Origin of the sequence: Tenggerimyces flavus (assembly GCF_016907715.1) — a bacterium.
In the GTDB taxonomy this organism is placed as follows: Bacteria; Actinomycetota; Actinomycetes; order Propionibacteriales; family Actinopolymorphaceae; genus Tenggerimyces; species Tenggerimyces flavus.
The window spans coordinates 2,214,593-2,326,190 of the sequence record NZ_JAFBCM010000001.1 but is presented as its reverse complement, the minus strand read 5'-3'; the positions used below and the strand labels follow the sequence as shown (position 1 = coordinate 2,326,190).

Below are 111,598 nucleotides of genomic sequence, written 5' to 3'. Positions count from 1 at the left end.
GTCGACCAGTCCGCCTCCGCCCGGCTGGATGAGGTGGTCGAAGAACTCATCGACCCGCACGTCCTCCGGATGTACTGGGCTCACGTCACCCTCGGGCAACTCAGCTACTGGATCAGGGACGAGAACTCCGAAGCGATCGCCCTCTTCCAGCGCTTCGGGGAGCACCGCCTCAGCGGGTAGCTAAGTTGCCCTCCAAGGGATCAAGGCGCTCACCGCTTCGTCTCGTACCTGGTCATGACCACGCCGCCGGGGAACGTCCGTGTCTCCACCAGGTTCAGGTTCACCCAGCCGTCCAGCGCGGTGAAGAACGGTAAGCCACCGCCCACCAGCACCGGATAAGTGACGACGCAACCGACCTCAGTTTCTGGGGAGGTCCGCAATCATCAGTGGGTCAGCGGCGTGAGGATGGCCTCGACCTGGGCGTGGTTGCCGCCGTGACCGACGCCGGAGCGGTGTCTGCACCAGGCGAGCGGGGTGGCGTTCTGGAGCGAACCGCTGCCTTCGACCGTTCGGTTGGGGTCGGCGCCGCGCGCAAGGAGGTGTGCCACGCTGGCGTCCTTGCCGTCCCACGCCGCGCAATGCAGGGCGGTGCCACCTCCGTGCTCGGTGAGTGTCCGGAACTCAGAGTTCACGTCCAGGCCGGTGTCCAGGAGCTGGTCCAGAACGTTCAGCCGCTCGCACACCGCTGCCGCCCGCGACGCGCTGAGAAGAGTCTCGTGCGGGATGTCGGCGAGGTTGTAGCTGCTGATGTCTCCGACGCCTGCGGCCTCGACGAGATCGTGTACGACCGCACCGGCCGCGACGAGGATGTCGACTGCGGGCACGATGCCGTAGTGCACGGCATGCGCGAGCGCGGTGGCACTGCCGGGCGCGGCCGTTCCGGTCGCCTCGAGATCCGCGCCGGCGTCGATGAGAACGCGCACCATCTCGGGTTCGCCGTGACTTGCCGCCGTGATCAGCGAAGGGCCTCCCTCGCCTGTTGTCGTGGCACCGTGTGCGAGCAGGACCCGTGTCAGATCGCCTGCCCGATGGTGGGTCCACCAGCCGTGGAGCAGTCCAATACCGATGTAGTCCATCGGCGAGAGTGCCGCGTCACTGTCGGGAAAGCGGGTGCTGTCCGTTGCGAGAGCCGGGTCAGTGGCGACCAAGGCGGCGAATCCGTCGACGTCACCGTCGGCGATGAGTCGGAGCCGCTTGACCTCGTTGTGGAGACGTGGCCAGCTGGCGAATCCGTACTCTCGCGCCAACGCGAGCTGGGCCGTGTGGAGCGAAGTCTCAGGTGATACCCCGTCGATCGACGCCCGCGCGTCCGGGTCTCCAGTCGCCGCGGCTCGGTAGAGCTCCTTCGCCTGGCGCCGAAGCTGGTCGATGTCGGGGCGCACGGGAAGCGTACGAGAAGTCATGCCATCTCCTCCGTATGCCTGTGGTCCGCGCTCAGGCCGAGGGAGAGGCCGACGAAACAAGAGACACCGGAGGTGGACTCAGTCCTGCCCGCGGACCCGGCAGCGCCCTCCAGCGCAAGAGAAGGTTACGCCGACAGCTGCTGAAATGTCACGGTCACCGTCGCACGTCCGTACTCGCGCGGAGTCAGACCTCGCCTCGCCGACCGCGCCACGGGAATGGGTCGTCGGGTACGGGAAGGTCGAGAGCCCGGCAGAGTGGCGACCAGCCGTCTTCGGCACGCCATTCCAGTAGGCGACCTGGTGGAACGGTCTCCCGCACCGCGGCGAGGTGCCCGTCGTACGCCTTCGTCAACAGAGCGCGGTCGTCCCAGTGCTGGGAGCCGGTGAAACGCTCGAGCAGTTGGAGGAGCGCGCGACCTTCTGACCACTCGGGAGCCAGGGCCTTGCGTGCTGCCGGCAGTATGGTCGCGTCCATGCTCTCCCACCAGGTCTGGGCGTTCTCGCGTACGGAGAGCAAGACGAGCGCATCAGGATGGGCGGCACTGATCTCGCGCCAGAAGGCCGACGCCGGCCAGTCGACTGCTGCCACGTACCTCTGGAGCGCGGCCGGCCAGTCCACCGTGCCGCCGGTGAGTGCGCGATCCCAGTCGGCTCCCAGATCGAACGGGTGCCCTGGGATCGCGCTCATGTGACAGCACTCGCCTCCGAGCAGCCGTTCCAATGCCTGTCTAAGGGAGGTCGTTCCGGTTCGTGGAAGACCTACACCTACAACGCGAAGTGTCATGCGTGACCTCTCTCTCGGCGCCCGACGGTATGCCGAACGCGGTGAGGCAGGCTTGGAGAAAAGTGCCCATCGTGAACGGGTATGTCGGTGCGGTCCGCCAGACTCGGCCTCTAGCCAACGCCATCGCCGTGGGAGGCTTCGATGAACCCACCTGGATTCTTGGCAGATGGATCAGGTCAAGGCGGAGATCTCAAGGCTGGAACGGCTCGGCGCTCGACGGGTCGAGCGAATCACCCAACCCGACGAGGACTCCGTCCACTGGGTCTGGGCCGACCCGGAGGGAAACGTGTTCTGCGGCCCCGGACTCTAGGACTCCGCCCTCAGGCGTCCGGGTCGTACATGAACTTGCGGACGTCCTGCGCACAGCGGCAGGCGACTGCGTTCTTGGCGGCCCACCTCAGGGCCTCGTCGCGAGTGGGGACGTCGACGACCATGAAGCCGCCGATGAGCTCCTTGCCCTCGGGGTACGGACCGTCGGTGATCAGCCCGTCGACGGCCACCACGGCGTGCTCCACGTCGCCGCTGTCGTAGTCCAGCCCGCCGGAGAAGACGTACACGCCGGCGTCCTTGGCTTCCTGAACCACCGCATGCGAAGCCTTGCCCACCTCCGGCCAGTCCTCCTCGGTGAAGTGGTCCATTGAACCCTTCTCGAACGAGATCACGTACCGAGGCATCTCATCGCTCCTTGCCCGGCGACCAGCCGCTGGCCGCCTCTCACCGCTCATACGAACGCCCCACGCCGGAATCGACACGCTACCGACAGAAGTTCTAGGACCGCCGCTGGAGCTATGGATGGGTGGCCTTGCGGAGCAGCGTGACCGTCGTCTCGTACAGGTACACGGTGCCGTCCTCGGTTTGCTGGTTCCAGGACGCGGCCTCGGAGCCGTAGACCACGTACCCCAGCCGCTCGTAGAGCGCCTGCGCACGCGGGTTGTTCGGCTCGGCGGCGAGCTCGGCCCAGGGCAGTCCTCGTGCCCGGATTCGCTCCTCGGCCGCACGGATCAGGACCGATCCGATGCCGAGCGACCGCAGTTCGGCGCGAACGGAGAGCCACCAGATCTCCCCGTACCCCGGCTTCTTCTCGTAGCTCACCGCGCCCTTCGCCACCGGCATCCCCGACTGCGTGCACACCACCAGATGGTCGACGGCACCGCCGCGCGCCTGCTCGAGGTGCTCGGGCATGTTGTCCAGGTAGATCGGCGGATAAAAGCAGGCGAGGTCCGGCAGGTCGGCTTCCACCATGTCTCGGACCGTCAGGTGCAGATCCACCACGTCCGTGTAGACAGGCCCCACGATCGCTCCCTCGCTCGCCGTCGTGCCCAGGACGACATCGTCCGGCAGCGACAGCGAATCTGGAACCGAATTTCACCCGCGGCTACGATCGGGAAGATGCTTGCCGACTATCTGCCGACCTATCGGTTGCGGCTTCGCACGGAACGGTTGGAGCTGCGGCTGCCCGACTTCGACGACTTCGCGGCCCTCGCCGACGTGGCCGCGGCGGGCATTCACGGGCCTGGGGTCAGGCCGTACCTGACGTCCTGGGCACAGGACCCGCCGGTCGAACGTGGGCGCACCGCGATCTTGTGGAACCTGCGGCTCCTCGCCCAGTGCTCTCCTGAGAAGTGGAACCTGCCGTTCGTCACCGTCCTCGACGGCGCCGTGATCGGCAAGCAGGAGATCGTCGCGACGGACTTCAAGGTGACGCGGGAGGCGGCGACCGGCTCGTGGCTCGGGATCGCGCATCACGGCAAGGGCCTGGGTACGGAGATGCGAGCTGCCGCGCTGGAGCTCATGTTCACCGGGCTCGGCGCGGAGTACGCGCTCAGCGACTCCCTCGATGGCAACCCTCCGTCGGAGGGGGTCTCGCGCAAGCTCGGCTACCGGCCCGACGGGATCGAACACCAGGTCGCGAACGGCGAGCGCCTCCTCAGCCGACGCTGGCGGCTCAGCCGGGAGGACTGGCTGGCGCACCGACGGTACGAGGTCGCGATCGAAGGGCTCGACGACGACGTTCGGGCGATGCTCGGCGCAGAGGAGCATGGGCGCGCGGGCTGAGGTCGAGTCGTTGGCCGAACTCCTCGCCGGTACGCGTGGGGTGCTGCTCGACTTCGACGGACCGGTATGCCCACTTCTGGAGGATGGGCGGGACGCGGCTCTCGCCGACCGGTTGAGGCAGACCATCCAGCTCCCGTCGCGGCAGGCATCGACCGACGACCCGCTCGCGATCTTGACGTTCGCCTACGAGCAAGGGTCGGCGACGGAGGTCGAGGACGCGCTGATCGCGGGCGAGCTCGTGGCCGCGGGCGTCGCGAGGGCGACGCCGGGTGGGCACGAGACGATCGTCGCGTGCGCCGAGGCCACAACACCTGTGGTGATCGTCAGCAACAACTCCCAGGCCAGCGTCGAGGCTTACCTCGCCCGCCATGGGCTCGGCGAGCTCGTGCACGGCGTCGTCGGCCGTGCGTACGCCCGCCCCGATCTGATGAAGCCGAACCCCACGCCGATCCGGCAAGCGCTAGCGATGCTCGGGATCGCGCCGGAAGCGTGCGTTCTGGTGGGCGATTCGGTCACCGACATGACGGTGTCACTCCTCACGAACGTGCATCCGATCGGCTACTCCAGGCGAGCGTCGCGTCGAGCCGAGCTGATCGAGGCCGGGGCGGCGATGGTGCTCGACGACATGCGGACCTTCGCTGATTCCGTGCGCCGAAAGGCGACGGGTAACCAATAGGCGACGGAGAGCGTTTCAACAGATAGACCGGCACAGGTCTTCGTTGAACTCTGTGAAATCAATGCATCGCTTTCTGCTACGATTCCGAGAGGCGGTAAGACCAGCCGATACCTCGGAATGTCATTTCATTTCCGACATCCACGGCCGAATAAGGCCGGACTTTCGTGCGAAACCCCAGCGAGCAAAGGGCAGCCGCCCTAGCCTGGCGAACGAAACGAACGAGCTGACGTAGCAGGGAACCAGCTTCGTCTCGGTCCAGCCGTGGGGTACGTCTAATGTCGTCTCGCTATGTGCGTGGCTTTGCCGCGCTTGCATTACTCGTTGTGCTTGGCGCTTGCTCGCAGTACGTGGTGAACCACAACCCAGCCGGGGCGAAGAACGTGGTCACCGGGCATGACAAGCACGCCCAACTTCAACCGGCCGCAGCGCCGAAACCGCTGCACAAGACTGGCACCCAACAGGTGCCGACAAAGGCAGCGCCGCCGCAGCAGGTGCGGTTCCAGCTGGAGCAACTCCTTGGCCAGCACGCCATTCTCGCCGTACGGCTGATGCGCGGCCAGCTGAACAAGAGCCCCGACTTCCTCGAGGCCGCCACCGCCGCGCTCGGGCTCAACACCACCGAGCTCTCGGCTGCGGTCGCCTCCGAGTACGGAGCGGCAGGCGGCGAGAAGTTCAAGCAGCTCTGGACACAGCACATCTCGAGCCTCTTCGCGTACAGCAAGGCCCTCGCCGACAAGGACGCGGCCGCGAAGCAGAAGGCGCTTGCCGATCTCGACGCCTACACCAAGGAGTACGGCGAGTTCATCTCCGCCGCGACCAAGGGCGAGCTCCCGGCCGCGGCGGTCGCGACCAGCGTCGACGGGCACATTCACCATCTGATCAGCCAGATCGACGCCTACGCCGCGGGCGACTACAAGAAGGCGTACCAGCTCGAGCGCGAGGCGTACGCCGGCATGTTCTCCACCGGCAAGGGACTCGCCGGCGCCACGGTGTCGGTCAAGCCGGGCGAGCTGCCCGCCGGCTTCGACGACCCGCCCCAGCAGCTCAGGTCAGCCCTCGGCCAGCTGCTCGGCGAGCACTCCGAGCTCGTCGTCGACGTGACCAGGGCAGCCCTCGCGAAGAGCCCCGAGTTCAGCGAGGCCGCGGCCGCCCTCGACGCCAACACGCGCGAGCTGGGGCAAGCCATCAACGCGGTGTTCGGCGCGAACGCGGCGGACCAGTTCGGCGACCTGTGGGCCGACCATGTCAACGCGGTCGTGGCCTTCACCACCGCGGTCGTGGAAGACAACAAGGCCGACCAGGCGAAGGCCCGCGCCGACCTCGACGCCTGGAGCGACAGGTTCGGCAGCTTCCTCGCGACAGCGGTCAAGAACAGGGCCGCGGCCACCGCGTTCGTGGAGGTCGCGCACCACCACGACGAGCAGCTGCTGACCTCGATCACGTCGTTCAAGGACGGCGACTACGCGAAGGCCCACCAGATCACTTACGAGGGCTACCAGTTCATGTTCGCCATCGCCGACAACCTCGCGAAGGCGATCGAAAGCGGCACCACCAGGCAGATGCCCAAGGGCGGTGCGGCGACAGGCGGCGGAGGAGCCGCTGCCGGCGGCAGATAGGCATGGCACGGATCCCCTTCCGAAGAGGTGCACTCTTGGTTGCCAGCGTCCTGATGCTCAGCGGCGCGGCGGCGTGCCAGGAACCCAGTACGAGGACGTCGTCGCCCCACACCACGCCGTCCGCGCACGCCCCGACAGCGACGTCGGGAGGCGTGCCGGCGGCGGTCAAGCGGTACCGGGCACCGCGCGAGGTCGAGGCCGCCGCGGCGCCGGTACGGATAGACATTCCCGTGTTGGAGGTCGAGAGCGACCTCGAGCGCGTGGGCAAGCAAAAGGACGGAACGATCGGCGTGCCGAAGAAGCCGAGCCACGCCGCCTGGTACGTCGACAGCGCGCCACCCGGCCAGGTCGGTGCCGCCGTCATGCTCGGCCACGTCGACTCGAAGTCGGGCCCGGCGGTCTTCTATCGCCTGCACACGTTGCGAAAGGGCGACTCCGTGGTGGTCCATCGTGCCGACAAGTCCGACATCCGGTTCGTCGTCGACCGCGTCGAGAAGTTCGACAAAGACGACTTTCCCTCCGTGGACGTGTACTTTCCGACCGTCAACCCCACCCTTCGGCTGATCACCTGCGGCGGCGACTTCATCCGTTCGGCGGGTGGCTACCAGGAGAACGTCGTGGTGTTCGCGTCGCTCGCCAAGGGCGGTGCGTCGTGACGCGGCTCCGCAGCAGGGTGGCCGCGGCGGCGATCGCGATCCTGGCGGTCGCGTTCAGCGCGGGCGTACCCGCCTTCGCGCAGACGCCGCAGGCCAGCAAGCTGCGGGTGGTGAGCGTCCTCGCCGACGGCCAGCGCAACGTCAGCCTCGTCCTGCGGCTCGACGCCGACTCGCCGACGCCGGTGCCGACGACGGTGTTCACGGTGTCCCCGCGCGCGAAGAACGATCCGGTCAAGGTGTCCCGCCGCGGCGCGCAGGGCCTCGACCTGATGCTGGTGTACTCCACGTCCACGCCCGACGCCGTGGTGCGCGGGGTACGGACGGCGTCGGCCGAGCTGCTGCTGCGCGTACCCTCGGGCTCCCGCGTCGGCGTCGCCGGGAGCACCGACGACGTGCTGTCGACAGACACGGCCGCCACGGTGCTCGCCTTGGACCGGGTGCGCACCGATCGGACCATCGAGGAGCTGCTCACCGAAGGGCTGACGCTGTTCGAGCACTCGCCCAAGGTCGCGGGGCGGAACCCCTCGCTCATCCTGTTCGACGTCGGCCCGTACCCGTACACCGCGGAGACCATCCGGCCGATCCAGGCCCGCGCGGTGGCGAACGACGTCGCGATCTACGTGGTGCGCCTGAAGGACGGCCGTACGCCGAACAAGGTGCTCGACGAACTCGCCGCCAAGACCGGCGGCACCGTCTCCGTCGCGGACGACCCGTCGCAGCTCGGCGCCGCGGCCGGCCACGCGCTGGCGGACGCGCAGAGCAGGTACGACCTCCGGTTCAAGCTGCCCGAACCCGCGCCCGAGCAGGTGCAGGTCACCGCAAAACGCGGCGACGTGACGACCTCGACGACCGTCGCCCTGCCGGCCTCGGTCTCCCGGGCCGTCGAGGTCGACGTGCCACCCGACACGGTCACGCTGGTCGTCATGGCCGGAGCCATCGGCACCGTCATGTTGTTCGGCGTTTTCGCCCGAATCTGGGTGGGCCTCCAACACCCAGACGAGTGACGAGGGACGCCGGGAACACCCTTGCCAGCAGGCGCCTCCCGGGTGGTCGGCAGACCCGCAGCTGGCCGACCACGCTCGTTAGCGCCGCGGGCAGGTCGTCGACCGCGCCGGGCGTCCGCGCGTAGCGGGCGCGTTCGACCGAACGTACGAGCACATCGAGCTCGGCGGCCCGCGCGGCCGGGAACAGCGCGGCCAGCCGGCGCCCGGTCGCCCGAGGGGTGGTCGCGTCGTCCCAGCCCAGGCCCAGGTCGCGCATGGTGTCGGCGAGCTCGGCCCACACGCCGTCGACGAGCCGACCGGGCTCCGACCGGTGGAGTCGCGAGCGGCGCACGAGCCCGCGCAGCACGGCGGGGAACGCCAGCAGCAGAACGACAAGGCCTCCGGCCAGCAGGGGAACACTCGGTCCTCCGCCACCATTCGAACCGCTCGGTCCCACGGGCGTGACCTCCCGACCACGCTGGTCCTCGGCCTCGGGAAGCACCGGGCCGCCGGTCGGCGCAGTGCTCGTCGGATCGGGCGACGGCTGGTCGGTCGTCCCGGTCCCGGCGCCACGCGGCGTCGGCTCGAACCGGACCCAGCCGTGCCCCTCGAAGTAGAGCTCCGGCCACGCGTGCGCGTCGTGCGCCGAGACGACGTACGTGTCGCCCTCCCTGTCCCCGGGCAGGAAGCCGACCGCGACGCGAGCCGGAATGCCCAACTGGCGCGCCATGATCGCCATCGTCGCCGCGAACTGCTCGCAGTAGCCGCGCCGGTCCCGCAGGAACGCGAGCAGCGCGTCGCCGTCGTCGGGAACAACGGACGTGTCGTAGGTGAACTCGCGGAGGAACCAGTTCTGCAACGCCACGGCCTGCTCGTAGGCGCTCGTCGCTCCGGCCCGGTCGACGATCTCCCGCGCCTGTTGGGCGACGGCCGCGGGGACCTCACCGTCGAGGGCGGTGTACCGCCTCCGAACGTCCTCGCGTGGCGCCCCCGCGGTCCCGAGCTGTGCGGCCGAGTGGTCCAGCCTCAGACTCTCAGCCTGGTAAACGATTCCGCCGGTCTCGCCGCTGTCCACGGCGATGTCGAGCGTGCCGTGGTCGTACGTCCAGGGGATCGGCGCCTCGATGGTGCTCGCCGGATAGGGAACGGGCAGCCAGCTCGACGCGAAGTCGCGGCTGGTGTTGATGCGGTACGTGGCGGCACGCCGTTCGACGCCGGGGTCGAGGCCGGGCGGCGGAGGCAGCTTGCCGCGCCGGACGGACCGGTCCGAGACCGACCAGGTGCCGCCCGAGAACTCGTCCAACACCACCAGGCGGAGATAGTCGGCCGGGCCGGTCGTGGTGTACCGCAGCAGGTCGACGTCCTCTCCTCGCTGCAGGTTGCGGCGGAGGTCGGCGATCGGATCGCTCGCCACCGCGACGCCGCCGCGGCCAAACTGCGGCTCGGCGGGCAGCGTGATCCCGCCCCACGTCGGAACCAGAACGGGTACGGCGATCGCGACACCGATCACGAGCGCGCCGATCCGCCGTCCGGTGCGGGCGTCCGCTCGTACCTCGCCCCAGCCCGTCAGCCGATGCCGGCTCTCGGTCGCCAGCAGCAGGATGTAGCCGATCGCGGCGGGGACGAACGCGATCGCCGACCAGGCGCTGCGCGTCGTGGTCGTCGGCACGCTGTACAGCACGAGGAGCGGGAGCCCGGACCAGGCGGTCTGCTCGTACGTCGCGGTGAGGCAGTCGACCGCGATCGCGACGAGGCCGACGCCCATCGCGGTGAGCATGATCAGGTCGGGATCGAGCTCGAGCGGCGTGCGCGACGTCGCCATCAGGTGCAGTCCGGCGCCGATGCGATCGGCGAGGCTCTGACCAGCCTGCACCGTGGGGAGGACTCCGTACCTGATGCCCTCGTCGGCGCAGGTCAGGACGTACGCCCAACCAACCGCGACGAGCTGCACGAGCGGAACGAGCGGCCGGGGCAGGCGGAGCTGCCGCAGCCCGATGCCAGTCGCGGTGACGAACGCGACCGTGAGCAGCACCGGGCCGAACCAGCTCAGCCCGCCGTGCACGGGAATCAGCGCGACCGACCCCAGAAGCGTTGCGACGGCCGCCACCGAGGCGGACCGGAGGTGTCTGCTCATCCTCACGTCTCCCCTCGGGTCGAGGCGTTCAAGGTAACCCGTCGGCGCCCTTACGGCAGCGGCCCGAAGTCGCCCTGTGGATAGCGCTTGTCACAACCGACGAGGCTGCTTGGTCGAGTCTGCGGATCGGGCAGGAGCGCGCCCGGCGAAGCGGAAGGAATCGCATGAAGATCGTGGTCATCGGCGGGACCGGGCTGATCGGGTCGAAGGTCGTCGCGAACCTCAACGCGCAAGGGGTTGAGGCGGTCGCGGCGTCGCTCAACACTGGCGTGAACATCCTCACCGGCGAAGGTCTCGCGGACGTGCTGAAAGGGGCCGAGGTCCTGGTCGACCTGTCGAACTCGCCGTCGTTCGAGGACGCCGCGGTGCTGGAGTTCTTCGAGACCTCCACGCGGAACCTGCTCGCCGCGGAGGCGGCGGCGAACGTCCAGCACCACGTCGCGCTGTCCGTGGTCGGCTGCGACCGGCTGCCCGACAGCGGCTACCTGCGGGCGAAGGTGGCGCAGGAGCGGCTGATCGAGAAGTCGGGGATGCCGTACTCGATCGTCCGCGCGACGCAGTTCTTCGAGTTCGTCGCGCGGATCGCCGACGAGGCGACCGTGGATGGCGTGGTGCGGCTGCCGTCGGGTTCGTTCCAGCCGATCGCGTCGGACGACGTCGCCCAGGCGGTCACCCGCGCGGCACTCGATGCCCCGTTGAACGGACGGGTCGAGGTGGCGGGACCGGACCGCGCCGGCATGGACGAGTTCCTCCGCACCGCGCTGGCCGCGCGCAACGACCCGCGCGAGGTCGTGACCGACGACCACGCAAAGTACTTCGGCACCGAGCTGACCGAGGACTCCCTCGTCCCGATCGGCCCCGCCAGGTTGGGCGAGATCCACTACGCCGACTGGGCGAAGGCCACGGCCTGACGGTCCGCTTGGCGTAGCGTGAGCTGCCATGCCGGTGATCAACGACCTCGCGTTCGTTCGGCGAGTCGTCCGGGAGCTCGAGGCGGCCGGCATGGTCACCTGGATCTTCGGCGGATGGGCCGAGGAGCTGCTCGGCCTCGCGGCTCCTCGTTCCCATCACGACATCGATCTGTTGTATCCCGCTCCCGACTTCGACCAGGTCGACGCGTTCCTCCTGGGCGGTAAGTGGGACGAGATCGTGGCGAAGCGGTTCGCGCACAAGCGGGCGTTCGAGGTGGACGGGGTCATGGTCGAGCTGTTCCTCGTGCAGGACTCCGGCGACGGGTACTACACCGACTTCTGGGGCCGCACCCGTCACGTCTGGCCGGACGGCGTGCTCGGGACGCGGGCCAGCGGTCTGCGGGTGGCCAGTACGTTGGCACTGACGGGCTATCGCGAGGCGTGGGCGCGCTACCAGCAGCCGGACAGCTAGTCGTTCCCCACCAGGTGTTCGCGGTGGGCCATGCCGGCGGCGGCCGAGCGGGAGGTGACGCCGAGCTTGGCCAGGATATGGGAGACGTGCACGGATGCCGTCTTGGCGGAGATGAACAGTTCCTCAGCGATCTCCGGGTTGCTTCGCCCCGCGGCGACCAGGCGCAGGACCACGAGCTCGCGGTCGGTGAGCCCGTACGGCGTCGCAGCCTCCGCCGGCGCGGGCCGGTCGTCCAGCGACAACCGGAGCCGTCGAGCGAGCGCGGAAGCCTGAGCCAGCAACGGTTCCGCGCCCAGTCCCGTCGCCAGCACGACCGCCTCTCGCAAGGACACCGCCGCGGCGTCGCGGGAGCCGGTAGCGCCCTGCGCGGCGGCGAGCCGCAGCAGCGCGTACGTCTGCGCGTTCGGCCGTTCCAACTCGGCCCAAGAAGCGGCCGCAGCGGTCCACGCGGGCACCGACGACGTCGTGACCCGCGACAGCTCGGCCGCGAACGTCAACGCCTGCGCGTGTTCGACCGGCCCCGGCCGATCGGTCGCCTCGGCCAGCGAGGTCAACGAAGCCTGCAACGAAGGCGAAGGTGACTCAGCACAGGCACGCATCGAGGCGACCAACAACCGCCACGCATAACGAGGGTCCGTTCCGACCACCAGCGTGGGTGCCAAGGCGGCGAGCTCCTGCGCGCCTGCGAGGTCGCCAAGAGCCAACCGGCCCTCGATTCGAAGGGCCGTCAACGGCAACGTGTGCTGGGCTTCCGGCCGGAAGTCGACCGTCCCGATCTCCGTCAAGATCTCCTTGACGGACTCGATATCGCCACGAGCGAAGACGATCTGGCTCCGAATCAGCAACAGGCCGGCACGAGCGTACGGCGCGGGGTCGCGTTCGAGCGCGGCCGTGACGACGTCGAGCGCCTCATTCCACTCCCCTGCCGAGAAGAGCGACTCGGCGAGGTTCTGCGCGATGATCTCGGCCACGTAGCGCGCCGAGCCGAGCTGGATAGCGCGGGCCAGCCCGGCGCGCGCGGCCACGACGGCCTCCCGCGAGCGGCCGCGGGTCTCGTTGGAGTGCGAGAGCGCGACGTACGCCAACAGCTCCAGCCTCGGCGACCCGGCGCGTACGGCCGCCTCGAGCGCTGCCGTGAGCATCGTGATCTTCTTGTCGTCGGCCTCAATCGCCATGTGTACTTGGGTAATCAGCGACTCCGACGTCGTCTCGTCGTCGCCGAGCGACTCGGCCAGCGCGGCCAGCTCCGCTGCGTACGGCAGCGCCTCGTCGCGCGCGTTGTGCCTGTTCAGCATCCGTGCCAGCTCGCCGAGCGCCTGCGCGCGAAGTCGGCTCGGGCTCGTCGCCAGTCGTACGGCCTCGCGCAGGTCCTCGAGCTGCCCCGGCTGCAGCAGCTGCTCGCGCAGCTCCGCGCGGCGCCACAGCAACGACGCGAGCCGTTCCCCGTCGACGTCGACGATCGCGGCCGCCACGTGGACCAACCCGCGGTCGGGCTGGCCGGCCCACATCGCCGCATCGACAGCGAGCTCGAGCACCCCGATCCGGTCGACGCCGGTCAGCGTCGACGCGTCGGGAACGCTGGACCACAGGTACAACACCTGGTCCAGCATCTCCAACTGCTCGGCATACCCAAGCCCGCTTGCGATCTCGCCCGCCGCGTGCCACGCGGCGAGCAGCGCCTTCGCGTCCGCGCCCGCACCCTTCCAGTGCATGGCCAGGCGCGCCGACGGCCGCGTGCCGTCCGCCTCCAGGGCCTCCGCGAACGCCCGATGCAGTCCGACCCGTTCGGCCGACAGCAGGTCCGAACGGACGGCCTCCCGGATCATCGCGTGCCGGAACGCGTAGCCACCGGGCGCGTCGAGCAGCACATTCGCCGCGATAGCCGGACGTACGGCCGAGAGCACGTTGGCGTCATCGGCGCCGATGACGCGGCGCAGCAGTTCGTGACTCACCTGGACGCCGTCGAGGGCCGCGGCGCGCAGCGCGTACTGGGTCGGTTCGGGAAGCTCGGTGACCTTGCCCAGCAGCAGATCCCTCAGAGACGAAGGGAGTTCGGTACGTACCGTGCCGTCCGGATCGACCAGCGCCTCGGTGAAGAGCGGTACGCCGTCGCCGAGTACGTACACCGCGTTCACGACCGCAACCTCGGGTTGACGCTGCAGGATCCCCGCGAGCTGGGAAGCGACCTCGGCCCGCGACAACCGCGGCAGCTGCACCGACGTCACCATCGACCGCCTTCGCACCTCGGCGAGGAACGAGCGCAGCGGGTGCGCGCGATGCAGCTCGTCGGACCGGTACGACGCCACCAGCAGCACACGCCCCTGCAGGTTGCCGATCAGGAAGCTCAGTAGGTCGCGCGTCGACTGGTCCGCCCAGTGCGCGTCCTCGACCAGCAGTACCAGCGGCTGCGCGGACGAGAGCCGCTCGAACAACCGCAGCAGGACCTCGAAGAGCCGCGCCCGAGCCAGCAGTGGATCCGTACCCACCGGAGGCGCGCCGAACTCCGGCAGCAACCACGCCAGCTCACCCGCGCCGTCCGACAGGAGGACCTGAACGTCGGCGACGCTCGTCTCGCGCAGCAGTTCCCGCAGAGCGGCGGTGATCGGCGAGTACGGCAGTCCCGCCTCACCGAGCTCGACGCAGTAGCCGGTGAGCACCCGTGCGCGGTCGGTGACGCCCTGCGTGAACTCCTGCAGCAGCCGGCTCTTCCCGCCGCCCGCCTCCGCCCCGACCAGCACGACGCGCGGCGCACCGCCGACGGCGCTGGCGAACGCCTCCTCCAGAACCGTCAGCTCCGCAACGCGGCCGGCGAACGTCTGGCTCACCAACTCGGTCATCGCGACCCACCGTAGTGGACCGGGGCTCAGCGAGCCCGAGGACTTCGGCGGGAATATCGTTCCGAACGGAACGAGTTGCCACCTACATGCGCTACGGCATCTACGTACCCTCGTTCGGCCCCTACGGCAGCCCAGCCGTCCACCGCGACCTCGCCGTCGCCGCCGAGGAGGCGGGGTGGCACGGCTACTTCCTCTGGGACATCCTTCCCTGGTCCGGCTACGAGCTCCCCGTCGCCGAACCCTGGATCACGCTCGCGGCGATCGCCCAGGTCACCGAGCGGATCCAGGTCGGCCCGATGATCGTTCCCCTCCCTCGCCGACGGCCGGTCAAGGTCGCGCTCGAAGCGAGCACCCTGCAGGACCTGTCGAACGGCCGCATGATCCTCGGCCTCGGCACGGGCGTCGGCTGGGACTACTCACGCTTCGGCGAGTCGGCCAAGCGCGGGGACCTCGCGCACCGCCTCGATGACGGCGCCGACCTGCTGCACAAGCTGTTCAGCGGCGAGAACGTTCAGCACGACGGCCCGTACTACAAGGCGAACGACGTCCAGTTCGCGAAGGTCGAAATCCCCATCTGGACAAGCGGATTCTGGCCGCGCAAGGGCCCAGTCCGCGGCGCTCGCGACGCCGACGGGCTGTTCCCACAGATCCGGGACGAGGCCGACGACTTCCGCCTTCCCACCATCGACGAGCTGCGGACCATCCGCACGGACTTCCTGGCGGCCGGCGGCAAGGACGACGCCGACATCGTGATCTGGTCGCCGAGCGAGGCCGGTGCCCCGAACTCGGAACGAGCCAAGTTGTACGAGGAAGCCGGCGTCACCTGGTGGCTCCAGGACGGCTCGGAGCTCGCCCCGGACGAACTGCGCAGGCGGATCGAGGCCGGCCCGCCAGCCTGAGCTCGGTCAAGCCGGGCTGGCCTTCAGCAGCGCGAGGCTGGCGCCGGCGAAGCCCACAGCGGCGACGAGGAGGCCGGCGCCCTGGGCGACGTGGCCCGGGAGGAACGGGTGCGTCACCGTACCGAGGGCGAGGGCGATCCCCACCCAGGCCGGTGCGACGCGGCTACGCCAGAGGGCAATCCCCAACAGGGTAAGGCCAACGACGATGCCGACGATGAACAGCAGTCCGCCGAGCTGGTACGCCAACGACTCTTCCGTGGCGTTGTAAAGGGGTGCGATCGACGCGACGTCGAGGCCCTTCTGGGCGACCAGGAAGCTGTCGACTCCACCCAACGTGGCGAAGCCGACGAAGAAGCCCACCAACGAGATGAGGGCACCGATGCGGGTCAGGGTTGGCGCCGCCCGATGCGTGGCCCACGCCACCGCGACCGTCGCGGGAATGAGGAGCGTCGCGAAGATCGCGTTGAGCGGGACGATCGCCGTCAGCAGCGGCAGGTTGGCGGTGTAGGCGGCAACGGTCTCCTCGAAGCCCGCGCTGCCGTTCACGGGGAGCAGGATGTAGTAAATGCCCTGGGCGAGCATGGGGATCGGCGCGAGAACGGCCAGCAGTACTCGCCAGAAGGCCAGTTGGTCGCGTACGGGAGCGGCTACGGAGGTGGCCACGGTGAACTCCAGGTGATCGAAGAGAAACTCAGACGTCCTCTACGATCACTGCGCGACGCACCCAGCGGCATGAGGTCGCACACCCCGTTGCTTCGGGGCGATTTCCCGGAACAGCTGGGGCTGGACGCCCATCCGTTCGGGAAAGTCAGGAGGCCTTGCGCGTCGACTTCTTCTTCGCCGACTTCTTGGCCGCGGTCTTCTTCTCGGCGGGCGCCTTCTTGGCGGTCTTCTTGGCGCCGGTCTTGCGGCCTTTCGCCCGCGCGAGGCTCTGCTCCAGCGCCTCCATCAGGTCGACGACCTCGGCGTCGGAGGTTTCCTCCTCGACCTCGATCTCCTCACCCTTCGACTTGCGCTTGACGATCGCCAGCACGCTCTCGCGATACGTGTCGTGGTACTGCTCCGGCTTCCACGGCGTCGTCAGCTGCTGGATCAGGCTGCCCGCTGTCTTCAGCTCCTTCGAACTCACCTTGCCGATCCGCGGCAGGTCGTCCATCACGTCGGACGGATCCCGTACCTCGTCGGCGAAGAACAGCGTCTCCAGGATCAGCACCCGGTCCGCCGGCCGGATCACGGCGAGGTACTGCTTGCCACGCATGATGAAGACCGCGACGGCCGCGAGCTCGGAATCCTCCATCGCCTTGAACAGCAGGGCGTACGACTTGTCACCGTCCGGTCCGGGGCCGAGGTAGTAGGACTTCTCGTAGTAGATGGGATCGATCTCAGCCAGCTCGACGAAGTCGGTGATCTCGATCGACCGCGAGCGGCCTGGGTCGGCGGCTTCGAGGTCGTCCTGGGTGAGCATGACGTGCTTGCCGTTCGACAGCTCGTACCCCTTGACGATGTCCTCGTACTCGACCTCGCGGTCGGAGCCCTCGGCGACGCGCTTGTAGCGAATGCGCTCGTTCGTTCCCTCTTCGAACTGGTGGAACGAGACATCCTGCTGTTTGGTCGCGCTGTAGAGACGAACGGGAACGTTCACCAGCCCGAACGTCAGCGTCCCCGACCAGATCGAACGTGCCGCCACGGTCAACTCCTCACGCCGACAGCCGGACGCGGGCGGGCGGCCACGGCACTCGTTGGAGCGCGCGTGACCGCCGCCTGTCCGATTTCATACGACTACGCTCCCCCGTTCAGCACCGCGAAAACCTCAACCCGGTCGGTCAGAACCAGTACTTGCGTCCGCCGACGGGACGACCGACGGCACCGAGAATGAGCAGAACGGCGCCGACGACCAGCAGGATGATGCCGATGGTCGTGACGATCGAGATCTTCACGAGGACACCCACCAACAGCAGGACGATTCCAAGAATGATCACCGTCAGGCCTCCGCGACAGTTGACTGAATCCGATTGGGACGCGGTGTCAGTACCCGGCGGACGCACGCTCATGCGTGGCTGCCCACGTTGCGCGCAATAGTGAGTTTCCTGCCCTAGTGTACCTGTTTCGTCGGGTGAGTCACCTTGCCTGGAACGCGTTTTGCGGTGTTTCGGCGGCGATGATCAGGCGACCGGACCGCTGGTTCGCGCTGCCTTCAACGCAGGTCGGAGGACGGTCTGCCAGTCGGATGGCCTGCAGGACCCTGCTGCAGACCAACGCGTCGAACGGCGAGCCGAACTCTTGAGGCTTGGTGAGATCGGTTTGAACTTAGGCGATGCCTGTCGACATTCACGTTCCTGGTCTTCGGCACCGTGGTCGGCCAGGATGCGGCTCAGGTAGCCCTGCCCGCGCCTGGGCCGGGGAGGACGTCGATCGACGTGGCGGGCATGTCCTTGCCGCAGGCGGAGCAGTGCAACTCGACGTGGCTGAGCTGGCCGCACGCGTGGTGGCGGTACAGCACCGGCGGGCCGGCCTCGCCGGCGAGCCAGCGGTCGCCCCAGCGGACCATGACCAGCAGGAGGTCGCACAGCTCGCGGCCCTTGTCGGTCAGCGCGTACTCGTGGCGGACTGGGCGGCTGGCATACTCCTGCCGCTCCACCACGCCGTTCTCGGTCAGCCAGCGGAGCCGTTCGGTCAGCACCTTGCGGGAGATGCCGAGGTCCTGCTGGAGGCGTTCGAACCGGTTGATGCCGACGTAGATGTCGCGCAGGATCAACGGCGACCACGGCTCCCCGATCACGTCCAGCGTGCGTGCGATCGAGCAGGCCATGTCACCGAATGCCGTCCGCTGCATGGTTCTCAGCGTAGCAGCGGAGGGTTCCTTCAAGGAACGGAGCGTGGCTCTGCTGGCAGCAGATTGGCTTGGCGATTCCCCGTTCTCCTTCGCATGCTCGAAGACAGAACAACTGGCCAAGCAAGGAGAAACCGCATGCACGTCGCATCGGCAGAGCGACCGTTGGGGGCGTCGGTGGACGAGCAGCTCGTCAACCGGCTTCTCCACCAGCGCATCATCGTGCTCGGCACCGAGGTCGACGACCAGGTGGCGAACAGACTCTGTGCCCAGCTCTTGTTGCTGTCCGCGGAGGACTCGCGGCGCGACATCAGCCTGTACATCAACTCACCCGGCGGATCGGTCAGCGCGGGACTCGCGATCTACGACACGATGCGCCTGATTCCCAACGAGGTCAGCACGTTGGCGATGGGGCTCGCCGGGAGCATGGGGCAGTTCCTGCTCACGGCCGGGACGCCGGGCAAGCGCTTCAGCCTGCCGCACGCGCAGGTGCTGATGCACCAGGGCTCGGCGGGCTTCGGCGGGACTGCTGCCGACGTCGAGATCTACGCCGGGCAGCTGGAGCGGATCGGGAGTCTGATGACCCGGCTGACCGCGGAGCACAGCGGGCAGCCGTACGAGGTCGTCGAACGGGACTCGCTGCGGGACCGGTGGTTCACTGCGGAGGAGGCCCGCGAGTACGGGCTCATCGACCAGATCGTCGAACGGGTCGACGACGTACGTCCAGCTGCTTACGCGACCGTGGGGATGTGAGCTTTCGATGAGCCAGTACACGATTCCGACCGTGATCGAACGTACGCCGTCCGGCGAGCGCGCCTTCGACATCTACTCGCGGCTGCTGTCCGACCGCATCGTCTTCCTCGGCACTGAGATCGACGACGGCGTGGCGAACGTCGTGATGGCACAGCTGATCCACCTCGAGTCGGCCTCGATGGACCAGGAGATCGCGCTGTACATCAACTCGCCCGGTGGCTCGTTCAGCGCGTTGACAGCGATCTACGACACGATGCGGTTCATCGGGTCGCCGATCGCGACGTTCTGCATGGGCCAAGCCTCCTCGGCCGCGGCCGTCCTGCTCGCGGCCGGAACGCCAGGGCGTCGGTCGGTCCTGCAGCACGCGAAGGTGATGCTGCATCAGCCCTCGACGCAGGCCCGCGGCACGCTGCCCGACCTCGCCGTGCAGGCGAAGGAGGTGGCGAAGGTGCGGGCTGAGATGGAGGCCATCTTGAGCGTGCACACGGGGCATCCGGTGGAGAAGCTGCGTGAGGACATCGATCGGAACAAGACGTTCACGGCCGAGGAAGCGGTGGCGTATGGGCTCGCCGACCAGGTGATCACCAGCCGACAAGAGGTCAGACAGATGGCCTACGCGTAGAGCACCCGGCCACGCGCTGACCCGGGTTTGAATGAAGGGCACCTTCATTCGAACCTATTGAATGAAGGTGCCCTTCATTCAAACGGCGCGGTGGCCGGCGGGACTTGCTAGGCCGCGAGGGCCAGGACGTCCCCGGTGGGGCGGGACTGGCGCTGGGGAGCCACGCTGGTGCGGACGCGCACGCTGTGGAGCTGGACGACCTTGGAGCGCTCGGCGGCCTGCTCGGCGAGGAGGATCCTGCCGACCTCGGCCAGTACCTCGGCCAGCTCGATCCGCAGCGCCTCACAGATGGCCGCGAGGACCTCGGACGAGGCCTCCTTGCGGCCGCGCTCCAGCTCGGACAGGTACGGCATCGAGATCTTCGCGCTGTCCGCGACCTCGGACAGCGTCCGGCGCTGCGCCAGTCGGACCCGGCGCAGCACCTCCCCTAGCGTCTTCCGCAGCAATGGCCTCGGCATCGCCCCAAGATATCGGCGATCACTCCCCCACCGCCCTCCTGTTCGCCGCGGGCGTAAGCACCCCCCGACCCAGCCAGAGCCCCGCCACGTTTCGCATGAGGGCGTCCCTGTAGCGATCTCCTCGAGCGAGGGGCCCCTCCGCCCTTCGCGAAAGTGTGGGGTTCTGGTCGCGACACGCCAGCGTCTCGCGACCAGAACCCCACAGTTTGATGGGACATGGTGGATGGGCCGGGCTCTTCGACAGAGGGACGCCCTCATTCGAAACGTCGGGCGGGCGGTAGCTGCAGTAGCGGCCGGTCCGGATCGTCTCGAGCAGCTCCTCCCCCAGCCGGGCGTCGAGCGCGATCACCCGGAGGATCGCGCGCCGGATCGCCTTCCCCACGGCGATGCGGGCACGTTCCGCCTCGTCGGCGAACAGCCGAGAACGACCACCGGCCCGGAGCTCGTCCAGCACCCGCAGCCGAGGCGTGCCGCGGGCGATCAGGGACGCGGCCTCGGTGAGGTCGGAGGCGAGCAGTTCGACATGCGGGTTCGCCAGCAGCGTGACCAGGTAGCGGACGCCGACCAGGTCATCGACCACGACAGCCCGGTCACCGGCGTCGATGCGCCAGCGCCTCCCGTAGGGCGTGAGCGTGTGAGGGCGGGTCATGGCATCGATCCTCGGCCACGCCACTGGACAAATCATGGGCAATCACTAGGGACCTACCGGTTCGGCCGATACCAGACGTGCGTGGCCGCGGCCGTCGGCACGACCTCGGTGGGGACGAACGTCAGCCCGCCGAGACCATCGAGCAAGCGCTCACCAGCGCCCAGCGTGAGCGGTACGTAGTGCAGCACGAGCTCGTCGATCGCCCCCAGAGCGAGGTACTGGCGCACCACGTTCGCCCCGCCCGCGATCGCCACGTCCTTCGAGCCGGCTGCGGCCTTCGCGTGCGCCAGCGCGGACTCGGGACCGTCGGTGACGAAGTGGAACGTCGTCCCCTCCAGCTCCAGCGGCTCGCGCGCGTGATGGGTGAGCACGTACACCGGCGCGTGGTACGGCGGCTCCTCGCCCCACCAGCCACGCCACGACAGGTCCCACTCACCGCGGCCCGGGCCGAACATGTGGCGTCCCATGATGTGCGCGCCGACCTCCTCCATGGGCTGCGCGCGGTGGGCGATCGGCTGGCCTTCGTCGGTGAACATCCAGTCGTTCAACGCCATCCCGCCGGTGCCGAACGGGTTGTCCAGGCTCTGGTCGGGCGCGGCGGTGAAGCCGTCGAGGGAGATGCACTGCCGAGCTCGCACGATGGTCATGTCCTTCACTCCTTCTGGTCGGTCTCTTACTGCTGAGTCGGACCGGCCGACACGACTTCGACATCGAACTTTCGGAAACTTTCGGCGGACGAGGTCCGCGATGATCGCCGCACGGTGGACCTGCTTGCCGGATAGGCTCGCAACGTGGATTGGGACGCCTGGCACGACGAGTACGACACCCCCGGTACGAGGCTCGCCAGGCGACTGGTGGTGGTCCGGGAGCAGCTCACGATCGCGCTGGACAGCGCGCCGCCGGGTCCGATCGAGATCCTCTCGATGTGCGCTGGCCAGGGGCGCGACGTGATCGGCGTCCTCCCCGAGCATCCGCGCCGCGCCGACGTCACCGCGCTGCTCGTCGAGCTCGATCCGCGCAACGTCACCAAGGCCAAGGAGGCGGCAGCAGACGCCGGGCTCGACAACGTGGAGATCAGAGAGGGCGACGCCGGCAGTACGGACAACTACGTCGACCTCGCGCCGGCGCAGATCGTCCTTGCCTGCGGCATCTTCGGGAACGTGCTGCCCGAGACGGCCGACAAGGCGATCGGCTTCTTCCCCGGCCTGTGCAAACCCGGCGCCGACCTGATCTGGACAGGCGGACGCGTGGGACTGTTCGAGCTCGTCAGGAGCAGCTTGGCGAAGAACGAGTTCGAGCAGCAGTTCGTGTCGGACCCGCGCGAGACCCAGTTCGGAGTCGGCCGGCACACGTACCGCGGCGAGGCTCAACCGCTAGGACGTGGCACCACCATGTTCACGTTCGACAAGCCGCACTGACCCGCTTGGCGCCGACGAGCACCTGGTAGTTCGGCCGCGCGGCGAAGTCCGCCTCGGTCCATACCACCGGCAGGCCAATCTCCTTGCAGAGATGGAGAATCTCACCCGGCGCCAAGTAGACAGCGATGTGGGCGCCGAACGGATCGTCGGTGCGGTTGTAGAACAGCAGATCCAGCGGTTCGAGGTCGGTCACGACCTTCGTCGCCGTCGTGTCCTCCCAGAGATTGCTGGACCGCAGCGGCGGAACGTGCAGCCCGAAGTGCGCGAGCACGGTGTACGCGAACAGCTGGCAGTTCGCGCCAGCACTCAGGTCCGCAGCGTCAGGACCGCACTCGTAGACGTACGGCACATCCCAGTACCACTGGGGCAAACGATCGATCACAGTGCCGCTCGGTTGCGCAGGTCCCAGGGCTGCAGGACCGCGTACAGAGCCTCGCTCATCGGCGTCGACACCCTCGTCTGCTCGCCGCGCCGCACGACCTCGCCGAGGAGCGCCTCGAGCTCCATCGGCTTGCCGTGGATCAGGTCGTGGTGCAGCGACGAGTAGTCGCCCGAGCCGAGCCCGTCCGCGAACGCGACGTGCTTGTCCGACAGGTCGTTCGGCAGGTCCACGCCCTCCGCGCGCGCCACCGCGCACACCTCGTCGACCACGCGGCGGAACAGCTCGCGCGCGGCCGGACTCGTCCGCACCTCACCGATCGGCAGCCGGACCGCCGCGGTCGTCCCCGCCTGCGCGCAGATGAACGCGAACTTGCTCCACAACGTCGCCTTGATGTCCTCGGTCTGGTCGATCGCGAAGCCCGCCGACACTCCGGCCTCGACGAACCGTTCGACCCGCTCGCTGCGACCACCGGCGAGCTCGCCGACCTTGAGCGCAGCTGGGCCGCCGGTATGGGCGATCACGCCGGGTTGCTCGATCGTCGCAAAGATGTACGCGGCGCCGCCGACGACCCGTTCCGGTCCGACGATCGCCGCCAGCTTGCTCTCGTTGTCGACACCGTTCTGGAGTGAGAGAACGACGGTTTCGTCATGCAGCAAAGGCTTCGCGGCCATCGCCGCGGTCTCGGTCTGGTCGGACTTCACCGCGATGAGAACGTAGTCCACCGGCCCGATCTCGTCCGGGTCCTCGGTCGCCTGCACGGATTCCAACGCGAAGTCGCCGTGCACGCTGCGGACCAGCAGCCCGTTGTCCCGCATCGCGGTCAGGTGCGGACCGCGCGCGAGGAACGACACGTCGACGCCGGACTTCGCCAGCTTTCCGCCGAAGTACCCGCCGACGCCGCCCGCGCCGAAGACCGCGATCCTCATGCCCCACACCGTAGCCGCCCCGGCAGTGCCCTCGGCGTGGAATGCGCAACCCTACGCAGCGGCGATAAATGCTTCGCGTCCGAACCGACATCGCAGCTACCGTTGAGGAACAGCGCCTTCCGGTGCGAAGCCCGCGGCTACTTCCTTTCCAAGAAACTGGTCCGCTGGCGCCCTGATCTCGGGAGGCGTTGTCTCGTCTCCCCCTGAACAAGAAGAGGTGGAGGCAGGTGAGCAAGTTCAATGTCAAGAACGTCCGCGCGAACATCCTGTCCGCGCCGCGGAGCGAGCCGACGCCCAGCGGTCGCACGTACGAGGGCGCACCTGGGTATCTCCGGGACGGCAGGTCGGAGCTGTTCTTGCTCGCCGTCTCGAACTTCGTCGGCGAGAACACGTTCTACGAGAGCGCGAGCAGCCGTGACCTGCGCTATCGCGATCTCGTTCGCAGTATGGCCGTCGACGACATCGACTGGCTCGCCCGCTTCCTGCGCTGGCTGCGGACGACCGCGAACCTGCGGTCCGCGTCGCTCGTCGGCGCGCTGGAGGCTGCCCGCGCCCGGATCGAGGCGAACGCGCACGGCCGGACCCGCGACCTCGTCGCGAGCGTGCTGCAGCGACCCGACGAGCCAGGTGAGGCGCTCGCGTACTGGATTTCCACGTACGGCAAGGAGATTCCCAAGCCGGTGAAGCGCGGCATCGCCGACGCCGTACGGCGCCTGTACACCGAGCAGAGCCTGCTCAAGTACGACACCGCGACGAAGGGCTTCCGGTTCGGTGACGTGCTCGAGCTGGTCCACCCGAGCCCGGACCCGGGCAAGCCCTGGCAGGGCGCGCTGTTCCAGCACGCGCTCGACCGGCGACACGGCCGCGACCGGGACATTCCGGACGCGCTGCCGATGGTGCGTGCACGTTCGCTGCTGCTGGCGGCGCCGGTCGAGGACCGCCGCGCGCTGCTCGGCGGCGCGCTGTTCCGGGAGGCGGGCATGACCTGGGAGTCCGTGGCCGGCTGGCTGCAGGGACCGATGGACGCGCAGGCGTGGGAGGCCGTGCTACCTGGGATGGGCTACATGGCGCGGCTGCGCAACCTGCGCAACTTCGACGAGGCCGGCGTCTCCGACGCGGTCGCGGCTTCGGTCGCTTCGGAGCTGGCGGACCCTGCGCTGGTGGCGAAGTCCCGGCAGCTGCCGATGCGGTTCCTGTCGGCGTACCGGGCGGCCCCGTCGCTGCGGTGGGCGTACGCGCTGGAGCAGGCGCTCGGGCACGCGCTGTCGCACGTACCGGCGCTCCCTGGCCGAACGCTGATCCTGGTGGACCAGTCCGGCTCGATGGGCAAGCGGCTGTCCGAGCGTTCGCAGCTGACCTGCTCCGACGCGGCGATCGTGTTCGGCGCCGCGCTGGCGCTGCGGGCGGCGTCGGCCGACCTGGTGCAGTTCGACAACCGAAGCGCGCCGGTGGAGGTACGGCGAGGCGAGTCGGTGCTCCGCGTGGTCGAGCGGTTCTGGGGTCCGCGCGGCGGAACGAACACCGCGGCTGCCGTGCAGGCCTGGTACCGCGATCCCGTCCACGACCGGGTGGTCATCGTGTCCGACGAGCAGGCCTGGGGTGGCCGGCGCGGGCAGGACCCGACGGACGCCGTGTCGCCGCGGGTGCCGGTGTACACGTGGAACCTCGCCGGCTACCGGTATGGGCACGGGCCGAGCGGCACCGGCAACCGGCACGTGTTCGGCGGGCTGAGCGACGCGGCGTTCGGCATGATCGCGCTGATCGAGGCCGGCAAGAACGCCGACTGGCCCTTCTAGCCGCTCGCCTTGCGGGGGTCAGGGCGACTGGGTCGGGGGCACCCTTGTCCGAACGTCCTCGAGCGAGGAGACCTCCGCCCTCGCGAAACTGTGGGGTTCTGGTCGCGACACGCCAGCGTGTCGCGACCAGAACCCCACAGTTTGATGGGACATGGTGGATGGGCCGGGCTTTGGGACGAGGGGTCCCCTGACCCAAAACGCGGGGCCACGCTGGCTTGTCGAGCCGACCCCGTGGTGCTGGCGTTGCGCAGGCTGACTGGGTCGGGGGCACCCTTGTCCGAACCTATGGGACCAGGGTGCCCCCGACCCAACCGAACGCCGGGGTGCGAGGCCGGGGTCAGCCCATGCTCTTCTGGCCGTCGATCGACTCGCGGATGATGTCGGCGTGCCCGGCGTGCTGGGCGATCTCCGCGATCAGGTGGACGGCCACCCGGCGTACGGACCAGCTCTTGCCCTCTTCGAACCAGGGCGCCACTGGCAGTGGGTGCGACATCGACAGGTCCGGAACGGTCGCGATCAACGTGTCGGTCTCCAGCGCCGCGTCCGCGTAGTCGGCGAGCACGCTCTCCAGCGTCTCGTCGGGCCGCAGGCTGAAGCTGTCGAAGAAGTCCGCCTGGTAGCTGTCCATCTCGCCCGCGCCGCCGCGGATGAACCGGGCCCAACCGCGCTCGGCCGCGGCCACGTGCTTGATCAGCCCGCCGATGGTCAGCTCGCTCACCGTCGTTCGCTGCCGGGCCTGCTCCTCGGTCAGCCCCTCCGCGGTGAACCGGAAGAGGTACCGGTGCTTCGCCAGCGTCTCCAGCAGCTCGGCTCGCTCGTCGGTCAGCACGGTCTCGGCAGTGATCGTGGTCATCGTTCGCTCCCTTTGGGTTCGTCCGTTGACCCCTACTCTCGCGGCTATTCCGGCCAGTTTCCGTCCTCAATCAAACCCAGTGCGCGGGATGTTTCAGAGCGGCCGGCAGCTTGGTCCGAACGGCGCTGGAGGCGGCGTCGACCTGCGGCTGGGTGACGAAGATGCTGGACGAGAGATCCGCCCCGGACAGGTCCGCTCCGCGCAGGTCGGCGCCGATCAGGTCGGCGTGGCGGAGGTCGGCGTTGCGCAGGTTGGCGCCGAGCAGGTACGTGCCCCGCAGGCTCGCGCCGCGCAGATCCGCGCCCTGGAAGTCGGCACCGATCAGGTCCTTGCCGCGCAGGTTCTTCTTCTTGCCGGGGACGGTCGCCCGTACGACGTCGCTCACCTGCAGCAGCAGCACGTTCACCTTCGCGCGGTGTCCCGCGACGTCGAGCTCGCGCAGTGCGTCGGCATCGCCTCGGGCGAGTCGTTCGGTCTCGTTCAGCATCCGCGCCAGCTCGGCGTGAATCGCCTTGGCTGGTGGGAGGGTGAGCGACTCGGTCAGGTACCAGAGCAGCTCGTGCAGCTGGCGTACGACGGGAAAGACCGCGAACATCCGCCCGGCGACCGCGGGGTCGTCGCGCCAGGACGTTCCCCCGAACGTCGCCTGCGAGACCCGCTGGCCGGCGCCGAAGCAGTCGTACACCGTGCAGCCGGCAAGGCCCTTCTCCCGCAGGTCGGCGTGGATCGAGCAGCGATTGTCGCCGCGCAGATTGCGGCAGGGTTCGCCGGCCTGCTTGTCGAACGTGAAGTCCGCCGACCGCGTGAACGGGAGCGCGACGCAGCACAGGCCAAAGCAGTTGGCGCAGTCGGCACGCAGCTGCGAACGGTCGGACGAGGGCACCCGACCGACGGTACTCTCCGGCCTCATGACCGATCCGCTGCGCCCGTTCTGGGACTTCGACGACCTCGACGCGACCGAAGCGCGGTTCCACGTGCTGCGCGCGGAGATCCTCACCCAGCTCGCCCGCGTGCACGGACTCCGCGACGACTTCGCCGCCGGCGACCGGCTGCTGGACGAGGCCGCAGCGACCGAGAGTCCTGTCCTGGCAGCGCGCGTGGCTCTCGAACGCGGTCGGCTGCGCCGTTCGTCCGGCGACGCGGAGTCCGCTTTGCCCTTGTTCGAAAGGGCATTCGCCGTCGCGAACGAGACAGGCGAGACGTTCCTCGCGATCGACGCCGCGCACATGGCCGCGATCGTCGCGCCGGCAACGGAGGACCGGGAGGAGTGGGCTCGGCGCGGCATCGCGCTCGCGGAGGAGTCGGACGTTCCGGACGTACGCCGCTGGCTCGGCTCGTTGTGGAACAACGTCGGGTGGGACCGGTTCGAGCGCGGCGATCACGCCGACGCGCTGACGGCCTTCGAGCAGGCGCTCCAGGCGTACGACCAGGGCGAGCAGCTCCAGCTCGCGCGGTACGCGGTCGCGAAGGCGCTCAGGGCACTGGGCCGGGCGAACGAGGCGATCGCGCTGTTGGAGCTCGCGGTCGCCGAGACACCGGAGCCGGACGGCTGGTTCCACCACGAGCTCGCGGAGTCGTACACCGCGATCGGCGACGAGACGCAGGCCACCGAACACGCCCGCATCGCCGCGAACCTGCGGCCCGATGGGGGCTACTGAACGGGGATCGAGCCTTCTCCGTCGCCAGCGCTGGCACCGCCGGCCAACGCCTCGGCGCGGGTGTCGAACACCGGCCAGGCACGGTCGAGCCCGGTGATCGAGAGCACCTTGCCCGCGATGCGGGTCGGTGCCGCGAGCGCGAACGCCGTCCCGACCTCGGTCGCGCGCCGGTAGACCGCGACCAACGCGGCGAGGCCGGTCGAGTCGAGGAACGTCACCTGCGACAGATCCACGACCAGCAACGGCGGCCGGTCGTTCAGAGCGGTGAGAAGCTCGTCGCGGAGTCGGGGAGCCGACGCCACGTCCACCTCACCATCGGGAATGGCGACGAACGCTGCACCATCACGTTCGATCGAGATACCTAGATCCACCGCAGTCTCCGTCTTTGCCACGCGATGGCCTCGCTGTCGGACCACTCTGCTCACAGTCCGGAGGATCCTCTCACAGACCATCGCCCGGACACACGGGGTGTCCGGGCGATGGTCGGTGTCGTTCAGCGGGCGAGGTCGCTGAACCAGCGAACGGTGGCGGCCGTACCCACGCGGTTCGTGCCAAGGTGGTCGATGTCGTCACCCAGGTTGACCGCCTTGACGTTGGCGCGGCTGGCGCGGAGCTCGGTCGCGCAGTATTCGGTGTTGGCGTTCAGGACCTGGTCGTCGGCGCCACCGTAGAAGAGCTTGACCGGGTACCGCGGCGCCCAGTCCGAGCAGGTCGTGTCGTGCTCGCGCATGGCCTTGGCGAGCTTGCCGGTCGGGTGGCGCAGCATGGCGAACGCGTGCTTGGTGTAGAGCTGGTTCACGTTGTCGGGGATCGTCGCCAGGATCTCCTGGCCGGTGTGCAGACCGTCGAGGACGCGCTCGATGCGGCCGTCGTCGTACGGGTACTGGAAGACCTCGGAGGGGTCGTCGTAGAGGTTCAGCCGCCGGTCCCACGCGGTGAGGAAGTAGGCCGTGTAGCCGACACTCAGCTTGGGGTTGGGGACGTCCTTGCCGCTGAGCAGGGCGGGCAGCTCGACGCGGCGCCAGTCGTACGCGCCGCTGATCGGGGCAAGTGCGACAACCCGGAAGGAACGGTCTGCGCCTCGGTGCAGTGCCTTCGCGAGCCCGGTGGCGGCCGAGGCGCCCTGGGAGAAGCCGGTGACGTAGAGGTTTCGGCTGAGGATCCTGCCCTGCTGCCTGGCGAACGTCCGTGCGGCTTGGAGCAGGTCGATGGTCGCGGTCGTCTCGGACTTGATGTGCAGGAACGGGTGCTGTCCGGGGCCTTCGCCGAGCCCGAGGTAGTCGGGAGCGACGGCGGCGAATCCGGCAGCGGCGTACGCGTGCGCGGGTCCGGGTCCCCAAAGGTCCTCGGCGACGGACGGGGCGTCGGCCTTGGCGAGCTCGGTGCCGTGGCTGTACGAGACGGTGTCGAGTTTGCGGCCGGCTCGTCGTTCGGGCAGCGCCACGAGGCCGCTCGCGGTGGTGGGTCGTCCGAACTCGTCGACCGTCTTGTAGATGAGGCGGTAGGTCTTGATGTCGTACTTGATCGATGCTTCGTCGCTGAAGCCCTCGTCGCCGAGCTCGGTGCGGAGGGTCTCTTGGCTGATCGTCCTCAGCGCGGTGTGGTCGACGAGCGCGCCACGCTTCGGTGCGTTGGTCTCCGCGCTTGCGGCCGGTTGCAGGGGCGTTTTGGCCGCGCTCGCGACGTTCGTGCCGATCGCGGCGCCGGTCACGGCGAGGCTGGCTATGAGGGCGGTCGTGGTGACGGTGCGGACGACCGATCCGACTCGCGAGGGTGGCTTCGTCATGCCCTCCACGCTAGGAAGCCGGCGGGCTTCCGGAAATCCCGCCAGCCGGCCGGTCTGGGGTGGGGTTAACCAGAGGGGCGCGTCGGCCAGCCGGTCTCGCTGAGGATCTGGTCGGCGACCTGCGCGACGTCGCGTCCGTTCGTGTCGACGGTGAGCTCCGCGCCGTCGTCGCGTTCGAGCAGGGCGGACAGCTCGATCGCGCGGTGGGTCAGCTTCGCGATGCCGTCGCCGCGCTCACGGCCGCGTCGAACGATGCGACTGCCGAGCTGTTCGTTGCCGGCCTCGAGCCGGCAGAGGACGGCGATGGCCTGCGGGATGGCCGCTTCGTACGCCTCGCGGTGCTTCCGCGACTCGATCACGCCGTCGACGATGAGGCAGCGGGAGCCGGCGGCTTGGTAGTTGGCCCAGACCGCGGCGAGGTTGGCGGCGCGCATCCGTTCGTTGTGCGGGTCGTCTGCTGGCACGGGCCAGGAGGCGCCGAGCAGGTCGAGGTCCGCGAGCGCCGGGCTGTCGCCGTTGTCGACGAGCCGGTCGAAGATCTCCCAGGCCACGGTCGACTTGCCGACGCCGGGCGGACCGGAGATCAGCAGCATGGGTACGGCGTTCTTGGGCACGACTCCGGAGACTATTAGGGTCGTGGGCATGGGTGCACGCGAGTTGATCGCGCTGGAGATGGAGACGCTGTGGGGCTCCGATGCGCGCGGCCGGGTGCTGCCCGCGCATCATCTGGTGGCGGGCGTCACTGCCGATGCCGTCGTGGTCCGGTACGGCTCGTCAGTGCCGGACGAACTCGTTGCGCGGCTGGGTGCTCTGACGCCGGATCCGACCAACATCGCCCCGTTCCTGGCTCAGTGTCAACAGCTGCTTGACAGCAGGTACGGCAGCACGGTGCTCAACTCCGGGCCGGGCTATCTGATCCCCGAGGGCCTCACGTACGAGAGCGACGCCGACTTCGTCGACAGCCGCGCGCCACGGTCCCTTCCTTGTCCGGACACCTGGCCGTCGGACGAGTGGCAGGAACTGCTCGCCGGGAACCTCGGCCCGTGGGCGGTCGCGGTCACCGACGACGACCGCGTCGCAGCGGTGGCCCACATGCCGGCGTCGAACGAACGGGCCGCCGAGATCGGCATCGAGACGCACCCCGACTTCCGCGGTCGCGGCCTCGCCGCCGCCACCACAGCCCGCTGGGCCGAGGTCGCCAAGGGCCGCACGCTCTTCTACAGCACGTCGGCCGACAACCGCTCGTCCCAACGCGTCGCCGAACGACTCGGCCTCGAGCAGCTCGGCTGGCTCTGGAAGCTCTCCCACCCCGACCAGTCCGGCACCCACGCCGGCCGCCGCTAGCCCCGCTTCCCGGTCCGGCGCCGGGGCCAATGATCATGTTTACATGATCATTGGCCCCTTTACGTGGGGTGGACGCCAGGTAGAGCGGCCACTGGCCGGGTAAGGCGACTGGAGGGGATCTCTCCGTGGTCGGGGAGACCTCTCAGTCGTCGATGGCCGCGTAGACCGAGGCCCAGAAGTCGAGGTAGATCGGGGACCCCATCGGGAAGCCGCCGCGTTGGGTGAAGAGGATGGCGGTCAGCTCTTCGGCGGGATCGGTGAACCAGGTCGTGCCCGAGCCGCCGTCCCAGCCGTAGCGGCCGACGCGGTCGTGGCCGTTGTTCGTCGTTCCCACCGCGAGGCCGAATCCCCAGCCACGACTGTCGAAATACCCCGGCCAGAAGCCCGACACGGCCTTCTGCGCGGGCGTCAGCTGGTCGGACAGCATCGCCTCCACGCTCGGCCGCGACAGCAGGCGGTCGGCGCCGCGGCGGCCGAAGTGGCGGAGGAGCTCGGTGAACGTGGAGAAGTCGTCGATCGTCGACAGCAGGCCCGCTCCGGCGGACGGGTGGGTCGGCGCCACCAGGTGCTTCGACGTCGCGGCCGGGTCGTCCACCACCAGCTCACCCGACGGCGCGACGCCGTACGCGGACGTCAGCCGCCCCACCGACGTCGCAGGCAGGGTGAACCCGGTGTCGATCATCCCGAGCGGCCCGAAGACCCGCTCCGCCAACAGCTCCGGCAGCGGCGTCCCCGCGGCCCGGGAAAGGAGCACCCCCAGGATCTCGAGCCCGGTGTTGTAGAGCCATCGCGATCCCGGCTGGTACATCAACGGCAGCGCGGCGAGCCGGGCGAGCCACTCGTCGCCGGTCTCCGTCTGCGCGTGTTGCGGCGGACCGAAGCCGCTGAGCGCCGCGGTCGCCTCACCCAGCGGCGACGACGGCGGCAGCGAGAACAGCATCCCCAGCCCGTTCCGGAACGTCAGCAGGTCCCGAACGGTGATCGGCAGCTCCACCGGAACGGTCTCCTCCAACGGCCCGTCCACAGCGGCGATCACCCGCGGAGAGGCGAGCTCCGGAAGCAGCCGAGCCACCGGCTCGTCGAGGCTGAACAGGCACTCCTCGGCCAGCATCAGCGTGAGAACGGCGACTACCGGCTTGGTCAACGACGCGATCCGGAAGATCGAGTCCCGCCGCATCGGCTCGGCCCCACCAGGCGCCAGCGAGCCGACCGCGTCGACATGCACCTCGCCGCGCCGGCTGATCAACGTCACCGCGCCGGCGAGCCGGCCGGCCTCCACGTGCCCGGAGAGAGTCGAATGCAGACGCGCGAGCCGCGTCTCGGAGAGTCCACCAGCAGCCATAGAGACGAATGCTGCCAGGTCCCGCCCCGAAGGCGAGACCTGGCAGCAGCCAGTCCAACAGCGAGAGCTACGGCAGAACGCTCGGAGTGAACGTCACCGGAGTCCCAGCAGCCAGCGTGATCAGCGACGCCTTCTCCGCGCCGTACGTGGTGAACCCGGTCGTCGTCCCACCGGTCACCGTCACCGAGCCAGCCGCCGGCGACGTCACCGTCACCGTGTTGGCCGTCCGGTCGTACACCCCACGCGCGCCGGCGGCGAGCGTCTCGAAGTGCACGTTGCGCTTGCCCACGTAGTCGGCGAGCTTGGTCCAGCCCGGCGACAGCAGCGGAACGCTGTAGTACGACGTGTACTTCGCCATCACCTGGTCGGCCCAGTCCGTCAACAGGGTCTTGCCCTGGGTCCGGCAGGTGGGGTTGCAGACGTAGGTGTAGTCACGCAGGTTGCCGATGTGGAACGTGTGGGTGTAGACCGAGCCCGAAGCGACGTGCTGCATGGCGACATCGGTCTCGTAGTTCATCAGCTGCGCGTACGTCTGGTTCACCGGGAAGAACGGGAACTTGCCGTTCGGCCCGTAGTACATGTTGTAGAAGTACGTCTCCTCGTCCGGCGTCGTGCTGAAGTACGCGATGTTGGTCGGCCAGTCCGGCACGATCAACAGGCTCGGCTCCATGGGGTGCCGCACGCCACAGTTGAAGCAGGACGGCTTGTGGCTGTTGAACGACATGTTGCCGTGCAGGTACTTCACACCCGAGTCCTTCGCTGCCTGCAGCAGGTTCGGGTTCGACGCCATCAGCCCGTAGTCGGTCGGCGGGTCGATGTCGTTGTTCGGGTCCGGGTGGAACACTCCGAGTCCGGAGTACTCACCGGTCTTGAGGATCTGACGGTCCGTCGGCAGACCGAGCGTGGCGCCTCGCGTCAGGTTCTCGTTGATCTCGGTGAACGTCGACGCGTAGTCGCTGACGTTCAGCTTCGGGTGCGTCAACGTGTGGTTGACCCAGCGGAACTTCTTTGCCACACAACGGGTCGTGGCCGTCAGCTGATCGACCCCGCCGTTGGAGTAGCACTGCTTCGGCGCGGTCATGTCGGCGTCGCCCGCGTTGTAGGCGATGTCCATCGTGAAGGCAGAGCCGAGCGGGAACTTCTTCTGCAGCTTGATCTGCGCTTCGCTCGCGTTCGACGCGTCGTGTCCGGTCATCTGGAAACCGGGCTCCGGCTTGTACGTGCCGTCGGGCAGCAGCTCGTCGGAGCTGTTGAACCAGTCGTCGACGTCGGTCATCAGGTAGTGCTTCTGCTCACCGAAGAACAGGCCGCGCGAGGCCCAGCGGAACAGGCCGTACGCGAGCAGGTTCGACTGCAACAGGTATTGGTTGTTGGAGAACGTCAGCGCGGCACGCTCGCGGCCGTCGGTCGAGGTCGAAGTGACGCCGAGGACGTTCGCGCCGGTCTGGATGATTGGCGTCGCCGCACAACCGGCCTGCATCGTGTCGCGGTAGACCCACGACTGAACGATCGGGACCTTGACGCCTACCTTCAGGTCGCTGAACACGGACTGACCAGCAGCCGTCAGGGTCGCCAACAGCGGCGTGTCTCCCACGCCACCCTCGGTGCCCTGCCGCAGGCAGTAGTCCTCCGGCCAGGAGCCGTAGCTCGCGTACAGCACGGCCTGACGGACCTTGTAGTCGCGCTCGTACGCCCACAGCGCGTTCCACTCGTTGCCGTCGAGCGCGCTGGCCCACGTGGTGGTGTCGAGCAGCATCGCGTCGGTCAACAGGATCGAGTTGTACTTGCCCACGCCGTCAGCGCCGACCAGCGTCTCCGCTGTCAGCGGCGTGTTCTTCGCGAGCAGGACGTCGTAGCTGGCACCGACTCGGTCCAGCGTCGACTTCCAGGTCGGAAGGTGGAGGTCGTTCGCATCGAAGGCGATGATGAGGGCGCGCAAGGCGACCTTGTCAGTGGCCGCCGTGACGCCGACCGCGGACTTGGTGGTCTTGGCCTTCAGCTTCAGGTTCTTCTGTACGGCAACGGTGCCGCGCAGCTTCGGCAACGCCTTGGCGGGCTTGCCCTTTTGTGTCTTGACCGGAAGCTTGGCGGGAAGCTGGTGGTCGGAGTCGCCGAACCGTTCCCGCGCGAGCGGATTGCCAGTGACCTGGCTCTTGGGCCCAGGGCCGGCTGTCTGGCCGGCCACCGCCGTCGCCCCGAGACCGGTCGCGACGATCGCGGCGGTCAGGACGAGGCGCATGAGCATACGACGAGGTTGGGCAGGGTGGATCATCAGGTTGGCCCCCCACAGGCTCACTCAGAAAGAAATCAGGCCCCGTAAAACCGACTCGACCAGCAGACGTTAACAGCCGAACCTGGGAGCCGCGCACCGAATGGGCCAACCGATGACGCCTCGTTTCAGGCGGTGATCACCTTGTCTGAATATGGGTGGATCACTCGAGGGCGGCGAGGATGTTGTCTGGTGTCAAAGGCAACTTTCGCACCGACACTCCCAATGCGTTCCGTACGGCGTTGCCGATCGCCGCGGCCGTCGGCCCCTGGGCACACTCGCCCGCTCCCAGACTCGGCTGGTCCGGGTGGTCCAGAACGTCAACGGCCACGTCCGGAACTTCGCTGAAGCGCAGGATCGGGTACGTCTCCCAGTCGGTGCTCGTGACCTGCTCCGGCGAGAACCGCACCTGTTCCAGCACGGTCCAGCTCGTCGCCTGGATCGCCCCGCCCTCGAGCTGGTTCACGACTCCGTCAAGGCTCACCACGCGCCCGACGTCCACGACGATCACCAGGCGCCGTACGCGAACGGAGTCCACCGCGGACACCTCGGCCACCACGGCGCAATACGCGCCCAGCCCTTTGTACCGCGCCATCGCGATCCCGTGACCGGTCGAGTCGCCGCCCGTCCAGCTGCCCCACGAGGCGAGTTCGGCCGCCCGTTCGAGGACCGCGCGGGCACGCGGATCGCTCAACTGGGCAAGGCGGAACACCAACGGGTCGGTGCCGGCGCGCAGCGCCAGCTCGTCCATGAACGACTCGATCGCGAACACGTTCAGGTGCGCACCGAGCGAACGCATGGCCGATGCACGTGGCGCGACGGCGAACGAGCGATGGCTCACGACCTGCTGCACGGGGAAGTCGTAGATCGGCACCGAGTTCCGCAACGACCCACCGGACGGCAGGCCGGGGTCCGAAGCCGGCACCAACGGCGCGCCGCCTTCGATCGAGGCGCCTGCCAACAGACCCGGCGTTCCCGCGTAGCCCGGTCGGGCCGTGTGTCCCTGGCTGAACGTGTCGTGCCGCCAGCTCACCACACGGCCCGACTCGTCCAGGCTGGCGGTGAGATCGGCGACCATCGCCGGACCAAACGGCCCCGCCCCCAACTCGTCCGCGCGGCTCCACACCACCTGCACCGGCCGGCCCGGCATCGCCCGCGCGAGCAGCACGGCGTCGAACGCCGCGTCGTCGGCCGGGTTGTGCCCGTAGCAACCGGCGCCCTCCACGTGCTGGACGGACACGTCGGCCAGCGGCATCGACAACGCCTGCGCGATGGCGCCCCGCAACGCGTGGACTCCTTGCGAATGCGACCACACCTGGACTGATTCGCCTGTCCACTGCGCCACTCCGCAGCTGGGCGCGATCGAGGCGTGTGCGATGTATGGCCGGCTGTACGTCGCGCGATGCTCCGCGATGACGCCGTCCGACTCGCCAGAAACCTCATGCACAGTGGACGATTCGGCAGCTTCGGTACGTACCCAATCGGGCAACGCAGCTTCGTCGGGCAGCGGCACCGGCCGTTCCCACTCCGCGGCGGCGGCCAGCCGCAAGGCCGCCTTGACGGCGACCTCCTCCCGCGCGGCCACGACGCCGAGGAAGCTGCCGTCCCGTACGACGCGAACATCCGGCAGCGACTCCACCACCGACTCGTCGACGGCCGTCAACACCGCACCGACAGTCGGCAGCCGGACGACCCGTCCGTACAGCTGGTCCGGCAGCCGAAGGTCATGCACGTAGCGAGGTCGGCCGAACACCTTGTCCGGGAGGTCGATCCGCGCCGGGCTCGCGACCCGTTCCGGCGCCTTCGGCTGCGCGAGGCCGTCGGCGTCGCGGTCCAGCAGCGTCGTGGTGTCGAGGTCCCAGTAGGTGACGGACTCACCGCCGGGCGTCGTCAACGTGCCGTTGACGACCGAGACGTCGGCGTCGAGCTTCGTCGCAGCGGCGGCGACGAGGACCGCGCGAGCCTCCGCGCACACCTGTCGCAGCGAGGCGCCCGACTCCTGGACGGACATCGAGCCCGCCGTCGTTCCCTCGTTCGGCCCGGCCGAGGTGGACGCCGGCACCATCCGCACCCGCTCGATCGCGACGTCGAGCTCGAATGCGGCGATCGACGCCATGGCTGTCGCGATCCCCTGGCCCAGCTCCACCTTGCCGACCCGTACCGACACGATGCCGGATGTGTCGAACGACAGCCAGGTCGTCAACCGGGGGTTGGCGGCGAGCGAACGCGGAAGGCTCATGCCGACTCCGCCGCCCGCAGGACCGCCCGCACTACGCGGTTGTGCACTCCGCAGCGGCACAGGTTGCGATCGAGCTGGGACCGTACGGCATCCTCGGTCGGATGCGGGTCGCGCGCCAGCAGGGCGGCCGCGTTCACCAGGATCCCCGAGACGCAGTACCCGCACTGCGCGGCCTGCTCGGCCAGGAACGCCGCCTGCAACGGGTGCGGATCGCCGAGCCCCTCGACGGTGGCCACGGCCTTGCCGTCGACAGCGGAGAGCGGCAGGTCGCACGACGGCATCGGATGCCCGTCGACCAGCACCATGCAGGCGCCGCACGACCCGCTGCCGCAGCCGAACCGCGTGCCCATCAGCCCCAGGTCGTTCCGGAGCACGTAGAGAAGAGGGGTCTCCGGGTCCAGATCGAGCTGTACGGGCCGACCGTTCACGACGAGGTCCACACCACGCACGATAACCGCGTCAGAAAATCTGCTGTACTAGCTGTCGATTTCTGGCCGCGTGCGCGACGTACCAGTGAACGGACCGAAATCACCCGGCAGGAAGGCAGCTGATCATGGCTCAGTACGCAGTGCTCATCTACGCGAACGACTCCGCGCACAGCCCCGACCGCGCACCCGGCGCCACGGCCTCAGCCGACCGGCACGCCGAGGAACTGGAGCGCACCGGCGCCATGGTGGCGGCGTGGGCGCTGACCCCACGGGAAATGGCGACGTCGGTCAAGGGCGACGTCATCACCGACGGACCGTTCGTGGACGCCAAGGAGATCGTCGCCGGCTTCTACATCCTCGAGGCGCCCGACCTGGACGCCGCACTGGCGATCGCCAAGCTCAACCCCGCCTGCCAGCAGGGCGGCGGCGTGGAGGTCAGGCCGATCGACAGCGGCGGCGTCATCGACCGGAAGGCCGGATGACCGACGTCCGCGCGGCCGTCGCGGACGCGCACCGTCGCGAGTGGGCTCTCGTGCTCGCCGCGACGGCGCGCGTCGCGCAGGACCTCGACCTCGCCGAGGAGTGCGTGCAGGAGGCGTACGCGGCGGCGCTGACGTCCTGGGAACGAGATGGGATCCCGCGCAACCCGGGCGCCTGGCTCACCACGACGGCCAAGCGCCGCGCGCTGGACGCCCTGCGGCACCAGCAGGTGGTCCGCTCGAAGCTCCCGCTGCTGGTCGAGCCCGAGGAGGTGGACGAGATGGACGAGCCGACCCTGGACGACCCGGAGGACGTCGTCCCCGACGAACGGCTGCGGCTGGTCTTCCTGTGCTGCCACCCGGCGCTGGCCCGGGACGCACAGATGGCGCTGACGTTGCGGCTGGTCTGCGGGGTCTCGACGCCCGACATCGCCAGCGCGTTCGTGGTCTCCGAGCCGACGATGGCGGCGCGGCTGACCCGCGCGAAGCGGAAGATCTCGACCGCGCGCATCCCGTTCCGGATGCCGGCCGCGGCCGACCTGCCGGACCGGCTGGCCGCGGTCCTGGGCGTTCTCCATTTGCTGTTCACGACGGGCCACACCGCGCCGTCGGGGCCGTCGCTGCTGCGTACGGACCTGATGGACGAGGCGCTGCGGCTGGCCCGCATGCTGCGCGGCCTGATGCCGGACGAGCGCGAGGTCTGGGGGCTGCTCGCGCTGCTCCTGGTCACGAACGCCCGCCGCGCCACCCGAGTCGACGCCTCTGGGCGGTTGCTGCGGTTGGAGGAGCAGGACCGGTCGCTCTGGGACCGCGGGGCGATGGCCGAGGCCGACCGCCTGATCGTCGACGCCCTGCGCGCCGGGCGGGCGGGCCGGTACGTCCTGCAGGCGGCGATCGCGTCGCTGTACGCCGAGGCCGCGACGTACGAGCAGACCGACTGGGCGCAGGCGCTCCAGCTGTACGACGAGCTGTTGCGCGTCTGGCCGTCACCGGTCGTGGCGCTGAACCGCACGATCCCGCTCGCGCGCGTCGCCGGGCCTGCCGTCGCGCTCACGGAGGTCGAACGGCTGGAGAGCGACGGCCTGCTCGCCCGCTACCAGTACCTCCCCGCGATCAAGGCCGACCTGCTGGAACGCCTCGGCCGTACTGACGAGGCGGCCGTCGCCTACCAGCAGGCGCTGGAGCTGAGTGCGAACGAGGCCGAGCGCGACTTCCTCGCCACCCGCACCCGCCAGCCGTGATCATGTACGTGATCATGAAGCCGAACTGGTCGTATACGCCGGGTTTGCCTTCATGATCACGTACATGATCACCGCGTTGGGGAGCGCCTCGGCTTGCGGACGTAGGCCGGGTGCCCGGGGCCAATGATCATGTTTACATGATCATTGGCCCCTTTACGTGGGGTAGGCGCCAGGTAACGGGGGCACTAGCCGTGTGAGGCGACCACCATCGTTGCCGAGTGCTTCGACAGCTCCCTACCTAGTGGCCGCCAACGTGACGTCGAGCGGTTGGGCGAGGTACGGCGTGTCCTCGCGAATCCACACCCCTGCCTCATACGTGCCCGGCGCTGGCGCCGTGGCGGTGACAGTGACGCGGGCCTTCTCCCCCGCGGCGAGCGTGATCGTCGTACGGTCGAGCGCCAGCCACGGCACGTCGACCGGCTCGCAGTCGCCGTACGTCGGCAGCAGCTGCACGTCGGACACCGGCTGGAAACCGCTGACGGGCGAGCCGCCGACGCGGTAGAAGCCGCAGGTGCTGCCGCCCCGGTACAGCGGTCGGTTCGCCGCCGGGAGGACGGACCACTTGTCGGTCCGCGGGTCGTACGCGTAGCTGGCGTTGGTCAAACCACCCGTCGAGATGCCACCGGACACGACCAGCTGGTCGTACGCCGCCGTATAACCCATGCCCCACAGGGGAATCGGCAGGTCCGCGCGCGGTGTCCAGGTGTCGGTGGCGGGTGAGTACGCGTACGTGTTGCGCCACACCGTCCCACCGCGCCGCACGCCGCCGGCACAGTAGAGCGAGCCGTCGAGTGCCGCGCAGGCCGGATGACCTGTGGACATGGGATAGCTCGCGACGAGCCGCCACGAGTCCGTTGCCGGGTCGTAGACCTGCACGTCCTGGCCGTCGCACGCGTTCGTGCAGCCGCCGATCACGTACAGCTTCCCGTCGAGCACGGCGCGACCCGCGCCGGCCGTGGCGATCGGTGCGTCCGCCACCCGGCGCCAGGTGTTCGTCGGCGGCGTGTAGGCGAACGTCGTCCTCGTCGCGCGCAGGTCAGGACCCCAACCACCGTTGACGAAGAACGTGTCGCCGACGAAAGCGCCGGCCGCGTTCTCCCGTCCACTCGGCAGGGGTGCGATTGCCGACCACGCCTTCGCGTCCGAGTCGTAGACGAACCCGCGGTCCGACACCTCCACGCCGTCGACGCCACCGACCGAGTAGATCTTGCCGTCCAGCTCGCCGACCGCGTTGTCCATGATCCGGATCGGGTAGTCGGCGACGTCGGTCCACGGCGCGACCGCGGGCTTGGGCGTCGTCCCGTTCGCCAACGGGGACTGGGCGAACGGCAGCGGCGAGTACGTGCCGGGGATCTGGACGACCTTCGCGCCCGCGCCGTTGGCGATCGGGCCGACGGCCTTCCGTTCGCTCAGCTCGACGCTGACCGGAGCCGTTCCTGTGTTGGCGATCGTGAACGACCGCCGCACCTCTCGCGCACCGCGTGCGGCCAGCGAGAGCTCGCCCGGCTCGACGGACAGCCGTCCGGCAGCGAGGGAGAAGTCGACCGTCCGTACGCCGCTACTCACGACCGCCGTCGTGCGCGACTGCGTCGTGTAGGAGGGCGCGGACGCCGCCAGCGCCGCCGAGGAGCCCGGGGCGAACAGCCAGTACGTACCGTCGTCGCCGGTACGGACGGCCTGCTCGCCGAGCTTCACCTCCGCGTCGCCGACAGCCGAGCCGGTGTTGCGATCGCGTACGTGACCGAGCACCAGTCCGCCCGCGGTCGGTACGCAGAGTCGCTTGCCGAGCACGACGTCGTCGACCTGCCACCAGTCGTCCCAGGTCCCGACGTAGTGGAATCGTACGCGTACGTTGGGCTTGTTGGCCGCCTGCGGGATCGGGATCGTCTCCTGCCGCGGGCCGAGCGCTTCCGCGGTCTGGTCGAGCACAGTCGACCACGACGCACCGTCGTCCACGCTGAGATCGACCTGCGCGGTGTCGGTGAAGTGCTTGTCGAAGTCCTGCCGGAAGCTCAGCACCGGCGCGGACTGCCCGCTGAGATCGGCGACCGGCGAGACCAGCGTGGAGTCCTGGTGCCCACCCGACCAGTAGTAGAAGCTGTCGAGGATCGCGAACCCGCCGTTTCCTCCCGTCCGGTTGGACCTTCGGCCGGGATCGTCGAAGCGCCACACCTGACCCGTGCCGGCGGCGTCGGTCACCGTCCAGCCGGAGGGCAGCGCGCCGCCGTCGAACTCGGCGCCGACACCGTCGTACTCCACGTGGTAGCCGGGCGCGTCGCAGGCCGTTTCGTCAACAGGCACACGGAGATCGCGCGTCACGTTCCTGGAGCCGACCACGACCTCTTCCGCCAGGCTCCGGTAGCCGGGGTACTGCGACTCCACCCGCAGCGTGTAGGTCGCGCCGGCGGGCAGCGTCAGGCTGTAGCGGCCGTCGGTGGCGGCCGTCAGGATCGGAGCGACGGGCGTGCCGGACACCGTCACGCGCGCGCTCAACGGCCACCCGTGCCCGCTCCCGTCGAGCACGCGACCGCTCACCTTCACCGCGGGCGTGGGCTCGAGCGCGAACGTCCGGCTGGTGGTCTGCCCGACCGCGACCTGGACCTGCGCGGTCTGGGTCGCGTGTCCGAACGCCGAGACGGTCATCGTGTAGGCGCCGGCCGGCAGCGGCAGCGCGTACCGGCCGTCCGGTCCCGTGGCACGCTCCCGCGTCACCGGCCCGACGACGCGCACCCGCGCACCCGCGAGCGGTTCGCCGAGGCTCGTGACCGTCGCCGACAGCGTCCCGGTCTCCGCCACGTTCGCCGCGTCCAGCAAGGCCAACGCGTCCAACCGGCCCTCGCCGAACACGTTGTTGTCCGCCGGCGTCCCGTCGCACTCGTCGGACGGAGTGTCGACCGCCGTCCCGTCCAGCAGCGCCCGGGTCGCGGCCACGTCGCCGACGAGGTCGGGCGCCGCCGACCACAGCAGCGCGATCGCGCCGGCGACGTGCGGCGCCGCCATCGACGTCCCGTCCATGCTCACGTACCCGCTGCCAGGGTAGGAGGAACGGACGTTCACGCCGGGCGCGGACAGGTTCGGCTTGGTCTCGCCGTCCTGGCCGAAGCCGCGGCTGGAGAACGAGGCGATCGCGTTGCTCTCGTCGTACGCACCCGCCGAGTAGTTGATGATCCGGCTGCCCGGCGAAGCGGTCGTACGGCAGCCGGGTGCGTTGTTTCCGTTCGCCCACACGGCGAAGATCCCGGACGCGGCCCAGGCCGCGGAGACGTCCTCCATGAACGGGTCGTCCGACGGGACGGTCGTTCCCCAAGAGTTGTTGACGATGTTCGGCCGCTTGCTGGCGTCCGGTCGCTGGCCGGCGAGATCGGTCGGCTCGAGCATCCACTGCCCCGATGCGATGAGCGCGTCGTCGCTCGGGCAGCAGCCGTTCGCGGCGATCCACCGGACGCCCGGCGCGACGCCGATCTGGTTGCCCGCGCCGTCGTCGCCGACCATCGTTCCCATCGTGTGGGTGCCGTGTCCATGCTCGTCGCAGGGCGCGTCGGCGCAAAGGCCGGCGGCGTCGAACCAGTTGTAGTTGTGGTCGAACGTCCCGTTGCCGAGGTTGCCTCGGTACTGGCGGACGAGCGCGGGGTGGTCGTACTGCGCGCCGCTGTCGATGCTCGCGACCGTGATGCCGTCACCTGTCACGCCGTACTGCTGCCAGACGTCGTTCGCGCGGATGTTCGCGATGCCCCACTCGACCGACTCGACCTCGCGGACCTGCTTGCCGGGGAGCTTCTTCGGAAGGGCGTACGCGACGGGCGCGTAGAGCGCGTCGACCTCGGGCCGCGCGGCGAGCTCGGCGGCGAGGCGTTCGCTGCCTTCGCGGACGAAGATCGCGTTCGTCGCCCAGTACGGCTCGTAGCGGACGCCCGCGCCATCGAGGCGCTTGCGTACGGAGGCCTGGCTCTGCGCGGCGGTCTCGCGGAGCGCCCGGGCGACGAGCGTGCCGCGCACGTTCCAGTCGCTCGTCCGCGCCGCGGCTGACAGGTCGGCGCGGTCGGCGAACCGCACCCAGAAGTCACCGCGTTCGTCCGCCGCGAGCTGCTGCCGCAGCTTCGGGCGGATCTTGTCCTCGCCTGCCCCCTGAGCGATGCCCACCATCGTGCTGGCGGCGATGGCGAAAGCGACGCTCGCGACGACCGCGCGACGTACCCAACTCCGGCTCATGTGTGCCCTCCCGGGGCCGAACCTAGGAGACGACCCGGGCAGCAACCGGTGCGCTTCGTGGGCAGATTCGAGGCAGCGCTGGCCATATCCGGCAAGGTCGTGTCTGGCAAATAGCGCCGGTCATCGCGCGTAGCGCGATGGCGCGCGGCGCCTCGCGCCCGGCTGGGCGTGGTGCAGGAGGAACTCATATTGGTTATATGGGTGACGACGTGCACCGCGGCCAGGCGGGATGCGAGGTGTCGCGCGTCAGGCGATCTTTGGCAGACACGGCCTCGAGGTATGGGCTGGTCGATGCGCTTCGACGGAACATGTCGTCCAACGACTGGAGAACTTGTGGTGGACCCCGAAGCGATGCTCGAACAGTTGGGCCTGTCGAAGACCGAGGCCCGCGTCTACCACTGCCTGCTGACCCAGTCGCCGCTCGCCGCGGCGGCCATCGCCGACCGCACCGGCACCGCGCGGTCGAACGTGTACCTGATCCTGCGGTCGCTCGTCGACAAGGGCCTGATCGAGGCCGGCGCGGGCTACAACAGCCGGTACCACGCGCTGCGACCGGACGACGCGCTGCAGCGGCTGCTGGACACGTCGCGCTCGGAGCTCGCTGCCCGGGAGCGACACGTCGAGGCGGCGCTGCCGGACCTGGTCGAGCTGTACGCGAAGCACGCCGGCGCCGACTCGGGCGAGGTCGTGGAGATCCTGCGGACGCCGAGTCTGATCGGTGAACGGTTCGAGCGGTTGCAGGCGGAGGCGCGCGAGTCGATCGACATCGTCGTTCGCGGCCCGATCCAGGTCGGCGGCTCGAACACCGGCGAGGTGGCGGCGCTGCGCCGCGGCGTACGGGCGCGGGCCATCTACGACCAGACCGTGCTCGACGACCCCGCGATCGGCGGCAGGTTGTCGTCCTGGATCGCGTCCGGTGAGCAGGCGAAGGTGTATCCCGGCGAGCTGCCGATGAAGTTCGCGCTGTTCGACGGTTGCAACGTGGTGATGCCGATGGTCACGCCCGGAGTGGCCGGGGTGGTCGCGATCATCGTGCGCAACCGCGAGCTGGCAGCCGCTCTGGGGATGCTGTTCGAGACCTTGTGGGCCTCGTCCGAGGCCCTGCCGGCGCCTGCTGGGCGCCGTTCGGGCGACGGGTTGGTCGTGGACCCGTCGTTGCACGAGGCTTCCTGGCTCGGCGTACCGCTGCCGTTGACCACGCGCGAGCTGCTCGTCCTGGACTGCCTGGCGAGCCGGCTGGGGAAGGTGTGGACGTACGAGCAGCTGCACGCCCGCGCGTGGGACGGGTTGTACGTCGGCCCGGCCGCGGTGCAGTCGGTCGTCAAGCGGCTGCGGGCCAAGCTGCGGGAGGCCGACGTGACCTTGCGCGTCGGGCCAGTCCGCGGGGTGGGCTTCCGACTGCTCCCACCCGACCGCGTCCCCCTCGGCCTCGCGGGCTAGCTGTGATCATGTACGTGATCATGAAGCCAGACAGGCGAATACGCCGGCTATCCCTTCATGATCACGTACATGATCACCGCGCGGGGTGGGCGGGTCAGTCGTCGACCGGGACCCGGGTGCTGGCCTCGTCGGTCGTGCTCTCGACCGTGACCTTGACCCGGAACGGGATCCCGTCCAGCAGCCGCTTGGTCTCGATCGCGACGACCGCCCGGCCGTCACTGTCGGCCTTGCCCTCGCAGACGTAGCCGTTCGGGATCAGCAGCCCGAACGCCGAGCAGCTCCACTTGCCGTCGTTGTCCACCGGAGGCTCGGCCGGGATCGACCCGCTCGGCGGCGACATGTACGTGAGCAGCGTCGGGCCGGCGACCGTCAGCGTCAGCTTCGCGCCGGGCTTGGCCCCACGCGCCCGTGCGACCACGAAGTCGTGGCCGTACTGGTCCACCCACGGCGAGTCCGTCAGCTGCTGCCCACCGACCACCAGGTCCTCCGGAGGAGGCGGTGGCGGCGGAGGGGGCGGCGGGGGCGGGGGTGGTGGCTTCGGACTCGTCGGCGACGGGCTGGGCACGGGATCGCTCGGGGACGGCGAAGGCTCCGGCGTCGGCGAAGGGTCCGGCCTGGGCGGCGTCGGCTGTGGCGCCGGGTCGGTGGGTGACGGCGCCGGGTCGGTCGGGGACGGTGCCGGAGGTGGCGGTTGCGAGGGGTCCGGCGGGTCGTCCGGCGACGGCTGCCCCTGGTCGGGCGGAGGCTGCGAGTCGTCGGGCGGCTGCTCCGAGGGCTCCTCCGAGTCCGACGGAGCGGGCACCGGCGGCTTGGGCGGGTTCGGCACCGGGTTGTTCGGCTCCGGCGCGGGCTCGTTCGGCTGCCCCGGATCCACGGGCGCGATGGCGACCGGGCCCGGGTTCGGCACCTTCTTCCCGTCGCCCGACGTGAGTACGGCGGCCGCGGCGATCCCCGCCACGACCACGGCGACGCCCGCGGCGATCGCGATGGCCTGCGCGGGCGGCGGGCCGGACCCACCGCCACCACCGCCACCACCGCCGGGTGAGCCGGCACCGCCGGCCGCGGCACCCGCGGCGGCGCCACCATCCGGCGGTACGAGAGCCAACGCACCGAGCTTGGTGCCTTCGGAGGCGAGCGCGAGGTACGTCACCGCCACCGGACCCAGCACCAACGGACCGAGCACCGCGCGCAGCGTCGCGCCGACGTCGCGCAGCTCGGCCAAGGCGAGCGAGCACGAGGCGCACTTGCGCAGGTGCCGGTCGACCGAACGGCGCTGCAGCCGCGAGAGCGAGTCACGTACGTACCGGCCCAGCCGGTCCAGAGTCTGCTGGCAGTCCGCGTTCTCACCGAGCTGCTGGATGTGCGTCTGCAGGTACTCGCGCCGCAGCGCCTCGCGCGCGCGGCCGGCCATCGCGGCCGCCGCGTTCGCGGTCATGCCCATCAGCACCGCGGCGTCCTTGGTCGGCGTGCGCTCGACCTCGACGTACCAGAGGATCTCCCGCTGCGGTTGGGTCAGCCGTTCGTACGCGCGCGCGATGTAGTGCTGATCCAACGCCTCGACGGCCGGATCGTCCGGAACGACCTGTTCGTCCAGTAAGAGCTCGTCATCGGAGACCACCGTGCGACGGCGAGTTCTCGCGGAGTTCTGCGCGATCCGTGAGACGGCACGCAGCAAGTACGCGCGAAACGCTTCGGTCGGTCCGTTCCCGTGCCGGACAGCGTCCAGCACGCGAGCGAATGCTTCCGCCGCGATGTCCTCGGCCTCAGTGCTGTGATCGAACTGCCGGGCAGCACGCAGCGCAGCCGGATGATGGCGTTCCCACAACTCTCCGTAGGCGTTTTCGTCACCGGCGCGCAGAAGGTCGAGCAACTCACGATCGGATCGATCGCTCGTCATCCACTCCCCCCAGACACACAACTCGGCCGGCCCACTGCTTTTCCCCTCAGCGACGTCACGTTAGACGCCTCCGACCACAGACGGCAACGGTTTCCTGACACCGAGCGCATACAACTTCGTGGGGTGATGGTGGCGGCTGGCCCGTGGGACGTCGCGAACCATGGCCGGGAAGCATGGATCGCGATTCGGGCCAGCCGCTAGGAGCTCCCCGGGAACGGGAGTTCCGGACACCCCCGCCGGCACAGACACGGCGGTAGTCGAATGGTGACGCGAGTCCGCGAAGATTCTTCGAGGATCTTTTCGAGCGCGTACGCCGCGTTACTGGGCAAGCCGGAACGCGAGCTCGGTCTCCCACTTGTTCATGTCCGGCTGCTCGGCCGGATCGTCGAGGTAGATCTCCAGGCGAGAGCCCCAGCGGTCGCCGTCGGCGTCCCACTCCAAGCCCTGCTCAGCGGCCCAGTCGAGCAGCGAACGGGTCGCGTCGACCAGCGTGCTCGGGTGCCCGACGTGCAGGAGCCGCGCGTACTTGCCGCCGGGCAGCGTGCCGGCCTGGACACGTTCGTCGCCGTCGGCCGGCGTGGCGACCGGGAGGCCGATCTCGATCTCGAGCCGGCGGTCCATGTCGATCAGGTCGTACTTCACGAACGGCGCGCCGGCCGGCTGGACGCCGTGGGCTCCGAACCAGCCGAACAGCCCGCCGTGCAGCTCGGGAATCGTCTGGCCGATCGTCTGCATGGAGACTGCGGCGGGGATGAACAGATACGGCTGCTCGGGCCGTTCGATGATCTCGGGCACGGTGTGGCGTCCTTCCTTGTCGAGCGGAACGCGCCTCATCGTGGGGTCTGCCCCAGGGGCGGGGTCAAGGTCTTCGGAGATCGCAAGAGGGGCACCCCGGTCGCCCGGGATGCCCCTCTTACAGGTGTTTCAGGTGCTACGTGATGAGCTACCTCTTAGAAGATGTAGCCGCACTCGTACCCGATGAACTCCTGCTCCTCGGGCGAGAGCTCGTCCCACGTCTTCCACTCCGCACCTTCCGGCGCGGTAGCGTCGAGCGACGCCTTGAAGAAGTCCAGCGCGATGAACGGCGCGCCGACGTAGGCCGAGCTGATCAGCTGAGCAGCACCCTGGCCGAGCTTGCCGCCACCCTCGTTCCAGGTGAGCCAAGCCAGCTCCGAGGGCTCGGAGAGGTGGTTCTTGCCCTCCAGGAAGTCACGCGCGATGAACGGCGCGCCCACATATGCGGCCGAGATCAGCTGGGCAGCGCCCTCGCCAACCAGGCAGCCGCCTTCGTTCCACAGGTCCCATGCCTTCTCCGAGGTGTCGGAGAGGCCCGTCGCGCCGACAGGACCGTCGACCGGACGGGCCAGCGCCGGAGCAGCGCTCAAAGCCACGACTGCACTCGCGGCAGCGAGCACGGAGATGAGCCTGCGTGCGCCCTTGTGCATGTGCACACTCGTCCTTTCGTTGTGCCCCCGACAGTCGTCGGAGGCTTGTACACCGGTGTTTTTTCGAGGACCGAGCGGCGTCGGAGGTCCCGCCGGGCCTCAATTCAGCGACAACGTGCGATCGCTGAGTGCCAGACGGTAGTCGGGCAGCTACGGCATGTCAAAAATATCGGGACTTCGGGCGATTTGGCCGGCATGAACAGTTTGTGACGTAACGGGATACGGCGCGGAACGAGGGGTCCGATACCCGCCAGCTTGCTGTCGTGAGCGCGGCAACGATCGGAGGTGAATCTACTTTCGATGGAAGGACGGGTCATGGATCTTCGGCTGTCGTCGCAGGTCGCAGTCGTCACAGGCGCCTCGAAGGGCATCGGTCTGGCGATCACGCGCACGCTGCTCGAGGAGGGCGCTCAGGTCGCCGCGGTGTCGCGGAAGGTGTCGCCGGAGCTCGCCGCTCTCGACGGACCGTCGTTACTGCACGTAGCGGTGGACCTGACGGACCCGCTCGCGCCGGCGGCTGCCGTCGCGCGTGCGGTGGAGGCGTTCGGCGGGCTGGACATCCTGGTGAACAACGCGGGCGGGCCGCCGCCCGGCGTGTCGCTGCCGCGCTTCTCGTTCCTCTCGCCGTCGGACGACGACTGGCGGTCGATGTTCGAGTTCAACCTGTTCTCCGCCGTACGGGCGATCCGCGCCGCCGTACCGCACCTGCTCGCCCGTGGCGGCGGGTCGATCGTGAACGTCACGTCGACGATGGGCCGGCAGCCGGCGGCGGTGAACGTGGACTACGGCGCGGCGAAGGCCGGGCTCGCGCACGTGACGAAGTCGGTGGCGGCGGAGTACGGCGCGCAGGGCATCCGGGTCAACACGGTCGCGCCGGGCGCGACGCTGACGCCGTGGTGGACCGACGAGGGCGGCGCGGCGGACATCTTCGCCTCGGCTTCGGGGAGCACGCGCGCGGAGGTCTTGGCGTCCGGGGCGGCTTCGTCGATGGGGCTGCTGACGGGCCGGCTGGTCTCGCCGCAGGAGGTGGCGGACGTGGTGGCCCTGCTGGTGTCGCCGCGGTCAGGGTCGACGACCGGCGCCGAGTACGTCGTGGACGGTGGGCAGCTGAAGGAGCTCTGAGCGCTCTTGTATTTGGGTTGCCGGCGGCTTGGTCGGTTGGCCAGCATGCGCTTCTGTGGACGACTCGCGGGCCTCGCCCTCTGCCGCACTGCTCTCGCTGGTCCGTTCCGAGTACGGCCTCGCCGTCTCGGGGGACGAGCGCGACCTGGGCGGGAGCTACAACCTCAACCTGCTGGTCGCCGGGTCGTTCGTGGTCCGGGTGTACGGGTCGTGGGTCTCCGCTGAACGAGTCGCGGCTGTTCAGGGGGTGCGCGAGGGGCTTCGGTTGGCCGGGTGGCCGATCGCTCCGCTGCGGCGCGCTCTGTCTGGGGCCGACTTCGTCGCGTTCGGTCAGCGCGTCGTCGAGGTGGAGACGTACGTCGACGCCGGGTCGCCGATGGCGAGCTGGGACGAGCTGTCGGCGGGGCTGCCTTGGCTGGCTCGCCTGCACGACGCGCTGCGGTGCGGGCCGTGCCCGCCGGCCGTGACCGAGGCGCCGGTGGCCAACCACCTCTTCGCCGCCCGCGTCCACGAGGACACCGAGGAGGCGTTCGCCGCTCTTCGTTCCTGGGTCTCGACGGCCACGGAACGCCGCTACCTCGCCGCCGCCGAACAGCTGGTCGCCGTCGTCGCCGAGGTCGACCGCTTCGAGGTACCGGCGCAGCTCGTGCACGGCGACTTCTGGCACAACAACGTCATCCTCGACGGCTCCCGCCTTGTCCGGCTGGGCGACTTCGACTTCCTCGGCGTACGGCCACGGGTCGACGATCTCGCCCTCACGCTGTTCTTCGCCAACGAGCATCACGGCCGCGACGACCTGTCCCAGGCGCGGATCGACCAGCTGCGCCGGCTCGTCGACCGCTACGACGAAGCTTCGGAGCACCCGCTGACCGAGGTCGAGCGAGCCGCGCTGCCGTACGCGATAGCCCGCACCCCGCTGACGTTCGTCCGCGACCTCGCCGACGGCACGCCCTTCCACCGCCAGGAGCTCGTCGACCTTCGCGGCCCCGAGTACGAGTGGGCCCTCCGCGCCCTCGACGACCCCCGCTGGCTCAGCCTCGGCGGGACAGCTCCGTGATCATGTACGTGATCGTGAAGGCGAACCCGCCGTATATGACCATTACGGCTTCATGATCACGTACATGATCACAGGTTCGAGCGGGTCCGCCGGCAGCCGCGGGCAGGGCCGCTCACCATGGAGGGGCGAGCGGTCCTGGCGGGTCTTATGGACGGACCGAGCTCGTCGAGCTCCGCTGCCCCCGTCCGACCTGGGCACTCCCGGCGCTCGACGACCCCCGATGGGCCATGGCGGGCGGGTTCCGGCACGTGATGTCTCAGGGGGCGTGCCGGAACCCGTTCCGCCGACCGAGGTCGCGCGTCGTCGTCCTGGGGGAACTAGACCGCGGGCAACCTCGACCCCGGCTAGCCGGCTACGGCGAGCCGGCTCGCTCGGTCCCGGTCGTCCGGTTCGGCTCGGTGCAGGGGTGGCGCGTTGCGCTTCGCCCTGGCTGCCTTGTTGCGCCCGAACAGCAAGGTGAAGACCCACCGCACGTTCGCCAGCAGACGGCTGGCGAGACTGGGGTTCACTCGCTTGCCCTGGCTTGGACGAGGGTTGCTCGCGTCATCTGCGGCCACCACCGCACCTCCCCAAGTAGTCAGCACCGGACATCCGACCTGACACCTGGGTGATGGAATGGTGACGAAGAGTTCTCTGTGACGTACGTCACATCTCGGCGACGACCTCGCCGTCGGCGAGGAACTGGTCGAACGAGCCCCACGGTTCCTTGCCGTCCTTGGACATGATCACCTCGCCGGAGTACTGCGCGAGGTAGACGCGGCGCAGCTTGTCGGTGAGGTTCGGGCCGGAACGGTGCAGCACCACGCTGGAGAACACCGCGATCGACCCGGCCGGCACGATCACGGGCATGCCGGGGTCGGAGCCAAAGTACGCGACCCGGTCGTTCACGACGGGGTCCGGAATGTGCTTCACGTACGACTTGATCCCCGACCGCGAGTACGGCAGCAGGTAGACCGAGCCGTTCTCCTCCGTGACATCGTCGAGCGCGATCCAGCAGGTGAGGTACGGCTCGTGGTCCTCGTGCACGTAGCCAGAGTCCTGATGCCAGGCGAACGACGTGTCGGGGTCGGCGGCCTTGATCACGTACTGCTCCCAGAACAGGTATGCGTTCTTTCCCAACGTGGCAAGGCAAATCTGCTTCATCAGCTCGCTGAACAGGAACTGGCGCAGTTCCGGCCGGTCGCGGTAGATGAAGTTGCTGAAGTACCGCTTGCCCCTCGCGTTGATGCCGATCCGGTCGACGCCGGCCTCGTCCATCGCAGCGTCGAGCTTGTCGATGGAGAACTGCGCACCGCCGCGCAACAGCTCCAGGTGCTCGTCGGACAGCGCGCGCTCGAGCAGGAAGTAGCCCTCGGTCCGGTACTGCTCGCGCATCTCGTCAGTGATCAACCCAGCAACGGAATCCGTGGTAGTCATGGCTTCGACGTTAGGCGCGAGCGTGAGCGCGTGGAATGGCTCTGCTGGCTCGGGCATGTACGTTTTGGCGCATGGAGCCGGACACCCGCATCCTCGTCTCCGACGGCCCAGCGACCAGGATCGGCCAGCTCGTCCTGGCCGGCGAGGTGGTCGACGACGAGCCGTGGATGCCGTCGCCTTTGCGCACGATGGACGCGTACATCCTCTCGTTCGTCTTCGGCGGTAGTGGCAGCTATCGGCACGCCGACGGGCACCTCTCGCCGATCGAGGCGGGGTCGGTCACGGTGGTGCTGCCGAACGAGCCGCACTGGTACGGAACGGCGCCGGGCGAGACGTGGACCGAGCTGTTCGCGGTGTTCACCGGGCCGTTGTTCGACCTGCTGGCGAACGTGGGAATCGTGGGTACGGGCGGGCCGCACCATCCGCGCGCGACACCGTCCGCGACCACGTTGCGCACGCTGCTCAGCGCGGCACCGCGTTCGCAGACCGCGGCGGAGCATCAGCTGCTGGGCTTGGCGGACTGGCTGATCGACACGGCGCGGCCGTCGGACGAGTCGGGGTTGAGCGCGGCGGTCGCCGGGGCGATCGACCTGCTGGCGGACGACCTGACGGCGTCGCTGTCGATGCGTACCGTCGCCGAGCGCATCGCCTTGCCGTACGACACGTTCCGCCGCCGCTTCACCGCGGAGGTCGGCTCGTCACCCCTGGCCTTCCGCAACGGCCGCCGCCTCCAAGCCGCCGCCAACCTGCTGCGCCTGACCGACCTCACGACGCGCGAGATCGCCCGCACCCTTGGGTATACGGACGAGTTCCACCTCTCCAAACGCTTCCGCGCCCACTTCGGCACCCCACCCCGCACGTACCGCCTCGCCAACCGCCGCTCGTGACGCTGATCGGCGGGTTGTCGGTGCTGGGCCGTACGGTCGGTCGATGTGACCGAGGAAGCCGTGGTTCGCCACTCCGTGCAGGTGCTGCTCTTCGACGAGGGGGATCGGGTGCTGCTCCTCCAGTCAGCGGACCCGGACTCGAGCTCGACGCTGTGGCGGCCGGTCGGCGGCGGGATCGAGGCGGGCGAGACCGTTCAGGACGCGGCGCGGCGGGAGGTCGCGGAGGAGACCGGACTGCCCGACCTCGAGCTCGGGCCTGAGCTCTGGCACCGGCGCCACCTGTACACCTGGCTGGGGAAGCGGTGGGACTCCCGCGAACGCTGGTTCCTGGCGCGGGTCGACCACTTCGCCCCGACCGAAGCGGGCATGACCGAGCAAGAGGCACGCCACCACCTCGAGCACCGGTGGTGGACGTACGACGCCCTGGCCACAACCACCGAACGGTTCACGCCGCACGACCTTCCCGAACGCGTGGCGAACCTGCTCACCGACGGCCCACCCGCCATCCCCCTCGACCTGCACCACTGAGTTTCCGGGCGCGGATCGTCCGGAATGGGGTCTACGGTCCCCGCTATGACCGACACACCGTGGGAACCGCCGCTCGCCGGCACGGAGGAAGAGCAGCTCATCGGGGCGCTCGAGCGACTCCGCGCAACCTTCCGCTACAAGGCCGACGGCCTCGACGCCGAAGGGCTCCAGGTCAGCATCGGCAAGTCGGACCTCACGCTCGGCGGCCTGCTCAAACACCTCGCCCGCGCGGAGGAGGACATGTTCACGTTCAAGCTCACCGGCACCCCGCAGGGCGAGCCGTGGAGCAACGCCGACTGGGACAGCGACGAAGACTGGGACTTCCACTCCGCCGCCCACGACACCCCCGAGCAGCTCTACAAGATCTGGGACGACACGATCGCCAAGTCCCGCGACCGCCTCGCCCAGTTCCTCGAGAACGGCGGCCTCGACCAGGAAGCGCACCTCGGCTGGGACGGCCAGCACGCCACCGTGCGCAGGTTGGTCTGCGACCTCATCGAGGAGTACGGACGGCACACCGGGCATGCCGACCTGATCCGCGAGGCCGTCGACGGACGGGTCGGCGAGGACCCGCCGGCCGGCTGGCGACCGAGTTCATAGCCTCCGTGCATCAAAACCGTCGAGAACTTGCATTGGACGCACGAACGCAGCCCTGCCTAGATTCGCGATCATGAGAACGCGTGCCCTGGGACAGACCGGCATCGAAGCCAGCGAGATCGGCTTCGGCGCGATGCAGCTCGGCAACCACGAGTGGAACGGCCCCGACACCGAGGAGTCGATCCGGCTCGTCCACGAGGCGATCGGCGTGGGGTGCACGTTCATCGACACCTCGCCGGTCTACGCGTACGGGCGCAGCGAGCAGATCCTCGGCCAGGCCCTCGCCGGGCGCCGGAACGAGGTCGTGATCTGCACCAAGTTCGGCGTCTGGCCGGACGCGACGCTCGACTACTCCGCCGACCGCATCGAGGAGTCCGTGACGGGCAGCCTGGAACGGCTCGGCACCGACTACCTCGACGTCGTGCTGTTCCACGGCCTCCCGCCGGACCGCACCGCCGCCGGGCTAGCGCAGCACTACAAGGCGCTGCAACGCCTCGTCGACAGCAAGCTCGTCAAGGCGTACGGCATGTCCTTCGAGCCGCCGAACGTCGACGAGCTGCGCAGGTACGTCGAGGAGGGCGGCGTCAGCTGCTTCGAGTTCCGCTTCAATCCCCTTGCCCAGCACACGATCGCGCTCTTCCCCGAGCTGCAAAAGCAAGGCGTCGGGCTGATCGGCAACGTCCCGCTGGAGTCCGGCTGGCTCTCCGGCAAGTACGACGCGAGCTCGACGTTCGACATCGCCCGCGACCGCTGGACGCCGGCCGACATCGCGCACCGCGCCGCCCTCGTCGACGAGCTACGCGCGATGCTGCCGGAGGGCATGAGCCTGCCCCAAGCCTCGCTCGCGTTCATCCTCGCCCAGCCCGAGGTGTCGACGATCATCCCCGGCATCAAGTCGAGCGAGCAGCTGCAGGCCAACACGAAGGCCGTCGAGCTCGCCCTCCCAGACGAGCTCGTGGCGGCCATCCGCGCCCTGGGCGCCAACCAGGCCGAACTCCCTTGGTGACCTAGTCCCGGGACGGGTCGTGCCGCAGGTGCGCTGCCTCCTCCGACTCCGGGGCAGCGAACGAGGGCGGCGTGAACGTGCTCGTGATCGTCCGCGTCTGCCCGTCCCGTGCGGCGTCGATCGCGGCGAGCATCACCTCGAGAACGTGGAACGCGTGCTCCGCGGTCACCAGCGGCGAACGACCCGTCTCCACGCACTCCACCAGGTGCTGCAGCCCGTCGGTCCACGGCCAGCGCGGGTCGCGGTCGGCGTGAATCTGCCACGCTCCAACAGAGTTCTGCCACAGCTCGTACCCCGCCGGGGCCCAGTCGTCGCCCATCATCTGGATCGTGCCGTCGCTCCCGTACAGCTCGATCGCGGGCCCGCGGTACTGCTGCATCGTGAAGCCGGTCGTCACCGATCCGAAGAACGCGTTGCCGAAGTCCAACAGGATCTGGAAGTTGTCCTCGGCCTCGACCTTCATCTCCTCGCCGTCGACCACCCTTGTGGCATTGGCGATTCCGGCCATCGCCGTCACCCGGCGCACCGGGCCGAACCAGCCGGTCAGCGACGTCACGTTGTACACGCCGAGGTCGAACAGCGGCCCGCCACCGGACTTGTAGAACCACTGGCCCCACCACGGACCGGACCAGCCGTACCGAGCCCGCGCGAGATGCGGCCGTCCCACGTCGCCGCGCTTGAGGTGCGCGTCGATCGCCTGGAACGTCGGGCTCAGCACCACGTGCGGGGCGCAGATCAAGTGCCCCGGCGCCGACTTCGAGAACTCCAGCAGCTCCGCGGCCTCCGCCAATGTGGTCGCCATCGGCTTCTCCACGAGAACGTGCTTGCCGTTCTCCAACGCCGCCCGCGCGATCTTCCCGTGCTCCGGCATCGACGTCAGCACGAGCACCGCGTCGACGTCCGGCGAGGTAACGACGTCCTCGTACGACGTACTGAACTTCGGGATGCCCAACTCGTCACGGACGAAGGACTCCTTCGACCCCACGACGTCGCACGCCGCCACGGTCTCGATCCGCCCACGCTCGCGGAGCTGCCGCGCCAGCGACATGTACGGACCCGACATCACGCTTCCGCAGCCGACGAAACCGACTCTCAATGGATTGCTCAAAGCGAAGGCCCTCCTAGCCCTTGATACCGGTCAACGCGATTCCCCGCAGGAAGTACCGCTGGGTAAAGGCGAACAGCACGATCAGCGGCAACGTGACGAGCGCCGAGGCGCCCATCATCAGCGCCCACTCGGTCGTTCGTTGAGCCTGGAACGCGAACAGCCCAAGGCTCAACGGGTAGCTGTCCGGCTCCGTCAGATAGATCAACGGACCGAAGAAGTCGTGCCAGGTGCCCAACCAGGTGAACACCGCGACCACTGCCAACGCCGGCTTGACGAGGGGCAGCATGATCTGCCAGAAGATGCGGAACTCGCCTGCCCCGTCGACCCGTGCCGCGTCGGACAGCTCGTTGGGAATCGTCATGAAGAACTGCCGCAACAAGAAGATGAAGAACGCGCTGCCGAGGAACTGCGGGATGATCAGCGGCGCGTACGAGCCGATCAGTCCCATCACCTTGAACAGGACGTACGTCGGGATGAAGATGATCAGCGGTGGAATCATCAACGTGGCAACGGTGGCGATGAACAGCACGTTCCGGCCGGGGAAGCGCAGCTTGGCGAAGCCGTACGCGACCAACGACGACGAGATCACCGTCCCGATCGTCACCATGCCGGAGTAGAACACGCTGTTCCACAGCATCCGCAGGAACGGGAAGCCGGGATAGTTCAACACCTGCGGGATGTTCTCCCACCGGATCGGGTCCGGCCACCAGGTGATCGGCGACGAGAGAATCTGGGTGTCGTCCTTCAGCGCCGACGTCAGCATCCAGTAGAACGGCAGCACGAACAACAGCGACACCGCGATCAGGATGACGTGCCGGCCCACGGCTACGGCGCGGCTGGGCGGACCGTTCATTGGTCCCTCCCCGCGTAGAAGACCCAGACCTTCGACGACCAGAAGATCAGCAACGTGACCACCAGAACGGCGAGGAACAAGATCACCGACAGCGCGGACGCATAGCCCATCGCGAAGTACCGGAACGCGCTGCGATAGATCAGCACGACGTACATCAACGTCGAGTCGAGCGGCTCCCCCGCGGTGCCACCCGCGATGAACGCGGACGTGAACACCTGGAACGAGTTGATCACGCCCATCACCAGGTTGAACAGGATCACCGGGCTCAGCAGCGGGATCGTCACGTGCCAGAACCGCCGTACCGGACCGGCACCATCGATCGCCGCCGCCTCCAGTAACGACATCGGCACTTCCTTCAATCCAGCAAGGAAGACCAGCGTCGACGCGCCCAGCGCCCACAGGCTCAGGATGATCAGCGTCGGCTTCGACCACGACGGATCGTCAAGCCAGCCGGGCGTCGGTAACCCCACCCCGCGCAAGATGGTATTGACGAGGCCACTGTCCGGACTGAACATCAGCATGAACACGATCGTCGCCACGACCGGCGGAGCCAACACGGGCAGGTAGAACAGCGTGCGGTAGAAGCCGATCCCCTTCGCGCCGAAGTTCAGGATCAGCGCGAGCACGAGCGACATCACGAGCCCGAGCGGCACCGAGATCAGCGCGTAGTAGGCACTGTTCTGCACCGCGATCCAGAACTGCGGATCGTTGGTGAACATTCGCTCGTAGTTCGCCAGCCCGACCCACTCCGGTGGCTGGACCACGCTGTACTCGGTAAAGGAGTAGAACACCGACGCCAGCACCGGGTACGCCGTGAACGCGATCAGACTGAGGATCCACGGGAGCGTGAACAGCACCCCGGCAAGCGACTCGCGCCGGCGGAGCGTCAGCCCGCGCCCGCGACGGGAGGGTGGCGACCCACCCGCCGGTGACCGGTGCGAGGACTGCGAATCGGCCCGAACGGCAGACGTCACAACACCTTCTCCAGCTCGCCCTGACAAGCCTTCTGCGCCTCGGCGAGCGCGTCCTTCGGCTTGGCGGCCTTGTTCGAGACCCGTTCGAGCACGCGCGTCAGCTGGTCGACGGCGAACGTCTGCACGGGCGAGTCCCACATCGGCGAGGAGTTCTGCAGCTGGTCGCGGAAGAACTTGATCGTCTTGTCGGCGAACTCCTGGCCACGCTTCTCGACGAGCCGCTTCGGCACGATGTCCTGCGGCACCTTCGCGTTCGTCGGCAGGTCGGGGAACTCCTCGAACTGCGCGACCGCCCCGTCGACCGCGATGTAGTCGAGATACTTGAACGCCGCTTCGGGATCGTTCGACGCGGTGGGGATCGCCATCCAGTTCGGCCAGTAGCCCGACGTGGTCTTGGTCCCGCTCGGTCCGATCGGGTTGGCCGCGACCTCCCAGCGTTCGAACTTCGCCTCGACCTGGTAGAACGACCCGATCATCCAGGTGCCGTCCATCTGCATGGCGATGCGCTTCTGCTGGAAGAGCGGCGGTGCCTCACCGAGCGAGGTCCAGGAGTTGTTGACCTTGGTGATCGAGCCCTTGTACTCCTCGTCCAGCCAGGACATCAGGAACTCGAGGAGCTCGACGTTCTGCTCGGCGTCCAGCGTGTACTTCTGGTTCTCCGCGTCGTAGATCCCGCCGCCGTTCAGCGCGCACCAGAGCGGGAACACGTACTGGTCGAACGACGGGATGAAGCCCGCGGTCTCGAGCCGATCGCCCTTCCAGACCGTGAACTCCTTCGAGATCGCACGCATCTCGGCGAGCGTCTTGGGGAAGTCCGCGCTCTCCGCCGGGATGCCCTTCTCCTCGAACCACTCCTGGTTGTAGAACATCCCGTACGAGCCCGCGGTGAACGGCAGTCCGTACGTCTTGCCGTTGGCCTGACAGCTCTTCAGCACGGCCTCGGGCCAGTTCGAGACCTGGCAGTTCTCCGACTTCTCCATGAACTCGTCGAGTGCCATCAGCGAACCGCGAATCCCCAACGCCACAGGGGTATCCCAGATCACCGTCGCGCTCGGCGGGTTGCCGCCGGCGATCCGGGAGAGCAGGACCTCGAGGAAGTTCTGCTCGCCGGTGAGCCTGGTGACCTTGACGGTGACGTTCGGGTTGTCGGTCTTGTAGTCCGCGGCGAGCTTCTCGTGCACCTTGAGGTACGCGTCCTCGCCGCCGGGCAGCCAGAACGTCAAGTCCACCTTGCCGCCGGGCGACTGACCACCGGAGCTGCCGGTGGAGCCTCCCGTCGAGAAGCAGCCAGGCAACAACGTCGCCGCGCCACCGAGGCCCGCGAGGCTGAGAAGATTGCGCCGTGTCAGTCCCCCGTGTCCGGTGCTCCTGGTAGCAGCCATGCTCGTTCCCTTCGTTACCCCGTGACCGGTAGGTAGGACGGGGCGACGGCGAAGAGGAAGACCGCCGATCGCGCCGACACGTTCTGGTACTGATGCCGCGCACCCTGTGGCACGTAGCAGCCGTCGCCCGGGCCGAGCTCGCACCAGCTCTCGCCGCCGTCGGCGTCGGGGAAGAACACGTTCAGCCGCCCCTCGAGGACGTACAGGCTCTCGTCCCCGCCGTGCTGCTCGACCGGCCCGCGCCGGCCGGGCAGCAGTTCGCCGCGGCCGACCGTGAGGTGCTCGGTGCTCGCGAGCAGGCCGACGAGCAGGTCGCCGTCGGGCGTCTCCAGGCGATAGAGCACGTCCTCGCGGCGGATCACGCGCAGGGACTGCTTGCCGCGGATCTTCTCCTCGTCGAGCGGCCACTGCGTCAACTGCGTGTTGTCGTGGTACGCCCAGGAGGTGAGGTTGTCCTTCGTCTTCGCGTACGCCGACGACGTTCCCTGTGACGGCGGGGGCGCGAACAGCTCGAGCACCCGCAGCTGGCTCGTCGCGTCGTAGTTGTAGCCGTGGTGCCAGGTGTCGCGGCGGAAGAAGATCGCGTCACCGGTGTTGGCGCGCTGCACCTCTCCCGTCGCGGGGTTGGCGATGACGAGCGTGCCCTCGAGCACGTAGTAGATCTCGTCGGCGGCGAACACCGTACGGTTGGCGTCGGAATGCTGGAACCGTCCGCTCGGCGGAAGACTCAACTCCAGTTGGTGAATCTTGTCCGAAGACACGTAGATCCGGTCCTCGACGAAGCCAGCTTCCTCGTCCCCCCAGAGGTGCAGCACGGCGTCGTCTCGCTTGATCGCGGTCGGCTTGTCGTACGAAGGTCGCGGCGATGGCCTACGCCCCATGTCTGGGCCCCTCTCGAAGAACAGTGCGGAACCGGTAACGGTCACCGCGGTAGGTGATCCGGCCGACCTCGAACGCACGGTCGGCCTCGTCGAAGCAGGTGTAGCTCCCGACCAGGACGGCCTCGCCCTCGGATAGGCCGAGGTGCTTGGCCTCGCTGCCCGCGGCTCCCTGGGCCTGCAGGACGTAGTCGGCGCGGCTTGGGTGGAGCTGGCAACGTTCCCTCAGTGCCGCGTAGAGCGAGGTGTCGGTGAAGTCGAGGTCGACGATCTCGCGGACGAGCGCCACCGGCATCCAGGTGCTGGCGACGGCAACGGGAACGCCGTCCAGCTTGCGCAGCCGGTCGAGGCAGAACACCTCCGAGCCAGGCGCGATGCCAAGCTCGTCGGCCTCCTCGAGCGTGGCCGGCCGTACCTTCTTGTAGAGCACGTCCGCGGTCGCGACCAGACCGCGCGCGGCGGCCATCTCGGTGAAGCTGAGCGGCGGGTCCTGACCCTCCTCCACCACGCCCGGCTCGACCACGTGCCAGCCGCGGCCGTGCGCCGGCTCGACCAGCCCGTCGTCGTGCAGCGCGCGCAGGGCCACCCGCAGGGTCGCGCGACTCACGCCGAGCTGCGCGGACAACTCGCGCTCGGCCGGCAGCCGGCCACCAGGACCGAGCGAACCGCGCGCGATCGCGCCCGCGATCATGCGGTAGACCTGCAGCGAAGGCGGCTCCGCGCCGTCCTTTCGCACGCTTTCGAGAACCATGTCGTTCCTTGCGGCACCGGGGCTAGTGGTTCGCTATTCTAGACCACTATGAACCAGGAGGGCGATGTGGTCTGGGAAAATCCCGACTGGATTCGCCAGGACCACGTGGATTTGGACGGGCTGTGGGAGAGCGCGACGTTCACGCTGAACGAGGCCTACGACGTCGTGGTCGGGCCGCGCTGGCAGCTCGGCCTGCCCGCCCAGCCGTACGGCGAGATCTGGCTGATCCGTTCCGGCGTTTGTGCCGTTGAGCTTGACGAACGGCGGGCGCTGGCGTCCGCCGGGCAGGTCGTGATCCTCCGTCCGGGACTGCGCCGGATGTCGGCGAATGGCGGCTCGGGCACGTTGGCCTTGGTGGGTTTCGGCTGCTCGCTGCGTTCCGGGCCGGTGGACCTGCTGGGCCGCTTCGACCTTCCGCTTGTGGTCACTTCGCCTACTTCGCGGGTGTGCTCGCTGATCTCCCAGACCGTGGCGGCCGCGCAGGGGTCCGGTCCGGATCGGGTGTTTCGGGCGCGGGCTCTCGCGGCGCTGGCTGTCGCTGAGCTCGTGCGCGACGAGCCTTCCGCCGCTATCACCGAGATCCGGCCGGAGCTGCGTGCTGTGCTGGCGTACATCGCTTCGCACTATGGGGATCCATTGGACCTGCGGGCGCTCGCCCGGGTTGCCCATCTGTCGCCGAAGCAGCTGGGGCGGTCGTTCGGCGCCGAGCTCGGGCTGACGCCGATGACGTACCTGCGCCGGTTCCGGTTGGATCGGGCGCGCGAGCGGGTGGCGGGGACGGACGAGCCGATCTCGCGGATCGCCCACGCGTGTGGGTTCTCGGAACTTGCGGCGTTCTCCCGAGCGTTTCGGCGGCAGCATGGGGTGAGCCCGCGAACGTTGCGCGACCATTCGCGCGCGCTGCGGACAACTGTGTGGCCCGTACGGTCAAGTAGTGGGCGGACGTTGTCCGTAGCGTCGAGTCAGGAAGGGAGATCCGATGACTGAGACGACGACATTCCGGCTGAGCGACGCGCAGGTCGCGGCGTTCCATCGCGACGGTTTCCTGGCGATCGAGCAGCTGACGACTGCTGACGAGGTCGCCTCGATGCGGGAGGTGTACGACCGGCTGTTCTCGCGGCGCGACTTCGACCAGGGCGACCATCTGGAACTTTCGGAGGTGGATGCCGAGGGGCGGGAGACGTTGCCGCAGATCCTCAGCCCGGAGAAGTACGCGCCGGAGCTGGCCTCGACGCTCGCCCGGCGGAACGCGTTGGCTCTCGCGCGGCAGCTGCTCGGGCCGGAGGCGGAGCACAGCGGCGACCACGCGATCATGAAGCCGCCGGGGCTGGGTGCGCCGACGCCGTGGCATCAGGACGAGGCGTACTGGAACCCGGCCGTTCTGCACACCGCGCTGAGCATCTGGATGCCGTTGCAGGAAGCGACGGTCGAGAATGGGTGCATGTGCTTCGTTCCGGGCAGCCACGTGCGCGACGTCGTACCGCACCACCTGGCTTCGGCCGATGCGCATGCTCTGGAGGTGGACTCTTCGGATCTGGTGGCTGACGAGGTGGCGTGTCCGATTCCCGCTGGCGGGGCGACGATCCACCACTGCCGGACAGTGCACTATGCGGGGCCGAACGTGTCGACGACGCCGCGGCGGGCTTACATCATGGGCTTCCACGGGCAGCACCGTCCGCTGCCGGTGGCGCGGGACTTCTCCTGGCAGCGGCCGGAGTGGACCGCGTAGTCGTCGCCCTGGACGTGGGCGGCACGAAGCTCGCCGGGGCGCTGGTCGCCCCGGACGGGTCGGTCGTCCATTCGTCGACGGTGCCTACGCCGCCGCGGGATCCGGGGCTTCATGGTGTGGTTTCCTTGGCTGCTTCCTTGGTGTCTGTCGCTGGCTCGCGCGGGTTGTCCGTTGTGGGGTTGGGCGTGGGGATGCCGGAGTACGTCGACCGCGCTGGCTGTTTGACGTCTTCGGAGGTGCTGGACTGGACTGTGCAGCCTGCTTCCTTATTGGCTGAGGTGTGTCCGGGTGTGCCGGTGGTGGTGGAGTCGGACGTGCGGTGTGGGGCGCTGGCCGAGTGGCGGCTTGGGGCGGGGCGTACGTACGACGGGCTCTTCTACGTGTCGTTGGGGACGGGGGTGTCGTCGACGCTGGTCGCCGACGGGCGCATGGTGTCCGGCCACCGCGGCGAGGCCATCGCCTTGGGCGAGCTGTCGGTGCCGGCGTCCGTTCACCCTTCCTGGGAAGGGAATCTGGAGTCCTTCGCGTCGGGTGCGGGGCTCGCTGCCCGCGCTGGCGATCTGACGTCCGCGGGCCGGGCGTTGGGCCTCGTTCTGGCCGACGCGGTGGCTCTGCTGGACCCACCCGTCGTGGTGATCGGCGGCGGCCTCGGCACGGCGGCGACGCCCTTGTGGGAAGCGCTGCGCGACATGTACCTCGGCCGAGCCTCGCGCCGCCCCCACCCCCCGCCCATCGTCCAAGCCACCCTCGGCCCCCAAGCCAGCCTCCTCGGCGCCGCCCTCTTCGCCCTTCGCACCTGACCTGGACCCGGAGGACGGCCTCGAGGTGTCGTTGCGGCGCTGCTCGGCCGGGCTGGCGCCGCTTTGTATGAAGGGTCCCTTCCTTCGAAGCTCCTCGAGCGAGGGGACCCTCCGCCCTTCGTGAAAGTGTGGGGTTCTGGTTGCGACACGCTGGCGTGTCGCGACCAGAACCCCACAGTTTGATGGGACATGGTGGATGGGCTGGGCTATTGAATGAAGGTGCCCTTCATTCAAAGGAACGGCGGTGGCGAGGCCTAGCTGGGTCGGGGGCACCCTGGTCCGAACCTATGGGACCGGGGTGCCCCCGACCCCAACCAGCGCCCGTCGTCCGAAGCACGTTCATGCGCCGGCGTGGGCTGTGGGCGTCCCGCATCCCCCTCCGAGCGCCCTCCCATGGGCAAGTGGGTGCTCGCTGTCCCGGTTCGTGGCACCTATGCGAGATGCCGGTCTGTCGGAGCAGGGGGTCCTTCGCTCGCCTTCCCGTGATCATGAACGTGATCATGAAGGCTAACCCGGCGTATTCGACTGGTTTGGCTTCATGATCACGGGCCGGGTTGGATGAAGGTGCCCTTCATCCAATGCCGGTTGTGATGGGCGCTCTCCGGGGTTTGGTGCTCTCGGGGTCTGTGGCGGCGGTCGATGGTGGTGGCCGGTCCGGCCACCTGTTTTCACGCGCCGCCCCTGCCCCGGAACAGGTGTCCCGGGGGAGGTTCCTTCTTGTTCCGGTTTGCTGCCGTGCTTGGGTCGCTTGTGGACCCCCGGCTTCTTGTTGTGCAGATGAAGCCGGGGCCTTCTGTTGCCGTCCCGCTGTTTTGAATGAAGGGCACCTTCATTCAATAGGTTCGAATGAAGGTGCCCTTCATTCAATCCCGTTGCTGGCGGACGTCGGCTACTGACTCGGCTGCGGCTCGGGCTCGGGGGTCGCAGCCTAGGGCTGCGAGGAAGGCTGCTCGGTCCAAGGTTCGGGCTTCGATCGCTGTTGACGCTACGGCTGTTGCTGTGCGGGGCGTGTTGCGTACTAGGGCTATTTCGCCGAATGCTTCGCCTGCTCCCAGGGACGCGATGTGCTTGCTGTCCTTGGAGATTGCCACCGTTCCTTCCACGATCAGCACGTACCGATCTCCCTCCTCCCCCTGCGTCATGATCACCTCCCCCGCGGTGAAGCGCGTAGGGGCGAGGCGGCTGGCCAGGTTGTCCAGGACGGGCATCGGCAACGGCGCGAACAGCGGTTGCCCCCGCAGGAGGTCGACTTCCGCGTCGCGCGTCCCCAACGCCTTGTCGAAGCGGATGAACCAACGCGCACAGGCAAGCGCCGCAAGGGGCAGCACGAGCCCCACGAGAACGAGTGACAGGCGGATGTCGAACGCCGCCAGGAGCACTCCCGCCAAGGCCGCGCCGAGGGCCATGCCGATCTGGTACGCCGACTCCAGCACTCCGAAGATCCGCGCCAGCAGGTGATCCGGCACCGCGCGTGGGATCGCGCTGTAGCAGGACACGTCGAGGAAGTCGTTCCCGATCCCCACCACGGCGAACATCAACAGGGCAACGGCGAACACAGGTACAGCACCGGTCAACGCCAACGGCGCGCCGAAGAGGATCAGGCCCACTCCGAACGAGCGGTAGAGCGACTGGCGGCGCACCAGACCGAGCGTCAGCGGCAGCCCGATCAGCCCACCCACGCCCAAAGCGGCGAACAACACCCCAAGCCCCGGCTCCCCCACCAGCAGCAGGTCGAGAGCCAGCGCGACGATGATCACGTTCATCGCGCCGCGTACGCCGGTCTGCAGCATGCCGACCACACCAAGCAGCCGGGTCTGCGGTGTGCGGACGAACGTCCGTACGCCGTCCAGCAGCGACGTGTCCTCGCCGAGCGGCGGCATCGCCGCCGGCACCGGCAGCCGCCCGGACAGCAACCCCGTGGCGACGAGCAGCAGAGCGGTCACAGAAACCGCCCACGAGGGACCGAGCAGCCCGAGCAACCCGCCGGCGAGCAACGGCCCGACCAGCGTGCTCGCCCCGTCCAGCAGCCCGGTCGCGGCGTTGCACGCGACGAGCTCCTCCGGCGTCGTCACCAGCGACGGCATCAGCGCGGAGCAGATCGGCCGGAACGCCCCGATCGCCAGCCCGCCCACTCCGGCGAGGACCAGTACGACCGAAACCGGACCGGCGGCGAACATCGCCAGAGCCATCCCCGCGGTCGCCACAGCGGCCACGAAGCCCAGGATCCGAAGCATGCCGCCATGCCCGAACCGTCCCGTCCCGGTCGTCAGAACGGGCACCCCCACGGCCGCCGCGACGGCCCGGATCACACCGTACGCCGCCACCGGCGCGGCACCGCCTTGCCCATACAGGTAAGCAGAAACCGCTACCAGCTGAGCCAGGTCGACGATCCTGGCGAGTGCGAGCGCGAGCTGACAGTCGCGCAAGCCCGGATTGGCGAAAACGACGCCAACCGCGGCGAGCTGACGGCGGAACTCGATGCGCGCCATCGGTCCCCCCTCCCGATCCCGACCCTCACCATGATCGTGACAGCTTCGGGCCGGGGCCGGCAAGAATGGGGCCATGGCGCAGATCGCGGATCAACGGATCGATCGCATCGAAACCGGGCAGCTCACGTACTCGTACCCGCGAACGGTCGGGCGCAACTCGCACCTCGGCAGCCACGGGTCGGGCGGCACGCTCCCGATCCTGGTGGTGCGTACGTCCGACGGCGCGCACGGCTGGGGCATCGCGGCAGGCTCGCTGTCGGCGCTGCCCGGGTTGGTCGGGAGCCGGCTCGGGGAGCTGTTCGACCCCGAGGTCGGGGTGATCAACGAGGCCGCGTTCCCGCTGGACTTCGCGCTGCACGATCTCGCCGGCCGACTGCTGGGTGAACCGGTCTACTCTCTGCTGGGCAAGCTCGGCGAGCCATCCGTGACGTGCTACAGCGGCGCGATCTACCTCGACGACCTGGATCCCGAGGGCTCACCGCGCGGCATCGACGCGGTGCTGGAGAACGCCGCCGCGGACTTCGCGGCCGGCTACCGCGCGTTCAAGCTGAAGATCGGGCGCGGCTACCGCTGGCAGGAGCCGCGCGCCGGCCTGCGGCGCGACATCGAGGTCACCCGCGCGGTGCGAACGGCGTTCCCGACCGAACGGATCCTGGTCGACGCGAACGACGGGTACACCGGGCCGGGGTTCGTCGAGTACTTCGAGCAGGTCAAGGACTGCGACCTGTTCTGGATCGAGGAGCCGTTCGCCGAGACCCGCGAGGACCTCGCGCTGCTGCGCCCGCTCACGGGGCCGACGCTGATCGCGGACGGCGAGGCCCACCCGAACGTCCCGGAGCTGCTGGAGCTGAGCAGGGAAGGGCTGCTCGACGTCCTGCTGATGGACGTCGTGTCGTACGGCTTCACCGCCTGGCGCCAGGTCATGCCATCCCTGCGCGAGGCCAGCGTCCAGGCCTCGCCGCACGCGTGGGGCCAGCCGCTGAAGTCGTTGTACGCCGCCCAGCTCGCCGCCGGCCTCGGCAACGTGGTGACCGTGGAGGGCGTGCCGGGTACGACAGCCGGTATCGACACGTCGGGCTACCCGCTGGTCGAGGGCGTGTTGAGCGTCCCCGCCCAACCAGGCTTCGGGATCCCGCTTCCTACGATCCCGCTCGCACCCGTGACCTGACCAACGGAACCACCCCCGCGAGGCTCAGCGAAGCCGCGATCACAAGGGCGTGCGGGCTGCTGCCGGCCAGGGCTGGCGCGAGCGCGCCGGCGAGGGTGAGGGCGGTGTTGGTGAGGCCGGCAGCCTCGCCGGCTCGGTCCAGCGGGACGGTGGTCATGGCGGTCGCGATCGTCAGCCCGTTGACGACGCCGAGGCAGAACGCGGCGGCCGCCACGCCACCGATCAGGCTCAGCGGGGTGGCGAGGAGCGCGAGGCCGGCGACGACCAGGAACGGCACGATGCCCACCTTGGCCAGCCGGTCGGACACGGCGATGCCGAGCGCCAGGGCGGCGGAGCAGACCGACATCCACGCTCCGGCGGTCGACGTGGCCAGCCGCCACGGCACGGCGAAGAGGACGAGCACGACGGCCGCGTTGGCGAGCGACCCGGCCGCGATCACCCGAAGCAAGGCGGCGTTCCGAACGACCGACTCGCTCCGCACTCGACCAGGACGCACTGTCTCCCTTGCCAGCAAGGCGAAAACTGCCCCGAGCAGCGCAACCGGAACCTCGAGCCAGAAGACGTACGGCCAGCCCAAAGCGTCGGCGACCAGCCCGCCGAGCACCGGCCCGGCGACCGTCGCGATCCCGCCGAGCCCGAACGCCAGCGCGATCGCGCGGCCTCGACGTTCCGCCGGATAGCTGCTCGCCAGCAGCGCCAGTCCGCCCGTCATCACCAGCGCGCCGAACAGACCCTGGCCGATCCTGGCACCGATCAGCCAACCAGCGTGCGGAGCCAGAGCGCACAGGGCCGAAGCCGCCGCGTACCCCACGTACCCGACCACCACCAGCTTCCGCAGCCCGACCCGGTCCCCGACCCGACCAGCGAGCACCTTTACGGCCACGCTGGCGAACATCGCCGCGCTGACCACCCAGGCAAGGACGTTCGCACGAGCGCCGAGGTCGGAGCCGATCCGCGGCAAGACCAGGTTGACGGCGAACGCGTCCCACTGGACGACGAGGACGAACAGAAGCATCGACAAGAAGGCGAAGCGAGATCTGGGCATGCGGGAGCGCTCCCTGGAGACAGAGGTCTGGTGGGAAAGGTGGGGGGAGCGCTCGGCGAGCTGCCGAAGATGAGGACCAGTTTACGCACCGGGCAATTGGGACGACACGCCGATGGGTGAACCAGGTGCCGCTACGGCCCGTTCAGAACAGGTGGTAACAGAGCTGTAACCGATCGGGAGGGACCCACATGCATCGCAACGCGCGGCTCGCATTGATGGCGGCCGGAGTCCTCGTCGCTGCATCCGCGGTCGGGACGACCGCTCTGGCGGGCGGCGACCACAGCAACGACCAGAAGGTGTTCGTCGAGAAGCTGACCGGCTACGAGGAGGACCCGCAGGCGCTGTCGACGGCGGGTTCGGGCCGGTTCTCGATTCGCATCAACGACAAGAAGCAAGAGATCACGTACCAGCTCAGCTACGGCAGCCTCGAGGGTACGGTCACCCAGGCGCACATCCACTTCGGCGGCAAGGCTCAGAGCGGCGGGATCAGTACGTTCCTCTGCTCGAACCTCGGCAACGGACCGGCCGGCACCCAGGCCTGCCCGGCCGCGCCGGCGACCGTCACCGGCACCATCCGCGCGGCTGACGTGATCGGCCCCGTGGGGCAGGGCATCGCGGCCGGCCAGTTCAGCGAGCTGGTCAAGGCGATTCGCGCCGGCGCCACGTACGCCAACGTGCACAGCACCCTCTACCCCGGAGGCGAGATCAGGGGGCAGCTCGACCACCACTGACTCTGACGGCGGTGAGTCGAGCCCACGAGGGCGGCCGGGGTCTGGATCAGGCCACCAGACCCCGGCCGTCCGCCTGGGCGTTCAGGGCCGCGCGGCTCGCGCGGTGAGTTGGTCCGCCAGTTCGACGCCGTTCGCCGGCTCGTAGTACTGCGCCGGCTGCACGTCCGGGTCCGCCTGCCATTGCACGAGCCGGAGCCGCGCGTCGCCGGACGCCGCCCAGATCTCGTCGATGCGCTTGTCGTCGACGTCGCACGAGCCGCTCACGGTCGCGCCGGGCGCGGCGAGCGGGAGGCGTACGAGGCACTCGCCGGCCGACTTCAGGTTGCCGCTGAGCACCGCGCGGACGACGGGCCGCAGGTGGTAGCGGTCGCTGACGTTGTGGCCGGTCACCTCGATCGGACAGTTGCCACGCCGGCAGCGGCTCGGCGGGGTGACCGCGTCGACCTCGAACGCCTTGCCGGTGAACTCCACCGGGATCAGTCCGGGGACGCCGCGCAGGTCCGCCGCCATCGCGCGGTAGGTCTCGGTCGCCTCCGCCACCGTCCCGCGCGTCGCGGTGAGCGCGATCGGGATGGGGTCGGTGACGATCGGTCCGGACGCCGGGAGGTGGTCGCCCGAGTAGCCCACGACCGGGTGCGGGGAGCCGGCCGACAGCCAGAGCGTGCCGACGTTCGGCAGGTCTAGGTGCAGCGCGTCCGTTGCCACGCCCGGCGGCCGTGCGTACGCCGCGTCGCCGGTCGTGGGCGCGATCCCCACCTCGCGGACGAGCTTGGCCAGCGCGTCGGGCGCGAGGTTCTGCCACGGTCGCCGGAACACCACTGACCAGCCGCTGGTCCGCCCCAGCTGCCTATTGCCGGTCACGACCAGCCGCTCGGACTCCCCGCCGACGTCGAGCACCCCGGTCAGGTCACCGGCACCCATCGTGCGTACGTCGACGCTCACCCGGTCGCCCTGGTACGTCCACGACCCCTTCCAGCGCAGGGTCGGCTCAGCCGCCAGCGTCGTCGCGACCGCCTCAGCTGTCGACAGCGGCGGAGGTGAGGCGCCGCAACCGGCGAGCAGAAGGGTCACGAGCACGGACGAGAACAGCCATCGCACCCCGCCAGTCTCGCGACGGTCAGGGTGCGACGGGAGAGCCCTAAAGCCGTGCCTTAACAGCGCGCGTTTCGAAAGAGGGCGGCCCTGTAGCGATCTATTCGATAGAGGGAGTCCCTCATTTGAAACGGAGAGGGCTGGGGTCGGCTGCGGCGCAGAGGGAGCAGGATGTCTGGTCTCAGGTCACTCCCGCAGGAGGTGGCTCATGGCACCCACCGGACATGCTGCCTCTTCGAGTGCGAGTCCATCACTCGAAGGTGGGCGGATGTCGCCGAGCCAACCCGCGTTGCTGGCGTTGCGCGGACCGGTTTGGGTCGGGGGCACCCCGGTCCCAGAGGTTCGGACCAGGGTGCCCCCGACCCAGCCAGACTTCATCACACCAGCACCACCGGCCACGACTACAACAGCCACCCCGCCGGCGTTTTGTATGAAGGGCACCTTCATTCGAACCTCTCGAGCGAGGGGACCCTCCGCCCTTCGCGAAACTGTGGGGTTCTGGTCGCGACACGCCAGCGTGTCGCGACCAGAACCCCACAGTTTGATGGGACATGGTGGATGGGCCGGGCTATTGGATGAAGGTGCCCTTCATACAAACGGCGCCCGTCGGGGTTGGGCCGAGACTCCGGTGATCATGAACGTGATCATGAAGCCAAACTGGCGCAGGTGACTGCTACGGCTTCATGATCACGTTCATGATCACGTCGGTGGGACGGACGACTAGGGCTGCGCGGGTTTGAGGCTGTGGATCCAGAGCGGCGACGTGCGGTGCCAGTACGCCGAGTTGATGTACGGGTTCTCCTCCGAGGGCCAGTTCGTCCAGTACGTCGTGTTCGTCGGGATCCGGTGGAACCACTGCACCAGCCCCACGTCCGGCAGCGCCGGGATCCACAGATCCATCGCCTGGCGGAACAGGTCGTGCAGCTTCGGGTCGTCCGGGCTCGTCGTCCCCATCGTGTCGACGATCTCGTCGTACTCCGGGTTCGACCACCGGTACGGGTAGGTCGAACGCTCCCCCGTCGGCTTCACGTACCGGCTCTGGTACAGCCGCAACGTGAAGTACGGGTCCGACACCGACCCGCCGTGCCCGAGGATGAACGCGTCCATGTTGCCCGTCGACACGTGCTCGTCGAAGTCAGGACCCGTTGCCTGCTTGAACGAAGCGTCGAATCCCGCCTTCCGCAACTGCTGCACCAGCACCGGCGTGATGTCCTGGAACAGGATCAGCGTGTAGATGATGAACGGGAACCGCTTCCCGTCCTTCGCCCAGAAGCCCTCCGAGTCCTTCGCCCAACCCTTCCCCTGCATGATCGACGCGGTCTTGGCGACGTCGAAGTCGTCGATCTTCGACGACTGCGCCTCGATCGGGTCCAGATACTCCAACAGCGCTGGATAGTTCGGGAACGGCAGCAACGTCGGCGCACCGGCGCCCTGGTAGCCGAGTGACACCAGCTGCGCACGGTCGATCGCGTGGTTGATCGCCCACCGGATCTCGGGATCGTCGAACGGCGCCTTCGAGCAGTTGAAGCCGAGCCCGATCGGCCACCAGTCCAGATAGCCGTACGGCGGCTTGTCCCCGGTCCACGTCGTCACGGCCTTGTTCTGCTGGATGACCGACTTGATCGTGTTCGGCCGCAGGTCGATGGTCAGGTCGGCCTCGTTCGCCAACGACAGCTGCACCATCTTCGTCTCGTCGGTGCCCGGCAGCACCATGATCCGCTCGACGGCCGGCAGCTCGCGGAAGCCCGCCTTCTTGCCCCACCAGGTGTCGACCCGGTCGTACATCCGCTGCTGCTGCGAGCTCACGACCAGCTTCCAGGGCGATGTGGTGACCGGCCACCCCTTCTTCAGATCGACGAAGGTGAACTTGTTCGGGTCCTGGTCCTTCCAGATATGTTCCGGAACTATCGGGATTCCGATGTCCATATGGAACGTGAAGTACGAGAACACGAACCGCGGGTTCGGCCGCTTCAGCTCGAACTCCACCGTCCGCTCGTCCGGCGCCGTCACCGCCTTCACCCACGTGTCCACGTCGACTGACCAGGTCAGCTTCGGCGAGTTCTTCGCCAGCAGCTCCATCGTGAACTTCACATCGTTCGCGGTGAACGGCTTGCCGTCGTTCCACTCCGTTCCCTCACGCAGCTTGACGGTTGCCGCGGTGAAGTCGGCGTTGTACTCGTAGCTCTCCGCGAGCCACGGGATGATCCCGTCCTCGCAGTCCATGCCCTCCGGCCCGCACACCGCGTCGGTATGGAACGCGTTGTAGTAGAACAGCGGCTCGTAGCAGTACGGATAGCCCGACGCCGTCGAGACACCTGGCAGGTACGGGTTGAACGTCTGGAAGTCGGTCAGGCTGGTACCGGTAATTCCGAGCACCAGCGAGCGGTTGCGGGCGATCTGCTTGATCGCGCCGCCTTGGCCCCCGGGAGCGGGCTGGCCCGGCGTGGGAGCGCCGGCCGTACAGCCCAACGCCACCGCGGGAGCGATCATCGCTGCTCCGCGCAGAAGGTCGCGTCGGTTCAGCCCTCGACCTGTCCGTTCGGCCATCATTCCTCCTTGGCGCTGGGCTGTTCTTTACCCTGGAACGGCTGGAACGTCTGACTCACGTCGCCGGTGACGACGCGCGGCGTTTCCTGGTAGAGGAAACAGGCCGCGGCCTGCTCGTCGTGAGTCCGGTAGAGCGGCGGCCGCTCCTTCACGCAGATCGGCATCACGTGTGGGCATCGGTCGGCGAACGCGCAGCCCGTTCCGGTCGCCGCCGCCGTCGACACCTTCTTGTTGCCCTCGGGCATTTCACCGGACCACGGTCGCGTCGGGTCCGGCTCCGGGACCGAGCTCACCAGGAGCTGCGTGTACGGGTGCTCCGGCTGCTTGATCACCCGGCCGACCTCACCCGCCTCGACCACGAGTCCCTTGTACAGAACGATGATGTTCTCGCTGACCTGGTACGCCGTCGCCAGGTCGTGGGTGATGTAGACGAACGAGATGCCGAACTCGTCGTTCAGCTGCTCGAGCGTGCCGAGAATCGTCTTACGCAGTGAGGCATCGACCATCGACACCGGTTCGTCGGCGATGATCAGCCGCGGCCGGATCAGCAGCCCGCGCGCCACCGTGAGCCGCTGCCGCTGCCCACCGCTCAGCTGGTGCGGATACCGCCCCAGCGTGTCCTTCGGCTCCAGTCCGACATCGCGCAACGCGCTCTCGATCAGGTTGCCGGCATCGGCCCGAGAGCGAGCAAGCCGAAACTTCCGGATCGGAACGGTGAGCAGGTGATCCACCTTGTAGAACGGGTTGTAGACCTCGAAAGGATCCTGGAAGATCGCCTGCACCTCGCGCCGGAACTCCAGCTGGTCGGCGCCCTTGAGCTTGTACACGTTCTTGCCGTTGAACCGGATCTCGCCGGAGGTCGGCTCCTGCATGCCGAGCAGTGCCCGCGCCATCGTGGTCTTCCCGCTGCCGCTCTCGCCGACGACCGCGGTGAACGACGGGTGGTCGCCGCTGATCGAGAACGACAGCTCCGACAACGCAACGTTGCGTCGCTGCCCGCGGCTGTCGTAGACCTGCGTCGCGAGGTCCGCTTCGAGTAGCGGGCGACCTGCGCCGATTCGGGGACGTCGCGGGGACGCCTGCGGGGGCGCTGGACGCGGCATCTGCCCTCCTTTCCCTTCTCTCATGGAGAAAACGGCAACACCCAGTGGTCCGGTCCGATCTCCTCCAGCTCGACGACCTCGCCGTTCGGTGTCGTGAACCGCCTGGCCTCGGCCGCGTTCCGGCTGGCCTTGGAGATCCGTTCGTCGAACCGCGGCAGGCTCGAGATCAGCATCTGTGTGTACGGATGCGTCGGCCTCGCGAACACGTCCCGCACCGGCCCCACCTCGACCAGCCGCCCCGCATACATCACGCCCAGCCGGTTGACGAACTGCGCGAGCAGCCCCATGTCGTGGCCCACCAGCAGAACGGCCGCGCCGAGCTCCTCCTGGACCGCACGCAGCGTCTGCACGACCTGCCGCTGAACGACCACGTCCAACGCACTGGTCGGCTCGTCGGCGATGATCACCCGCGGCCGCAGCATGATCGCGAGCGCGATGCAGACCCGCTGCTTCATGCCGCCGGAGAGCTCGTGCGGGTACCGGTCCGCGACGTCCGCGCCGAGCCCGACCATCTCGAGCAGCTCGACCATGCGGGTACGAAGGTGGCTGATTGGCAGCTCGTTCTCGTGTGCGCTCGCGTTGTCGCGGAAGTGGTCGCGGACACGGCGGACGGGGTTGAGCGAGTTCATCGCGCCCTGCGGGATGATCGAGATGTCGGCCAACCGCAGCTTGCGAATCGCCTCCTCGTCGAGCGCCGCGATGTCCTGCCCGCCCAGCTCGATCCGGCCCGACTCGATCCGGCCCGGTGGCTTGATCATGCCCATCAGAGCCATCGCCAACGTGGACTTGCCGCTGCCGGACTCCCCAGCCAGGCCGAAACGTTCGCCCGCCCGGATGTCGAACGACACCCCGTCGACCGCGCGCACCACCTCGTCGCGCCCGGTCTGGTACCAGACGCGCAGGTCCGACACCTGCAGTACCTGAGTTCCGGAAGTCGGCATCGCCCTCACCGATACTTCCGCCGTCGCCGCGGGTTGGAGAGCTCGTCCAGACCGGAGCTGACCAGGAACAGGCTCATGAACAGCAGCACGATCAGGACGATCGGCATCAGCCACCACCACCAGAGCCCGCGCACGAGCGCGTTGAACGAGATCGCCCAGTAGATCGTCATGCCGAGCGTCGGCTCGTTCTGCGGACCGAGGCCGAGCGCCTCCAGCCCGACCGAGGCGAGCACGGCCGCGCCGGTCGAGGTGACGAAGGAGGCGGCGAGGTACGGCAGCAGGTTCGGCAGCAGCTCGAAGAAGATCACCTCGTGCGTGCGCATCCCGGACATCTTCGCGACCTGCACGTACGACCGCTGCCGCAGCGTCAGCACCTGCGCCCGGATCGTCCTGGTCGGCCACATCCAGGCCAGCGAGGCGACGACGAGCGCCATCACGGTCACGCTGATCACGCCGCGGATCGACGCCGCGATCGTCACCAGTACGACCAGACCGGGAACGGTGAGCAGGATGTCCGCGAGCCCGCGGATGACCGCGTCGACGACACCGCCGACGTACCCCGCGACCACGCCGAGAATCGTGCCGAGCCCGAGCGCGACAGCACCGGCGATGAAGCCGACCTGCAACGTCAGCGGCAGACCGACGATCGCGACGGCGAGCAGGTTGCGGCCCTGGTCGTCTGTGCCGAGCGGGTACTCCGCCGACGGCGCCAGGTCCGGCGGCGCCGACGCCGGCTGGGCCAGCTCGGGCGAGACGAACAGCGGACCGAGCCATCCGATCGCCAACAGGAGCAGCAGAATCAGCAGTCCGGCCGCGAGCATCGGGTTGCGCAACCCGTACGCGAGCGCACCGCGGAGCCGTTGGAAGAGGAACGCCGCGGGCGAGGCCTCGACGGCCTGGCGCCCAGCCTGGGCGGTCACTTCGACCCCGTCCGGATGCGCGGATCGAGCAGCGGGTACGCGAGGTCGACGAGCAACGTCGCCAGCGCGATCGCGACGACGACCATGAACACGATGCCGTAGATGAGGAAGTAGTCCGCGCCCTGAATCGCCTGGAACAGCAGGGATCCGACGCCCGGATAGGTGAAGATCACCTCGACGATCAGGGCGCCGGAGACGATGTGGCCGAGCGCGAGCGCGAGGCTGGTGAACTGCGGCAGGATCGCGTTGCGCAACCCGTACCAGAGGAAGACGGTCCGGTCTCGCAGCCCGCGCATCTCCGCGAACGTCATGTAGTCTTCGCCCTCGGTCGTCACCATCATGCCGCGCATGCCGAGTGCCCAACTGCCCATGCTGGTAAGGACAATGCTCGCCGCGGGCAGGACAGAGTGGTGCAGAACGTCGAGGAAGAACGCGGGCGTCATGGTCGGCAGCTGCCCGGCCGTGTAGCCGCCCGACAGCGGGAACAGGTGCAGCACGAACGCGAACACGTACACGAGGATCAGGCCTAGCATGTAGTACGGGATCGCGGACAGCGCCAGCAGCGGACCGACCGTGATGTGCAACGAGCGTGGGGACTTCCGCCACGCGAGCCCCGCGCCGAGCAGCGTACCCAGCACGAACGACAGGATCGTGGAGACGAGCAGCAGCATGATCGTCCACGGCAGCGCGGACATGATCAGATCGATCGCCTTCGCGGGATACAGCGTGAGGGAGTAGCCGAAGTCGAGCTGGACGATGTCCCGCAGGTACCGCAGATACTGCAGCCAGAGCGGTTGGTCCAGGCCGAACTCCGCTTGGTAGGCCTTGACCATCTCCTCGATGCCCTGCTGGGTGTAGCCACCCTGCGTCGACATGCGGAACAGCCGCTCGCGGATCGGGTCGCCGGGGGCGAGGCGCGGGAGGAAGAAGTTCAACGTCGCCGCGCCCCACACGACGAGGAAGAACAGTCCGATTCTGCGGAGGACGTGGCTTCTGGACAGCCGCAACACACGCCGGGGCGGCTCAGTGGTCGCCATGTCAGGCAGCGTCATGGCTTCTTCGCCTCCTTGCGTCCCTCCGCGGTGAACAACGCAAGATCGAAATCAGGCTAGGGCATGAACGCGTACAACCGCTTCGACCGCGTGACGGCCAAGTTCAGCCACGTCCAGTCTTGGCCACACGCGCCGACCCCCTGACACGGAATCGCGATTCGCGTCTGACAGTCTTCCTTCGTGTCGGATACGGGGTCGCGCGGTACGTCGTACCGAGGTCTGTTCGCGGTCCGGGAGTTCCGTTTTCTCTACCCCGCGATCGCGCTGTCCCACCTGGGCAACCAGCTCGCCGCGGTCGCCGTTTCCGTCCTCGTTTTCGACCGCACCGGCTCCAAGCTGCTGACCGCGGTGGCGTACGCCTCCGCCTGGTTGCCGGCGCTGCTGGGCGGCCCGCTGCTCGGGCCGCTCGCGGACCGGTTCCGGCGCCGTACGGTGATGGTCACCTGCGACCTGTTCCGGGCCGCGCTGATCGGCAGCCTCGTCATCCCGGGCATGCCGCTCTGGTTGGCGATCGCGCTGCTGTACCTCGCGCATCTCGCCACTCCGCCGGCGACCGCGTCGCGGTCGGCGATGCTGCCGGAGATCCTGTCCGGCGACATCTACATCCTCGGCAGCGGGCTCAACATCGTCACGTTCCAGGTCAGCCAGATCCTCGGCTTCGCCGCCGGCGGCATCGCGGTGACGCTGGTCGGCGCGAAAACCACGCTGCTCATCAACGCCTGCACGTACCTGCTGTCGGCGATCCTGGTCCGGTACGGGATCAAGCAGCGCCCGGCGCCGCAGCTCGCGTCGGTCGATCGCCCCAGCTACCTCAAGGACCTGTCGGCGGGGGTCCGGTACGTTTTCGGGGACGGCTGGCTCCGCGGCTGCCTGCTGCTCGTGTGGCTGTCGTCGGCGTTCGCGTACGCACCGGAGGCGATCGCGTACCCGTACGCACGCGAGCTTGGCCACGCCACAGCCGCGGCGGGGCTCATGCTCGCGGCGCCCGCGGTGGGACACGTCGTCGGAACTGTCCTGCTCACCCGGATCATCAAGCCTGGACTACGCGACCGGCTGCTGGTGCCGCTCGCCGTGCTGGCATGCGCGGTGCTGATGGTCGCGTTCTTCTCACCGCCGTACCCGGTGGTGTTGGTGATGCTGTGCGTCGGCGGGTTCGGCGCGTCGTTCGCGAGTCCGCTCAACGCGATGTTCGTCCGCCGGGTGTCCGACGACTACCGGGGCCGCGCGAACGGGGTCGCGATCGCCGGCCTCACCGCCGGGCAGGGGCTGGGCTTCCTGCTCGCCGGCGCGTTGGGCAGTGTGCTCGGGAACCTCGCGCTCACCATCGGCATCTGTGGGCTCGCCGGCACCGTGGCCAGCCTGGTGGCCGGCACGGTGTGGCGACGATCCATGGCACGGTCGACTCAGGCCTAGACCTCGACCTTTCGTCCGACGGTTGGTTCGCCCGGTCCGGGCCCCGCCCGGGGGCCAATGATCATGTTTACATGATCATTGGCCCCTCTACGTGGGGTCGACGCCAGGTAGAGCGGCCACTGGCCGGGTAAGGCGACCACGACACGCTTCACCTACGGAGCGCCTTCCCGCTCAGATCACTCCAGACGTCGCAACCCCAAGCCTCCCCAGCAGGACAGACAGGTCCGTCCTTCACACGTCGAAGTCGCCCACCAACACCTGAAATCCCGAGCCTAGACCTCGACGCGGACGAGGTGTCCCGGCTCGACCTCGCGCAAGTCCGTCTTGACGGTGTCGAGCGAGCTCGCCTTCCACGCCAGGGCTTCGGGCGGGGCCTCGATCCGCGGCGTGTCCGAGTGGACCGGCAACGTCGCGGCCAACAGGACCTGCGTGTACGGGTGTTGCGGCGAGTCGAACATCACGGCCGTCGGCCCGTACTCCACGACCCGCCCGCGGCACATCACGGCCACCGTCGACGCCAGCCGCTGCACGACCGCGAGGTTGTGCGAGATGAACAACGCCGTCAGGTTCATCTCCGTCTGCAAGGACTCCAGCAGCTCGAGGATCTGCGCCTGGACGGACACGTCCAGCGACGACGTCGGCTCGTCGCACACCAGCAGGTCCGGCCGCAGCGCCAGAGCTCGCGCGATCGCGATGCGCTGCTGCTGCCCACCGCTGAACTGACGTGGATAGAGGTCTGCCGCATCGGCGTCAAGGCCGACTTGCTCCAGCAGCTCGGCCGCGCGGGCACGCCGTTTGTTCTTGTCGGTCTCGCCATGCAGGCGCAGCGGCTCGGCGATGTTCGCCGCCACGGTGTAGTGCGGTAGCAGCGAGCCGAACGGGTTCTGGAACACCATCTGCATGCGCCGCCGCAGCGTCCGCAACTCGGCCTTGCCCATCCGCGTGATGTCCGAACCGTCGAACAGCACCTGCCCGGCCGTCAGCTCCTGCAGCCCCATGATGAGCCGCGCGACCGTCGACTTCCCGCTGCCGCTCTCGCCGACCAGCCCGAGCGTCTCGCCGCGTCGGATCGTCAGCGAGACACCGTCGACGGCGTTGACCGGACCGGCGCGCGTCGAGAACACCTTGGCGAGCTCGATCGCCTCGACGAGGTTCTGCGCGTTCTGTTCAGCCACGGCGGATCTCCGGGGTCGATTCGAGCAACCGGCGCGTGTACGGATGGGTCGGATGATCGATCACGTCGGCGATCGCGCCGGACTCGACCTGCTGCCCGTACCGCATCACCGTGACGTCGTCGCAGAACGACCGCGCCACCCCGAGATCGTGCGTGATCATCACGATCGCCATGCCGTCGGCCTTCAAACGCCCAAGCAGGTCGAGGATCTGGCGCTGCACCGTGACGTCGACGGCCGTCGTCGGCTCGTCGGCGATCAGCAGGCTCGGCCGGGTCACGGTCGCCATCGCGATCATCGCGCGCTGCCGCATGCCGCCGGAGAGCTGGAACGGGTACATCCGCATGGTGCCGGCGGGATCGGGCAGTCCGACGTCGCCCAGGGCCTCGATCGCCCGGTCGCGGGCCTCCTTGCGGCCGCAGATGCCGTGCCAGATCAGGTGCTCGGTGAGCTGCCGTTCGATCGTGAGCGTCGGGTTCATCGCCTCGGTGGCGTTCTGGAACACCATGCAGATGTCCCGCCCGCGGATCCGGCGCAGCGCCGGAGCGGGCAGCGTGACCAGGTCGCGTCCGGAGAACACCGCGGTGCCGCTCACGACCTGCGCCGCCTTGGGCAGCAGACCCATCAGCGCGCGTACGCCGATCGTCTTGCCGCTCCCGCTCTCGCCCACGATGCCCAGCGCCCGGCCGCGCTCCAGCGTGTAGCTGAGTCCGTCGACCGCGAAGAACTCCGGCCGGTGACTCAGCCGGAACCGGACCCGCAGATCCCGCACCTCCAGCAGCGGTGTGGTCTCCGCCATGCGACTCCCCACATCGAACGCGTCAGTCCTTGCCATCCGCAATCATCGCACCCCCGGACCGGGTTGGTGGGCCTTGCGACCAGAATCGGCCCCAACCGGAACCTCCATGGTGTCCGAAAGCGGCTCGAAGTGGAAGACGGGGTGGTTGGCGGCCTCCCGCTCCCAGTCCTCGAGGGGTGCGTCGTACGGGGTGTCGAAGTACGGCTTGAAGATGCGGCGCAGCAGCCAGGGGGCGTGGGAGAGGTTGCCGCGGAGGACCTTGGCGGCCTCGTTCGCCGGCAGCTCCTCGGCGGAGACGTCGAACGCACGGCCGCGGCTGATGAGCTGCGCGCGCCCGGCGGCACGGACGTTCTTGACCCAGTCGACGTGGCCGTACGGCGACATCACGCGGTAGCCGGTGCCGGCGCGGACGAAGGCGACGGGGGTCGTGCGCGGGATGCCGGACTTGCGGCCGGGGACGGTGAGGAGCGCCCAGGGGCCGACGGGGAGGCCGAGCCGGATGACGCGGGCGAAGAGGTTGTTGGCGGACTTGACGAGGCGGCTGGGGCGGAACGTACGCATGATCGGGCTCCTTGCGGAGTATCTTGTGCTCGCGGGTTCGTATCTTATGACGAGGATATTATATGAGTTCCAAATCAACAAGGCGACATCGGCAGCTGACGGTCGAGATCCAGGCCGCGCTGCGCGAGGCGAAGTCGCAGCTGACGGTGCTCAACCAGCGGGTCGGAACCCACCTGGAGCTGCGCGACATCGAGCTGACCTGCTTGGACATCCTGAGCCGGCACAAGCAGCTGAGCCCCGGTGCGCTGGCCCGCGAGGCGGGGCTGCATCCGGCGACGATGACGGGGATCTTGGACCGGCTGGAGCGGGGCGGCTGGATCGAACGTTCGCGCGACGCCTCCGACCGGCGGGCGGTGATCGTACAGAACCGTCGCGAACGCGGCGCCGAGCTGCTGGGGCTGTACTCGGGGATGAACGAAGCGGTGCAGGGGATCTGCCAGGACTACGACGAGGACCAGCTGGACCTGATCGTCGGCTTCCTCCGCCGCATGTCAGCCGCCGGCCACGCGGCCGCCGAAGACTTGGCCTAGCGTCGGGACTTCGTGAGGGATTGGGAGGCTGGTGGTCGCCTCACGCGGCCAGTGGCCCCTCTACCTGGCGTCTACCCCACGTAAAGTGGCAAATGATCATGTAAACATGATCATTTGCCCTCGGCCGGACCGGGCGAACCACCGCCGGGCGAAGGGTCGAGGCTAGTTGTCTCGTTTGCCGCGTTTGGCGGCGATGACGAACGCGAGCAGGACGATGCCGGCGACGGCGAGGCCGCCCAGGGCGAAGAGCGCGATGACGATGGCCACGACCGTGCCCGACATCAGCGGCTCTCGGCGGCCATGCGGACGCCAAGGCCGACGAGGACGGTGCCGCTGACCGCGTCGAGGCGGCGGCGGATCTTGGTCTTGCGGAACCAGGCGCCCGCGCGGCCGACGGCGGCGGCGAGCGTGAGGTAGAGGGCGATCTCCAACGCCACCTGGCAGAGCGCGAGGACTGCTGTGGTGGCGAACATCGGCCGGTCGGCCGGGATGAACTGCGGGTAGAAGGCGATCATGAACGCCGCGGCCTTCGGGTTGGCGAGCATGACCAGCGCGCCCTCGCCGAACGCCGCCCACCAGCGCGCGGGGCGTACGTCTTCTTCCAGGTGCTCCGCTTCCGCGGGCTGCTTCTTGAGCGCCGACCGCCAGGCCTTGACGCCGAGGTAGACGAGGAACGCGGCGCCCACGATTCGGAGCACGACGTAGGCCACCTCCGACGCCGCGACCAGCGCGGCGAGCCCGGCCGCGGCGGCCAGCGCCCACACGTACAGGCCGGCCTCGAGCCCGAGCACCGTCGGCACCGCGCCGCGGAACCCACGCAGCGCCGAACGCCGCACGATCAGCGCCATCGCCGGACCGGGCGACGCCGAGATCAGGACGACGGCGAGGAGGAACGCGGGCAGCGAGGAGAGCAGGTCCACGCGCCCGATGATGGCACGTCCGCGGTCATAGCGAGGCGGGCAGGCGGACGGTGATCTCGCCGCCGAGCGCGGCCCCGTTCAGCAGCTTGAGGTCGTCGCCGCTCCAGAAGCTGCCTGCGTCGTAGGAGTTCGGGCGCTTGCCAGAGGGCAGCAGGCCCATCGCCTCGTACGTCAGCGCGACCACCTCGGCGCAGTACACGGTCTCCAGATCGGCGGGCTTCAGCTCCCGCTGCCGCAGCGCCGGGAAGCGGCCGCGGATCCAGCGGGTGGCGAGGCGCATCGAGGTGGGGAACGCCGTACCGTCCAGCAGCGCGATCGTCTTGAGCACCGCGTCCTCCATCTCGCGCGTCGCCGGGCGGTTGAGCTGGCGGAGGTAGGCGCGTTGGCCGTACTTGGCGCCCCAGATCATCACGGCGTCGCGGAGGTCGTGCAGCTGGACGCCGCGCTGGTGCTTGCCGGTCCACAGGTCGGGCAGTGACCGGCCGAGCTCGGCGTGCCACATCAGCGCCGGCAGGTCCTCGATCACGAGGGACATGCCGACGTGGTTGACCGGGGCGTTGGTCAGGGTCTGGATCATCCGATCCGCGCGCGAGCTGCCTCGGAACACCCACACGTCACCCGTCCGCGTCAGCTCGACGGCCTCGTCCAAGCTGATCTCCGCTGCCGACATGTCGCTAGCCTAGGGACATGCGCTGGTGGAAGTGGGTGGGCCTCGCCGGTCTCGTGGGTGTCGCGGCGACCGGGGTGTTGATCGCGCGCGAGGAACGCAAGCGCCGCGCGTACTCCCCCGACGAGATTCGCAGCCGCCTGCACGAGCGGTACGCCGAGGCGACGCGCAACGGGTGATTGACAGCTGGTTGGTCGCCGTCGCCCGCGAGTTCTCGCTCGGCACGGTGGTTGACGCCTCGCCTCTTGCTTCGGTCTTTGTGCTGCGGACAACGCGTGGCGCGTTCGTGGTGAAGCGGCCTTGGCACGTGACTGACGTTGAGCTCTACGCGGTCGTGGAACGTTCGCTGAACGGTCGGGGAATCCGCCAGGCCCGGCAGCTGGCGACTCCTGACGGCGTCTATATCTCTTCTTCCGGGCATGCGGTGCAGGAGCTGTTGCCTGGGCGGATCGCCATGCCTGCTCAGACGCATCACCTTCTCCGCCACCTCCGCACGTTCGACGCGGCGCTGGCTGCTGTGGCCGTTCCTTCCTGGCTGACTGAACGGGACACGATCTTCACGCGGGTGACGCGGACCGACTACCTGCTCCGGACGCTGCCGCCACTCCTCGACTTGGCCCCTCTGTACACCGTGCTCGAGAACGCGGCCGGTGCGCTCGAGGGGCAACCGAAGCAGCTCGTGCACGGCGATCTCGGCCCGGACAACGTGCTGGTGGAGGGGGACGAGGTCGTGGCGATCATCGACTTCACCCCGTTCCACGACTCCGTCCTGCTCGGCCTGGCGTCGGCCGTCTACTTCTTCCAGCTGCTCGACCAGACGCCGGACCGGGCAGCGATCGAGGCGAGCTGGGCCACGTACGGCGTCGACCCAGACCTCGCCTGGCCCTCCTTGTGCCGCGAAGCCCTCCGCCGTCTGGCCACCACCCTCACCACCGGCGGCACCCCGACTCGTTGGCCCGCCGCCACGAAGCCGCCCTCCACCTGGCTGCTCTCACCAGGGAACGGGCCCCTCGGCGTTGACATAGTTCCCGCTCGGCATGTCCTCGCCGGTGGCCAGCCGCACGGCGATCTCGGCACCCTCGGCCGCCGTCCTGGTGACCTTGAACTTGCCGCGCGTGAAGTCGGTGTCGCACGGTCCCGGGTCCGCCGCGTACACACCGATGCCCTCCGGCGCCAACTGCTTCGCGTACTGCACAGTGACCTGGTTCAACGCGGTCTTGGACGGCGCGTACGCGAGCGAGCCCGGGATGTGGGTGAAGTACCAGCTCGGGTCGCTCATGCGGGTGAGCGAGCCGACGCTGCTGGTGAGGTTGACGATCCGGGCACCGCCGTTCGCCTTGCGCAGCAGCGGCAGGAACGCCTCCGTCACGGCGACGACGCCGAACACGTTCGTCTCGAACACCTCGCGGATGGCGTCCAGCTCCACGGCGCCCGGCGTCTGCGACCGCATGCCGCCGCTGATGCCGGCGTTGTTGACGAGGACGTCGAGCCGGCCGTACGTCGCCCCCACCTCGTTGGCGGCCGCCGCGATGCTGGCCGGGTCGGTGACGTCGAGCGCGACGTCGCGGCTCTTGTCCCGCGCCGCGGCGACGACCGTCCACCCCAGGTCGGTCAGCTGACGCGCGATCTCGTACCCGATGCCCTTGTTCGCCCCAGTGACGAGGGCGATCTTGTCGTTGGTCATACCGTCGACTTCACCAGCCGGACCCCTCGGCGGGCCAACACCGGTTGGGTGCGGACCCATACCCTGAGGGTATGGAACGGCTGTCGACGCGCGAGTTGGAGTACTTCGTCGCGCTCTCCGAGGAACTGCACTTCGGCCGCGCGGCCGAGCGGCTCGGGATCGCGCAACCGCCACTGTCGCGGGCGATCCGGCAGCTGGAACGCCGGGTTGGCGTGCCGTTGCTCGAACGGACCAGCCGCAAGGTCGCCTTGACACCGGCCGGAGAGGTGCTGCTGCACGAGTCGCGCAAGGCTCTCGACGCGGTGTCGGCGGCGATGCTTCGTACGCAACGCGCCGGTGCCGTGTCGAGCCGGCTGGTGGTGGTGCTGAAGCCCGGCGGTGAAGGCGGATTGCTGCCGGACATCCTTGCCAGGTACGAGAAAGACCCCGACGCGATCGAGGTCGACCTGCTGTTCTGCGGTGTCGGCGAGCAGGCCATGATGCTGCGAGATGGACGGGCGGATGTGGCGTTTCTGCATGCGCCGCACGACGATCTGAGTGGGTTCGACGCCGAGGAGCTGGTGGTCGAGAAGATGATCGTCGTGGTGCCTGCGGGCCACCGGTTGGCCGGGCGTTCGCACGTACGGCTCGCGGACCTGGAGGGCGAGAATCTTCCTTCCTGGCAAGGCGGAACGGTCGACGAGGGCTTCGGCCCGGACCCGCACGCGGGCGGCCGGCTCATGCAGCTGATCGCGCTGGGGCGGCTGGTCGCCGTCGTTCCCGCGTCGCTCGCCGGTCAGCTCCGCCGCGACCTGGCCTGTGTGCCGGTCGAGGACGCGGCGCCGTCGACGTTGCTGGTGGCATGGCCGGAGCGCAGCCGATCGCGTGCGGTGGCGGCGTTCGTACGCGCCGCCGTGGCCGTCAGTCCTTTCGCCCGCTGAGAGCTACGCCCACGCCGAGGCCGATCATCGTGACGCCAGCGGCGCCGCCGACGAGCTCCAGGCGGCGGTCCGAACGGGTGAACCACGCGCGCGCCACCCCTGCCGTGACCCCGTACACGCTGTCGCTGAGCAGCGCGATCACCGCGAAGATCGCGCCGAACACGATCATCTGCAGGCTCGCATGCCCGACCTTGGGATCGACGAACTGCGGCAGGATCGCACCGAAGAACACCACGGTCTTGGGGTTCGTCACCGCCACCACGAACCCCTGCCACCAGGTCCGCCCGCTGGTGCCGCCGCTGGGCTGGGTCTCCCAGATCTCGCGCAGCTTCTTGCGCTGCCGGAACGCGCGGACGCCGAGGAAGATCAGGTACGCGGCGCCGGCGTACTTCAGCACGGCGTACGCGATCGCCGAGGTCTGCACGATCGCGCCGAGCCCGAGGGCCACGGCCGCGGCGAGCACGAAGCTGCCGACGGCCCCGCCGACGACGGTGATCAGCGCGGCGCGGCGACCGTACGCCAGCGCGCGGCTGATCACGAACAGGACGGACGGGCCGGGCGCCAGGATGATCAGGAACGCCGCGAGGGCGAAGGCGAGGAGATGGTCGGTCGGCGGCATGGCTGGTACATAACCACGCGGCAGGACCGGTCGGGTAGTGCTTTCGGAGCTATCGTCGGCTGCATGCATGACCTGGTGCCGGAGCTCGCGGCGTGGTTCGCGGCGGGTGAGCGGTTCGCGCTCGCCACCGTCGTCGACACGTTCCGCAGCGCCCCGCGCCCACCCGGCGCCGCGATGGCCGTGTCCGCGGGCGGCGAGGCGGTGGGCAGCGTGTCCGGCGGGTGTGTCGAGGGGGCGGTGTACGAGCTCGGCCAGGCGGTGCTGCTGTCTGGTGTGCCGGTGCTGCAGCGGTACGGGGTGAGCGACGAGGACGCGTTCGCGGTCGGTCTGACGTGCGGCGGGATCATCGACGTCTTCGTGCAGCCGGTCGATCCCTCGACTCATCCCTCCTTTGCTGAGGTCGCGGCGGACATCGTGGCGGGGCGTCCGGTCGCGCTGGCGACGGTGGTGGACGGGCCTCGGGAGGCGGGGAGTCACGTGGTGGTCCGGCCGTCGTCGGTGGCGGGATCGTTCGGCTCCGAGGGCCTGGACGTCGCGGTGATCGACGACGCGCGGGGGCTGCTCGAGCAGGGGATGACGGGGACGCGCCGGTACGGGCCGTCCGGCGAACGGCGGCGGGACGAGGTCGCTGTGTTCGTCCAGTCGTTCGTACCGCCGCCGCGGATGCTGGTGTTCGGGGCGATCGACTTCGCCGCCGCGGTGGCGCGGATCGGGCGGTTCCTCGGGTTCCGCGTGACGGTGTGCGATGCGCGGCCGGTGTTCGCGACGTCGAAGCGGTTCCCGGATGCGGACGAGGTCGTGACGAAGTGGCCGCACACGTACCTGACGGGTGAGGTCGAGGCGGGGCGGATCGACGACCGTACGGTGATCTGCGTGCTGACGCACGACCCGAAGTTCGACGTGCCGCTGCTCGAGGTGGCGCTGCGTTCGCCTGGGTCTTACGTGGGGGCGATGGGCAGTCGGCGTACGCACGAGAAGCGGCTGGCGCACCTGCGCGAGTGCGGGCTGACCGATGTCGAACTGTCGCGGCTGGCTTCGCCGATCGGGCTGGACCTGGGGGCGCGGACGCCGGAGGAGACGGCGGTGTCGATCGCGGCGGAGATCATCGGCCTGCGGTGGGGCGGATCCGGTGCGCGGTTGTCGTCCGCGCGGGGGCGGATCCACGGGGAGCCGTTGGAGTGACCGACGTGACTGGCCTGGTGTTGGCGGCCGGGGCTGGGCGGCGTTTCGGCCGGCCGAAGGCTGCGGTGGAGATCGACGGCGAGCGCTTCGTCGACCGCGCGGTGCGTGTGCTGCGGGAGGGCGGCTGCTCCCCGGTGGTGATCGTGTCCGGTGCGCTGCGTTTGTCGGTGCCAGGTGCTTCGGAGGTGCACAACGCGGACTGGGAGTCGGGCCTGGCCAGTACGTTCCGGGCCGGCCTCGCCGCGGTGACAACGGACGCCGTGGTCATCGTCCCGGTGGACACCCCCTGGCTCGGCGCGGACTCGGTGCGCCGCGTGATCGCCGCATGGGTGGCGGGCGCCGAGGTGGCGACGGGAACGTACGGCGGCAAGCGCCGCCACCCGGTGCTGCTGACCCGGCCCCATTTCGCCACCGCGGCAAGCCTCGCCGAGGGCGAGCAAGGAGCCCGCCCGTTCCTCAGCGCGCACCCCGACCTCGTCGTCGAAGTACCGTGCGACGACACCGGCTCCCCCTTCGACGTCGACCAGCCCGAGGACCTCGCCGGACCAGGCGCCACCTAACCTCCCGCGCCCTGGTCCACCGTCCACCGCCGGGATGCGAGGTCGATGCCCTTGCCGGCGAGGACGAGGTGGAAGGGGATCGGTGGGCGGTCCCACCACTCGCCGAGGGCGATGGGCCGGGCCCACTCTTCGGCCGCGTGCTTCAGTGCTCGGACCAGCCAGCTGATCGCCTCGGGCGGCTCGTCGACCAGGACCTGGTCGGGCTCGGTGACCACCACGACATACCCCTCACCGGGTGGCAGGCCCTCCTCCAGGTCGGTGATGCAGTCGTGGAACGCGTCGCGGTTCTCGCCGAAGTACAGCGGAAACTGCAAGGCCGCGGCGAATTCGTCGTAGACGCCGGCCTCCGTGCGCATCCTGCGGCCGCGCACGATGCGGACGGTGAGACCGGACGAGCTCCAGCCGAGCACGGTGGTGCCGATCGTCTGCTGATCGCCTTCGAGGAGGAGCGGCCGGAAGTCCTGCTCCACCCTCAACAGAGTGCGGACGTCGATCATGACACCCGATTCTGCCGGAGCGGATCGCGACCGAGAAAGTTCGCTGGCACTCACAACCAATCCCCCATCCCGGGCGTCTTCCTAAGCACGTGGGGGCGCGGTCGGCCATGCACGACTCGCGATGACGATCGGGGGAATGCCGGCTTCGAGCCGTGGTGCCACGTCGTGTCGGCGCCACGTAGGGAGCCGGCATTTCGCCATCGCAATGGGGGTTCCATGTCTCGTGCCAAAAGCAGGATCGCTCTACCCATCGTCGCCATCGCGGTCGCTACCTCCGCGGTGGCTGCCAGCATGCCCGGCGCGTTCGCGCAGGCCGCGGCAAAGCCGGAGCTGTCGGGGCGCCTCGTGGCGGCCGCGACGTCGACCACGATGGAGCGCTACGCCGACGAGGACGGCAACGTCTGGTTCGACAATCCGTCCATCGGCAGCTACCTGATCGCCAACCGCAACGTGCCGTTCGAGCTCCGCACGACGCGCAAGTCCTACAAGGACCCGATCGTCACCAAGCAACTCGTGCGCGTGAACGGCAAGAACGTCTGGCGGACGCTCCCCAACAGCCTGATCAAGAACTGGAACGGTCTCGACGCGTTCGCCCGCGTCACGATGACCAACGCCGCGGGCAAGAAGATCAGCGACCAGACGCAGACGTACTGCCCGAACAGCTCCGCCTACGAGGGCGGCTCGGTCCGCTACCTGCCCGGTGCGCCGGACACCTCGCCGTACCCGAACTTCGGCTGCTACGGAAACCCGTTCACGCTCGGCATGGTGTACGGCGTCCAGAAGGGCTGGGGCTCCGCGGTCGGCCAGCTCGGCGAGGAGCTGAGCGACACCAAGAAGGTCCCGGACGGCGTCTACACCGTCAAGGTCAGCGTGGAGAAGAAGTACCGCGACGCGCTGGGCATCTCCAACGACATCGCGACGATCAAGGTCACCGTCAAGACCACGAAGGAAGACCCGCACGGCGGCCACCTCGCCAAGGGCAAGCAGGGTGTGGCTCCGAAGCCGGCGGCCAAGGAGCCGACCGGTCAGGGGGCAGTGCCGCGGACCGGACCGAAGCCCGACCTGCGCGCGCTGCCCTCGTTCGGGATCTTCGCCGAGGGCGACGACCCGGACACGCCGGAGAAGGAGCGCGACACGCTCGGGTTCGGTGCCAACGTGTGGAACGCGGGTCCGTCGCCGCTCGTCGTGGACGGGTTCCGCCGTCCGAGCGAGGACATCATGGACGCGTACCAGTACTTCTACGACGCGAACGGCAAGCCCACCGGCTACAAGAAGACCGGCACGATGGAATGGGATCCGCGGGAGAGCCACCACCACTGGCACTTCAAGGACTTCGCCCAGTACACGTTGCTGAAGGAGAACAAGACCGAGGCCGTACGCAGCCACAAGGAAGCGTTCTGCCTCGCTCCGACCGACGCGATCGACCTGCTGGTCAAGGGCGCCAACTGGCAGCCGGGCGACCGCGACCTGCACACCGCGTGCGGTGGCAAGACGGCGCTGTCGATCCGCGAGGTGCTCGACGTCGGTCACGGCGACACGTACACGCAGGCGCGCGCCGGCCAGGCGTTCGACATCCAGGACCTGCCGAACGGCGTGTACTTCATCAAGATCGAAGCCAACCCGATGAAGAACCTGTACGAGTCCAACCTGAAGAACAACGTCTCGCTCCGCAAGGTGATTCTCGGCGGCAAGCCTGGTGCGCGCACGGTGCAGGTGCCGCCGTACGAAGGCATCGACTCCGAAGGACCGCTCGCGCGACGGTAGGCCTCACGCGACAACCGTGGAGGCGGCAGACTGCACCCTATGAACGACGTGCAGGCCTTGCCGTCTCCGTGCGTGGTCGTGCTCGTCGGCCCGGGCGCATCGGGAAAGACGTCCTGGGCCGACGCACACTTCCCGCCGGGCACGGTGGTGAGCAGCGACCGGCTGCGTGCGCTGGTGGGTGTTGCCGAGGACGACATCGAGGCGAGTACGGACGCGTTCGCGCTGCTCGACCAGCTCGTGGCGCGGCGGCTCGCGCGCAAGCTCACCACGGTGATCGACACGCTCGGCCTCGACACCGAGCGCCGTCAAGGCTGGCTTGCGCTGGCGCGGGCGAACGGGATGCCCTGCTATGCCGTCGCGTTCGACACTCCGGCGAAGGAGTGTCGCGAACGGAATCGCCAACGGGACAAGCGGATTCCAGTCGACGTCCTGAACGCGCAACTGCGGACGTGGGCGGCCGTACGCGATCGGCTCGACGACGAGGGCTTCGACGGCGTGCTGCGACCGGCGTACGTCCGCGTCGTGCCGGAGGCGTTCACCCAAGCCCAGGCCGCGGTCGAACGGCAGCAGCGCGATCCGAGCCGGCTGCGGTTCGGGCTGCAGCTCGCGACGTTCGACTGGCCGGGTGGCAATCCCGCTGTCAGGCAGCGGTTGACGGAGCTGGCGCAGGCCGCCGAGGAGGCCGGCTTCGACGCGCTCTACGTCATGGACCACTTCCGGCAGATCCCGCAGATCGGGCGCGCGTGGGACGCCATGCTGGAGAGCTACACGACGCTGGCGTTCCTCGCCGGGCGGACCGAGCGGGTCCGGCTCGGCACGCTCGTCACCGGCGTGACGTACCGCAACGTCGCGCACCTCGGCAAGATCATCGCCACCCTCGACGTGCTGAGCGGCGGCCGCGCGGTGTGCGGTCTCGGCCTCGGGTGGTTCGAGTCGGAGCATCGCGCGTACGGCTGGGAGTTTCCGCCCGTACGCGAGCGCTACGAGCTGCTCGAGGACGCACTGCGGGTGCTGCCGCTCGTGTGGGGCAAGGGCGCGCCGGCGTACGAGGGCAAGCAGCTGCACGTCAAGGAGGCCTTGTCGTACCCGCGGCCGCTGCAGGACCGCGTGCCGATCATCCTCGGTGGGAGCGGGGAACGACGGACTCTGAGGCTGGCGGCGCGATATGCCGACGCGTGCAACGTGTTCGGGAACGCGGAAACCGTACGCCACAAGACCGAAGTGCTCCGCGCCCACTGCATCGACGTCGACCGCGACCCCAGCGAGGTCGAGGTCACCCAGCTGTCCACGGTGTTGATCGGGACCGACGACCAGCAGGTGCGGGAGCTCGTCGAACAGCACCGCCCGCGCCGCCAAGACCCCGCGCGTTATGCCGCATCGGTCAACGCGGGAACGGTCGCCGACCAGGTGGGCAGGTTCCGCGAGCTCGCCGAAGCGGGAGCGAGCGAGGTGATGGTGCGCCTGCCCCACCTGGTCGACGCCTCGTCCCTGGAGCCGATAGCCAACGTGATCCGGGCCTTCCGCTAGAGCCGGTGATCATGTACGTGATCATGAAGGGAAACTGGCGTATACGACCACTCCGCCTTCATGATCACGTACATGATCACGGCGAGTCGAGCTCCTGGAAGAGGGTGAGCTGGAGGTCGCCCGGGGCCTCGAGGCGCGCGTTCAAGGAGCGCCACGGCGTCTCTGTCGGCTCCTTGACCAGGCGGGCTCCGCCGTCAACCAGCGCTTGCGTCGTGGCCGCCGAGTCGTCCACCTCCAGCGCGACGCGGATCGGCCCGGCGACGCGCTGCCCCACCTCGACGCGGTCGATGAAGTCGGCCTGCCGCGGGTCGATCAGCTCCAGCGTCGCCCGCCCCGCCTCCAGGAGAACGACCCGACCGTCGTCGCTGGAGAAGTCGGCGAGCTGCGGCATCCCAAGCACGTCGCGGTAGAACGCGACCGCGGCCTCCCAGTCGTCGACGGTGACGGCGAGGCGAAGCTCGCGTACGCCTTTGCTCATGATTCCCTCGGGTCGAACGGAAGCGGCGCGCCGCGGACGGACAGGACGACGGAGTACAGACTGGTGGAGCCGCAGATGAACATGCGGTTGCGCTTCGGGCCGCCGAAGACGACGTTCGCGACGGCCTCGGGCACCTTGATCTTGCCGATCAGCCTGCCGTCCGGGCTGTAGCAGTGGACGCCGTCGCCGGCGCTCGTCCACAGGCGCCCGGTGGAGTCGAAGCGGAAGCCGTCGAACGCGCCGTTCGTGCAGACGGCGAACACCTCACCGCCCTCGAGCTTGCCCTCGCTCGTGACGTCGAAGACGCGCATGTTCTTCGGCTTGCCGGTGTCGGAGACGAACAGCTTCGACTCGTCGGGCGTGAACGCGATCCCGTTCGGCCGGTCGAAGTCGTCTCCGACGATCGTGAGGTCACCGCTGTCGGCGTCGATGCGGTAGACGTGGCAGGCGCCGATCTCACTCTCGGCGTAGAAGCCCTCGTAGTCGCTCTGGATGCCGTACGACGGGTCGGTGAACCAGATCGAGTCGTCGGACTTCACCACGACGTCGTTCGGGCTGTTCAGCCGCATGCCGTCGTAGGCGTCGGCGAGAACGGTGATGCTGCCGTCGTGCTCGGTCCTCGTCACGCGGCGGTTGCCGTGCTCGCAGCTGATCAGCCGGCCCTCGCGGTCGAGCGTGTGACCGTTCGTGTAGCCGGCGGGATGGCGCCACACGCCGACGGCTCCGGAGGCCTCGTCGTAGCGCAGGATGCGGTCGTTGGGGATGTCGCTCCAGAGCAGGTACTTGCCGCTCGGGACGTACACGCCGCCCTCCGCCCAGCGGCAGCCCTCGTACACCTTTTCGAGCGTCAGATCACCCCACGTGCAGGGGCCGAAGTCGTCCTCGAGGGTTTCGTACACGTCGTCCTTCGCCACGAACTCTCCTTGCTCGTAGGGGTTCTGGCTTGACGCTACTGGAGTTCGCGCGGTCGTAAAGCACGGACCAGACCTCGGCGACCACACCCCGTCAGTGGGGTGTAACTTTGGGCATTCCTTGGTAGCGCCCAGGCGAGGTCACCCTCGCCGACCGCCGGCCACACCCGCGGGGAGGTGGGGCGGGACGTCGGAAGGCCACCTGGGCGCTACCTGGGCCGACCTCAGGCTCGGTGTGTCCGCGGAAAGCGCGGACCTCGTCGGTCGGCGTCACACCCGGGGGGCGACCCCCCCGGACCCCCCACGGTGCTTGCTCGTCACCGACCCCACGTGGTCGCGGCGGTCGACACCAGCATGAGCACCTACGGTTCCGTGAGCCCCGTACTCTGATTCCAATGCGCGCTTTCCTGGATTGGCCAGACTGCCGGAACGTCCGCGACCTCGGCACCATCAAGGGCATTCGCCCGGGTGCACTCATCCGCTCCGACAACCTCGACAAGCTGACCGATGTCGGCATCGCCGCCGTGCACGCCGCGAACGTCAGCCGCATCATCGACCTCCGCACGATCGGCGAGCTGGAGAACTACCCCAACCCGTTCGCCGACCATCCGTCGTACCTCCACCGCACGCTGATTCCCGCGCTGCGGCCCAACGACGACCCGCCCGTCCCGCTGCTGCGCGACTACATCGACCTGCTGCGCCTGGAGAACGGCCGGTTCGTCGTCGCCGCGCTGCAGGCGATCGTCGACGCTCCGCCCGGCGCGGTCCTCGTGCACTGCCACGCCGGCAAGGACCGCACCGGCCTGATCGTTGGGCTCGCGCTCGCCGTCGCCGGCATCGACGGCGAGGCGATCGCCGCCGACTACGCGCTCACCGCCGAACGGCTGGACCTGACCCCGGAGCACTCCGCGCCGGAGGTCATCGCTGCCGCGCTCGCCGACCTCGGCCAGGTCGAGGCGTACCTCACCGCCGGCGGCATGACCGCCGGTCAGCTCGAAGCACTGAAGGACCGGCTCACGTGATCGACTGGCCCGGCTGCCGGAACGTCCGCGACCTCGGCACCATCCCCGGCGTCCACAGCGGCGCGCTGATCCGCTCCGACTCCCTCACCGAGCTCACCGCCGCTGGAGTCGAAGCCGTCCGCGCGGCCAAACCCAGCCGCATCGTCGACCTGCGTACGCACCGGGAGCTGCGCGCGCTGCCCAACCCGTTCGCCGACGACGCCGCCTACGTGCATCGCTCGCTGTACCCCGACCCGCCTCCGCCCAGGGAGGACCTGACGCCGGTGCAGCAGTACAGCTGGCTGCTCGACTACAGCATCGAACGGTTCGCGCAGGCCGTCGCCGCGATCGCCGACGCGCCCGCAGGCGGACTGGTGGTCGTGCACTGCGCCGGTGGCGTGGACCGTACCGGCCTGGTCATCGCCGTCACGCTCAGCAGCATCGGCATCAACCGGGACGAAGTGGTTGCCGACTACCTCCGCAGCGACGACGTCGAGGCGAGCACGCTGACCGGCGCGCTCGAGCACGTCGATGCGCGTTATGGCGACGTCCAGAAGTACCTCGCACACGGCGGAATGTCGTCAGGACAGGCAGCCAAGCTGCGGGAACGGCTGGTACTCGGCCCGCCGGCAGGGTAGGAAGTTGTCCATGACCAACACCGATCCGGCACAGAACTTCGTCGCTCAGCTCCCGGGCGACGTCAGCATCCCTCTCCTCGGCTTCGGAACGTGGCAGCTTCGGGGCGACTCGGCGCGGGACGCGGTCGGCTGGGCGCTGGAGACCGGTTACCGGCACCTCGACACGGCGACGGCGTACGGCAACGAGACCCAGGTGGGCGCCGCCGTTCGTGAGAGTGGCCTCGACCGCGACGACATCTTCATCACGACCAAGCTCCCGCCCGACCACGCGGGGCAGGAGGAGTCGACGCTCAAGGCGAGCCTCGACGGCCTCGGCGTCGACCACCTCGACCTCTGGCTGATCCACTGGCCGCCGAACAAGACCGCCGGCATCCCCACCTGGGAGGCGTTCATCCAGGCGAAGGAAGACGGCAAGACGCGCTCGATCGGCGTCAGCAACTACTCCCTCTCCCAGCTGGACGAGCTGATCGACGCCACCGGCGTCGCGCCGGCCGTCAACCAGATCAAGTGGGGACCGGCCCTGTTCGACGCCAAGACCGTCGACGGCCACCTCGAGCGAGGCGTCGCGCTGGAGGGCTACAGCCCGTTCCGCGTCGGCCCGCTCGACCACCCCACGCTGAACGCGATCGCGGAGAAGTACGGCAAGAACACCGCCCAGGTGATCCTGCGCTGGCACCTCCAGCACGGCTTCATCGCGATCCCGAAGTCCGCCCACCAGGACCGGATTCGGGCCAACTTCGAGGTGTTCGACTTCGAGCTCACCCAGGACGAGCTCGAGTCGATCAACGGCCTCACCGCCTAGCCTCGATCTTTCGTCCGGCGGTGGGTTCGACCGGTCCGGCCCCGCCCCTGGGGCCAATGATCATGTTTACATGATCATTGGCCCCTTTACGTGGGGTGGACGCCAGGTAGAGTGGCCACTGGCCGCGTAAGGCGACCACGACGCCTCCCCATCAGGACTCCTTCCGGAACACCACGAGCGCGAGAACGGCCAACGCCACCGTGATCCCCGCGGCCACCCAGCCCACCACGTGCATGCCGGCACTGAACGCCTCGCCGCCGAGCGCGTCCCCCGAGCCGCCCTGCTGCCGGTAGACCAACGTCGTCAGGCTGCCGAGCACCGCGATCCCCAAAGCGCCGCCGAACTCGTTGCTGGTCTCGGAGATCGACGCCACCGCACCCGCCTTCGACTCCGGCGCGGCCGTGACCATCAGGTCCGTCACGGCGATGAACACCGGCGCCAACCCGGCCGAGTACACGACCGACGCCGCGACGACCACAGCGAGTGCACCCGACGACAACGTGAACAGCCAGAACCCGACCGACGCGACCAGCAGCCCGCCGACCAGCACCGCCACGACCGGCAGCTTCCGCAGCAGCACCGGCGCCACCACCGAGGTCGCGGTGAGCCCCACCATCGCCGGCACCGACCAGATCCCGGCCTGCAACGGCGAGAGTCCGACGACGAGCTGGAGGTACTGCGCGTACAGGAAGAACGCGCCGAGGATCGCGAAGTACCCGAACGTGTTGGTCACCAGCGCCGCCGAGAAGACCCGCGAACGGAACAGCCGCAGGTCGATCAACGGATCCGCAAGCCGGCCTTGACGCCGAACGAACGCGTACCCCAGCGCCAGCCCGAGCACGATCGCGAGCACCGACACGACTCCGAAGCCGTCCTTCGCGAGCTCCTTCAGGCCGTAGATCACCGGCAGGATCGTCGCGAGCGACAGCCCGACGCTCACCAGGTCGATTCGCCCGGCGGACGGGCTGCGGTACTCCGGCAGCAGCACGGGTCCGACCACGAGCAGCAGCACCATCACCGGCACCGCGACCAGAAACACCGAACCCCACCAGAAGTGCTCCAGCAGCACGCCGCCGACCACCGGCCCGAGCGCGCCGCCGACCGAGAGGCTGACCGCCCAGGCGGAGATCGCGACCGTACGTTGCCGCGCGTCGGCGAACATCGTGCGGATCAGCGACAGCGTCGACGGTGCCAGCGTCGCGCCCGCGACGCCGAGCAGCACCCGCGCGACGATCAGCAGCTCGGCGGTCGGTGCGTACGCCGCGACGATCGAGGCGATACCGAACGCGCCGGCGCCGAACAGCAGCAGCTTGCGCCGGCCGATGCGGTCGCCGAGCGTGCCCATCGTGATGAGGAAGCCCGCGAGCATGAACCCGTAGCTGTCGACGATCCACAGCAGCTGCGTGCTGCTCGGCTCGAGGGCGGCGCTGAGCGCGGGCACGGCGAGGTTCAGCACGCTGAAGTCGAGCGTGATGAGCATCGCCGGCAGGGAGAGAACGACGAGCCCGAGCCACTCGCGGCGGCCCGCCGTTGTCGCGGTGTCTGTCATGGGTTGAGCGTGCGCGGCGCCACGCACGATTCGCTGGGGGTCATACGCTCAGGACCATGCGTTTCGGCGTGCTCGGCCCGCTGGCCGCCTGGACGGCGGACGGCACGCCAGTGCGTGTCCCCGAGCTGAAGGTACGGGCGCTGTTGGGCGACCTGCTCGCGCACGAAGGGCGACCGGCGCCCGCGGACCGGCTCGCGTTCGACCTGTGGGGCGACGAGCCGCCGGGCAACCCGACGAACACCCTGCAGACCAAGGTGTCTCAGCTGCGGCGCGCGCTCGAGGACGCCGAGCCCGGTGGTAGGAAGCTGGTCGCGTACGAGTCCCCCGGCTACCGGCTGCTGGTCGAGCCGGACGCCGTGGACGCGTTCCGGTTCCGCGCGCTGGTGAAGGCGGGCCAGCTCGACGAGGCGTTGGCGTTGTGGCGCGGCAACGCGCTGGAGGACTTCCGCGACGAGCCGTGGGCGCAGCTGTTCGTCGCGCGGCTGAACGAGGAGCGGCTGCTGGCGTACGAAGCGCTCGCGGGCACGCTCACGGCCGCGGAGCTTGGCGAGCTCGTCGCCAAGCATCCGTTGCGCGAACGGCTGCGTGCCGCGTACGTCCGCGCGCTCTACACCGCCGGCCGCCAGACCGAGGCGCTCGACAGCCTGCGGGACCTGCGCGAACGGCTGGCCGACGAGCTCGGCATCGACCCCGGCCCGGAGCTGGTCGAGCTGCAGCAGGCGATCCTCCGGCACGAGCTCGCGCCGCAGCGGACCAATCTGCCCGTCCCCGCGACCGACCTGATCGGTCGCGCCGAGGCCGTGACCGAGGTGCGGCACCTGCTCGACACGTCCCGCCTCGTCACGCTCACCGGCACGGGCGGCGTCGGCAAGACCCGGCTCGCGCTGGAGGTCGCGCGCGGCGTCGACAACGCCTGGCTGGTCGCGCTCACCACGCTCGACCGCGACGCGACTCCTGCCGAGGTCGCCGCGCTGGTCCTCACCGCGCTGGACATCCGGGACGAGTCGGACGAACCCGTGCGGGCTCTGGTCGCCGCCGTACGGACGAGGCAGACCCTGCTCGTCCTCGACAACTGCGAGCACATCGTCGACGCCGTCGCCGAGGTGGTCGACGCTCTGTTGGCGGCCGCGCAAGACGTCCGGCTGCTCGCGACCAGCCAGGAACCGCTCGGCGTCGCCGGCGAGTACGTGTGGACCGTTCCGCCGCTCGCGGACGACAGCGCGGCCGAGCTGTTCGCCGCCCGCGCGCGGGCCGCCGGGCACGACGCACCGCTCGACCCAGCGGAGATCGCGGCGATCTGCCAGCGCCTCGACGGCATCCCGCTCGCGTTGGAGCTCGCCGCGACTCGGGTTCGGGCGCTGGGGACGAACGAGCTGGCCCGCCGTCTCGACGACCGGTTCCGCGTGCTCGCGACCGGTCGCCGCGGCGCGCCGGAGCGACACCAGACGCTCCGCGCGACCATCGACTGGAGCTGGCAGCTGCTCTCCGAGCCGGAGCGCACGGTGTTGCGCAGGCTCGCCGTTCCCGCCGACGGCTGCACACTGGAGGCAGCGGAGGCGATCTGCGGTGACTTCGATGCGCTGACCAGGCTGGTGGACCGTTCGCTGGTCGTCGCGTCCGGCGGGCGCTACCGGCTGCTCGAGTCGATCGCGGCGTACGCGCAGGAGCGGCTGGCCGAGGCGGGCGAGGTCGACGCGACCCGCGAGCGGCAGCACGCGTACTACCTCGACCTCGCGGTCCGCGCCGAGTCACACCTGCGCGGCCCCGACCAGCAGGACTGGCTCGGTCGGCTCGATGCCGAGGCGGCGAACTTCCGTTCAGCGCTCGACCACAGGCCGGCGCCACGGCTGGTGAACGCACTCGCCTGGTACTGGATCCTGCGCGGGCGGCTGCGCGAGGCGGTCCGCGCGTTCGACCTGGCGCTCACCAGCGCTCCGGATCCCGAGGCGCTGACCTGGCGCGCGGGCATCCTGCTGCTGATGGGCGCACCGGTCGACCTCGCGACGCTCGAGCCGGGGGCACCGGCCCGCGCGCGGCTGTTCCTCGGCTTCGCCTGCTCGGACGTTCTCGATCTCGCGACCGGCGAGCAGATCGTCACCGACGCGATCGCCGACCTCCGGGCCTCCGGCGACGAGTGGGGCGTCGCGGCCGGGCTGGGCACGCGGGCGAAACAGGCGTACGCACGCGGCGATCTCGACCTGCTCGCAAGCAGCGCGCAGGAGAGCCACCGGCTGTTCGTCGAGCTCGGCGACCGCTGGGGCCAGCTGCAGGCGATCGAGTGGCTCGGCGCGCTCGCCGACCTCGCGGGCGACTACGCGGAGGCGACGCGGCTGCACGAGAACGGCGTACGGATGGCCGAACAGCTCGGATCCTGGCCGCAGGTCGCCGACCATCTCACCTGGCGCGGCCGGATCGCCATGCTGCAGGGCGATTTCGGCGCTGCCCGTTCGTTGCTGGACCGTGCGCACCGGCTGGCGACCGAGCAGAGCTATGGGCCGGGCCTCAACTTCGTCGTTCTGGAGCAGGGACTGCTCGCGCGTCGGGTCGGCGATCTGGACGAGGCGGAACGCTTGCTGGGTTCGATGTTGGCGGACGGGCAACTGCATCCGACGCCGTTGGCGACGATCTACGACGAGCTCGGCATCGTCGCCGTACAACGCGAAGCGTACGAACGCGCTGCCACTCTGCACGGCTGCGCGGCGGCGACCCGCGAGTCCGTCGGCGCACTGCTGGCGGCCGGCGAACGGGTCGACGTCGAACGTGCGATGGCCGCGACGAAGTCGATCCTCGGTGCACATCGATTTGCTTCCGCGTACGACCGTGGGCGCAATCTCCACGCAGGTGAGGCTTTCGCGCTCGTCGGCGAGTCGCCTCAACGAACGTCGATGTGATGCGCATAATCCAACGAGTACGTGCACAAATGTGCAGACAGCCGATTCCGGGCACCTGGCTGCACATTCTCCTGACTGACTGGCATTGTCGAAGTATCCCCGGCGACAGCGATATCAGCGAGGGTCGTCGTGGGTGATGCACGAGACCGACCACGAGTGGTTCAGCGGAAGCAAACCCTTCTGAGAATCGCTCGGGAATCGCAGGTTCCATGGACTGGGGAGTGGTCCTGACCGTGGTGGCGGTTGTCGCCGTCGCCTTCGTTCTTGTCATGATCATCGCGATGCTCATCGGAACGATTCGCAGCACGCGCCGGAACGCGAAGCCTGGACGCAAGGAGAACTGGAGCCACACCAAGGACAAGGAGTTCTTGCCCTGGGAGGACGACGATCGCTGACGCTCCTGTGCTCGTTCTCGGCGGGCTCGGTGTCGACCTCGTCGTTCGCGTCCCCTCGCTCCCCCTGCCTTCCGTCGACTCGGCCGTCGTGCCGCCGATCGAGACACGCGTGGCGCATCCCGCGACGGGACTCGCATTGGCGTTCCGCGCTCTCTCGGTGCCGGTCGTCGTTTTCGACGCCGTCGGGGCGGATCCTGAAGGCGCGTTGGTCACTTCGTTCTTCGCGTCGTTGGGCGTTCCGTTGCACACCGTCGTCGCGCCAGGTGGAACGCGTCGTGCGGTGAACCTCGTCGAGCCGGGTGGGCGGCGGTTGTCGTTCTACGACGGTCGCCCCTCGCCGCCGCCTGTCGTGCCGGAGTCGGCGTACCTGCCGCTCGTTCGCGAGGCGCGGCATGTGCACGTGTCGATCATGGACTTCGCCCGGCACGCGCTGGCGCCGATCCGTGCGGCCGGCGTCACGCTGTCGACGGACCTGCACGACTGGGACGGAGTTGCGGAGTATCACCGCGACTTCGCGCGGGCGGCGGACGTGGTGTTCCTGAGTACGTCGGCGCTCGGCGACCGCTTCGAGTCGACGATGCGCGCGATCCTCGCCGACGGCGTCGTGACGGTGGTGGTCGCGACCGCGGGAGCGGACGGCGCGTACCTGCTCACCCGTGCCGGTACCTTCCTGCACCAGCCGGCGATCCCGCCGCAGAGTCCGGTCGTCGACACGAACGGCGCGGGCGACGCGTTCGCGGGCGGCTTCCTGTCCCGCTGGCTGACAGGCGACCCACCCGAACGCTGCCTGCTCGCCGGCGCCCTCACCGGCGCCCAGGCCTGCACCGGCCCGCTCAGCCCCAACCTCATGCTCGACCGCGAGACCCTGTTTGTCTCAATGTCCTAATGTCCTGACTTAAGGACAAAGTGGATGAGCCGTACGTCGACACAACCATGTCCGAATCCGGCTAGCTCCTGTCGGTGCCGGGTGGCACGCTCGACGGTGTGATGCCGACGTTCGAGCAGTGCTACCGCGCCGCGGAGTCGAAGGACCCGCGGTTCGACGGGTGGATCTACTCGGCCGTCACCTCGACCGGCATCTACTGCCGTCCGAGCTGTCCCGCGGTGATGCCGAAGCGCGAGAACACCCGCTTCTACCCGACCGCCGCCGCGGCGCAGGAGGCCGGCTTCCGCGCCTGCCGGCGCTGCCTCCCCGACGCCGCGCCGGGCTCGCCGGAGTGGGACATCCGCGCCGATGTCGCGGCCCGCGCGATGCGCCTCATCGACGACGGTCTGGTCGAGCGGGAGGGCGTGAACGGGCTCGCCTCGCAGCTCGGCTACACGACCCGTCACCTCGGCCGGTTGCTCACCGCCGAGCTCGGCGCCGGACCGCTCGCGCTCGCCCGGGCCCGTCGTGCGCACACCGCGCGGCTGCTGCTCGAGACGACGCCGTTGCCGATCACCGACGTGGCCTTCGCCGCCGGGTTCGGCAGCGTGCGGCAGTTCAATGACACCGTCCGTACGGTGTTCGCCGCGACGCCCGGGCAGGTGCGCGAGAAGGCGCGGCGGCGCGGCCCGACGGGCACGAACGGAGCCGTCGAGCTGCGGCTGCCGTACCGCGCGCCGCTCGAGGCCGACGCGCTCTGGCAGTACCTCGCCGACCGCGTCATCCCCGGCCTGGAGGAGCTGGACGGCCAGACCTACCGGCGTGTGCTGTCGCTGCCGCACGCGCAGGGAGTCGTCGAGCTGACGCCTGCCGAGGGACATGTCAAGGCGAGGTTGCAGCTGGAGGATCTGCGCGACCTCGGACCGGCGGCGGCGCGCTGCCGGCGGCTGCTGCACCTCGACGCCGACCCAGCGGGGATCGCCGACGTGCTCGACAGCGACGACCTGCTCGGCCCGCTGGTACGCAAGCGGCCCGGCCTGCGCGTCCCCGGATCGGTCGACCCGTTCGAGACCGCGATCCGCGCGATCGTCGGCCAGCAGGTGTCGATCGCGGCGGCCCGTACCGTCGCCGGCCGGCTCGTCGAGACGCACGGCACACCGTTGTCCAAGCCCATCGGCACATTGACGCACCTGTTTCCCACGCCGACGGCGCTCGCGGGGGCCGGCGTGCTGCCGATGCCGCAGTCGCGCACGCGGACGATCACCGGCCTGGCCGCGGCGGTCGCGAACGGCGACGTCCGGCTCGACCGCGGCGCCGACCGCGCGGAGGTCCGCGAGTCGCTGCTCAGCCTCCCCGGCATCGGACCGTGGACCGTCGAGTACATCGCGCTGCGCGGACTCGGCGACCCGGACGCGTTCCCCGGCACCGACCTCGGCATCCGGCAGGCACTGGTGTCCCTCGGCGTCGACGACAACCCGCGAACCATCGCCGCGCTCGCCGAGCGCTGGCGCCCGCTGCGGAGCTACGCGGCCCAGCATCTGTGGACACACCTTTCCGACAAAGGGGACTCGGGATGAGCAACGCGACCATGGCCGTGATCGCCTCACCGGTCGGCGCGCTCGAGCTCCGCGTGGTCGACGGCCACCTCACCCGGATCCACTTCGCCGGCAACGCCCCGCTGCAGGAGGGCACGCTCGACGACGACCCGGTGTTGCGGGCAACGGCCGATCAGCTGCGGGAGTACTTCGCGGGTGAGCGGACGACGTTCGACGTGCCGATGCGCCTGGAGGGGACGGCGTTCCAGCGGATGGTGTGGCAGCTGCTGCTGGAGATCCCGTACGGCGAGACGTGGTCGTACGGCCAACTGGCCAAGCGCATCGGCCCTTCCGCGTCGCCGCGGGCCGTCGGTGCGGCGAACGGGTCGAACCCGATCCCGGTGATCGTCCCCTGCCATCGGGTGATCGGCGCGAACGGGAAGCTGGTCGGCTACGGCGGCGGGCTGGACAAGAAGGTCGGGTTGCTGGAGCTCGAGGCACGCGTTCGGGTGGAGGCGGACTTCGGCTGAGCAGTACGGTCGTGGGGAGACTCTCGCCCACACCCCGGAGGACGTCAGATGTCGTCGAGCGACACCCGCCTGGTTTACATCGGCTCGTTCACTTCGCCCGGAGGTACGGGCACCGGGATCACCCTCGCGAAGCAGGCGATCTCGACCGGCGAGCTGTCGGTCGTCGACGTCGTGGCGGAGTCCGCGTCGCCGGCGTTCCTGGCCTGGCATCCGTCCGGACAGTTCCTCTATGCCGTGAACGAGGTCGGCGAGGGCGCGGTGTCGGCGTACGCGGTCGGCGACGACGGCTCGCTCACCTTCCTCGGCACGCAGCCCACCGGCGCGAACGGTCCGTGCCACCTGACCGTGCACCCGACCGGCCGGTTCCTGCTGACCGCGAACTACGGCAGCGGGGCTGTCACCGTGCACCCAATCGCTGCGACCGGCGAGCTCGGTGACCGGACGGATCTCGTTCAGCACAAGGGATCTGGGCCCAACCCGTCGCGGCAGGAGGGTCCGCACGCGCACCACGTACGCGTCGACCCGTCGGGCACGCACGTGCTGGCGGTGGACCTCGGCATCGACGCCGTGCTGACGTACGTCCTCGACCTCGACAAGGGCACGTTGACGAACGGCTCGATCGCGCACACCGAGCCCGGCGCGGGACCGCGGCACCTGGCGTTCGCGCCGGACGGCCACGTCCATGTGGCGAACGAGCTCGACTCGACCGTGACCACGTTCCTCCTCGACCCCGCCTCCGGCGCGCTGGCTCCGACGGGCGTGACGTCGTCGCTGAAGCAGCAGCCCGCGCCGGACGACAACTACCCGTCGGAGATCGGGATCTCCGAGGACGGGCGGTTCCTGTACGTCGCGAACCGCGGCCTCGACGTGATCGGCGTGCTGGCCGTCGAGGGCGCCGTCGTACGGCCAGTTGCGGACGTCCCGACCGGCGGCGCGTGGCCGCGGCACCTCGCGGTGTCCGGCAGCCACCTGTACGTCGCGAACGAGCGCTCGCACCAGGTGACGCACTTCAGCCTGTCCACGGAGACGGGTCTCCCGGAGCTGGTCGGCGAGATCGCGGTCCCCAGCCCCGGCTGCATCCTCCCAGCCCTCGCCTGACGACTTCCCTTGCCGAAACGGGGTGTTGCCACGTGGCAGCCCTCCGAAAACCCCAGTCTGGCAAGGGAAGTGGGCTGGGCTGTGGACGGTGAGGTCCGGCAGGTCGTGTCTGGCAACGAGCGCCGAGCCCGTATGGGCGTGGTGCAGGAGGAACTCGATTGGCTCTATGGGTGACGAGCCGCGCACCGCGTACAGGCGGACTCTGCTTATCTTGGGGAGGTGTCGCGCGCCAGGCGATCTTTGCCAGACACGGCCCGGGCAGACGTGGGATTGCGACGTCTCGAGTGATCCGAGCGGGAAGGCACTCCGTAGGTGAAGCGTCGTGGCCGCCTTACCCGGCCAGTGGCCGCTCTACCTGGCGTCCACCCCACGTAAGGGGGCCAATGATCATGTAAACATGGTCGATGGCCCCCGAGCGGGGCCGGACCGGTCGACCCACCGCCGGACGAAGGAACGAGGCTAGAAGAGGTGGGCGTTGACCTCGCGGACGTTCGGTGCGAGGGCGGGCAGCTCGACCACGTCGATGCCGGCGGCGGTGAGGCGTTCGGCGCCCTCGCCGGTGACGAAGAGGGACGGCTCGCGCCAGGCGAACACCACGCGGCGGAGGCCGGCGGCCTCGATGTGGTCGGCGCAGCTTCGTTCGCGCGACTTGCGGGTCGAGCATGGCTCGAGTGACGAGTAGATCGTCGCGCCGGAAAGGTCACCGGACAGCTTCGCGAGTGCCGCTTCCTCGGCATGGTTGAGCGGATCGCCTTCGCGCGAGTAGCCGCGGGCGAGCTCCTCCCCCGAGGCGGAGACGACGATCGCGCCGACCGAGAACGCGGTCCGCGACGGCGGGCACAGCCGGGAGTGCTCGATCGCCTCGCGCAGCCACCGTTCGTCGTCCATCGCGCCGAGAAGATACCGGAGCACGACGACGTCGCCGACCTGTTCGACCCCGGCGAGCCGCATCCGGCGCCGAGCCGAGTGCGGGAACGCCCCAGGCCCCACGAACCGGGGAGCCAGAGCATCGCCGACGAAGAACGGGGCCACCGCGAGCTGCAGCTCGTCGACCAGGTCCGCAGCGAACAGCGACGTGAGCACCGCGCTCCCGCCCTCGACCAGCAGCCGCCGCACGCCCCGCTCGACCAACGCCGGCAGCGCCTCGGAGAGCGACGAGAACACGACCGACTCCGCCTCCCCGGCGAAGAACCGAGCCCCGGGAGAGAGCTCACCCGACCGCGTGACCGTCACCCGCAACGGACTCGGGGGCAGCCCCTCCGCGACCCGCGCCAGCCGCCGTACGTCCGAGCGGACGAGCAGCCGCGGATCGTCGCGCCGGATCGTGTTCGCGCCGACGAGGATCGCGTCACACCGCGCCCGCAGCTCGTCGACCCGGTCCAGATCGTCCGAGTTCGACAGGATGAGCCGCTCGGCACTCGCGTCGTCGAGGAACCCGTCGACCGACATCGCGCAGCTGACCAGCACGTACGGGCGATCACTCACGCGCGTACCCCAGCCGAGCGGCCAGCGCCAACGCCGCCGCCTTGACGTGCCGGCCGTACGTCGGCACCAGCTCCTCCGGCATCCGGGTCCGCGGCGTCGAGATCGACAGGCTCGCGACCGGCACGCCGTCGGAGTCGAGCACCGCCGCCGCGACCGCGGCCACATCGGAGCGCCACTCGCCGCTGTTCGTCGCGTACCCGCGCCGCCGGATCGCGGCCAGCTCTCCCTGCAACCGCTCGTTCGATGTGATCGTCGTGTGCGTGTAGCCGGGGAGGGGCGTCCGCATCAGCCGGTCGATGTACGCGGGCTGCATGTGCGCCAGCACCGCCTTGCCGTTCGCCGAGGCGTGCAACGGGAGGTTGATCCCGAGCGGCAGCACGATGCGTACGGCCTTGGGCGTCTGCAGCCGCTCGATCAGCACGACCTTGTCGCCCTCGGGGACCATCAGGTGGATCGTCTCCTCGGTCCGCGCGCGCAGCTCCTCCAGCACCGGCATGCCGGCGTCGCGCAGCGAGAGCTCCTCGGTCGCGTGCCGGCCGACGTCGAGCGCGCGGGTGGTCAGCACCCACCGCGTCACCTCGCCGCGGGCCTGCCGGATCCAGCCCGCGGTGTTCAGCGTGTGTAGCGCGCGCTGGGTGCTGCTCTTGGGCATCCCGAGCACGCGGGCCAGCTCACCGACGCCCACGGGCTGCCGGGTCGCGACCTCTTCGAGGACGCGGAGAGTGTTCAGAACGTTCTGCATGCCTTGACTCCTCGCACGACCGACTCCTACGATCCGCCGTACCGCCCCACGGAACATTGTGCCGTAAAACGGAACGAACGGCCAGCCGACCGGGAGGATGGTCTGGTGACGACGCGCAGTGGACGACACTTCCTGCAGATCCCTGGGCCCACGAACGTGCCGGAACGCGTGCTGCGCGCGCTGTCCCGGCCGACGATCGACCACCGCGGTCCGGAGTTCGCTTCACTCGCGCTCGACGTCCTCGACCGGCTGAAGTCGATCTTCCAGACGGCCGGGCCGGTGGTCGTCTACCCGTCGTCGGGTACGGGGGCGTGGGAGGCCGCGCTCGTGAACACCCTGTCGCCCGGGGACCGCGTGCTCGCGTTCGAGACCGGCCACTTCGCCACCCTATGGCGCGATCTGGCCGTCAACCTCGGCTTGCAGGTCGACTTCGTTCCGGGTGACTGGCGGCACGGCGCCGACCCGTCGTTGGTCGCCGACCATCTTCGGGACGACACGAAGGCCGTCATGGTCGTCCACAACGAGACGTCGACCGGCGTGCGCAGCCGCATCCCGGAGGTTCGTGCGGCGATGGCGGATCATCCGGCGCTGTTGATGGTCGACACGATCTCGTCGCTCGGCTCGATGGACTACCGGCACGACGAGTGGGGCGTGGACGTCACGGTCGGGTGCTCGCAGAAGGGGCTCATGCTGCCGCCCGGCCTCGGCCTGAACGCGGTGAGCGCGAAGGCTCTCGCCGCGCGCGAGCAGGGGCGTTTGCCCCGTGCCTATTGGGATTGGGGCCCGATCCTGCAGGCGAACGAGCGGGGCTTCTTCCCGTACACGCCGCCGACGAATCTCCTGTACGGGTTGCAGGTCGCGCTCGATCTGCTGCTCGACGAGGGTCTGCCGAACGTGTTCGCCCGCCACGACCGGCACGCGGAGGCGACGCGCCGGGCCGTGCGGGGTTGGGGGCTGGAGGTGCTCTGCGCGGACGAGCGGGAGTACTCGAGCTCGCTCACCGCGATCGTCGTGCCTGAGCCGCACGACGCCGATGCCGTGCGAGAGCTGATCCTCGACCGGTACGACCTGTCGCTCGGCACGGGACTCGGCAGGCTGGCCGGGCGAGTGTTCCGGATCGGGCATCTCGGCGACCTCAACGACCTCACGCTCGCGGGCACGTTGGCTGGTGTCCAGCTGGGCTTGACGGCGGCCGGCGTACCCATCGAGAAGGGCGGACTCGACGCGGCGCTGGACTCCCTCGCATGAGCTCGGAGCGCATCCAGACCGCGCTTGCGGCCGCGCTCGAGGGAGAGGTGCGCGTCGACCCGTTCACGCTGCATCTGTACTCGTCCGACGCCAGCATGTACGCGATCGAACCACTGGCTGTCGCTTTCCCCAAGCACACAAGGGATGTCCAGCGCATTGTGCAGGTCGCCGGCGAGCGGGGCGTGCCAGTCCTGCCGCGCGGCGCCGGGACGAGCCTCGCCGGGCAGACGGTCGGGCGGGCGATCGTCGTCGACTTCTCCCGACATCTGAACCAGGTGCTGTCGGTCGACGCCGACGCCGGGACCGCGCTCGTCCAGCCCGGCGTCGTCCAGGATCAGCTGAACCGGCATGCCCGCAAGGTCGGCCTGACGTTCGGCCCAGACACGTCGACGAGCAACCGGGCAACGATCGGCGGCATGATCGGCAACAACTCCGCCGGCAGTCACTCGGTGCGGTACGGCTCGACGATCGACCACGTACGGGCGCTCGACGTGGTGCTCGCCGACGGCCGTCAAGCTCACCTTGCCCCCGGCGGGGACGACCCGCTCAGCGCCGGTGTCGCCGACATCCTGCGCCGGCACGAGGCTGCCCTGGCGGGGTTTCCGCCGTTCTGGCGACACTCCGGTGGCTACCGGCTCGACCGCGCTGCCGGCGATCTGACCAAGCTGGTCGTCGGATCCGAGGGCACGCTCGCGATCGTCACCGAAGCTGAAGTGGGGCTGGTGCCGCGGCCCACCGCGCGGGCGATCGCGGTCGGGCACTTCTCCTCCACACCGGCGGCGATCGCTGCCACGACCGACGCGCTGGCGTTCGACGCCGCGTCGGTCGAGCTGATCGACTCGACGATCCTCGAGCTGTCGTACCAGCGGCTGGAGTACGCGTCGCTCGGCACGATCCTGCAGGGCACTCCCGCGGCGTTGCTGTTCGTCGAGTTCTTCGGCGACTCGCAGGCCGAAGTCGCCGGCCGGGTTGAGGAGCTGGCCACGACCTGGGCGGCGAACAAGCATGGCTACCACACGCTGCGGGCGGTCACGGCCGAGCAGCAGGCGTCCGTACTGAAGGTGCGGCGGGCCAGCCTCGGGCTGCTGATGGCGGCGAGCGTCGGTACCCGGCGGCCGCTCGCGTTCGTCGAAGACACGGCCGTTCCGCCGGACGTGCTGGTGCCGTACGTCGAGGACTTCGCCGCGATCCTCAACAGGTACGGGATGGAAGCCGGATTCTACGGGCACTGCTCGGTCGGCTGCCTGCACATCCGCCCGTTCGTCGACCTCCGGCAGGCGGGCGAGGTGACGAAGCTTCGTGCCGTCGCCGAGGAGATCGCCGAGCTGGCGATGCGGTACGGCGGCGTGAACTCCAGCGAGCACGGCGACGGGCTGGTGCGGTCGGCGTTCAACCGCAAGCAGTTCGGGCCCGAGCTGTACGAGGCCATGCGCGAGGTCAAGCGGCTGTTCGATCCCGACAACCGGCTGAACCCGGGGAAGATCGTCGACGCACCCGAGCTGACCGAGCATCTGCGTGATCCGGCGTTGCCACCAGCACCGAAGATCCCGACCCAGTTGAGCTTCGCGTCCACGAGCGGACTGCACGGGGCCGCCGATCGGTGCATGAACATCGGCGTCTGCCGCAAGGACGACTCCGGCGTGATGTGCCCTTCGTACATGGCGACGCGCGAGGAGGAGCACTCAACGCGCGGCCGGGCGAACGCGTTGGTCAAGGCGCTCTCCTCACCCGACCCACGTGCGGCCCTCGGCGACGACCGACTGCACGAGATTCTCGATCTCTGCTTGGAATGCAAGGCCTGCAAGTCGGAGTGCCCGCTCGGTGTCGACATGGCGTCGATGAAGAGCGAGGCCCTGTCGCAGCGACACGAGCTGCACGGGACGCCGTTGCGGTCCCGGGTGTTCGGCGCGATCCGTACGCTCAACCGGCTCGGCTCGACGTTCGCGCCGTTGGCCAACGCATCGCTTCGCTGGCGCCCGATTCGGGCGGCGCTGGATCGCTGGTTGGGGATCTCGCGGAACCGTCCGCTGCCGCGGTTCGAGCGACGCAACCTGCAGCGCTGGTTCCGTCGCCGCGCGGCTCCGGCCAGCGCCGAGCGGGGCGAGGTCGTGCTGCTCGCGGACTCGTTCACGACGTACTCCGAGCCCGGCATCGGCCGCGCCGCGGTGGAGCTGCTCGAGCGGGCCGGCTTCGCCGTTCGCCTGGTGGGAAACGGCTGTTGCGGCCGGTCGAGCATCTCCAAGGGCCTGCTCCGGCAGGCGAAGGCCCATGCGCAAGGCATGGTTGACACCTTGTGGCCGTACGTCGAACGAAACCTACCGATCGTCGGCGTCGAACCCTCGTGCCTGTTGACACTGCGGGACGAGTACGCGAGTTTGCTGCCCGACGACTCACGCGTGCCTCGGTTGGCCGAGGCGGCGAAGCTCGTTCCCGAGGTGTTGCTCTCCGCGATGGAGGACGGCGCGCTCCCGTTGGCCGCGGACTCACCCGTCAGCGGCCGGCGGATCGTTCTGCACGGCCACTGCCACGAGAAGGCGGTCGTCGGAACGGCGGCGACGCGTTCGCTGCTCGAACGCATTCCCGGCGCCGAGGTGGTCGAGCTGGACGCCGGGTGTTGTGGCATGGCCGGCTCGTTCGGATTCGAGTCGGAGCACTACGAGCTGTCCATGAAGATCGGTGGCCTGCGCCTGTTCCCCGCGCTGACCGCCGAACCTCCCGACACGCTGGTCGCCGCCACCGGGGTCTCGTGTCGTCAACAGATAGCGCACGGCGCTGGTCGTACGGCCAGTCATCCGGTCCAACTCGTTCGTTCGGCCTTATTGGACTAGTCACAGACCTTCGGGGAGGTTGGCGCCATGTCCGCTGAGCATATCTCCATCCTCGTCCTGGTGGCGATGTTCGTCATCGCGACCGTTCTCCCGGTGAACCTCGGCGCGCTCGCGCTCGTGGGTGCGTTCCTCGTGGGCACCTTGGCCGCGAACATGGACACCGGGACGATCCTGGACGCGTTCCCCGGCAAACTGTTCGTGACGCTGGTCGGCATCACGTACCTGTTCGCGATCGCGACGAACAACGGGACCGTCGACTGGGTGGTGCGCGTGTCGATCCGCCTGGTACGCGGGCGACTGGTCGCGATCCCGTTCGTGATGTTCATCCTGGCGACGTTGCTGACCGCGGTCGGTGCGCCGGCGCCGGCCGTGGCGGCGATCCTGGCACCGATCGCCTTCGGTTTCGCCAAGCAGTACGACATCAACGCCCTGCTGATCGGGCTGATGGTCGCGCACGGGACGCAGGCGGGGGCGTTCTCGCCGATCTCGGTGCTGGGCGGGATCGTGAACGAGGTCGTGTCGGACGCGAAGCTGCCGTCGAACGACGTCGTGCTGTTCCTGTCCTCGTTCGCGTTCAACACGGCGGCGGCCGTGGTGGTCTTCTGCCTGTTCGGTGGGCTGCCCTTGTTCCGGCGGGTGGCGACGGCGGAGGACGAGGAGACCGAGAAGGAGAAGTCGAGCCTGCGGCTGACCTGGCATCAGGCGCTCACGGTCACGGGGATTCTCGTGCTGTGCGTGCTGGCGTTGTTCTTCGACCTCGACGTGGGTCTGGTCGCGGTGACGGTCGCCGTGGTGCTGTCGCTGGCGTCGCCGAAGGCCAACCGCGGCGCGGTCGACCGGATCGCCTGGTCGACGGTGTTGTTGATCGGCGGTGTGGTGACGTACGTCGGGGTGCTGCAGGAGATCGGGACCATCGACTACATCGGCACGTCCGTCGCGGCGATCGGTGCGCCCCTGTTGGCCGCGTTGCTGATCTGCTACGTCGGCGGCGTGGTGTCGGCGTTCGCCTCGTCGGTGGGGATCCTGGGTGCGTTGATCCCGTTGGCGGTGCCGTTCCTGCTGCAGGGCGAGCTCGGCGCGGTCGGCCTGATCGCGGCGCTGTCGGTGTCGTCGACGATCGTCGACGTCAGCCCGTTCTCGACGACGGGTGCGCTGCTGGTGGCGAACGTGCAGGGCATGGATCGGCAGGTGTTCTACAAGCGCCTGCTCGCGTACGGCGCGGTGATCGTGGCCGTCGGACCGTTGCTGACCTGGCTCGTTCTGGTCGCGCCGGGCTGGCTCTAGCTCTAGCCCCAGCTCCCGCCTCACGAACTGTGGGGTTCTGGTAGCGACACGCCGGCGTGTCGCTACCAGAACCCCACAGTTTGTGAGTGGTCGGAGATCCGAGGGCTGGGTTTCGTCCACATGCCATGGGATCGGAGAGTTCTCCACAGATGTGGCTGAGGGTCGTCGACTCGTCGGACCGCTCTACAGACTCGCCATATGTCCGTTCAGCCCTTGCCTGACGACGCAGTCCAATGTCCGATGACCAGATCGCGTGCCGCGAAGTACGGAGGAAGTCGGCACGATCTGGAGAGCGCCCAATGGGAGCGCCGATATCAAGGCGTTCACTCGTGGTTCGGCCGTCCGCGAGACGATCCCCTGGTTCGCATTCAGGACGCATCCACCTTGCTCCTCGAAGGCACGGTACTTGCGGGCTGGGCGGCCGCGTACCTCCTTGG

The 111,598-nt window shown here is 69.0% G+C and carries 109 protein-coding genes and 2 pseudogenes (2 of these 111 cut by a window edge); 53 read left to right on the top strand and 58 right to left on the bottom strand.

Features of this window, described 5'->3' with window-relative positions:
- Positions 1-180, top strand: the 3' end of a protein-coding gene (locus tag JOD67_RS10735) for a phosphotransferase (RefSeq protein ID WP_307782346.1). 753 nt of this gene lie to the left of the window's left edge; 180 of the gene's 933 nt are visible here — the last part of the coding sequence; its start codon lies off the left edge, out of view; it ends in the stop codon at positions 178-180.
- A 29-nt stretch (positions 181-209) separates the two neighbouring features.
- On the opposite strand, the pseudogene JOD67_RS41145 reads toward JOD67_RS10735, so the two are convergent.
- The 3 genes and pseudogenes from JOD67_RS41145 to JOD67_RS10720 form a co-directional block, all read right to left on the bottom strand.
- A pseudogene (locus JOD67_RS41145) lies at positions 210-347 on the bottom strand (dihydrofolate reductase family protein); the annotation flags it as partial.
- A gap of 36 nt (positions 348-383) precedes the next feature.
- Positions 384-1,403, bottom strand: a complete 1,020-nt coding sequence (locus JOD67_RS10725; RefSeq protein WP_205117287.1) for an ankyrin repeat domain-containing protein — start codon at positions 1,401-1,403, stop codon at positions 384-386.
- A gap of 184 nt (positions 1,404-1,587) precedes the next feature.
- A complete protein-coding gene (locus JOD67_RS10720; RefSeq protein WP_205117286.1) occupies positions 1,588-2,187 on the bottom strand; it encodes a sulfotransferase family protein in 600 nt (199 codons plus the stop codon).
- A 151-nt stretch (positions 2,188-2,338) separates the two neighbouring features.
- Here JOD67_RS10720 and JOD67_RS10715 point away from each other — a divergent pair, with 151 nt between their 5' ends.
- On the top strand, positions 2,339-2,497 hold the full coding sequence (locus tag JOD67_RS10715) for a VOC family protein (protein ID WP_275577401.1): 159 nt from the start codon (positions 2,339-2,341) through the stop codon (positions 2,495-2,497).
- Between the two features lie 10 nt (positions 2,498-2,507).
- On the opposite strand, the gene JOD67_RS10710 is transcribed toward JOD67_RS10715, so the two are convergent.
- Positions 2,508-2,861 (bottom strand): YciI family protein, encoded by a 354-nt coding sequence (locus JOD67_RS10710; protein ID WP_205117284.1) that lies wholly within the window; start codon positions 2,859-2,861, stop codon positions 2,508-2,510.
- Positions 2,862-2,973: 112 nt separating this feature from the next.
- Positions 2,974-3,480, bottom strand: a complete 507-nt coding sequence (locus JOD67_RS10705; protein WP_307782345.1) for a GNAT family N-acetyltransferase — start codon at positions 3,478-3,480, stop codon at positions 2,974-2,976.
- Between the two features lie 96 nt (positions 3,481-3,576).
- Here JOD67_RS10705 and JOD67_RS10700 point away from each other — a divergent pair, with 96 nt between their 5' ends.
- From JOD67_RS10700 to JOD67_RS10680, 5 genes are all read left to right on the top strand, one after another.
- The gene (locus JOD67_RS10700; RefSeq protein WP_205117283.1) at positions 3,577-4,242 is read left to right on the top strand and encodes a GNAT family N-acetyltransferase; all 666 of its coding nucleotides are present in this window, start codon (positions 3,577-3,579) and stop codon (positions 4,240-4,242) included.
- On the top strand, positions 4,226-4,918 hold the full coding sequence (locus JOD67_RS10695) for an HAD family hydrolase (protein WP_205117282.1): 693 nt from the start codon (positions 4,226-4,228) through the stop codon (positions 4,916-4,918). The genes JOD67_RS10700 and JOD67_RS10695 overlap by 17 nt, the downstream gene beginning before the upstream one ends.
- Positions 4,919-5,268: 350 nt before the next feature.
- Positions 5,269-6,534, top strand: a complete 1,266-nt coding sequence (locus JOD67_RS10690; RefSeq protein WP_205117281.1) for a hypothetical protein — start codon at positions 5,269-5,271, stop codon at positions 6,532-6,534.
- A gap of 35 nt (positions 6,535-6,569) precedes the next feature.
- Entirely contained in the window at positions 6,570-7,190 is a 621-nt protein-coding gene (locus tag JOD67_RS10685) for a class F sortase (protein ID WP_205117280.1), read from the top strand.
- Entirely contained in the window at positions 7,187-8,194 is a 1,008-nt protein-coding gene (locus tag JOD67_RS10680; RefSeq protein ID WP_205117279.1) for a vWA domain-containing protein, read from the top strand. Before JOD67_RS10685 ends, JOD67_RS10680 begins: the two co-directional genes overlap by 4 nt.
- On the opposite strand, the gene JOD67_RS10675 is transcribed toward JOD67_RS10680, so the two are convergent.
- Positions 8,136-10,307 carry a transglutaminase TgpA family protein gene (locus JOD67_RS10675; RefSeq protein WP_205117278.1) on the bottom strand — a complete coding sequence of 724 codons (2,172 nt, stop codon included), beginning with the start codon at positions 10,305-10,307 and terminating at the stop codon, positions 8,136-8,138. The two genes, JOD67_RS10680 and JOD67_RS10675, sit on opposite strands and share 59 nt — an antisense overlap.
- A 164-nt stretch (positions 10,308-10,471) precedes the next feature.
- Between JOD67_RS10675 and JOD67_RS10670 the strand changes: the two genes are divergently transcribed.
- Both JOD67_RS10670 and JOD67_RS10665 read left to right on the top strand, forming a co-directional pair.
- Positions 10,472-11,218, top strand: a complete 747-nt coding sequence (locus JOD67_RS10670) for an SDR family oxidoreductase (RefSeq protein WP_205117277.1) — start codon at positions 10,472-10,474, stop codon at positions 11,216-11,218.
- A 28-nt stretch (positions 11,219-11,246) separates the two neighbouring features.
- Positions 11,247-11,690, top strand: a complete 444-nt coding sequence (locus tag JOD67_RS10665) for a nucleotidyltransferase domain-containing protein (RefSeq protein ID WP_205117276.1) — start codon at positions 11,247-11,249, stop codon at positions 11,688-11,690.
- On the opposite strand, the gene JOD67_RS41140 is transcribed toward JOD67_RS10665, so the two are convergent.
- Entirely contained in the window at positions 11,687-14,527 is a 2,841-nt protein-coding gene (locus tag JOD67_RS41140; protein ID WP_205117275.1) for a helix-turn-helix transcriptional regulator, read from the bottom strand. The two genes, JOD67_RS10665 and JOD67_RS41140, sit on opposite strands and share 4 nt — an antisense overlap.
- 86 nt (positions 14,528-14,613) lie before the next feature.
- Here JOD67_RS41140 and JOD67_RS10655 point away from each other — a divergent pair, with 86 nt between their 5' ends.
- The gene (locus tag JOD67_RS10655; RefSeq protein ID WP_205117274.1) at positions 14,614-15,426 is read left to right on the top strand and encodes an LLM class flavin-dependent oxidoreductase; all 813 of its coding nucleotides are present in this window, start codon (positions 14,614-14,616) and stop codon (positions 15,424-15,426) included.
- Positions 15,427-15,432: 6 nt separating this feature from the next.
- On the opposite strand, the gene JOD67_RS10650 is transcribed toward JOD67_RS10655, so the two are convergent.
- From JOD67_RS10650 to JOD67_RS10635, 4 genes are all read right to left on the bottom strand, one after another.
- The gene (locus tag JOD67_RS10650; RefSeq protein ID WP_205117273.1) at positions 15,433-16,089 is read right to left on the bottom strand and encodes a hypothetical protein; all 657 of its coding nucleotides are present in this window, start codon (positions 16,087-16,089) and stop codon (positions 15,433-15,435) included.
- A 145-nt stretch (positions 16,090-16,234) separates the two neighbouring features.
- Positions 16,235-17,113 carry a non-homologous end joining protein Ku gene (ku, locus tag JOD67_RS10645; RefSeq protein WP_205117272.1) on the bottom strand — a complete coding sequence of 293 codons (879 nt, stop codon included), beginning with the start codon at positions 17,111-17,113 and terminating at the stop codon, positions 16,235-16,237.
- 136 nt (positions 17,114-17,249) lie between these two features.
- Complete coding sequence (locus tag JOD67_RS10640) at positions 17,250-17,405, bottom strand: hypothetical protein (protein WP_205117271.1); 156 nt, start codon at positions 17,403-17,405, stop codon at positions 17,250-17,252.
- Positions 17,406-17,797: 392 nt separating this feature from the next.
- A complete protein-coding gene (locus JOD67_RS10635; RefSeq protein WP_205117270.1) occupies positions 17,798-18,259 on the bottom strand; it encodes a winged helix-turn-helix transcriptional regulator in 462 nt (153 codons plus the stop codon).
- A 135-nt stretch (positions 18,260-18,394) separates the two neighbouring features.
- Here JOD67_RS10635 and JOD67_RS10630 point away from each other — a divergent pair, with 135 nt between their 5' ends.
- Both JOD67_RS10630 and JOD67_RS10625 read left to right on the top strand, forming a co-directional pair.
- Positions 18,395-19,009, top strand: a complete 615-nt coding sequence (locus JOD67_RS10630; protein WP_205117269.1) for an ATP-dependent Clp protease proteolytic subunit — start codon at positions 18,395-18,397, stop codon at positions 19,007-19,009.
- Between the two features lie 7 nt (positions 19,010-19,016).
- The gene (locus JOD67_RS10625; RefSeq protein ID WP_205117268.1) at positions 19,017-19,631 is read left to right on the top strand and encodes an ATP-dependent Clp protease proteolytic subunit; all 615 of its coding nucleotides are present in this window, start codon (positions 19,017-19,019) and stop codon (positions 19,629-19,631) included.
- A 107-nt stretch (positions 19,632-19,738) separates the two neighbouring features.
- On the opposite strand, the gene JOD67_RS10620 is transcribed toward JOD67_RS10625, so the two are convergent.
- From JOD67_RS10620 to JOD67_RS10610, 3 genes are read right to left on the bottom strand one after another with little or no spacing between them, the layout of a single operon-like run.
- On the bottom strand, positions 19,739-20,089 hold the full coding sequence (locus tag JOD67_RS10620) for a helix-turn-helix domain-containing protein (protein WP_205117267.1): 351 nt from the start codon (positions 20,087-20,089) through the stop codon (positions 19,739-19,741).
- A gap of 19 nt (positions 20,090-20,108) precedes the next feature.
- Positions 20,109-20,738 carry a hypothetical protein gene (locus tag JOD67_RS10615; protein WP_205117266.1) on the bottom strand — a complete coding sequence of 210 codons (630 nt, stop codon included), beginning with the start codon at positions 20,736-20,738 and terminating at the stop codon, positions 20,109-20,111.
- A 53-nt stretch (positions 20,739-20,791) separates the two neighbouring features.
- Positions 20,792-21,385: a dihydrofolate reductase family protein gene (locus tag JOD67_RS10610; protein WP_205117265.1), complete on the bottom strand. Its 594-nt coding sequence runs from the start codon at positions 21,383-21,385 to the stop codon at positions 20,792-20,794.
- 144 nt (positions 21,386-21,529) lie between these two features.
- On the opposite strand from JOD67_RS10610, the gene JOD67_RS10605 reads away from it, so the two are divergent.
- Positions 21,530-22,156 carry a class I SAM-dependent methyltransferase family protein gene (locus tag JOD67_RS10605; protein WP_205117264.1) on the top strand — a complete coding sequence of 209 codons (627 nt, stop codon included), beginning with the start codon at positions 21,530-21,532 and terminating at the stop codon, positions 22,154-22,156.
- Here JOD67_RS10605 and JOD67_RS10600 read toward each other — a convergent pair.
- Both JOD67_RS10600 and JOD67_RS10595 read right to left on the bottom strand, forming a co-directional pair.
- A complete protein-coding gene (locus JOD67_RS10600) occupies positions 22,134-22,538 on the bottom strand; it encodes an NlpC/P60 family protein (RefSeq protein ID WP_205117263.1) in 405 nt (134 codons plus the stop codon). The two genes, JOD67_RS10605 and JOD67_RS10600, sit on opposite strands and share 23 nt — an antisense overlap.
- Positions 22,535-23,464 (bottom strand): 2-dehydropantoate 2-reductase, encoded by a 930-nt coding sequence (locus tag JOD67_RS10595; RefSeq protein ID WP_205117262.1) that lies wholly within the window; start codon positions 23,462-23,464, stop codon positions 22,535-22,537. Before JOD67_RS10595 ends, JOD67_RS10600 begins: the two co-directional genes overlap by 4 nt.
- 227 nt (positions 23,465-23,691) lie before the next feature.
- Between JOD67_RS10595 and JOD67_RS41840 the strand changes: the two genes are divergently transcribed.
- Positions 23,692-25,260 (top strand): TROVE domain-containing protein, encoded by a 1,569-nt coding sequence (locus tag JOD67_RS41840; protein WP_205117261.1) that lies wholly within the window; start codon positions 23,692-23,694, stop codon positions 25,258-25,260.
- Positions 25,261-25,597: 337 nt separating this feature from the next.
- Here the strand turns inward: JOD67_RS41840 and JOD67_RS10585 are convergent, their stop codons facing one another.
- Both JOD67_RS10585 and JOD67_RS10580 read right to left on the bottom strand, forming a co-directional pair.
- Positions 25,598-26,113, bottom strand: a complete 516-nt coding sequence (locus tag JOD67_RS10585) for a DinB family protein (protein ID WP_205117260.1) — start codon at positions 26,111-26,113, stop codon at positions 25,598-25,600.
- A gap of 70 nt (positions 26,114-26,183) precedes the next feature.
- Positions 26,184-26,996, bottom strand: a complete 813-nt coding sequence (locus JOD67_RS10580) for a pentapeptide repeat-containing protein (RefSeq protein ID WP_307782344.1) — start codon at positions 26,994-26,996, stop codon at positions 26,184-26,186.
- A 25-nt stretch (positions 26,997-27,021) separates the two neighbouring features.
- Between JOD67_RS10580 and JOD67_RS10575 the strand changes: the two genes are divergently transcribed.
- Positions 27,022-27,771 carry a tetratricopeptide repeat protein gene (locus JOD67_RS10575; RefSeq protein ID WP_205117258.1) on the top strand — a complete coding sequence of 250 codons (750 nt, stop codon included), beginning with the start codon at positions 27,022-27,024 and terminating at the stop codon, positions 27,769-27,771.
- On the opposite strand, the gene JOD67_RS10570 is transcribed toward JOD67_RS10575, so the two are convergent.
- From JOD67_RS10570 to JOD67_RS10560, 3 genes are all read right to left on the bottom strand, one after another.
- Entirely contained in the window at positions 27,765-28,142 is a 378-nt protein-coding gene (locus JOD67_RS10570) for an STAS domain-containing protein (RefSeq protein WP_205117257.1), read from the bottom strand. The genes JOD67_RS10575 and JOD67_RS10570 overlap by 7 nt on opposite strands.
- 122 nt (positions 28,143-28,264) lie before the next feature.
- Positions 28,265-29,557, bottom strand: coding sequence for an alpha/beta fold hydrolase (locus tag JOD67_RS10565; RefSeq protein WP_205117256.1), 1,293 nt, complete (start codon positions 29,555-29,557; stop codon positions 28,265-28,267).
- 65 nt (positions 29,558-29,622) lie between these two features.
- Positions 29,623-30,171, bottom strand: a complete 549-nt coding sequence (locus tag JOD67_RS10560; RefSeq protein ID WP_205117255.1) for an ATP-binding protein — start codon at positions 30,169-30,171, stop codon at positions 29,623-29,625.
- Between the two features lie 28 nt (positions 30,172-30,199).
- Here JOD67_RS10560 and JOD67_RS10555 point away from each other — a divergent pair, with 28 nt between their 5' ends.
- Positions 30,200-30,901, top strand: coding sequence for a GNAT family N-acetyltransferase (locus JOD67_RS10555; RefSeq protein WP_205117254.1), 702 nt, complete (start codon positions 30,200-30,202; stop codon positions 30,899-30,901).
- A 142-nt stretch (positions 30,902-31,043) separates the two neighbouring features.
- On the opposite strand, the gene JOD67_RS10550 is transcribed toward JOD67_RS10555, so the two are convergent.
- From JOD67_RS10550 to JOD67_RS41835, 4 genes are all read right to left on the bottom strand, one after another.
- Positions 31,044-32,243 (bottom strand): serine hydrolase domain-containing protein, encoded by a 1,200-nt coding sequence (locus JOD67_RS10550; RefSeq protein ID WP_239553800.1) that lies wholly within the window; start codon positions 32,241-32,243, stop codon positions 31,044-31,046.
- Between the two features lie 67 nt (positions 32,244-32,310).
- Positions 32,311-34,488 carry an Agd3-related carbohydrate deacetylase gene (locus tag JOD67_RS10545; RefSeq protein ID WP_205117253.1) on the bottom strand — a complete coding sequence of 726 codons (2,178 nt, stop codon included), beginning with the start codon at positions 34,486-34,488 and terminating at the stop codon, positions 32,311-32,313.
- 187 nt (positions 34,489-34,675) lie between these two features.
- On the bottom strand, positions 34,676-36,751 hold the full coding sequence (locus tag JOD67_RS10540) for a xanthine dehydrogenase family protein molybdopterin-binding subunit (RefSeq protein ID WP_205117252.1): 2,076 nt from the start codon (positions 36,749-36,751) through the stop codon (positions 34,676-34,678).
- A complete protein-coding gene (locus tag JOD67_RS41835) occupies positions 36,748-37,191 on the bottom strand; it encodes a (2Fe-2S)-binding protein (protein ID WP_205117251.1) in 444 nt (147 codons plus the stop codon). Before JOD67_RS41835 ends, JOD67_RS10540 begins: the two co-directional genes overlap by 4 nt.
- A gap of 113 nt (positions 37,192-37,304) precedes the next feature.
- On the opposite strand from JOD67_RS41835, the gene JOD67_RS10530 reads away from it, so the two are divergent.
- A complete protein-coding gene (locus JOD67_RS10530) occupies positions 37,305-37,661 on the top strand; it encodes a YciI family protein (RefSeq protein ID WP_205117250.1) in 357 nt (118 codons plus the stop codon).
- Positions 37,658-38,899 (top strand): RNA polymerase sigma factor, encoded by a 1,242-nt coding sequence (locus JOD67_RS10525; protein ID WP_205117249.1) that lies wholly within the window; start codon positions 37,658-37,660, stop codon positions 38,897-38,899. Before JOD67_RS10530 ends, JOD67_RS10525 begins: the two co-directional genes overlap by 4 nt.
- 234 nt (positions 38,900-39,133) lie before the next feature.
- Here JOD67_RS10525 and JOD67_RS10520 read toward each other — a convergent pair whose 3' ends face one another.
- Entirely contained in the window at positions 39,134-43,108 is a 3,975-nt protein-coding gene (locus tag JOD67_RS10520; RefSeq protein WP_205117248.1) for a S8 family serine peptidase, read from the bottom strand.
- 351 nt (positions 43,109-43,459) lie between these two features.
- Here JOD67_RS10520 and JOD67_RS10515 point away from each other — a divergent pair, with 351 nt between their 5' ends.
- On the top strand, positions 43,460-44,548 hold the full coding sequence (locus tag JOD67_RS10515) for a helix-turn-helix domain-containing protein (protein WP_205117247.1): 1,089 nt from the start codon (positions 43,460-43,462) through the stop codon (positions 44,546-44,548).
- Between the two features lie 94 nt (positions 44,549-44,642).
- On the opposite strand, the gene JOD67_RS10510 is transcribed toward JOD67_RS10515, so the two are convergent.
- Positions 44,643-46,373: a sigma-70 family RNA polymerase sigma factor gene (locus JOD67_RS10510; RefSeq protein WP_307782733.1), complete on the bottom strand. Its 1,731-nt coding sequence runs from the start codon at positions 46,371-46,373 to the stop codon at positions 44,643-44,645.
- Between JOD67_RS10510 and JOD67_RS41830 the strand changes: the two genes are divergently transcribed.
- Complete coding sequence (locus JOD67_RS41830) at positions 46,257-46,646, top strand: hypothetical protein (RefSeq protein WP_307782769.1); 390 nt, start codon at positions 46,257-46,259, stop codon at positions 46,644-46,646. The two genes, JOD67_RS10510 and JOD67_RS41830, sit on opposite strands and share 117 nt — an antisense overlap.
- A gap of 117 nt (positions 46,647-46,763) precedes the next feature.
- Here JOD67_RS41830 and JOD67_RS10505 read toward each other — a convergent pair whose 3' ends face one another.
- Together JOD67_RS10505 and JOD67_RS10500 are read right to left on the bottom strand one after the other, a co-directional pair.
- Positions 46,764-47,279 (bottom strand): GyrI-like domain-containing protein, encoded by a 516-nt coding sequence (locus JOD67_RS10505; protein WP_205117245.1) that lies wholly within the window; start codon positions 47,277-47,279, stop codon positions 46,764-46,766.
- A 116-nt stretch (positions 47,280-47,395) separates the two neighbouring features.
- Positions 47,396-47,890: a hypothetical protein gene (locus JOD67_RS10500; RefSeq protein WP_205117244.1), complete on the bottom strand. Its 495-nt coding sequence runs from the start codon at positions 47,888-47,890 to the stop codon at positions 47,396-47,398.
- Positions 47,891-48,205: 315 nt separating this feature from the next.
- On the opposite strand from JOD67_RS10500, the gene JOD67_RS10495 reads away from it, so the two are divergent.
- Positions 48,206-49,012 carry an SDR family NAD(P)-dependent oxidoreductase gene (locus tag JOD67_RS10495; protein ID WP_205117243.1) on the top strand — a complete coding sequence of 269 codons (807 nt, stop codon included), beginning with the start codon at positions 48,206-48,208 and terminating at the stop codon, positions 49,010-49,012.
- A 55-nt stretch (positions 49,013-49,067) separates the two neighbouring features.
- Positions 49,068-50,069 carry a phosphotransferase enzyme family protein gene (locus JOD67_RS10490; protein WP_205117242.1) on the top strand — a complete coding sequence of 334 codons (1,002 nt, stop codon included), beginning with the start codon at positions 49,068-49,070 and terminating at the stop codon, positions 50,067-50,069.
- A gap of 344 nt (positions 50,070-50,413) precedes the next feature.
- Here the strand turns inward: JOD67_RS10490 and JOD67_RS10485 are convergent, their stop codons facing one another.
- Entirely contained in the window at positions 50,414-50,578 is a 165-nt protein-coding gene (locus tag JOD67_RS10485) for a hypothetical protein (RefSeq protein WP_205117241.1), read from the bottom strand.
- 136 nt (positions 50,579-50,714) lie between these two features.
- Positions 50,715-51,485, bottom strand: a complete 771-nt coding sequence (locus tag JOD67_RS10480) for a phytanoyl-CoA dioxygenase family protein (RefSeq protein ID WP_205117240.1) — start codon at positions 51,483-51,485, stop codon at positions 50,715-50,717.
- A 71-nt stretch (positions 51,486-51,556) separates the two neighbouring features.
- On the opposite strand from JOD67_RS10480, the gene JOD67_RS10475 reads away from it, so the two are divergent.
- The 4 genes from JOD67_RS10475 (at position 51,557) to JOD67_RS10460 (ending at position 54,503) form a co-directional block, all read left to right on the top strand.
- Positions 51,557-52,372 (top strand): helix-turn-helix domain-containing protein, encoded by an 816-nt coding sequence (locus JOD67_RS10475; RefSeq protein ID WP_205117239.1) that lies wholly within the window; start codon positions 51,557-51,559, stop codon positions 52,370-52,372.
- 45 nt (positions 52,373-52,417) lie between these two features.
- The gene (locus JOD67_RS10470) at positions 52,418-52,900 is read left to right on the top strand and encodes an NUDIX hydrolase (protein WP_205117238.1); all 483 of its coding nucleotides are present in this window, start codon (positions 52,418-52,420) and stop codon (positions 52,898-52,900) included.
- Positions 52,901-52,945: 45 nt separating this feature from the next.
- The gene (locus JOD67_RS10465) at positions 52,946-53,500 is read left to right on the top strand and encodes a mycothiol transferase (protein WP_205117237.1); all 555 of its coding nucleotides are present in this window, start codon (positions 52,946-52,948) and stop codon (positions 53,498-53,500) included.
- A 70-nt stretch (positions 53,501-53,570) separates the two neighbouring features.
- Positions 53,571-54,503 (top strand): aldo/keto reductase, encoded by a 933-nt coding sequence (locus tag JOD67_RS10460; RefSeq protein WP_205117236.1) that lies wholly within the window; start codon positions 53,571-53,573, stop codon positions 54,501-54,503.
- A 1-nt stretch (position 54,504) separates the two neighbouring features.
- On the opposite strand, the gene JOD67_RS10455 is transcribed toward JOD67_RS10460, so the two are convergent.
- Genes JOD67_RS10455 through JOD67_RS10430 form a run of 6 tightly spaced genes read right to left on the bottom strand, consistent with a single transcriptional unit; the run spans position 54,505 to position 60,449 of the window.
- A complete protein-coding gene (locus tag JOD67_RS10455; protein ID WP_239553799.1) occupies positions 54,505-55,611 on the bottom strand; it encodes a Gfo/Idh/MocA family protein in 1,107 nt (368 codons plus the stop codon).
- A gap of 13 nt (positions 55,612-55,624) precedes the next feature.
- Positions 55,625-56,464, bottom strand: coding sequence for a carbohydrate ABC transporter permease (locus JOD67_RS10450; protein ID WP_205117235.1), 840 nt, complete (start codon positions 56,462-56,464; stop codon positions 55,625-55,627).
- The gene (locus JOD67_RS10445; RefSeq protein WP_205117234.1) at positions 56,461-57,438 is read right to left on the bottom strand and encodes a carbohydrate ABC transporter permease; all 978 of its coding nucleotides are present in this window, start codon (positions 57,436-57,438) and stop codon (positions 56,461-56,463) included. Before JOD67_RS10445 ends, JOD67_RS10450 begins: the two co-directional genes overlap by 4 nt.
- Positions 57,435-58,820, bottom strand: a complete 1,386-nt coding sequence (locus JOD67_RS10440; RefSeq protein ID WP_205117233.1) for an ABC transporter substrate-binding protein — start codon at positions 58,818-58,820, stop codon at positions 57,435-57,437. The genes JOD67_RS10445 and JOD67_RS10440 overlap by 4 nt, the downstream gene beginning before the upstream one ends.
- A 14-nt stretch (positions 58,821-58,834) precedes the next feature.
- On the bottom strand, positions 58,835-59,701 hold the full coding sequence (locus tag JOD67_RS10435) for a cupin domain-containing protein (protein ID WP_205117232.1): 867 nt from the start codon (positions 59,699-59,701) through the stop codon (positions 58,835-58,837).
- A complete protein-coding gene (locus JOD67_RS10430) occupies positions 59,691-60,449 on the bottom strand; it encodes a GntR family transcriptional regulator (RefSeq protein WP_205117231.1) in 759 nt (252 codons plus the stop codon). Before JOD67_RS10430 ends, JOD67_RS10435 begins: the two co-directional genes overlap by 11 nt.
- 48 nt (positions 60,450-60,497) lie before the next feature.
- On the opposite strand from JOD67_RS10430, the gene JOD67_RS10425 reads away from it, so the two are divergent.
- The 3 genes from JOD67_RS10425 to JOD67_RS10415 are packed head-to-tail and all read left to right on the top strand — an operon-like array spanning position 60,498 to position 62,978.
- Positions 60,498-61,436 carry a helix-turn-helix domain-containing protein gene (locus JOD67_RS10425; RefSeq protein WP_205117230.1) on the top strand — a complete coding sequence of 313 codons (939 nt, stop codon included), beginning with the start codon at positions 60,498-60,500 and terminating at the stop codon, positions 61,434-61,436.
- The gene (locus tag JOD67_RS10420; RefSeq protein ID WP_205117229.1) at positions 61,429-62,178 is read left to right on the top strand and encodes a phytanoyl-CoA dioxygenase family protein; all 750 of its coding nucleotides are present in this window, start codon (positions 61,429-61,431) and stop codon (positions 62,176-62,178) included. The genes JOD67_RS10425 and JOD67_RS10420 overlap by 8 nt, the downstream gene beginning before the upstream one ends.
- Positions 62,166-62,978 carry an ROK family protein gene (locus JOD67_RS10415; protein WP_205117228.1) on the top strand — a complete coding sequence of 271 codons (813 nt, stop codon included), beginning with the start codon at positions 62,166-62,168 and terminating at the stop codon, positions 62,976-62,978. The genes JOD67_RS10420 and JOD67_RS10415 overlap by 13 nt, the downstream gene beginning before the upstream one ends.
- Before the next feature lie 863 nt (positions 62,979-63,841).
- Here JOD67_RS10415 and JOD67_RS10410 read toward each other — a convergent pair.
- A complete protein-coding gene (locus JOD67_RS10410) occupies positions 63,842-65,467 on the bottom strand; it encodes a cyclic nucleotide-binding domain-containing protein (protein WP_205117227.1) in 1,626 nt (541 codons plus the stop codon).
- A gap of 73 nt (positions 65,468-65,540) precedes the next feature.
- Here JOD67_RS10410 and JOD67_RS10405 point away from each other — a divergent pair, with 73 nt between their 5' ends.
- Complete coding sequence (locus tag JOD67_RS10405; protein ID WP_205117226.1) at positions 65,541-66,635, top strand: mandelate racemase/muconate lactonizing enzyme family protein; 1,095 nt, start codon at positions 65,541-65,543, stop codon at positions 66,633-66,635.
- Here the strand turns inward: JOD67_RS10405 and JOD67_RS10400 are convergent.
- Positions 66,607-67,680 carry an MFS transporter gene (locus JOD67_RS10400; protein WP_205117225.1) on the bottom strand — a complete coding sequence of 358 codons (1,074 nt, stop codon included), beginning with the start codon at positions 67,678-67,680 and terminating at the stop codon, positions 66,607-66,609. The two genes, JOD67_RS10405 and JOD67_RS10400, sit on opposite strands and share 29 nt — an antisense overlap.
- Positions 67,681-67,868: 188 nt before the next feature.
- Here JOD67_RS10400 and JOD67_RS10395 point away from each other — a divergent pair, with 188 nt between their 5' ends.
- Complete coding sequence (locus JOD67_RS10395; RefSeq protein WP_205117224.1) at positions 67,869-68,411, top strand: CHRD domain-containing protein; 543 nt, start codon at positions 67,869-67,871, stop codon at positions 68,409-68,411.
- A gap of 81 nt (positions 68,412-68,492) precedes the next feature.
- On the opposite strand, the gene JOD67_RS10390 is transcribed toward JOD67_RS10395, so the two are convergent.
- The 6 genes from JOD67_RS10390 to JOD67_RS10365 form a co-directional block, all read right to left on the bottom strand.
- Positions 68,493-69,509 (bottom strand): hypothetical protein, encoded by a 1,017-nt coding sequence (locus JOD67_RS10390; RefSeq protein ID WP_205117223.1) that lies wholly within the window; start codon positions 69,507-69,509, stop codon positions 68,493-68,495.
- Between the two features lie 714 nt (positions 69,510-70,223).
- Complete coding sequence (locus tag JOD67_RS10385) at positions 70,224-72,050, bottom strand: ABC transporter substrate-binding protein (protein ID WP_205117222.1); 1,827 nt, start codon at positions 72,048-72,050, stop codon at positions 70,224-70,226.
- The gene (locus JOD67_RS10380; RefSeq protein WP_205117221.1) at positions 72,050-73,153 is read right to left on the bottom strand and encodes an ABC transporter ATP-binding protein; all 1,104 of its coding nucleotides are present in this window, start codon (positions 73,151-73,153) and stop codon (positions 72,050-72,052) included. Before JOD67_RS10380 ends, JOD67_RS10385 begins: the two co-directional genes overlap by 1 nt.
- 20 nt (positions 73,154-73,173) lie before the next feature.
- Positions 73,174-74,094 (bottom strand): ABC transporter ATP-binding protein, encoded by a 921-nt coding sequence (locus JOD67_RS10375; RefSeq protein ID WP_205117220.1) that lies wholly within the window; start codon positions 74,092-74,094, stop codon positions 73,174-73,176.
- 5 nt (positions 74,095-74,099) lie between these two features.
- The gene (locus JOD67_RS10370; RefSeq protein WP_205117219.1) at positions 74,100-75,014 is read right to left on the bottom strand and encodes an ABC transporter permease; all 915 of its coding nucleotides are present in this window, start codon (positions 75,012-75,014) and stop codon (positions 74,100-74,102) included.
- Complete coding sequence (locus JOD67_RS10365; protein WP_239553798.1) at positions 75,011-76,051, bottom strand: ABC transporter permease; 1,041 nt, start codon at positions 76,049-76,051, stop codon at positions 75,011-75,013. Before JOD67_RS10365 ends, JOD67_RS10370 begins: the two co-directional genes overlap by 4 nt.
- Before the next feature lie 195 nt (positions 76,052-76,246).
- On the opposite strand from JOD67_RS10365, the gene JOD67_RS10360 reads away from it, so the two are divergent.
- Positions 76,247-77,479, top strand: coding sequence for an MFS transporter (locus tag JOD67_RS10360; protein ID WP_205117218.1), 1,233 nt, complete (start codon positions 76,247-76,249; stop codon positions 77,477-77,479).
- Positions 77,480-77,751: 272 nt separating this feature from the next.
- Here JOD67_RS10360 and JOD67_RS10355 read toward each other — a convergent pair whose 3' ends face one another.
- The 3 genes from JOD67_RS10355 to JOD67_RS10345 are packed head-to-tail and all read right to left on the bottom strand — an operon-like array spanning position 77,752 to position 80,011.
- Positions 77,752-78,654 carry an ATP-binding cassette domain-containing protein gene (locus JOD67_RS10355; protein ID WP_205117217.1) on the bottom strand — a complete coding sequence of 301 codons (903 nt, stop codon included), beginning with the start codon at positions 78,652-78,654 and terminating at the stop codon, positions 77,752-77,754.
- Positions 78,647-79,486, bottom strand: coding sequence for an ABC transporter ATP-binding protein (locus JOD67_RS10350; protein ID WP_205117216.1), 840 nt, complete (start codon positions 79,484-79,486; stop codon positions 78,647-78,649). Before JOD67_RS10350 ends, JOD67_RS10355 begins: the two co-directional genes overlap by 8 nt.
- A 6-nt stretch (positions 79,487-79,492) precedes the next feature.
- Positions 79,493-80,011, bottom strand: a complete 519-nt coding sequence (locus JOD67_RS10345) for a nitroreductase family deazaflavin-dependent oxidoreductase (protein ID WP_205117215.1) — start codon at positions 80,009-80,011, stop codon at positions 79,493-79,495.
- A gap of 62 nt (positions 80,012-80,073) precedes the next feature.
- Between JOD67_RS10345 and JOD67_RS10340 the strand changes: the two genes are divergently transcribed.
- On the top strand, positions 80,074-80,541 hold the full coding sequence (locus tag JOD67_RS10340) for a MarR family transcriptional regulator (RefSeq protein ID WP_205117214.1): 468 nt from the start codon (positions 80,074-80,076) through the stop codon (positions 80,539-80,541).
- 281 nt (positions 80,542-80,822) lie between these two features.
- On the opposite strand, the gene JOD67_RS10335 is transcribed toward JOD67_RS10340, so the two are convergent.
- Together JOD67_RS10335 and JOD67_RS10330 are read right to left on the bottom strand one after the other, a co-directional pair.
- Positions 80,823-81,461: a LysE family translocator gene (locus tag JOD67_RS10335; RefSeq protein ID WP_205117213.1), complete on the bottom strand. Its 639-nt coding sequence runs from the start codon at positions 81,459-81,461 to the stop codon at positions 80,823-80,825.
- A gap of 25 nt (positions 81,462-81,486) precedes the next feature.
- Positions 81,487-82,131 carry a hypothetical protein gene (locus JOD67_RS10330; protein ID WP_205117212.1) on the bottom strand — a complete coding sequence of 215 codons (645 nt, stop codon included), beginning with the start codon at positions 82,129-82,131 and terminating at the stop codon, positions 81,487-81,489.
- Positions 82,132-82,148: 17 nt separating this feature from the next.
- Here JOD67_RS10330 and JOD67_RS10325 point away from each other — a divergent pair, with 17 nt between their 5' ends.
- Together JOD67_RS10325 and JOD67_RS42350 are read left to right on the top strand one after the other, a co-directional pair.
- Complete coding sequence (locus tag JOD67_RS10325) at positions 82,149-82,307, top strand: hypothetical protein (protein WP_205117211.1); 159 nt, start codon at positions 82,149-82,151, stop codon at positions 82,305-82,307.
- Positions 82,304-82,870 (top strand): annotated as a pseudogene (locus JOD67_RS42350) (phosphotransferase enzyme family protein); the annotation flags it as partial. The gene JOD67_RS10325 and the pseudogene JOD67_RS42350, both read left to right, overlap by 4 nt.
- Before the next feature lie 249 nt (positions 82,871-83,119).
- Here JOD67_RS42350 and JOD67_RS10315 read toward each other — a convergent pair.
- A complete protein-coding gene (locus JOD67_RS10315) occupies positions 83,120-83,812 on the bottom strand; it encodes an SDR family NAD(P)-dependent oxidoreductase (protein WP_205117210.1) in 693 nt (230 codons plus the stop codon).
- Between the two features lie 71 nt (positions 83,813-83,883).
- Here JOD67_RS10315 and JOD67_RS10310 point away from each other — a divergent pair, with 71 nt between their 5' ends.
- Positions 83,884-84,732: a LysR family transcriptional regulator gene (locus JOD67_RS10310; RefSeq protein ID WP_205117209.1), complete on the top strand. Its 849-nt coding sequence runs from the start codon at positions 83,884-83,886 to the stop codon at positions 84,730-84,732.
- Here the strand turns inward: JOD67_RS10310 and JOD67_RS10305 are convergent.
- Complete coding sequence (locus JOD67_RS10305; RefSeq protein WP_205117208.1) at positions 84,713-85,351, bottom strand: LysE family translocator; 639 nt, start codon at positions 85,349-85,351, stop codon at positions 84,713-84,715. The genes JOD67_RS10310 and JOD67_RS10305 overlap by 20 nt on opposite strands.
- A gap of 63 nt (positions 85,352-85,414) precedes the next feature.
- Between JOD67_RS10305 and JOD67_RS10300 the strand changes: the two genes are divergently transcribed.
- Both JOD67_RS10300 and JOD67_RS10295 read left to right on the top strand, forming a co-directional pair.
- Positions 85,415-86,533: an XdhC family protein gene (locus JOD67_RS10300; RefSeq protein ID WP_205117207.1), complete on the top strand. Its 1,119-nt coding sequence runs from the start codon at positions 85,415-85,417 to the stop codon at positions 86,531-86,533.
- Complete coding sequence (locus JOD67_RS10295) at positions 86,530-87,093, top strand: nucleotidyltransferase family protein (RefSeq protein WP_307782343.1); 564 nt, start codon at positions 86,530-86,532, stop codon at positions 87,091-87,093. The genes JOD67_RS10300 and JOD67_RS10295 overlap by 4 nt, the downstream gene beginning before the upstream one ends.
- Here the strand turns inward: JOD67_RS10295 and JOD67_RS10290 are convergent.
- Positions 87,090-87,590 (bottom strand): barstar family protein, encoded by a 501-nt coding sequence (locus tag JOD67_RS10290; protein WP_205117206.1) that lies wholly within the window; start codon positions 87,588-87,590, stop codon positions 87,090-87,092. The two genes, JOD67_RS10295 and JOD67_RS10290, sit on opposite strands and share 4 nt — an antisense overlap.
- Positions 87,591-87,806: 216 nt before the next feature.
- Between JOD67_RS10290 and JOD67_RS10285 the strand changes: the two genes are divergently transcribed.
- Together JOD67_RS10285 and JOD67_RS10280 are read left to right on the top strand one after the other, a co-directional pair.
- A complete protein-coding gene (locus tag JOD67_RS10285; protein WP_239553797.1) occupies positions 87,807-89,354 on the top strand; it encodes a lysyl oxidase family protein in 1,548 nt (515 codons plus the stop codon).
- 39 nt (positions 89,355-89,393) lie between these two features.
- Complete coding sequence (locus JOD67_RS10280; protein WP_205117205.1) at positions 89,394-90,881, top strand: TIGR03560 family F420-dependent LLM class oxidoreductase; 1,488 nt, start codon at positions 89,394-89,396, stop codon at positions 90,879-90,881.
- A gap of 76 nt (positions 90,882-90,957) precedes the next feature.
- Here JOD67_RS10280 and JOD67_RS10275 read toward each other — a convergent pair whose 3' ends face one another.
- Together JOD67_RS10275 and JOD67_RS10270 are read right to left on the bottom strand one after the other, a co-directional pair.
- The gene (locus JOD67_RS10275; protein WP_205117204.1) at positions 90,958-91,359 is read right to left on the bottom strand and encodes a VOC family protein; all 402 of its coding nucleotides are present in this window, start codon (positions 91,357-91,359) and stop codon (positions 90,958-90,960) included.
- A complete protein-coding gene (locus JOD67_RS10270; RefSeq protein ID WP_205117203.1) occupies positions 91,356-92,273 on the bottom strand; it encodes an SMP-30/gluconolactonase/LRE family protein in 918 nt (305 codons plus the stop codon). The genes JOD67_RS10275 and JOD67_RS10270 overlap by 4 nt, the downstream gene beginning before the upstream one ends.
- Before the next feature lie 392 nt (positions 92,274-92,665).
- Here JOD67_RS10270 and JOD67_RS10265 point away from each other — a divergent pair, with 392 nt between their 5' ends.
- From JOD67_RS10265 to JOD67_RS10255, 3 genes are read left to right on the top strand one after another with little or no spacing between them, the layout of a single operon-like run.
- On the top strand, positions 92,666-93,292 hold the full coding sequence (locus JOD67_RS10265) for a tyrosine-protein phosphatase (protein WP_205117202.1): 627 nt from the start codon (positions 92,666-92,668) through the stop codon (positions 93,290-93,292).
- On the top strand, positions 93,289-93,909 hold the full coding sequence (locus JOD67_RS10260; RefSeq protein ID WP_205117201.1) for a tyrosine-protein phosphatase: 621 nt from the start codon (positions 93,289-93,291) through the stop codon (positions 93,907-93,909). Before JOD67_RS10265 ends, JOD67_RS10260 begins: the two co-directional genes overlap by 4 nt.
- 10 nt (positions 93,910-93,919) lie before the next feature.
- Positions 93,920-94,711, top strand: coding sequence for an aldo/keto reductase (locus tag JOD67_RS10255; protein WP_205117200.1), 792 nt, complete (start codon positions 93,920-93,922; stop codon positions 94,709-94,711).
- Positions 94,712-94,862: 151 nt separating this feature from the next.
- Here the strand turns inward: JOD67_RS10255 and JOD67_RS10250 are convergent, their stop codons facing one another.
- Positions 94,863-96,260: an MFS transporter gene (locus JOD67_RS10250; RefSeq protein ID WP_205117199.1), complete on the bottom strand. Its 1,398-nt coding sequence runs from the start codon at positions 96,258-96,260 to the stop codon at positions 94,863-94,865.
- Between the two features lie 56 nt (positions 96,261-96,316).
- On the opposite strand from JOD67_RS10250, the gene JOD67_RS10245 reads away from it, so the two are divergent.
- From JOD67_RS10245 to JOD67_RS10220, 6 genes are all read left to right on the top strand, one after another.
- Positions 96,317-99,151 carry an AfsR/SARP family transcriptional regulator gene (locus JOD67_RS10245; protein ID WP_205117198.1) on the top strand — a complete coding sequence of 945 codons (2,835 nt, stop codon included), beginning with the start codon at positions 96,317-96,319 and terminating at the stop codon, positions 99,149-99,151.
- Positions 99,152-99,360: 209 nt separating this feature from the next.
- The gene (locus tag JOD67_RS10240) at positions 99,361-99,546 is read left to right on the top strand and encodes a hypothetical protein (RefSeq protein WP_205117197.1); all 186 of its coding nucleotides are present in this window, start codon (positions 99,361-99,363) and stop codon (positions 99,544-99,546) included.
- A gap of 7 nt (positions 99,547-99,553) precedes the next feature.
- On the top strand, positions 99,554-100,432 hold the full coding sequence (locus tag JOD67_RS10235) for a carbohydrate kinase family protein (protein WP_205117196.1): 879 nt from the start codon (positions 99,554-99,556) through the stop codon (positions 100,430-100,432).
- A 74-nt stretch (positions 100,433-100,506) separates the two neighbouring features.
- Positions 100,507-101,988 carry a DNA-3-methyladenine glycosylase 2 family protein gene (locus tag JOD67_RS10230; RefSeq protein ID WP_307782342.1) on the top strand — a complete coding sequence of 494 codons (1,482 nt, stop codon included), beginning with the start codon at positions 100,507-100,509 and terminating at the stop codon, positions 101,986-101,988.
- Positions 101,985-102,476, top strand: coding sequence for a methylated-DNA--[protein]-cysteine S-methyltransferase (locus tag JOD67_RS10225; protein ID WP_205117195.1), 492 nt, complete (start codon positions 101,985-101,987; stop codon positions 102,474-102,476). Before JOD67_RS10230 ends, JOD67_RS10225 begins: the two co-directional genes overlap by 4 nt.
- A 48-nt stretch (positions 102,477-102,524) precedes the next feature.
- Positions 102,525-103,574, top strand: coding sequence for a lactonase family protein (locus tag JOD67_RS10220; RefSeq protein WP_205117194.1), 1,050 nt, complete (start codon positions 102,525-102,527; stop codon positions 103,572-103,574).
- Positions 103,575-104,033: 459 nt separating this feature from the next.
- Here the strand turns inward: JOD67_RS10220 and JOD67_RS10215 are convergent, their stop codons facing one another.
- Together JOD67_RS10215 and JOD67_RS10210 are read right to left on the bottom strand one after the other, a co-directional pair.
- Positions 104,034-105,059, bottom strand: coding sequence for a dihydrofolate reductase family protein (locus tag JOD67_RS10215; protein WP_205117193.1), 1,026 nt, complete (start codon positions 105,057-105,059; stop codon positions 104,034-104,036).
- A complete protein-coding gene (locus JOD67_RS10210) occupies positions 105,052-105,801 on the bottom strand; it encodes an IclR family transcriptional regulator (protein ID WP_205117192.1) in 750 nt (249 codons plus the stop codon). Before JOD67_RS10210 ends, JOD67_RS10215 begins: the two co-directional genes overlap by 8 nt.
- A 105-nt stretch (positions 105,802-105,906) precedes the next feature.
- Here JOD67_RS10210 and JOD67_RS10205 point away from each other — a divergent pair, with 105 nt between their 5' ends.
- The 4 genes from JOD67_RS10205 to JOD67_RS42635 form a co-directional block, all read left to right on the top strand.
- Positions 105,907-107,049: a pyridoxal-phosphate-dependent aminotransferase family protein gene (locus JOD67_RS10205; protein ID WP_205117191.1), complete on the top strand. Its 1,143-nt coding sequence runs from the start codon at positions 105,907-105,909 to the stop codon at positions 107,047-107,049.
- A complete protein-coding gene (locus JOD67_RS10200; protein ID WP_205117190.1) occupies positions 107,046-109,877 on the top strand; it encodes an FAD-binding and (Fe-S)-binding domain-containing protein in 2,832 nt (943 codons plus the stop codon). Before JOD67_RS10205 ends, JOD67_RS10200 begins: the two co-directional genes overlap by 4 nt.
- 27 nt (positions 109,878-109,904) lie before the next feature.
- Entirely contained in the window at positions 109,905-111,161 is a 1,257-nt protein-coding gene (locus JOD67_RS10195) for an SLC13 family permease (RefSeq protein WP_205117189.1), read from the top strand.
- A 198-nt stretch (positions 111,162-111,359) separates the two neighbouring features.
- Positions 111,360-111,598: the 5' end (the start) of a type IV toxin-antitoxin system AbiEi family antitoxin gene (locus JOD67_RS42635; protein WP_504970650.1), read on the top strand. 727 nt of this gene lie beyond the right edge of the window; 239 of the gene's 966 nt are visible here — the first part of the coding sequence; it begins with the start codon at positions 111,360-111,362; the stop codon falls past the right edge of the window.

Excerpts from the sequence above, each read along its gene's own strand:
- JOD67_RS10340 (WP_205117214.1), top strand. The coding sequence starts at position 80,074 with ATGAGTTCCAAATCAACAAGGCGACATCGGCAGCTGACGGTCGAGATC.
- JOD67_RS10285 (WP_239553797.1), top strand. The coding sequence starts at position 87,807 with ATGTCTCGTGCCAAAAGCAGGATCGCTCTACCCATCGTCGCCATCGCG.
- JOD67_RS10505 (WP_205117245.1), bottom strand. The coding sequence starts at position 47,279 with ATGAGGCGCGTTCCGCTCGACAAGGAAGGACGCCACACCGTGCCCGAG.
- JOD67_RS10255 (WP_205117200.1), top strand. The coding sequence starts at position 93,920 with ATGACCAACACCGATCCGGCACAGAACTTCGTCGCTCAGCTCCCGGGC.
- JOD67_RS10430 (WP_205117231.1), bottom strand. The coding sequence starts at position 60,449 with ATGGTTCTCGAAAGCGTGCGAAAGGACGGCGCGGAGCCGCCTTCGCTG.
- JOD67_RS10385 (WP_205117222.1), bottom strand. The coding sequence starts at position 72,050 with ATGGCCGAACGGACAGGTCGAGGGCTGAACCGACGCGACCTTCTGCGC.
- JOD67_RS10550 (WP_239553800.1), bottom strand. The coding sequence starts at position 32,243 with ATGGCTGCTGGTGGACTCTCCGAGACGCGGCTCGCGCGTCTGCATTCG.
- JOD67_RS10675 (WP_205117278.1), bottom strand. The coding sequence starts at position 10,307 with ATGAGCAGACACCTCCGGTCCGCCTCGGTGGCGGCCGTCGCAACGCTT.
- JOD67_RS10545 (WP_205117253.1), bottom strand. The coding sequence starts at position 34,488 with ATGCTCATGCGCCTCGTCCTGACCGCCGCGATCGTCGCGACCGGTCTC.
- JOD67_RS41140 (WP_205117275.1), bottom strand. The coding sequence starts at position 14,527 with ATGACCGAGTTGGTGAGCCAGACGTTCGCCGGCCGCGTTGCGGAGCTG.
- JOD67_RS10380 (WP_205117221.1), bottom strand. The coding sequence starts at position 73,153 with ATGCCGCGTCCAGCGCCCCCGCAGGCGTCCCCGCGACGTCCCCGAATC.
- JOD67_RS10495 (WP_205117243.1), top strand. The coding sequence starts at position 48,206 with ATGGATCTTCGGCTGTCGTCGCAGGTCGCAGTCGTCACAGGCGCCTCG.
- JOD67_RS10425 (WP_205117230.1), top strand. The coding sequence starts at position 60,498 with ATGAACCAGGAGGGCGATGTGGTCTGGGAAAATCCCGACTGGATTCGC.
- JOD67_RS10555 (WP_205117254.1), top strand. The coding sequence starts at position 30,200 with ATGGGTGCACGCGAGTTGATCGCGCTGGAGATGGAGACGCTGTGGGGC.
- JOD67_RS10305 (WP_205117208.1), bottom strand. The coding sequence starts at position 85,351 with ATGCCGCCGACCGACCATCTCCTCGCCTTCGCCCTCGCGGCGTTCCTG.
- JOD67_RS10620 (WP_205117267.1), bottom strand. The coding sequence starts at position 20,089 with ATGCCGAGGCCATTGCTGCGGAAGACGCTAGGGGAGGTGCTGCGCCGG.
- JOD67_RS10710 (WP_205117284.1), bottom strand. The coding sequence starts at position 2,861 with ATGCCTCGGTACGTGATCTCGTTCGAGAAGGGTTCAATGGACCACTTC.
- JOD67_RS10480 (WP_205117240.1), bottom strand. The coding sequence starts at position 51,485 with ATGACTACCACGGATTCCGTTGCTGGGTTGATCACTGACGAGATGCGC.
- JOD67_RS10315 (WP_205117210.1), bottom strand. The coding sequence starts at position 83,812 with ATGACCAACGACAAGATCGCCCTCGTCACTGGGGCGAACAAGGGCATC.
- JOD67_RS10330 (WP_205117212.1), bottom strand. The coding sequence starts at position 82,131 with ATGTCGGCAGCGGAGATCAGCTTGGACGAGGCCGTCGAGCTGACGCGG.
- JOD67_RS10395 (WP_205117224.1), top strand. The coding sequence starts at position 67,869 with ATGCATCGCAACGCGCGGCTCGCATTGATGGCGGCCGGAGTCCTCGTC.
- JOD67_RS10420 (WP_205117229.1), top strand. The coding sequence starts at position 61,429 with ATGACTGAGACGACGACATTCCGGCTGAGCGACGCGCAGGTCGCGGCG.
- JOD67_RS10250 (WP_205117199.1), bottom strand. The coding sequence starts at position 96,260 with ATGACAGACACCGCGACAACGGCGGGCCGCCGCGAGTGGCTCGGGCTC.
- JOD67_RS10245 (WP_205117198.1), top strand. The coding sequence starts at position 96,317 with ATGCGTTTCGGCGTGCTCGGCCCGCTGGCCGCCTGGACGGCGGACGGC.
- JOD67_RS10655 (WP_205117274.1), top strand. The coding sequence starts at position 14,614 with ATGCGCTACGGCATCTACGTACCCTCGTTCGGCCCCTACGGCAGCCCA.
- JOD67_RS10670 (WP_205117277.1), top strand. The coding sequence starts at position 10,472 with ATGAAGATCGTGGTCATCGGCGGGACCGGGCTGATCGGGTCGAAGGTC.
- JOD67_RS10515 (WP_205117247.1), top strand. The coding sequence starts at position 43,460 with ATGCTCGAACAGTTGGGCCTGTCGAAGACCGAGGCCCGCGTCTACCAC.
- JOD67_RS10435 (WP_205117232.1), bottom strand. The coding sequence starts at position 59,701 with ATGGGGCGTAGGCCATCGCCGCGACCTTCGTACGACAAGCCGACCGCG.
- JOD67_RS10225 (WP_205117195.1), top strand. The coding sequence starts at position 101,985 with ATGAGCAACGCGACCATGGCCGTGATCGCCTCACCGGTCGGCGCGCTC.
- JOD67_RS10410 (WP_205117227.1), bottom strand. The coding sequence starts at position 65,467 with ATGGCGCGCATCGAGTTCCGCCGTCAGCTCGCCGCGGTTGGCGTCGTT.
- JOD67_RS10665 (WP_205117276.1), top strand. The coding sequence starts at position 11,247 with ATGCCGGTGATCAACGACCTCGCGTTCGTTCGGCGAGTCGTCCGGGAG.
- JOD67_RS10585 (WP_205117260.1), bottom strand. The coding sequence starts at position 26,113 with ATGACCACGATCACTGCCGAGACCGTGCTGACCGACGAGCGAGCCGAG.
- JOD67_RS10450 (WP_205117235.1), bottom strand. The coding sequence starts at position 56,464 with ATGAACGGTCCGCCCAGCCGCGCCGTAGCCGTGGGCCGGCACGTCATC.
- JOD67_RS10210 (WP_205117192.1), bottom strand. The coding sequence starts at position 105,801 with ATGCAGAACGTTCTGAACACTCTCCGCGTCCTCGAAGAGGTCGCGACC.
- JOD67_RS10275 (WP_205117204.1), bottom strand. The coding sequence starts at position 91,359 with ATGAGCAAAGGCGTACGCGAGCTTCGCCTCGCCGTCACCGTCGACGAC.
- JOD67_RS10325 (WP_205117211.1), top strand. The coding sequence starts at position 82,149 with ATGCGCTGGTGGAAGTGGGTGGGCCTCGCCGGTCTCGTGGGTGTCGCG.
- JOD67_RS10500 (WP_205117244.1), bottom strand. The coding sequence starts at position 47,890 with ATGCACAAGGGCGCACGCAGGCTCATCTCCGTGCTCGCTGCCGCGAGT.
- JOD67_RS10565 (WP_205117256.1), bottom strand. The coding sequence starts at position 29,557 with ATGACGAAGCCACCCTCGCGAGTCGGATCGGTCGTCCGCACCGTCACC.
- JOD67_RS10700 (WP_205117283.1), top strand. The coding sequence starts at position 3,577 with ATGCTTGCCGACTATCTGCCGACCTATCGGTTGCGGCTTCGCACGGAA.
- JOD67_RS10280 (WP_205117205.1), top strand. The coding sequence starts at position 89,394 with ATGAACGACGTGCAGGCCTTGCCGTCTCCGTGCGTGGTCGTGCTCGTC.
- JOD67_RS10520 (WP_205117248.1), bottom strand. The coding sequence starts at position 43,108 with ATGAGCCGGAGTTGGGTACGTCGCGCGGTCGTCGCGAGCGTCGCTTTC.
- JOD67_RS10220 (WP_205117194.1), top strand. The coding sequence starts at position 102,525 with ATGTCGTCGAGCGACACCCGCCTGGTTTACATCGGCTCGTTCACTTCG.
- JOD67_RS10725 (WP_205117287.1), bottom strand. The coding sequence starts at position 1,403 with ATGACTTCTCGTACGCTTCCCGTGCGCCCCGACATCGACCAGCTTCGG.
- JOD67_RS10525 (WP_205117249.1), top strand. The coding sequence starts at position 37,658 with ATGACCGACGTCCGCGCGGCCGTCGCGGACGCGCACCGTCGCGAGTGG.
- JOD67_RS10345 (WP_205117215.1), bottom strand. The coding sequence starts at position 80,011 with ATGCGTACGTTCCGCCCCAGCCGCCTCGTCAAGTCCGCCAACAACCTC.
- JOD67_RS10695 (WP_205117282.1), top strand. The coding sequence starts at position 4,226 with ATGGGCGCGCGGGCTGAGGTCGAGTCGTTGGCCGAACTCCTCGCCGGT.
- JOD67_RS10610 (WP_205117265.1), bottom strand. The coding sequence starts at position 21,385 with ATGACCATCGTGCGAGCTCGGCAGTGCATCTCCCTCGACGGCTTCACC.
- JOD67_RS10350 (WP_205117216.1), bottom strand. The coding sequence starts at position 79,486 with ATGGCAAGGACTGACGCGTTCGATGTGGGGAGTCGCATGGCGGAGACC.
- JOD67_RS10290 (WP_205117206.1), bottom strand. The coding sequence starts at position 87,590 with ATGATCGACGTCCGCACTCTGTTGAGGGTGGAGCAGGACTTCCGGCCG.
- JOD67_RS10375 (WP_205117220.1), bottom strand. The coding sequence starts at position 74,094 with ATGCCGACTTCCGGAACTCAGGTACTGCAGGTGTCGGACCTGCGCGTC.
- JOD67_RS10625 (WP_205117268.1), top strand. The coding sequence starts at position 19,017 with ATGAGCCAGTACACGATTCCGACCGTGATCGAACGTACGCCGTCCGGC.
- JOD67_RS10405 (WP_205117226.1), top strand. The coding sequence starts at position 65,541 with ATGGCGCAGATCGCGGATCAACGGATCGATCGCATCGAAACCGGGCAG.
- JOD67_RS10460 (WP_205117236.1), top strand. The coding sequence starts at position 53,571 with ATGAGAACGCGTGCCCTGGGACAGACCGGCATCGAAGCCAGCGAGATC.
- JOD67_RS10630 (WP_205117269.1), top strand. The coding sequence starts at position 18,395 with ATGCACGTCGCATCGGCAGAGCGACCGTTGGGGGCGTCGGTGGACGAG.
- JOD67_RS10310 (WP_205117209.1), top strand. The coding sequence starts at position 83,884 with ATGGAACGGCTGTCGACGCGCGAGTTGGAGTACTTCGTCGCGCTCTCC.
- JOD67_RS10240 (WP_205117197.1), top strand. The coding sequence starts at position 99,361 with ATGGACTGGGGAGTGGTCCTGACCGTGGTGGCGGTTGTCGCCGTCGCC.
- JOD67_RS10440 (WP_205117233.1), bottom strand. The coding sequence starts at position 58,820 with ATGGCTGCTACCAGGAGCACCGGACACGGGGGACTGACACGGCGCAAT.
- JOD67_RS10465 (WP_205117237.1), top strand. The coding sequence starts at position 52,946 with ATGACCGACACACCGTGGGAACCGCCGCTCGCCGGCACGGAGGAAGAG.
- JOD67_RS10530 (WP_205117250.1), top strand. The coding sequence starts at position 37,305 with ATGGCTCAGTACGCAGTGCTCATCTACGCGAACGACTCCGCGCACAGC.
- JOD67_RS10265 (WP_205117202.1), top strand. The coding sequence starts at position 92,666 with ATGCGCGCTTTCCTGGATTGGCCAGACTGCCGGAACGTCCGCGACCTC.
- JOD67_RS10540 (WP_205117252.1), bottom strand. The coding sequence starts at position 36,751 with ATGAGCCTTCCGCGTTCGCTCGCCGCCAACCCCCGGTTGACGACCTGG.
- JOD67_RS10400 (WP_205117225.1), bottom strand. The coding sequence starts at position 67,680 with ATGCCCAGATCTCGCTTCGCCTTCTTGTCGATGCTTCTGTTCGTCCTC.
- JOD67_RS10635 (WP_205117270.1), bottom strand. The coding sequence starts at position 18,259 with ATGCAGCGGACGGCATTCGGTGACATGGCCTGCTCGATCGCACGCACG.
- JOD67_RS10300 (WP_205117207.1), top strand. The coding sequence starts at position 85,415 with ATGCATGACCTGGTGCCGGAGCTCGCGGCGTGGTTCGCGGCGGGTGAG.
- JOD67_RS10575 (WP_205117258.1), top strand. The coding sequence starts at position 27,022 with ATGACCGATCCGCTGCGCCCGTTCTGGGACTTCGACGACCTCGACGCG.
- JOD67_RS10720 (WP_205117286.1), bottom strand. The coding sequence starts at position 2,187 with ATGACACTTCGCGTTGTAGGTGTAGGTCTTCCACGAACCGGAACGACC.
- JOD67_RS10615 (WP_205117266.1), bottom strand. The coding sequence starts at position 20,738 with ATGACCCGCCCTCACACGCTCACGCCCTACGGGAGGCGCTGGCGCATC.
- JOD67_RS10195 (WP_205117189.1), top strand. The coding sequence starts at position 109,905 with ATGTCCGCTGAGCATATCTCCATCCTCGTCCTGGTGGCGATGTTCGTC.
- JOD67_RS10200 (WP_205117190.1), top strand. The coding sequence starts at position 107,046 with ATGAGCTCGGAGCGCATCCAGACCGCGCTTGCGGCCGCGCTCGAGGGA.
- JOD67_RS10365 (WP_239553798.1), bottom strand. The coding sequence starts at position 76,051 with ATGGCGACCACTGAGCCGCCCCGGCGTGTGTTGCGGCTGTCCAGAAGC.
- JOD67_RS10475 (WP_205117239.1), top strand. The coding sequence starts at position 51,557 with ATGGAGCCGGACACCCGCATCCTCGTCTCCGACGGCCCAGCGACCAGG.
- JOD67_RS10595 (WP_205117262.1), bottom strand. The coding sequence starts at position 23,464 with ATGAGGATCGCGGTCTTCGGCGCGGGCGGCGTCGGCGGGTACTTCGGC.